The following is a 114,366-nucleotide window of genomic DNA, read 5'->3' as shown; positions in this document are numbered from 1 at the left end:
CGCCGCCGACAAGGGCGCGATCGGCATCTCGATGCCGACCAAATCGTCCATGCGCTGGATCGCCGACGGCGACAACATGGTCAAGGTATTCAAGGAGCGCGGCTACAAGACGGACTTGCAGTTCGCCGACGACGATATCCCGAACCAGCTGGCGCAGGTGGAAAACATGATCACCAAGGGCGCCAAGGTGCTGGTGATCGCCGCCATCGACGGCACCACCTTGTCGAACGTGCTGCAAAAGGCGGCCGACAAGGGCATCAAGGTCATCTCGTATGACCGTCTGATCCGCGGCACGAAAAACATCGATTACTACGCCACCTTTGACAACTTCCAGGTCGGCGTGCTGCAGGCGGGTTACATCGAATCGGCGCTGAAACTCAAGGAAGGCAAGGGCCCGTTCAATATCGAACTGTTCGGCGGCTCGGCCGACGACAACAACGCGCACTTCTTCTACAACGGCGCGCTGTCGGTGCTGAAACCGTACATCGACAGCGGCAAGCTGGTGGTGCGCTCAAAGCAGATGGGCATGGAAAAGGTCGCCACCCTGCGCTGGGATGGCGCCGTGGCGCAGGCCCGCATGGACAACCTGCTCAGCGCCTACTACGGCAATGCGCGCGTCGACGCGGTGCTGTCGCCGTATGACGGCTTGAGCATCGGCATCCTGTCCTCGCTCAAGGGCGTCGGCTACGGCACGCCGAAACAGCCGTTCCCCGTCGTGACGGGCCAGGATGCGGAAATCCCGTCGGTGAAATCGATCATCCGCGGCGAACAGGCATCGACCGTGTTCAAGGACACGCGCGAACTGGCCAAGGTGACGGCGAACATGGTCGACGCCATGATGTCGGGCAAAGTGCCGACCGTCAACGACACGAAGACCTATAACAACGGCGTGAAGGTCGTGCCGTCCTACCTGCTCAAACCCGTCACCGTCGACAAGGCGAACTGGAAGCAGGTGCTCGTCACCGGCAGCGGCTATTACACGGAAGCGCAAGTGAAATAAGCATCGACGGTACTGAAGGCCCGGCGCTGCCGGGCCTTTCGCTTCATGCACGATCAAGAACAAGACTGCCGCACGACCGATGCCGACCAGCGCGGCCGTGCCAGAGAGGTTATATGACGAACACTATCCTGGAAATGCGCGGGATACGCAAAACATTCCCGGGCGTCGTTGCGCTCGACAATGTCAATCTGCGGGTACGCAGCGGCGAGATCCACGCCATCGTCGGCGAAAACGGCGCCGGCAAATCGACCCTGATGAAAGTGCTGAGCGGCGTCTACGGCCATGGCAGTTATACGGGCGACATCGATTACCTGGGCCAGACGCGGCACTTCCGCGGCATCAAGGACAGCGAAGAAATCGGCATCATCATCATCCACCAGGAACTGGCGCTGGTGCCGCAGCTGTCGATCGCCGAGAATATCTTCCTCGGCAACGAGCCGGCCCGCATGGGCGTTATAGACTGGGAATACGCGCAAGCGAAGACGCGCGAACTGCTGCACAAAGTCGGCCTGAAAGAGTCGCCCGACACCCTGATCACCAACCTGGGCGTGGGCAAGCAGCAGCTGATCGAGATCGCCAAGGCGCTGTGCAAGGACGTCAAGCTGCTGATCCTCGACGAGCCGACGGCCAGCCTGAACGAGAGCGACAGCGCGGCCCTGCTCGACCTGCTGCTGGGCCTGAAAGCCCAGGGCATCGCCTCGATCCTGATCTCGCACAAGCTCAATGAAATCTCGCGCGTCGCCGATGCCATCACGGTGCTGCGCGACGGGAACACGGTCGACAGTTTCGACTGCCGCGTGGAGCCCGTCAGCGAAGACCGCATCATCGAAAAAATGGTCGGGCGCGAGATGGCCGACCGCTATCCGCCGCGCACGCCCACCATCGGCGAGACCATTTTCGAGGTGCGCGACTGGCGCGTCTTCCATCCCGAGCATGCCGACCGCCCCGTCATCAAGGGCATCAACCTGCACGCCAAAAAGGGCGAGATCATCGGCATCGCCGGCCTGATGGGCTCCGGGCGCACGGAACTGGCGATGAGCCTCTTCGGCCGCGCCTACGGCCAGCGCATCAGCGGCACGGTGCTCAAGAATGGCCAGGAGATCGACGTCAGCACCATCGGCAAGGCGATCGCCCATGGCCTCGCGTATGTCACGGAAGACCGCAAGGGCCTGGGCCTGATCCTCGAGGAAGACATCCAGAAGAACACCAGCCTGGCCAACCTGGACGCGATTTCGAAGCGCATGGTGATCGACGAGCAGCGTGAATTCGGCGTGGCCGAGGAGTTCCGCCGCAAGCTCAAGACCCGTTGCTCGAGCGTGGCGCAGAAAGTGGTCAACCTGTCCGGCGGCAACCAGCAGAAAGTGGTGCTGGCGAAGTGGCTGTTTTCGCGCCCCGACATCCTGATCCTCGATGAACCGAGCCGCGGCATCGACGTGGGCGCCAAATACGAGATCTACAGCATCATCAGCGAGCTGGCCGCCGAAGGCAAATGCATCATCATGATTTCCTCGGAAATGCCGGAATTGCTGGGCATGTGCGACCGGATCTATGTCATGAACGAAGGCCGCTTCGCGGCAGAACTGAGCGCGGCAGAAGCATCGCAGGAGCGCATCATGCGCGCGATCGTTACACACGGAGAAAACAATGGACAATAAATTGACAGCGGGCGCGCCAGCAGCGCCAGCGGCCGCGCCGCAAGCGAAAAGCTATGCCGGCTTCTTGAAGAACAATATGCGCGACTACGGCATGCTGCTCTCGCTGATCGTCATCATGGGCTTTTTCCAGTACATGACCGACGGTACCCTGATGCAGCCGCTGAACCTGACGAACCTGGTGCTGCAAAACAGCTACATCGTCATCATGGCGCTGGGCATGCTGATGGTCATCGTGGCCGGCCATATCGATTTGTCCGTCGGCTCGGTGGTCGGCTTCGTCGGCGCGCTGGCGGCCGTCCTGATCGTCAACTACCACATGAACTTTGTCGCCGCCAGCATCCTCTGCCTGCTGGCCGGCGCCGTCATCGGCGGCGCGCAAGGGTATTTTGTCGCCTTCTTCAAAATCCCGTCCTTCATCGTCACCCTGGCCGGCATGCTGGTGTTCAAGGGCCTGACCCTGGCGCTGCTGGCAGGCCAGTCGGTCGGTCCCTTCCCCGAGGGCTTCCAGATGCTCAGCTCGGGCTTTTTGCCCGATCCGTTCGGCGGCGAAAACCTGCGCGGCCTGTCGCTGCTGCTGGGCGTGATCGCCGCCGCGGCGCTGATCATCACCTCGCTGCGCAGCCGCGCCAAGCAACTGAAGCACGGCATGGAAAACGAGCCGCGCGCCTTCTTCCTGCTGAAAAACGCCGTCTTCGCCGGCGTGATGGTGTATTTCAGCTACCTGCTGGCGTCGTACCGCGGCTTCCCCAACGTGCTGGCCGTGATGTCGCTGCTCATCGTCGCCTACACCTTCATCACCAACCGCACCGTGCTGGGCCGCCGCGTGTATGCCGTGGGCGGCAACGAGAAGGCGGCGCGCCTGTCCGGCATCAAGACGGAACGGGTCAGCTTCTACACCTTCGTCAACATGGGCATGCTGGCCGCGCTGGCCGGCCTGATCTTCGCGGCGCGCCTGAACACGGCCACGCCGAAGGCCGGCACGGGTTTCGAGCTGGACGTGATCGCCGCCTGCTTCATCGGCGGCGCCTCGGCCTCGGGCGGCGTGGGCAAGGTGATGGGGGCCGTCATCGGCGCCTTCATCATGGGCGTGATGAACAACGGCATGTCCATCATGGGCATCGGCATCGATTACCAGCAAGTGATCAAGGGCCTGGTGCTGCTGGCGGCCGTGTTCATCGACGTCATCAACAAGAGTAAATAGACCGGTTCGAGCCTTAGGGGGCTCTGGCCGGCGTTCGCGCCGGCCTTTTTATTTTGCCGCAAGGCGCGCCGCCCGGTCCCCCCACCACGCCGCCTCCTCGAACACGGAAAAGCCCGACAAATCCGCATGCGCGAACAGGATGGCGCCGTCGTGCTCGCGCAAGGCCTTCAAGCCCGCATTGCTGCGAAAGCCCGGCAAGGGAGCGGCCATGGCGTGGCCGCGCACGGTGATGTCGACGCGCTCGACGCAGCGGGCGAAATCGCGCCCATACGCCGTCTGTAAATCGACGCTGGCCAGCGCCAGCAACTCCTCGGGCGTGGCCCCATCCAACCATTTGCGCGCTTGCTGCGGCGTGCGGTCGGACAGGGCGACATAGGCGCTGAAGACGGTTTTCTCGGGCGGACGCACGCGGATATCCTGGTGGGTCGAGACGACATAGCCGAGGCCCGGTTCCTGGTACACCACGTTGTCCCAGCACAGGGGCGCATGCGGCAATTCATCGGGAAAGCGTTTCAGCAAAAAATTCGCCACCAGCCACGGCGCATACGCGGGCGTATCGCGCTTCGCGTCAAAGCCATACCCGGCGATGTTGTCGACCACGCGGGCCGCCACATACAGCGGCATGGCGCAGATGGCCTTGCGCGCCTTGACCAGGTAGGTGCGCGGCTGGCCGTCGACCAGTTCCAGGCACAGCGCCTCCACGCCCTGCTCCGTCGTCCGCACGGAAACCACCGTGCCCGCATGACGTTGGACGCCTGAGGCCTGCTCCATGGCCGTGGCGACCGGTTGCATGCCGCCCGGCCAGGTCAGCCAGGCGCCGTTGCCGGCGTTGGCCGCCTGGCCCCAGCGGCTGCAGTAGTAATGCAGGCCGGCCCAGGCCGAGACCTGGTCGTAGCGCGTGCCGTAGTCGTCGCGGCAGCAGTAGTTCAAATACCAGTGCAGGGTGGGCGAGGTATAGCCTTCGCGCTCCATCCACTGCTTCAAGGTGATGGTGTCGAGCGCCTGCCAGGCCGGGTCTTGCGATGATTCCACGGTAGGGAAAACAAACACGCGCTTGCCGTCGTTGCCATGCGCCTGGCGCAGCTGCCGCACCTGCGCAAAGAAGCGTTCGTGCTGCGCCAGTTCCGCAGGCGGCACGCCTTCGGTGGGAATGAAGCCATCCTGCCACTGGCCGTTGAACAGCAGGCGCTCTTCCGGCGCGTGCAGGATGTAGCGCTCGTCGTAATAGGGCTTTTCCGCCTGCGGATCGCGCTCGATGATGCCCAGGTCGAACAGGATCTCGCGCACATGGGTCGATTCGGGCGAAGGCAGCGGCAGGTAATGGCCACCGGTGGGATAGGCCAGGTCGCCGAAATGGCCGCCGGCCGCGTTGCCATACGGCTGCGGGCCATCGATCATCAGGAAATCCGTGTGCCCCAGCTTCTTCAGGCGCCAGGCGGCCGTCAGGCCGGCGATGCCCGAGCCGAGGATGGCGACATCCGTGGTGATGGTTGCCGAGGGCGCCGGCAGCGCCGTGCGCTCGCGCAGCAGCTGGCGCAAATAATGCCCCTCGCTGCGGCCCGGATACAGCACCTTGGGCGTGATTTCCTGCCAGCGCAGATACGCGGCGATGCTGCCGATGCCGGCGGCGGCGGCCGCCGTGCCGCCGGCGGCCCACAACATGAAGGAGCGGCGCTGCATCAGCGGATCACCCGGTTCCAGTCCTGCTCGAATTCATGCACGAGCGACTGGGTGTTCAGGCGATTCGGCGCCATCGGCAGCGGCTGCATGTCGGGCGGGAAGATGAACATCTCGCGCGTGGTGTCCGCATTCAGGTAGCGCATCGGCAGGCGATAGCTGGTGGGCGGTGTGTAGTCGAGCTGAGGCGAGGCGAGGATAAAACCCCATTCGCCGAACGAGGGCACGTAGGCGTGGTAGGGCCAGGTGCGCATGCCCACTTCGCGCAGGGTGGAATTGATGGTCCAGTAGGCATGCGGCGCGAAGAAGGGCGACGTCGATTGCACCACCATCAGGCCCTTGGCCGCCAGGTGTTTTTTCACCAGGTCGTAGAACGGCACCGAATACAGTTTGCCGAGCGCGAAGCTGGACGGATCGGGAAAGTCGACGATGGCCGCGTCGAACATGTCGCCATTGTTGCGCAGCCAGACGGCGGCATCGGCGTTGACGACGGTGACGCGCTTGTCCGAGAACGCGCCGTTATTCAGCTTGGCCAGTTCCGGGCGCGTGGTAAACGCGGCCGTCATGGCGGGGTCGAGGTCGACCACGGTGACGTGCTCGATCTGTGGATAACGGAGGATTTCGCGCAGCGCCAGGCCATCGCCGCCGCCCAGCACCAGCACGCGACGCGCCCACGGCAGCGCTTCGAGCACGGGGTGCACCAGCGCCTCGTGGTAGCGGTACTCGTCGCGCGAGGAAAACTGCAGGTTGCCGTTGATGTACAGCCGCGTATCGTCCTTCCAGCGCGTGATCACCAGGCGCTGGTACGGCGTGGTGGTCGAGTACACGATCTGGTCGCCGAACAGGCCATGCTCGCCCCACGCCACCATGCGGTCCGACATCCCAAAGCCGGCGATCAGCACCAGCATCACGGCGCAGGCGCGCAGGAAGCGCCCCGTGAGATTCTTCAGCTCCGCGCGGAACACCCAGATGGTCCACAGGCCCACGCCCACGTTGAGCATGCCGAACAGGAAGCCCGTGCGCACCAGTCCCAGGTACGGCGACAGCACCAGCGGGAACAGCAGCGAGACGGCCAGCGCGCCCAGGTAATCGAAGGTCAGCACGCGGCTGACCAGCTCGGAAAACTCCGTCTGGCGCGAGTTCAGGGCGCGCATCACCAGCGGCACTTCCATGCCGACCAGTGCGCCGATCAGGAACACCATCACATACAATAAGGTGCGAAACGGCGCAGCCATCCACGAAAAGGTCATGAACAGGATGGCGGCCGACAAGCCGCCGATCAGGCCCACGGCCAGTTCGATGTCGACGAAGCGCGAGAGCACGTCGTCGTCCCGCACATACTTTGAAAAGTGAGCGCCCACACCCATGGCGAACAAGTAGCAGCCGATGATGGTGGAAAACTGCAGGATGGAGTCGCCGAGCAGGTAGCTGGACATGGCGCCGGCGATCAGCTCATACGCGAGGCCGCAGGAGGCGACCACGAAGACGGACAAAATCAGAATCTTTTTGTTCATTGGACTTTTTTTGTTCTAATATGCGTTGACGTTATCAAATACTCATTGCGAGGAAAGCCGTGCCCGCCATCCTAAACTATCTGATCCATCTTTTACTGGCCGCCGGGCTGCTGATTGTATTTTTTATCATCTACACGCGCGTCACGCCCTACAACGAAGTGCTGCTGATCCGCCAGGGCAACCAGGCGGCGGCCCTGTCGCTGGGCGGCGCGCTGCTGGGTTTTTCCGCCACCATCGCCTCGTCCCTGATGCACACGGCCGACTACCAGCAGTTCTTCGCCTGGGCCTTCGGCGCCATGGTGGTGCAATTGCTGGCGTACGTGGTGACCACGCGCCTGCTGCGCATGTCGAAGGACCAGATCGAATCGAACAACAGCGCCTTCGGCGGCCTGCTGGCCGCCATTTCGCTGTCGATCGGCGCCATCAACGCCGCCTGCATTTCCTGACACCGCTTTATCTTTTTCAAGGATATCCATCATGAGCCTCGGCAGCTTTATCAAGAAGCAGTTTATCGACGTACTGCAGTGGAACGAAGAGACGGAAGGCGTGCTGGCCTGGCGTTTTCCCATGCAGGATTTCGAGATCCAGAACGGCGCCATCCTGAATGTGCGCGAATCGCAGGTCGCCGTCTTCGTCAATGAAGGCAAGATCGCCGACGTCTTCGGTCCCGGCACGCACAAGCTGACGACGCAGACGTTACCGTTGCTGACCAACCTGAAAAACTGGGACAAGCTGTTCGACTCGCCCTTCAAGTCGGACGTGTATTATTTCAGCACCCGCGTGCAGACGGGCCGCAAGTGGGGCACGCCGCAGCCGATCACCATCCGCGACAAGGATTTCGACATGATCCGCGTGCGCGCCTTCGGCATGTACTCGTACCGCATCGCCGACGCCCGCACCTTCTTCACCGAGATCAGCGGCACGCGCGAAGTGTATACGCGCGACGAGGTGGAAGATCAATTGCGCGGCATTTTAATGTCCAGCATGGCCAGTTCCTTGGGCGGCGCGAACGTGCCCTTCCTCGACATGGCGGCCAACCAGGCGCTGATGGCACAGGAAGTCAAGGATGGCCTGGCGCAGGCGTTCGCCCGCTATGGCGTGGGCCTCGATGAATTCAACGTGGCCAGCATCAGCCTGCCCGAGGAATTGCAGGCGGCGCTCGACGAGCGTATTTCCGCCGGCATGAAGGGCGGCCTGGGCGCCGACAAGATGAGCGGCTACACGAAATTCCAGGTGGCCAACGCGATCCCGCTGGCGGCGCAGAACGAAGGCGGCATGGCCGGCATCGGCGCCGGTCTCGGCGCCGGGCTGTCGATCGGCCAGGTGATGGCGCAAAGCATGGGTGGCGCCTTGCAGCAGCCCGCCCCGGCACCGGCGGCGCCACCGGCGCCTGCCGAGGAACCGATCGAGGCGCGGCTGGAAAAGCTCAAGGGCTTGCTCGACAAGGGCCTCATTTCGCCGGCCGACTACGACGGCGCCAAGGCTGAACTGTTGAAAAAACTGATCGGCTGATTAGAGCGAAATACGACTGCATGCAAACTGTTTCCTGTCCCAGCTGCGGCGCGGAAGTCCGCTTCCGCTCGCACGCTTCCGTGCTCGCCGTGTGCGAGTACTGCCACAGCACCATCCTCAAGGACGCCGATTCCGTCAGGGACGTGGGCAAGATGTCGGCCGTCCTGGAAGACTACTCGCCGATCCAGATCGGCACGGCCGGCGTGCACGACAGCGTGCACTTCACCGTCGTCGGCCGCATCCAGCAGCGCTACAGCGCCGGCACGTGGAACGAGTGGTATCTGCTGTTCGACGATGCCAGCACGGCGTGGCTGGGCGACTCGTCCGGCCTGTACACGCTGACGCGCGAGCGCAAGACGCAGGACGCCCTGCCCGTCTTTGGCGAGCTGGCGCCGGGCAAGCGCTATACGATCTGCGGCGAGCCGTACACGGCGGCCGAGATCCGCAACGCCGAATGCATCGCCGGCCAGGGAGAACTACCCTTCAAGGTGGGTGCCGGCTGGCGCATCCAGGTGGCGGACTTGCGCAACTACGCCAGCTTTGTCACGCTCGACTACACGGACGGCCCGCAACCCGTCGTCTACCAGGGCGTGGCCGTCACCCTGGACGGCTTGCAGTGCCAGCTGCTGCGCGATGACGATGCCATCGCCAAAAGCGCCGGCAAGTACCGTGGCAAGCTCGATGCGCTCGACTGCCCGTCCTGCGGCAGCGGCATTCAGTATGTGCCCGGCGCGGCAGCGCAGCTGGTGTGTCCCGCCTGCCACGCGCAACTCGACGCCAGCGGCCCGGAAGCGCAGGTGCTGGCCATCGGCAAACAGGTGCACGACGACGCCGACATCACGCTGGAGCTGGGCGCCAGCGCGAAGATCAGCAATGTCGATTTCACGGTGATCGGCATGATGCGCCGCGCCGACGATGAAGGCAGCGAGTGGAACGAATACCTGCTGTACAACGCGCGCGCCGGCTTCTTCTGGCTGGTGGAGACGGACGACGGCTGGTCGCGCTCGAACGTGCTGCCGAACTGGCCCAACTGGCAGTCGCTGGACGCCGATACCTGCACGCTCGATGGCGCCACGTATCGCAAGCTGTATGACTATGGCTCGCAGGTGGTGTACGCGGCGGGCGCCTTCAACTGGAAGGTGGCCGTCGGCGACAGCACGCGCGTGTTTGAATTCGAACAGGGACAGACCAAACTGGCGGCGGAGCTCACCGGCGAGGAAATGACGTGGTCGCGCTCCGTGCCCGTCGCCTATGACCAGATGGCCGCCTGGTTCGGCGCCGCCTTCCATGGCGGCGCCAAGGTACACAATATCGAGCTCAGTCACCAAGGCATCGCCAAGGTCTTCATCGTCATCGTGCTGGTCTTGAATGCGATCCCCATGTTCGTCTCGTTCTCCAGCACCCTGATGTGGAGTCTGCTGGGCTGCCTGGCGCTGTTCCTGCCGGCCGTTTTCCTCGACAAGAATGCAAAGAATCCCCCATGAGTAAATACGTGATCTATGCCCTGATGGTGACGTTCTCCGTCACGGCCGCCAACTGGGTGCGCATGTTCAAGGTGGCCGGCAGCGGCAGCGGCGGCAGCAGCTGGAGTTCGCGCACGGGCAGCGGCGGCGGCAGCTATGGCGGCGGCTCCAGCGGCGGCAGCCACAAATAGGCATGGCGACCACCGCGCATCTGCCCCTGGGCACCCATCTGCTGGCCGACCTGTCGGGCATCGCGCCGGAACGCCTGCGCGACTGCGCCGCGCTTGAGCGCCTGCTGCGCGACGCGGCCGTCGCGGCCGGCGCGCAGGTGCTGCACGGCCATTTCCACAGCTTTGGCCCGGGTCAGGGCGTCACGGGCGTGCTGCTGCTGGCCGAGTCGCACATCTCGCTGCATACCTGGCCCGAGGTCGGCTTTGCCGCCGTCGACATCTTCATGTGCGGCGCGGCCCGGCCGCAGCTGGCGCTCGACCTCATCAAGGATGCGCTACAGGCGGCGCACTGCCAGCTGCAATCCGTGCGGCGCGCGCCGCCGGCGTAAGCTCGCTGGTGGATCGCGTGGCGATCGCTTACACTGTCGGCTGATCCTCCAACCGTGACTCCCATGCGCCGTTCCGCCCTCCTTGCCCTGCCCCTGCTGCTGCTGGTTTCCGCCTGCGACGACTACACGGCGCCCAGCCTGTACCAGGCCACCACGCCCGAGTGCAAGACGTGGACGGAGGGGTCGCGCTTCGCGCTGCCGCGCGGTATCAGCGTGTATGCCACGCCGCCCGTCACCCTGAAGGACGGCGGCACCGAGCTGGCGCTGATTTTCACCTTGCCGGTCGGTACGCAAGCCAGTTTTACGCGCCTGTCCTTCCTGCTGGAAGAACCGAAACAGCAGCCGTTCGCCGAAGCCAAGGTGCTGACCATCTACCAGCGCGGCATGAACCAGAAGGCGGAGATCGTCGACGTCATCGAAAAACTGCCCATCATGTTTGCCGCCGTCGGCTCTAGCGCCGAAACCCAGTGGCGCCTGCGCCTGCAACTGCCGCGCCAGCTGCCGCAGCGCTTCGACCTGTCGATGCCCGACATGCTCGTCGCCGGCAAGCGCTATCCGGTGCGCACGTTTACCTACCGCTATTTCCCCGAGCGCAGCGCTTACGGCATGTGCAGCTAATTCAACAATCGCGCCAACAATGTGTCGGATTACGCCCTGCGGACTAATCCGACCTACGGCATGTGCAGCTAAGCCACACCGTCGATTGACGGCGGCGCGCGCCGCTGGCACACTGGCGTTTTCCATCACACAACAGGAGTAGACAACATGCGCCATTCGGATACTGCCGTGCTGTCGGCTGCCTGATCACTGTTTTCCCCTGCTGAGCCTTTTAGCTCGCAACTCCCCATACGCGTGATCGCGTAGCCGACGTTCCCCTTCTTTCGTGCCAGTCCTCGTGACTGGCGGTGCCTGCACGCGCAGGCTTCACGTCCGTACGCGGACGACAGAATATGGAATCACGCTACCATGATCACATTCGATTTCGCGCAACTGCGCCTTATCGGGCTACAGCAGGCCATCGCCGGCGCAGCCACCCAACTCGACATCTCCTCCCCCGCCGCGCAGCTGCTGCGCGTCAGCGCCGTACACCGCGACAGCATCGTCGTGCACGACGGCAGCCAGGAACACCCGGCACAGATCCTGCCGCGCCTGCTGCACGCGCTGCTGGCGCAGGACAGCGTCCTTGCCGTCGGCGACTGGGTCGCCGTCGAACCCGATGCGCACGGCACGCTGTGGATAACGGCGCACTTATCCCCAATCACGCAGATCGCCCGGCGCGGCAATGACGGCCGGCGGCAAGTACTTGCCAGCAATGTCGACACGGCCCTGCTGGTGATGGGACTGGACGGGGACTTCAACCCGCGCCGGCTGGAACGCTATCTGGCCATCGTGCTGGCGGCCCAGGTCAGCCCCGTGGTGGTGCTGAGCAAGGCCGACGTGGCCGACGACGTGGCCGGCAAGCTGGCGCAGCTCAAACAGCGCCTGCCGCCCCACGTGCCGCTGTTTGCCATCGATACGCGCCATGCGTATGACGTGGCCATCCTGGAACCCTGGCTGGGCGCAGGCCAGACCCTGGTGCTGCTCGGTTCATCGGGCGCCGGCAAGTCCAGCCTGACCAATACCCTGTGCGCCACGCAGCAGGCGACCAGCGGCGTGCGCCATGGCGACGCGCGCGGCCGGCACACGACGACGGCCCGCTCGCTGCACCTGTGCGCGGGCGGCGCCTGCATCATCGACACGCCGGGCCTGCGCAGCTGGCGCGCCGATGCCGATGCGGAAACGCTGGCCGCCACGTTTGACGACATCGCGGCGCTGGCGGCGATGTGCCAGTTCCGCGATTGCCAGCATGCGAGCGAGCCCGGTTGCCGGGTCCGCGGCGCCGTCGATGGGGACCGCCTGCGCAATTATCACAAGCTGCTGCGCGACGCGCGACGTAGCGAGGAGACGCCGCTCGAGCGCATTAGCGCGCGCGCCAAGTGGAAGACGATCTTGAAGGCGGGACGGGAAAGGGGAAAGGACAAGCGCCGCTAATTTTTGCTGAAGTGAGTTTTGCTGAAAAAAAAGGCAGCCCGGAGGCTGCCTTTTGTCGTACCGCATGCGCGCAAATTAATGCTTGCGCAGCTTCTGGATCGCTGCCAGCTGCGCAATCGCGCTGGCCAGCTCGGCTTGCGCTTGCGCGTAGTCGATGCCCGAATCCTTGTTGTGGATATTTTCTTCCGCCAACTTCTTCGCTTCCAGCGCTTTCGCTTCGTCCAGGTCGTGACCGCGGATCGCAGTATCGGCCAGAACGGTCACGGTATCCGGTTGCACTTCCAGCAGGCCGCCGGCGACGAAGACGAACTCTTCTTCAGCCTGGCCGACTACCTTGATGCGGACCGCGCCCGGACGGATGCGGGTAATCAAAGGCGTGTGGCGTGGGTAGATACCCAGCTCGCCCTGTTCACCCGGCAACGCGACGAATTCTGCTTCGCCTGAAAAAATCAGTTCTTCAGCGGAAACCACGTCAACGTGAATTGTGTGTGCCATGTGTGTCCTATCGGGTTGAAGAACCCCGCCTTGTAAGGGGCGGGGTTAGGCCCAGACTTAACTTAGTTAAGTTTCTTGGCTTTTTCGATTGCTTCTTCGATCGTGCCGACCATGTAGAACGCTTGTTCCGGCAGGTGATCGAGTTCGCCCGAAGCGATCATTTTGAAGCCCTTGATCGTGTCTTTGAGCGAAACGTATTTACCAGGCGCGCCGGTAAAGACTTCAGCGACGTGGAAAGGCTGCGACAGGAAACGCTGCATCTTACGTGCACGGGCGACCAGCAGTTTGTCTTCCGGTGCCAGCTCGTCCATACCCAGAATCGCGATAATGTCGCGCAATTCCTTGTAGCGTTGCAGGGTCGTTTGCACGGCACGCGCGGTGTCATAGTGCTCTTGACCAACGATCAACGGATCGAGCTGACGCGAGGTCGAGTCCAGCGGGTCCACGGCTGGGTAGATACCCAGGGAAGCGATGTCACGCGACAGCGCAACGGTCGAATCCAAGTGAGCAAACGTGGTAGCAGGCGACGGATCGGTGTAATCATCGGCTGGAACGTAGACGGCCTGGATCGAGGTGATCGAACCGGTCTTGGTCGACGTGATACGCTCTTGCAGACGGCCCATTTCTTCGGCCAGGGTCGGTTGGTAACCCACAGCCGACGGCATACGGCCCAGCAGTGCCGACACTTCGGTACCGGCCAGCGTAAAGCGGTAGATGTTGTCGACGAAGAACAGAACGTCCTTGCCTTCATCACGGAACGATTCAGCGATCGTCAGGCCGGTCAGCGCGACGCGCAGACGGTTACCTGGCGGTTCATTCATCTGACCGTAGACCATCGCCACTTTGGAGTTCTCTGGGTTTTCCAGATCGACCACTTTCGCGTCAGCCATCTCGTGGTAGAAGTCGTTACCTTCACGGGTACGCTCACCCACACCGGCGAACACGGACACGCCGCTGTGCGCCTTGGCGATGTTGTTAATCAATTCCATCATGTTGACGGTCTTGCCTACGCCAGCGCCGCCGAACAGACCAACTTTACCGCCTTTTGCAAACGGGCAAACCAGGTCGATCACCTTGATGCCGGTTTCCAGCAGTTCTTGCGATGGCGACAGTTCGTCGTATGCAGGAGCGGTGCGGTGGATCGACGCGATCTGCTCGTGCGACACGGGGCCGCATTCGTCGATCGGGTTGCCCAGCACGTCCATGATGCGACCCAGGGTTGCTTTACCGACTGGCACCATGATAGGTTTGCCGGTGTTCTGGATCATCATGCCGCGACGCAGGCCATCGGACGAGCCGAGTGCAATGGTACGGACAATGCCGTCGCCCAACTGCTGTTGTACTTCCAGGGTCAGTTCCGAGCCTGCCATCTTCAAGGCATCAAATACCTTAGGCATCGCGTTGCGGGGAAACTCAACGTCCACCACAGCGCCGATACACTGAACGATTTTGCCATCAGCCATGTTCGTTCCTTCAATATAGTTAAATTCGTTTAAACCGCAGCCGCACCGGCGACGATTTCGGAGAGTTCTTTGGTAATCGCAGCTTGGCGGGTCTTGTTGTAGATCAGCTTCAATTCGCCGATCACACTACCCGCGTTGTCGCTTGCAGCTTTCATCGCGACCATCCGTGCCGATTGCTCGGACGCCAGATTCTCCGCGACTGCCTGGTACACCAGCGCTTCTACATAGCGCTCCAGCAATTCGTCGATGATGCTTTGTGCATCTGGCTCGTAGATGTAATCCCACGAGTGTGCGCTCTTATCGGCGACCATCTTGTCGGCCGTCAATGGCAGCAACTGTTCGACCACTGGTTCCTGCTTCATCGTGTTGATGAATTTGGTGTAGCACAGGTACACTGCGTCGAGCTTGCCTGCCTGGAACTCTTCGAGCATGACCTTGACAGGTCCGATCAATTTGTCCAGGTGGGGCGTATCACCGGTTTGAATGGCAGAAGCGACGATCTTGACGCCGATGCGATTCAAAAAACCCAAACCCTTGTTACCGATGGCAACTGCTTCAATCCGGTTGCCAGCTGCTTCCAGCTCGCGCGACTTCGACGTCACCTGGCGCAGGATGTTGGTATTCATGCCGCCGCACAGACCCTTGTCGGTCGTGACAACGATGAAACCGACTGCCTTCGCTTGCGTACCCTGGGCAGCTGCCAGGAACGGGTGCGTGTATTCCGGATTGGCGGTCGCCAGATTGGCGGCGATATTCCGAATCTTGTCACTGTAGGGACGGGCGGCCCGCATCCGGTCTTGCGCCTTGCGCATTTTGGACGCGGCGACCATTTCCATCGCCTTGGTGATCTTCTTCGTATTCTCTACGCTCTTGATCTTGCCTCGTATCTCTTTGCTTGATGCCATGAGTCCTTACTCCTTCTGCGCGTAGGGCGGCGCCTCACTCGAGGCGGGCGCCGCCTGGCCGCTTAATATGCGCCGGATTTCTTGAAATCAGCAATGGCCGCCGACAGAGTTGCTTCGCTGTCTTTGTCGAGTTGCTTGGTTTCTTCGATCTTGGCCAGCAGAGCAGCTTGCTTGGTCTTCATGTAAGCGTGGACACCAGCTTCGAACGACAGCACTTGCTTGACTGGCACGTCGTCCATGAAGCCTTTGTTCACCGAGAACAGCGATACGGCCATCAGCGAGATCGACAGTGGCGAGTACTGGGCTTGCTTGAGCAATTCCGTTACGCGCGCGCCGCGGTCCAGCTGCTTGCGGGTCGATTCATCCAGGTCCGAAGCGAACTGCGCAAACGCGGCCAGTTCACGGTACTGCGCCAAGTCGGTACGGATACCGCCGGACAGGTTTTTGATGACCTTGGTCTGGGCGGCGCCGCCGACGCGCGATACGGAAATACCGGCGTTAATGGCAGGACGGATACCGGCGTTGAACAGCGAGGTTTCCAGGAAGATCTGACCGTCGGTAATCGAAATCACGTTGGTTGGCACGAATGCGGACACGTCGCCAGCTTGCGTTTCAATGATCGGCAGTGCCGTCAGGGAACCGGTCTTGCCTTTGACGGCGCCGTCGGTGAACTTCTCGACGTAGTCGGCGTTCACGCGTGCTGCGCGCTCCAGCAGGCGGCTGTGCAGGTAGAACACGTCGCCTGGGTACGCTTCGCGACCTGGTGGACGGCGCAACAGCAGCGAGATTTGACGGTATGCAACAGCTTGTTTGGACAGATCATCGTAGACGATCAGTGCATCTTCACCGCGGTCACGGAAGTATTCGCCCATGGCGCAACCGGAGTACGGCGAGATGTATTGCATGGCGGCCGATTCCGAAGCGGAAGCGGCGACAACGATGGTGTATTCCATCGCGCCGTGCTGTTCCAGCGAGCGCACGATGTTCTTGATCGACGAGGCTTTTTGGCCGATCGCGACGTAGATACATTTCATGCCCTGGCCTTTTTGATTGATGATCGCATCAATCGCCACAGCCGACTTACCGGTTTGACGGTCGCCGATGATCAGTTCGCGCTGGCCGCGGCCAACTGGAACCATCGCATCGATCGACTTCAGGCCGGTTTGCATTGGTTGCGAAACGGACTCACGGGCGATCACGCCCGGAGCGATTTTTTCAATCGCGGCCGTCAGTTTCGTTTCGATGGCGCCTTTGCCGTCGATCGGCTGACCCAGCGCGTTGACAACGCGGCCGAGCAGCTCAGGACCGACTGGCACTTCCAGAATGCGGCCGGTGCATTTCACCGTGTCGCCTTCGGAAATGTGCTCGTAGGCACCCAGAATCACGGAACCGACGGAGTCGCGTTCCAGATTCATCGCCAGGCCAAACGTGTTGCCTGGGAATTCCAGCATCTCGCCTTGCATCACGTCCGACAAACCGTGGATGCGGCAGATACCGTCGGCAACGGAGATAACCGTGCCTTGATTACGCACTTCAGCGCCGCCGTCAAGACCTTGGATCCGGCTCTTGATCAACTCGCTGATTTCAGATGGGTTGAGTTGCATACTAACTCCTAAAAGTGTTTCTCTCAGCTTGCGCGAGGGGTAAGGGTCTGTCTAAGCTGGCCTGCCGAAGCGCGTGTCTTACGACACCAGTGCAGCGTGCAGTTGCTGCAGCTTGGCGCGCACCGAGGTGTCGAGCACTTGGTCGCCAACAACCACGCGCACGCCGCCGAGCAGCGATGGATCCACTGTGACGGCAGGGTTGAGCTTACGACTGAATTTCTTTTCCAGCGTTGCGACCAGCTCGGCCGTTTGGCCTTCGCTCAGATCGAAAGCGCTCGTGATCTCGGCGTCAGCCGCACCTTCCAGGCCATTTTTCAAGGCATGGAATTGCGCGCCGATTTCCGGCAGCAGGCTGATGCGGCCATTTTCGATCAACATCGTGACGAAGTTTTTCACTTCCTCATTGAGCGGCGATTTCAACAACGACAGGATGGTGGCGGCGACGTCGCTTTCCGAAACTTTCGGATTGCGCGCGTACGCCTGTACCTCGGGGTGGCTACCGATCTGTGCCAGTTCGGACACCAGCTCGGACCACGCCGCGAGGTTGCTTGACTCCTTACCAGCTTGGGCTACGCGGAACAAAGCTTCCGCGTAGGGACGGGCGACGGTTGCGAGTTCTGCCATGATTACAGCTCGACAGCAAGACGCTGCAACATTTCGGCGTGAGCCGTAGCGTTGACTTCACGCTTCAAGATCTGCTCGGCACCCTTGACAGCCAGGTCAGCCACCTGAGCGCGCAATTGTTCGCGTGCTTTCGACAGTTGCTGTTCGGCGTCCGACTGGGCTTGCGCAATGATACGCGCAGCTTCAGCTTGTGCATTTTGCTTGATCTCTTCAGCAACCAGCTGCGCGCGCTTTTCAGCGTCCGCAACGCGTTGCGACGCTTCTTCACGTGCACTGTTCAATGCCTCTTGCGCACGCTTTTCAGCGACAGCCATCGAAGCTTGACCTTGATCGGCCGCAGCCAATCCATCCGCGATTCGTTTGGCACGCTCATCCAGCGCTGTGTTCAGCGCTGGAAATACGAACTTCATCGAGAACCAGACCAACACCGCGAAGGTGATCATCTGGCCGATGAGCGACATATTGATGTCCATACCTTTGCTCCTAACTAAAAGTTTCTCCTAGGGTTGGAGCGAATTACTGAGCAACAGCGGTCAGAGCCGACAGGAACGGGTTAGCGAACGTGTACAGCAGAGCGATACCAACGCCGATCATCGAAATTGCATCCAGCAGACCAGCGATAACGAACAGTTTGGTTTGCAGTTGTGGCATCAGTTCTGGTTGACGTGCCGAAGCTTCCAGGAATTTGCCACCCAAGATAGCGAAGCCCAGAGCGGTGCCGATTGCGGCCAGGCCGATGATGATTGCTGCTGCCAGAACGGTCATGCTTTGTACTTGTGCGATCAGAGCTTGCATAAAATTCTCCTAAATTTAAAAACGAAAGATACTAAAAAAAACAAAATATAAAGTTGCTGATTAATGCTTCTCAACCGCAAGGCTCAGATACACAACCGTCAACGCCATAAACACAAAAGCTTGCAAAGTTACAATCAAGATATGGAAAATTGCCCATGGACCACCCAACGCCCACTGTGCCCACCAAGGCAACAACGCGATCAAGATGAAAATCAGTTCGCCGGCATACATATTGCCGAACAGTCGCAGCGACAGGGAGATCAGTTTTGCAACCAACTCAACCATTTGCAGCAAGAAATTAACTGGTGCCAACAAGATCGTGCCGATGATGCCACTTGCATGGAAAGGCGCGGTAAACAATTCCTTGATCCAGCCGCCCAGGCCCTTGGCCTTGACGGAAAACGCGATAATGCACAGAACTACCGAGAACGACATCGCAAAAGTATGGTTCACGTCGGCAGTCGGCACCACGCGCAGCTTGTGCACGCCAAACAAGCTCAACACTTTCGGCAGCAGGTCAACCGGCAGGAAGTCCATCGCGTTCAACAACCAGACCCACACGAAAATCGTGATCGCCAGTGGTGCAATGATCTTGCTTTTTGCGTGGAAGGCCCCATTAATAGTCTCATTGACCATTTCCATGATCATTTCGACGAAATTTTGCAGTTTGCCAGGAACACCGGCCGTCGCACGGCGCGAAGCCATGTAGAAAACGGCAAGGAAAACAAAGCCCAGGATGGCAGACACCCAGAAAGTGTCCAGATTGAAGGCGCCATCGGCGCTTTTCAAGTGGGCCAAATGGTGGCTGATGTATTCTGTGGCGTTGGCCGGGGCAGCATGGCCCGCTTCAATAGCGTGTTCTGTGGTCATAATGAATTTAGATTTGTCGTTTCAGAGCACAACAGGCCCCAAAACCAATGATTAAACAGCGAGCAATGAAAACCAGTATGCTAAGGTTGCCACCGCGAAACCCAAGATCAGCCATAACCAGGCGGCCGACTGAAACAACACCAGTGCCAATATAAACAGCACCGCTGTAATAAATATTTTCACCATTTCCGCACGCAAGTGCGCGCGAAAAGCCTTTTTGGCGTCGCTACTACCGCGAACGACCAGCAAGGCATACGCCAGACTGCCGGCGACGGCGATCGCACCGCCGCATGCGGCGGACCAGCCTCTCACGCTGCCCCCGAAAAACAGGGTGACTGTGGCAAAGCTGATCACGATTGCTAGCTGCAAGGCAACTACTTTGTAGACTGGCTTGGCAATACTTTGTTGTGAATCGCTCAATTGCCAAGTTCCCAGAAAAATCTACACACGCAAAGACACGGGATTATAGTTGGCTTTGTTCTATAGAGTCAAACGTTGCTGCACCGCAGCAGGGCAATTGCTGCGTGAAACTGACGCTTTACCGACTATTCGCCGCCTTTTGCACCACTATATGGCAAAGTCGCTTGTCTGGCCGCTTCCAGCCGTGTTATCAAGGAATCACGTGGTGCATCTGGAAAGCATGGCCGGATCGTCCACAGCCGCATGCCCCCTGTCTTTGCAGCTTGCTATTTAACCACGCAAGCGGGTCAACAACCCATCGAGCACGTCAAGATCGGCAAAATCAATCACCAACTGGCCACGGCCCTTGTTGCCCATCTTGAACACCACGGGCGTGGCCAGCGCATCGGACAGCTCTTCTTCCAGGCGCGCGATGTCGCCGGACTTTTCCTTTTGCCGCGGCTCGACCGGGTTGGCCGCTTCCTCGAGCGTGCGGGTGACGAGCTTTTCCGTTTCACGCACCGACAGGCGCTTGGCCACGACCTGGTTGGCCAGGGTGATCTGGCTGGCCGCATCGACGGCCAGCAGCGCGCGCGCATGCCCCATGTCGATGTCGCCGGCCATCAGCATGGTTTGCACGGGGCTGGCCAGGTTCATCAGGCGCAACAAGTTGGAGACGGCGCTGCGCGAGCGTCCCAGCGCAGTGGCCGCTTGCTCATGCGTAAAACTGAAATCGGCGATCAGGCGGTGGATGCCCTGCGCTTCTTCCAGCGGGTTGAGGTCTTCGCGCTGGATGTTCTCGATCAGCGCCATGGCCGCGGCGGCCAGGTCGTCGACGTCGCGCACCAGCACCGGCACTTCCGTCAGGCCCGCCAGTTGCGAGGCGCGGAAACGGCGTTCGCCGGCGATGATTTCATATTTAATAAGACCGCTCAAGGTGTCCTGCCCGATCGGGCGCACCAGGATCGGCTGCATCAGTCCCTGCGCCTTGATCGAGGCGGCCAGTTCATTCAGGGCGCCCTCGTCCATGCGCGTGCGCGGCTGGTATTTGCCGGCTTGCATTTGCGACACGGGCAAGTTCGACGGTTGATTCGTGTCCGGACTGGCAAAATCGCCGCCGCCGCCCAACAGGGCGTCGAGTCCGCGACCCAGTCCCTTTAATTTTTTCGTAGCCATGCTGTCCTAATCGTGTTTTCAGAGTAAGCGCTTACACCATAATGTGCGCACGCTCGCCCCTTGTTTACATATGTTTGATGCGTTCGACCATCTCGGCGCCGAAGGCGATGTACGCCTGGGCACCTTTCGAGCTGGGGTCGAAGGTCACGCCGGGCAAGCCGTACGATGGCGCTTCGGCCAGGCGCACATTGCGCGGGATAATGGTATTGAACACCTTGTCGCCGAAGTGCTGCTCCAGCTGGGCCGACACTTGTTGTGATAATGTCATGCGCGGATCGAACATCACGCGCAACAGGCCGATGATCTTCAAGTCCGGGTTCAGGTTGGCGTGCACCTTCTTGATGGTGTTGACCAGGTCGGACAAGCCTTCCAGCGCGTAGTACTCGCACTGCATCGGGATGATCACGCCATGCGCGGCGCACAGGCCGTTCAAGGTCAGCATCGATAATGCCGGTGGGCAATCTACCAGGATGAAGTCGTATTCGCCGTCCACTTCGGCCAGCGCATCCTTCAGGCGGCGTTCGCGGTTGTCCAGCTCGACCATCTCCACTTCGGCGCCGGCCAGCTCGCGGTTCGACGGCAAGACATCGAAGCGCCCCGCTTCCGAACGCTGGCGTGCCGTTTTGACATCGGACTCGCCCAGCATGACTTCATAGGTCGACGCCTTCAAGCCAGCCTTGTTGATGCCGGCGCCCATGGTCGCATTGCCCTGCGGGTCGAGGTCGACCAGCAGCACGCGCTGGTTCAACTTGGCCAGACCGGCGGAGAGGTTGACGCTTGTTGTGGTTTTACCAACACCACCCTTTTGATTTGCTACACAAAAAATTTTGGCCATGTATCTTCTAGTTGTAAAGAGATGCAAACTTCATCGTGCGTCCCGGCATCCGGCCGAAACGATTTATACTGTTTATTCTATTTATATGATATAAATCGTTTATACGGTTTATATTATTTATACCGTATAAACTGTTTATATGATTTATATCGTTTAATTTCTGGTCTTTTAAATTCTTGCTATAAAGACCAGATGACGCTCTGCATTTAGCCCTGGCACCTGGATAGGCCGTAATTGCGTCACTTGCCAGTCTGCCGGCAGTCTCTCGCGCTCGTCTGGCGGTGCCACCCCTTTCAAGGCGATGAATTGACCGCCCTCGGCCAGCACGTGATTCGACCAGTTGACGAAGTCGGACAGGTCGGCGAAGGCGCGCGAGGTGATCACGTCGAATTTCTGCGCCACTTCCAGCTGTTCCACGCGTTTCGTGTACACGGTGACGTTGCTCAACCCCAGTTCCGCCTTCACCTGCGTCAAAAATGCCGTCTTTTTATGCACGGTATCGATCATCGACACCTTCATATCGGGCCGCGCGATGGCCAGCACCATGCCCGGCAACCCCCCGCCGGCGCCCACGTCGAGCACGTTTTTCGCCTGCGCGAAGGCCGGCACGGCGGCCAGCGAATCGAGCACGTGCAGGGTCAGCATCTGCAGGGGATCGCGCACCGACGTCAGGTTGTAGACGCTATTCCATTTGGCCAGCAAGGCCAGGTAATCGAGCAGTTTTTCCGTCTGATCCGCGCTCAGGTCCAGCCCCAGCGCGGCGATGCCTTCATTCAAAATGGGGGCCAATGCGGCCCGGTCAAACTGCTTCATTCAACAACCTCGTCCTTTAAAGTGGTGGTCTGCGCGGCACCAAAACCGCGCTTTTTCAAATGCACGAGCAGCAGCGAAATCGCCGCCGGCGTCACGCCGGAAATGCGCGAGGCCTGGCCCAGGGTTTCCGGGCGCTGCTTGTCGAGTTTTTGCCGCACTTCGACCGACAGCGCGCCGATATCGAGGTAATTGAAACCCTCTGGCAAAGCCAGGTTTTCATAGTGTTCGTGGCGCTCGATTTCCTTGCTCTGGCGCTCGATGTAGCCCGCGTATTTGAGCTGGATTTCCACCTGCTCGCGCACGGCCGCATCGTCCACGCCGGGACCGGCCAGGGCCTGCCCCTCGATGCCCGTCATGCTCATCAAGGTGTCGTAGGCCACGTTCGGACGGCGCAGCAAGTCCGCCAGCGAATACTCTCGTTCGATGGCCTGGCCGACGATGCGTTCCGATTCGGCCGCCGCCAGGATGCGCGGATTGACCCACGTGGAACGCAGGCGCTCGAGCTCGCGCGCCACCGCTTCACGCTTGGTTTCAAACGCCTGCCACTGGGCGTCGCCCACGCAGCCCAGGGCGCGGCCGATTTCCGTCAGGCGCATGTCGGCATTGTCTTCGCGCAGGCTCAAACGGTACTCGGCGCGGCTGGTGAACATGCGGTACGGTTCCTGCACGCCCTGCGTGATCAGGTCGTCGACCAGCACGCCCAGATAGGCCTCGGAGCGGCCCGGTACCCAGGCTTCCTTGTCCTGCGTCAGCAAGGCCGCATTCAGGCCCGCCAGCATGCCTTGCGCGGCCGCTTCCTCATAGCCGGTGGTACCGTTGATCTGGCCGGCGAAGAACAGGCCCGCGACGGCCTTCGTTTCCAGCGAGGCCTTCAAGCCGCGCGGGTCGAAATAATCGTATTCGATGGCGTAGCCGGGGCGCAGGATGTGGGCGTTTTCCATGCCCTTCATCGATTGCACGAGGGCGATCTGCACGTCGAACGGCAGGCTGGTGGAGATGCCGTTCGGATAAAACTCATGCGTCGTCAAGCCTTCCGGCTCGAGGAAGATCTGGTGCGATTCCTTGCCCGAGAAACGGTGGATCTTGTCTTCGATCGAGGGGCAGTAACGGGGGCCCACGCCCTCGATCACGCCCGTGTACATGGGGCTGCGATCGAGGCCGGCGCGGATGATGTCGTGCGTCTGGCTATTCGTGTGCGTGACCCAGCACGGCACCTGGCGCGGATGCATGGCCGTGTTGCCCATCACGGAAAACACGGGCACGGGATCGAGGTCGCCCGGCTGTTCCTGCATCACGGAAAAGTCGATCGTGCGGCCATCGATGCGCGGCGGCGTGCCCGTTTTCAGGCGGCCCTGCGGCAGTTTCAGCTCTTTCAGGCGGGCGGACAGCGAGATGGCCGGCGGGTCGCCGGCGCGGCCGGCCGAGTAGTTATTCAAGCCCACGTGGATCTTGCCGTCGAGGAAAGTGCCGGCCGTCAGCACGACGGCGCGCGACAGGAACTTCAAGCCGATCTGCGTCACGGCGCCAACCACGCGGTCGCCTTCGACGATCAAATCATCGACGGCTTGCTGGAACAGCCACAGGTTAGCCTGGTTTTCCAGGCGCGTGCGGATGGCGGCCTTGTAGAGAATGCGGTCGGCCTGGGCGCGCGTGGCGCGCACTGCCGGGCCTTTCGACGAATTCAGGATGCGGAACTGAATGCCGGACTCGTCAGTGGCAATCGCCATCGCGCCGCCCATGGCATCGACCTCCTTGACCAGGTGGCCCTTGCCGATGCCACCGATGGAGGGATTGCACGACATCTGGCCCAGTGTCTCAATATTATGCGTGAGCAATAGCGTCTTCTGCCCCATGCGGGCGGAAGCGAGGGCCGCCTCGGTACCGGCGTGACCACCACCGACAACGATGACGTCGAATTCTGTAGGAAATAACATGATAAATAGGTAACAGTGCAAGTAAAAATGCGGGAAGAGAGCTCCGATTATAGAGTCTTTTTGCAAGCGCAACCTTCCGAGGGCCAATTTTTGCTTAATTTTTACTCAGCAGGGGCAAGTCAACGGCGATTTCTGTTTCACGTGGAACACGCAGCGTGACCAGGCAGAGGGCTGCGGTCGCGTGAAATGTTTGCTACAATTGCCGCATCGTCCGCCAACGTGACCACGCCAGTGGCCATAGTGACGATCATCCAGGAGGACGGCCTCCCCCATCATGGGAACACACCGGGACGGCCCGCTCTGTATAAGGAGCCGCCATGGCCTGGATACTCTTACTGATTGCCGGCACGCTTGAAGTCGTGTGGGCATACTCGATGAAACTCTCCGAGGGTTTCACCAGACTCACTCCCTCCGTTCTTACCATCGTCATGATGATCGCCAGCTTCGGCTTGCTGTCGCTGGCCATGCGCACCCTGCCTCTGGGCACGGCTTACACGATCTGGACCGGCATCGGCGCCGCCGGCGCCTTCATCGTCGGCGTCGTCTTTCTGGGCGAGCAGCTCAATGCCATGCGTGTGGGTGCCGCCATACTCATCGTGTGCGGCATCGTGCTGATGAAACTGTCGTCCAGCCACTGAGAGGAATCCCCATGCTCCTCGAACAGTATTTTCCCGTCCTCCTGTTCATTCTGATCGGCATCCTGGTCGGCATCGTGCCCATGCTGCTGGGGCGTGCACTCGGTCCGCACAAACCCGATGCGCAAAAACTGTCGCCGTACGAATGCGGCTTCGAAGCGTTCGGCGATGCGCGCATGAAGTTCGACATCCGCTTCTACCTGGTCGCCATCCTCTTCATCCTGTTCGATATCGAGGTGATCTTCCTGATGCCATGGGCGGCCAACGTCAACGAACTGGGCTTGCCCGGCTTCTGGGCCGTCATGGGTTTCCTGGGCGTGCTGGCCATCGGCCTGGCCTATGAATGGAAACGCGGCGCGCTGGAGTGGGAATAAGCCCTCCTTCTGGTTCCACGTGAAACAGGCACGGCGCTGAAAAGCGGAGTAAGCTGGACTTCCGTCCTCACTGTCAGGAGTCCGCATGCCCGCCTTCCAGTTCCGCACCGTGCCGCATTTAATCGTTGAAGGGGGCGCCGCCGCCCAGCTGGGCGCGCATATCGCCCATCACTTCCCCTCGGTACGCCGGGCCCTGCTCGTCACCGATGCAGGCTTCCTGCGCACGAGACTGGCCGATGCTCCCCTGCACAGCTTGCGGACGGCAGGCATCGACACCCATGTTTTTTCCGACGTGCAAGCCGATCCGCCCGAAGCCATCGTGCTGGCCGGCGTGGCCCAGGCGCGGATGTTTCACGTGGAACTGATTATCGGCCTCGGTGGCGGCAGCTCGCTGGACGTGGCCAAACTGATCGCCGTGCTGGCGCCGGGCCACCAGGAACTGGCGCAACTGTATGGCATCGGCAATGTCCACGGCCAGCGCCTGCCGCTGGTGCAATTGCCGACCACGGCCGGCACGGGTTCGGAAGTCACGCACATCGCCATCGTCACCACGGGCGCCACCACGAAAATGGGCGTGGTGGCGCCGCAACTGTATGCGGACCTGGCCATCCTCGACGCCAGCCTGACCCTGGGCTTGCCGCCCTCCGTGACGGCCGCCACCGGCATCGACGCCATGGTGCACGCCATCGAAGCGTACACCAGCCGCGTGTTGAAAAATCCCCTGTCCGACATGCTGGCCACCCAGGCGCTGTCGCTGCTGCACGCCAACATCGTCACCGCCTGCCGCGATGGCGCCAACTTGCCGGCGCGCCAGGCCATGCTGCTGGGCGCCATGCTGGCCGGCCAGGCGTTTGCCAACGCGCCCGTGGCCGCCGTGCATGCGCTCGCCTATCCCATCGGCGGCTTGTTCCACGTGCCACACGGCTTGTCGAATGCGCTGGTGCTGCCGCACGTGCTGCGCTTTAATCTGTCCCACGCTGCGCCCCTGTACGCGCAGCTGGCGGCCGTCTTGCATCCCGGTATCACGGGCAGCGAGGAAGCGCGGGCCGTGGCCCTGATCGACGCCATGCAGGAACTCGCCCGCGCCACCGGCATCGCGCGCACCCTGCGCGAGGTAGGCATCGCCGCCAGCGACCTGGACCGCCTGGCCGATGAAGCCATGCTGCAGACGCGCTTGCTGGGCAACAATCCCCGGCCCGTCACGCGCGGCGATGCCCGCGCCATCTATGCTGCCGCACTGTGAGCCAGCAGACGGACTCCGCCACCCCACCCTGCTATCCTCATGCCATGACGCCTCCCGACATCGCCATTCATCCCGACGGCACCCGCTTTCCCCACGGCGCGTGTGCCGGCTGCCATGACGGCGCGCCGCTCTCCTTTGCCTTCGAGTACGCGTATCAGCCCATCGTCGACCTCGCCACGCGCAGCATCTATGCGCACGAAGCGCTGGTGCGCGGCCCCACCGGCGAAAGCGCGGCCAGCGTGCTGGCGCAAGTCAATGACCACAACCGCTACCGCTTCGACCAGGCATGCCGGGTCAAGGCCGTGGCCGGCGCTGCCAGGCTGGGCATGCAGGGCTTTCTATCGATCAATTTCCTGCCCAACGCCGTCTACCGTCCCGAAGTGTGCATCCGCAGCACCCTGGAAGCGGCCACCTTGCATAACTTCCCCACAGATAAAATCATCTTTGAGGTGACGGAAGGCGAGCGGGTGCAGGACCGGCCCCATCTGGTCGAGATTTTCCGCGCCTACCGGCGCTTCGGTTTCCAGACGGCCATTGACGATTTCGGCGCCGGTTATGCAGGCTTGAACCTGCTGGCCGAATACCAGCCCGACATCATCAAGATCGATATGGACCTGGTGCGCGGGATCGATACGCAGGCGCCGCGCCAGGCGATCGTGCGGGCCATCGCCAGCCTATGCCGTGATCTCGGTATCCGCGTGCTGGCCGAAGGCATCGAGACGCGCGCCGAACGCGACTTCCTGGCCAGCTGCGGCATTTCCCTGATGCAGGGCTACTGGTTTTGCAAACCTGTCTTCCAGGGACTGGGCCACATCCCCGATACGGCCTGGGAATAAAAAAGGCCACGTGAAACGTGGCCTTGGCTTGCATGCCGATACCGCCCGCCTTAGTTGGGAATATCCACCTGTGTCCCCGTCACACCGATCACATTGCCGGCCGCCGGCGTCGCCGCAATGGCCGGCACGTTGACGTTCGTGATCAGGGTCGATGCATCGGCGCGCGTCACCGTGCGCACCACTTGCGATGGCGGCAAGGCTTGCTTGGCAGTCAGGTGCGCATACATGGCGTCCAGCGCCCGGTTCAGGTAAACATGCAAGGGCACGATCAGGGTCGGCAAGGCGCTGCTGAAGGAATCGAAGTGGTTGGCGTTGGTCACCTCGATATAGCGCAACTGGCTATTCGTCCCGTCCACCGCTGCGTTCAGTCCCAAGTAGGCACGCGAAGCGTGATTGACGGGAATCAGGGTGTCGCTGCGGCCGTGCACGATGATGGCCGGCTTGCCGTTCAATTTGCCGCTGGCCGCCACCTCGGCCATGCCGGCACGTACGCGCACGCTTTGCCCGGCCAGGGCAGCTTCCAGGTTGGCGCCGCTGACGGTGTCACGCCCCGTCGCCAGGCTGCGCAGGCACAGGAAGCCGTCGAGCGACTGGTCCGCCAGACTGGTTGACGGCGACACGCCGGCCGTGTACACCCTGGCGCCGCCCACGCTGTTCTCGTACACGACACTGCCGAGGATGCCGTTTTGCGCGGCAAAGCTGACCGCCTTTTGCGCCGAGGTGAAGGCGACCGGATTGCCGCTGCCGTCCGTCTGCGCAAACGTGAAACCACACACCTTGTCCGTCACGGAAAATTTTCCGTAGGCATAGGCATATGTAACGGCCACGAGGATGTTCGTGCCCGCGTGCGCGGCCTGCAGCGGATCGGAATCCACTAACCAGCCATACGCGCGCAAGCGCTGCTTCGCGTCCGCCTGCTGCGCCGCCAGGTCGGCGCCGTTCAATAGCCCCTTGCTGACGAGCGCCGCGCAGCGTCCCGCATTGCCGGCCACGGAAGCGATGCACGGCTGATACAGGGCCGCATAGGTGGCGTAGTCGAATAGCGCACGGCCGGGATTGGCGACCAGCGCCCCGCCCTGCCGCACGCTGTAGGCGGTTGACGCTGCTGGCTGGACCTGCGGCTCGCTGACGGCCACGCCGCCGATCAAGCCCTTGCTATCCTGTTCCGCCGCCAGCAAGGCCGAGCCGGCGCCGTTGGAGATGCTGGACGCGATCGTGATGGTGTTCTTCGGCGTCAGCCGCACGACGCGCGAACTGCCGTCGCGGGCCAACACACCATAGCGCTCGTTCAACACGTAATACGCCATCTCGACGGCCTGCAAGGTGACCTTGCCCCAGTCCTTCTCCGGATTCTGCTGCGAGTGCGCATGCTTGAAGGCGATGCGGTTCGGGTTGGCGGCGGCCCAGGCCAGCCGGTCGGCGTCGCTCAAGTCCGGCGCGAAGTGCGCGTTCTTGCCGGCGGCCACCCTGCCCGCGCGCACGCCGTTCTGCAGGTTGACGCTGTCGTCCTCGAACACATACAGACCCGTACCGGAGCCCTTGTCGGCATACGCGACGGCGCAGCCCTTCTTCAAGCCCCATTCGCCGGAACTGCCGATGGCGCCGTAGATGCCGCGCGAACCGCTGGACGTGCCCGTGACGATGCAGGCGTGGTCGGGATCGAAGCTGGCCGGCACCTGCACCATCAGGGTGACATTCTTCTTGCCCGTGCCATCGTCGGCGTACGCGATGTATTCACTGCCCGCGATCAGGCCCTCGCCCGCGCCCACGTTCCCGGAGGCATCGACATTCGGTCCGTACAGGGTGCCGTAGCCGCTGTTGGCGGCAATGTCGAGCACGGCGCGGTAGTTGGCGTAGATCGCATTGCGGCGCAGCTCAAGCGGCGTCGGCTGTTCCACGTTCGCATAGGCGGGCGTGGCGCCGGCCAGCCCCGTCTTGCCCAGGCCGGCCGTCAACAAGTCGTTCGTCTTGCCGTCGTAGTCGGCCCGCGTGATGGTGCCCAGGTAGCCGGGCATCTGGTTCAGTTCTTCCGGCGCATGGTTGCTGCCGCAGGCTGCCAACGCCAGCAGGGTACACAGACCGCTCCCCGCGCGCGTGATCGTCGTTTGCATGGTGGTTCTCTCCGTTAAGGTAACAGTGGACGCACAATGAAAAACGCCGGACGATCCGTCCGGCGTTGCTTGAAAATCAGACAGCGGCTTTGGCTGGCCTGCCGCCGAAGCGCGCGATGGCTTCGCCGACGATGCCGCGCCGGAACATCAGCACGCAGATGACAAAGATCACGCCGGTCACCATGCCCACCGATTCGCCCAGGGTACCGAACCACTCGATGCCCGTGTGGGTGGCCAGATAGGTGCCGACATCGCCCAGCTTGTTTTCCAGCGCGATGATCAAGACGGCGCCGAGGATGGGACCGGACAAGGTGCCCATGCCGCCCACCAAGGTCATCAGCACGACCAGGCCCGACATGCCCCAGTACACGTCGGTTAACGTCTCAAAGCCCAGCACCAGCGTCTTGGTGGCGCCGGCCAGCGCGGCCAAGGAGGCCGACAGCACGATGGCCATCAGCTTGTACTTGTTGACGTCGTAACCGAGCGAGATGGCGCGCGGTTCGTTTTCCTTGATCGCCTTGAGCACCTGGCCGAACGGCGAGTGGATGGTGCGCACGATCAGGGCGAAGCCGGCGACAAAAATGGCCAGCACGACGTAGTACAGGACGGTGTCATTGCCCAGGTCTAGCGTGCCCAGCAAGGTTCCACGTGGAACACCCTGCAAGCCATCCTCGCCGCCCGTGAACGGCAGGCGCAAGGCCAGGAAGTAAACCATCTGCGCCAGCGCCAGCGTGATCATCGTGAAGTAGATGCCCTGGCGGCGGATCGCCAGGCCGCCGATCACCAGGCCCAGCAAGGCGCCCGTGGCGACGCCGGCCAGCAAGCCCAGTTCCGTTGGCCAGCCCCAGGTGCGCAGCGCGTAGCCGGTGACGTAGCCGGCGCCGCCAAAGAAGGCCGCATGGCCGAACGACAGCAAGCCGGTATAGCCGATCAGCAAGTTGAAAGCGCAGGCAAACAGGGCAAAGCACAGCAACTTCATCAGGAAGACGGGATAGCCGTAAAACGGGGCCGCCAAGGCCAGCAGCAAGGCAATGGCGTAGCCTACATTCTTATTCATCGTGGTAGCTCCAATACATGACTGATGAGGATTACTTTTCTTTGCCGAACAGGCCGGCGGGACGCAGCAGCAGCACGATGACCATCACCACGAACACCACGGTGGCCGAGCCTTCCGGGTAGAACACGCGGGTCAGGCCCTCGATCACGCCCAGGCCCAGGCCCGTCAGGATGGAGCCCATGATGGAACCCATGCCGCCGATCACCACCACGGCAAACACGACGATGATCAGGTTCGAGCCCATCAGCGGCGAGACCTGGATGATGGGCGCGGCCAGCACGCCGGCGAAACCGGCCAGCGCCACGCCGAAGCCGAACGTCAACGTCACCATCAGCGGCACGTTGATGCCGAACGCTTCCACCAGTTTCGGGTTTTCCGTGCCGGCCCGCAGGTAGGCGCCCAACTTGGTTTTTTCGATGACGAACCAGGTGGCCAGGCACACGGAAAGCGAAGCGATCACCACCCACGCGCGATAGTTCGGCAGGATCATGAAACCGAGGTCGGTGGCGCCGGCCAGCGCTTCGGGCACGGCATACGGCTGGCCCGAGACGCCATAGAAGGAGCGGAACACGCCTTCCATGATCAGGGTGATGCCAAAGGTCAGCAGCAAGCCATACAGGTGGTCGAGTTTATACAGCCAGCGCAGCATGGTCTTTTCGATCAGGATGCCGACCAGGCCGACGAGGATCGGGGCGATGACGAGCATGGCCCAGTAATTGATGTCAAAATAACTGAGGCCCATCCAGGCCAGGAAGGCGCCCATCATGTACATGGCGCCGTGCGAGAAATTAATAACGTTGAGCAAGCCGAAGATGACGGCCAGACCGAGGGACAACATGGCATAGAACGAGCCGTTGACGAGACCCAGCAGCAGCTGGCTCATCATCGCTTGTAATGGAACGCCGAAAATTTCCATGGCATCACAGTATAAAAAGCACCGCCGGGTAGCGGTGTGGTATCAAGGGAAACGCGCCACTGCAAACGGGTGCGGCGGCGCAAGGCGAACCCTGCGGGCGAAGAGCGTGCAGGACGGACCACCCGCGCGCAGGCGGGCGATCCGCTGGAGGTATGGCTACCGCGTTACTTCCACAACGAACACTTCGATTCAGCCTTGGTCACGTACGCTTGCGCACCGGGCACGGTGGCCACGACCTTGTAGTAATCCCACGGGTATTTCGACTCGGACGGCTTCTTCACTTCCATCAAATACATATCGTGCACCATGCGGCCATCGGGACGCACTTCGCCATTCTGGGTGAACATGTCGTTGATCTTGGTCTTTTTCAGGTAGGCCATGACCTTCTCGGTGTCATCCGTGCCCAGCGCCTTGACGGCTTTCAGGTAGTTGGCCGCCGCCGAATAGTCGGCCGCCTGCAGCATCGACGGCTCCTTCTTCATCTTGGCGAAATAGCGTTTCGACCAGGCGCGCGTCTCCGCATTCAAGTCCCAGTACCAGCCATCGGTCAGGTACATGCCTTGCGTCAAGTTCAAACCCAGCGAATGGATGTCGTTGATGAAGATCAGCAAGCCGGCCAGCTTCATCGATTTCGTCAGGCCGAACTCGTTGGCCGCCTTGATGCTGTTGATGGCGTCGCCGCCCGCATTGGCCAGGCCCAGGATCTGCGGCTTGGCCGCTTGCGCCTGCAGCAGGAAGGAAGAGAAATCGGAAGCGCCCAGCGGATGCTTGACGCTGCCCAGCACCTTGCCGCCGGCCGCTTTGACGACCTCGGCCGTGTCTTTTTCCAGCGAGTGGCCAAACGCGTAATCGGCCGTCATGAAATACCAGTTCTTGCCGCCCTGCTTGACGATGGTGCCGCCCGTGCCGCGCGCCAGCGCCACCGTGTCGTAGGCGTAATGCACGGTGTAAGGCGTGCATTCCTCATTCGTCAGGCGCGAGGAACCGGCGCCGATGGCGATGAAGATTTTCTTCTTTTCCGCCGCCACCTTGGCCATGGCCAGGCTGGCGCCGGAATTGGTGCCGCCGATCAGCATGTCGACGCCTTGCTGGTCGAACCATTCGCGCGCCTTCGAAGCGGCGATGTCAGCCTTGTTTTGATGGTCGGCGGAAATAAATTCCACCTTTTTGCCGGCGAGAACCACACCGGCGTCAGCGATCGCCATCTTGATGGCTTCCGCGCCGCCGAGGCCGTCGACGTCGGAATACACGCCCGACATGTCGGAAATAAAACCGATCTTGATGGTGTCGCCCGATACCTGGGCGTGCGCGGCGCTGGACAAGCCCAGGGCGCAAAGAGTGGCGGTGGCAATGGCGATAGCGTTACGTTTCATAGTGTCTCCGTTGGGATTATTGTTTGCTATTCAGTCGATTGCTGGACAATGACGCGTACAAGATGGACGCGTACTACATGGGGACTACACGCCAAGCAGCTCGGTCAATACCGGCATCTTGGCCTCCAGTTCGGATGCAGCAAAAGTCTCGACGATCTGACCGTGCTCCATCACATAAAACCGGTCCGCCAGCGGTGCGGCAAACCGGAAATTCTGTTCCACCATGACAATGGTGTAGCCCTTCGCCTTCAGGGTGGTGATCATGCGCGCCAGCCCCTGCACGATGACGGGCGCCAGGCCTTCAGAAATTTCATCGAGCAGCAACAGGCGCGCGCCCGTGCGCAGGATGCGCGCCACGGCCAGCATCTGCTGTTCCCCGCCCGACAGGCGCGTGCCCTGGCTGTGGCGGCGTTCCTGCAAGTTCGGGAACATGGCGTAGATTTCCTCCACCGACATGCCCTTCTCGCCGCTGGCCAGGGTCGGCGGCAGCAGCAGGTTTTCCTCGGTCGACAGCGAGGAGAAAATGCCGCGCTCTTCGGGACAATACCCGATGCCCAGGTGGGCGATTTTGTGCGTGGCCAAACCTATCGCTTCGACGCCATTGACTTTGATGGAGCCCGTGCGCGCGCCCGTCAAGCCCATGATGGCGCGCAAGGTGGTGGTACGGCCGGCGCCGTTGCGGCCCAGCAAAGTCACCACTTCGCCCGGCTGCACTTTCAGGTTCACGTCGTGCAGGATGTGCGATTCGCCATACCAGGTGTGCAGTTGTGCAATTTCCAGCGCGGGTGCGCCGCCATTCGCTCGTGTCGCCATCAATGCGCCCCTTCCAGTTCCGCGTGGGTGGTGCCCATGTACGCTTCCATCACTTGCGGATTGCGCGACACTTCCGCGTAGCTGCCTTCGGCCAGCATGGCGCCGCGCTGCAGGACGGAAATCTTGTCGCAGATGCCGGAAACCACGCTCATATTGTGTTCCACCATCAAAATGGTGCGGCCGGCCGACACTTTTTTAATCAATTCCGTCACGCGGTGCACGTCTTCATGCCCCATCCCCTGCGTCGGTTCATCGAGCAGCATCATTTCCGGCTCCATCGCCAGGGTGGTGGCAATTTCCAGCGCCCGCTTGCGCCCGTACGGCATGTCGACCGTGATGGTGTCGGCAAATTCCGTCAGGTCAACTTCGGCCAGCAAGGCCATGGCACGGTCGTTGAGCTGGTTCAATGCACGTTCGCTTTGCCAGAAATGGAACGAGGTACCGAGCTGGCGCTGCAAACCGATACGCACATTTTGCAGCACGGAGAGGTGGGGAAAGACGGCGGAAATCTGGAATGAACGGATCACGCCCATGCGGGCGATCTGCGCCGGTTTGGCGGCCGTGATATCTTTCCCATTAAACAGGATCTGTCCGGAAGTTGGGACCAGGAATTTGGTGAGCAAGTTGAAACACGTGGTCTTGCCGGCGCCGTTAGGACCGATCAAGGCGTGGATATGGCCCCGCTCTACCTTCAGGTTCACGTCGCTCACGGCGGTGAAACCCTTGAATTCCTTGGTCAAATTTCTTGTTTCCAAGATTACGTTTGACATCGTGTCTCCTAGTTGTACTTTTTGTACTACTTAGTCATTTTTATAATACACAACTTAAATTTAACGCACAATACAGTATAACTACGGGGATTTTTCACCAGCCCGAATGGCGCAAACACGCGCCTTTACGCAACTATTTCCAGGCCGCGTGTATCATTTGCGCCGCTTTTTCCGCGATCATCACCGTCGGCGAGTTCGTATTACCAGAAGTAATGTACGGCATGATCGACGCGTCGACGACGCGCAAACCCGCCACGCCGATCACGCGCAAGGTGCTGTCGACCACGCTCGACGCATCGCTGGCCAGGCCCATGCGGCAGGTGCCCACCGGATGAAAAATGGTGGTGCCGATCTGGCTGGCCGCCTGCGCAAGTTCTTCCTGGCTCTGGAATTGCACGCCGGGCTTGTATTCCTGCGGCGCAAACTTACTTAACGCCGGCGCGGCGGCGATGGCCCGCGTCAGGCGCAAGGCGTCGGCCGCCACGGCGCGGTCCTGCTCGGTACTCAGGTAATTGGGCACGATGTGCGGCGCCGCATAGCTGTCGGCCGAGGCGATGTGCACATGGCCGCGCGAGGTGGGGCGCAGATTGCAGACGCTGGCCGTAAACGCGGGAAACGCGTGCAAGGGCTCGCCGAATTTGTCGAGCGACAAGGGTTGCACGTGGTATTGCAGGTTCGGCGTGGCTTGCTGCGGGTCGGACTTGGCGAACGCCCCCAGCTGAGACGGCGCCATCGACATGGGCCCGCTCTGGAACAGCGCATATTGCAAGCCGATCTGCATCTTGCCCACGATATTGCTGGCCATCACATTCAAGGTTTTCACGCCCTGCACCTTGTAAACCATGCGCAGCTGCAAGTGATCCTGCAAATTGCCGCCCACCCCGGCGGCATCGACCACGGGCACGATGCCATGCTGCCGCAGCAAGGCGGCCGGACCGATGCCGGACAATTGCAGCAATTGCGGCGAGCCGATGGCGCCCGCCGTCAGCAAGGTTTCCCGCCGGGCCGTCGCCTGCCATTGCGTGCCGCCGCCCGTAAACACGATGCCCGCGCAGCGCGGCCCCGCTTCCGTCGTTTCCAGCAACAGACGTTCCACGTGGCAGCCCGTCATGATGGTCAGGTTCGGGCGGCGCGCTGCCGGTTTCAAAAACGCTTTCGAGGTATTCCAGCGGATGCCGCGGCGCTGGTTGACGTCGAAATACGCGCTGCCGCCGTTGTCGCCGCCATTGAAATCGCTGGTTTTCGGGATGCCGACCTGCTGCGCCGCGTCGCGGAACGCGTTCAGGATATCCCAGGATAGCCGCTGTTTTTCCACGCGCCATTCACCACCGACACCGTGATTTTCCGACGCGCCGCCATAGTAATCCTCGCTTTGCTTGAATAACGGCAAGACCTTGTCCCAGCGCCAGGAAGCGTCGTCCGTCAGGTCGGCCCAATGGTCGTAATCGCCGGCCTGGCCCCGCATGTAGATCATGCCGTTGATGGAAGAGCTGCCACCGAGCACCTTTCCGCGCGGATACATCAGGCTGCGCCCGCCCAGGCCCGCGTCCGCCTGCGTGGAATACAGCCAGTCCGTGCGGGGATTGCCGATGCAATGCAGATAGCCGACGGGGATGTGGATCCACACGTAATCGTCCTTGCCACCCGCTTCCACGAGCAAAACGTTGGCATCCTTGTCGCGCGTGAGCCGGTTGGCCAGCACGCAACCTGCCGTGCCGCCGCCCACGATGATGTAGTCGTATTCGCCTGCCGATTCCAATGAAGCTCCTTTCGGTATGCCATCAAGCTGTCGCGCGGCGTGTCTCCCCGCCGCGTCCCTTTACCAGAGTCTGTCTTTCTTCATGCATGCATGGCTGCTAAGCCGCCTTGAGATTACCACCAGTGCCGGGCCAGGGCGACATTAATCGTGGTCCGCGAGACGCACGAACGTCACGGCCAGCTCAAAAACAGGACCTTCAAGCTGTGGATAACCGTATGGATATCCACAGGTACGATATGTGCGTAAACGAAAAATTTTTTGGACGTCTTTTTTTTATCCCAAAACCGTCCCCGGCAGATACAACCCTTACTCAGCGTTTATCCGCACGCCAAGCGATTGTTTACAAGGATAAATCGGGACTTATCCACAGAAGATGGCACCGTTAACTACTATTACTATTCTTGTATACGAACTTATTAAGGTAAACCCGACAACGCGTGCTTCGCCTTCGAGAGGATTCGCCAGCCTGTCATCAAAAAAAAGCGACGAACGGCTTTGACTGACAAAAAAAATTCGAGCCAACAACTGAGCGACGAAAACCGGGACGGCCAACATCACGCGCACAGCACTGCCAAACCGTTTTGCAAAATGCAAACGTCAACAGGCTTGAGCAGGCACAGTGCCAGCAAGCGGTTCGATATGGGAAAGAGGGGAAATTTGAGACGATTGTGGATAAGTCACTTGATATCCACAGGATGACTTGTGCGTAAACGCGAAGTTATGCGCAGGCGCGCATTTTATACAATTTTGCTCCTCGCGTGATACAGCGATTATGCACGCTTTATTTTGCGCGTAAACGCTTGATCCTGTTGAAAAAAAGTGACTTATCCACAGAAAAAACCGCGTTTACTATTACTACTATTTTTATATATAGATCTATTGTAAACCGACAAAAAAAGCGGAAGTCCGGGGATATTTTCAAAAAACAGGCAAAACACCGCAAAAAAAAAGCCAACGGCGACATCGCCACCCACTGCCAAACCGTCTTCCAAGAATCACCTGGATGCCGGCGTCCGTAAAAGAATGACGCTCGTTCTTGCTCAAGGTGGATTGGCAGACAAGGATCAGTGCTGACGAAACACGTTAAACATGCCACTAGAGCAAGAAAAACCGCGATTTTTGCTCGCAGGTGTGGATAAGTGCCTGCATATCCACAGGATGAGATGTGGGAAAAGTCGATCTTTGTCCACAAGCCGATTTTTATCCCAAACAAGTCCTCGCTGGATACAATGCTTGTGCGCCTACTTTTTTGTACGCCAAGTTGATGATTCTTATACGGCATACCGACTTATCCACAAAAAAATGGCCGTTTACTATCACTACTATTTTTATGTATACATCTTTATTTAAAACACAGAGACAAACGCGGACGGTGGAAAAGTCGTCGAAACGGCTGTTTTCGCCCTGTAAACCGTCTTGCAATTCAAAAAACCTGTAAAAACAGCATGCAATCACACAAAAAAATGCGTTTGGGCATCATCAGTGCCTTGCACGAAGAACAGCAGGGACTGGTAGAAGCCATGCAAGGCCCCCAGAGGCGTTCGCACGGCATGCGCGACTACACCCTGGGGACCCTGTGGAATATCGACGCTGTGTGCGTCCTGTCGCGTCTGGGCAAGGTTGCCGCTGCCATGACAGCTTCTATCCTTGTGGAAAAGTACGGAGTTACCCACATCGTCTTCACCGGTGTGGCCGGCAGTGGGGATAAACACGTGAAAGTGGGCGATATCGTCGTGGCCGAAGCGCTGCTGCAGCACGACATGGATGCCCGACCGCTATTTCCCCGCTTCGAAGTGCCATTGACGGGACTGCAACGTTTCGCCACGGATCTGGAACTGAGCACGCAACTGGCCGGCGCCGCGGGCGATTTCCTGCGTGACGACGTATCCAGCGTGTTGAAAGTGGCCGATATCGAGGCATTTGGCTTGCAGCACGCGCAAGTACACCGTGGCCTGATCGCCAGCGGCGACCAGTTCATCAGCAGCGCCGCGCATATCAAGCAGCTGAAAGCCGATATCCCCGACCTGCTGGCCGTCGAAATGGAAGGCGCCGCCGTGGCGCAAGTGTGTTTTGAACTGGGCGTGCCGTTTACGGTCATGCGCACCATTTCCGACAACGCCAACGAAGAGGCGGCCGTCGACTTCATGCGTTTCGTGCGCACCGTCGCTTCGCCGTATGCGTTGACGGTGATTCAACAGCTGTGCCAGCGCCTGGCTGGCTGATTTTTCAGCTAGCGTGCATAAAAAAAGGGCAGAACCACTGGTTCCGCCCTCTTTACATTCAACAGCTGCTTAAATTTTAAACACTCAGCATCATCAGGCTGGCGTTACCGCCGGCCGCCGTCGTATTTACGCACAACGCCCGCTCAGCGACCAGGCGCCACAGGGGGATGACACCCTCCTGCGTGGTGGCGATGGTGGCCACCAGGGCCCCTTCCCGGGCCGCCAGCAGCGGTTTGAGCTGGCCATCGAGGCTGGACTCGATCATGGCGATCTGGAAATCATGCTGGACCGACGCCAGGCTGCTGACGACCTGGATGCGATCCTTCAGCGCCGCCGGCAGGTCGCCCGGGATCAGATCCGGCGCTTGCGCCAGCACCAGGGCCTGGTTACCGGTGGCCAGGACTGCGGCCAGCTGGTTCATCAAGGTGCCGGACGTTGCTGCCGCGCACAGAATCGTGCCGCGCGCGGCAAAGCTCAGGGTATTGCGCTCGCCTGTCGGGCCTGGCAAGACGATGGTGCTGCCCAGCAAGGTGGTGCGCGCGTATTCCTGCGCCAGTTGCTGCACCTGGTCGTGGCCATGCATCTTCGCCCACACGGTCAGCGCGTCGAGCGCCGGCGGCGCCTGGCGCTGGTGCTGCGCGCCGGCCGGCGCATTGCGCTGCAGGCGTTTCAGGTACAGGGGGCCGCCCGCCTTCGGACCGGTCCCCGATTTGCCTTCGCCGCCGAACGGCTGCACGCCGACGACGGCGCCGACGATGTTGCGGTTCACATAAATATTACCCACGTGTGCGCGCTTGGTGATGAAATCGATGGTTTCATCGATGCGCGTATGAATGCCCAGGGTCAAGCCGTAACCGCTGTCATTGATCGATTGCACCAATTGCGGCAGTTCGGACCGCTTGTAGCGGATCACGTGCAGCACGGGACCGAAGACTTCCTGCGTCAATTGTGCCAGGGACTTGATTTCCAGCACGGTCGGGGCAACGAACGTGCCTTTGACGGTCGGCAAATCGAGCGAATAATGGTCGATGGCCATGGTTTTCATCTTGTTGATGTGCGCCAGCAGATTGCCTTGCGCTTCCGCATCGATGACGGGACCGATATCGGTGGCCAGACGGTCAGGATTGCCAACGCGCAATTCCTGCATCGCGCCTTTCAGCATGTGGATGGTCTTGTCGGCGATTTCCGCTTGCAGGAACAGCACGCGCAAGGCCGAGCAGCGCTGGCCGGCGCTGTCGAAGGCGGACGACATGACGTCTTGCACCACTTGTTCCGGCAAGGCGGACGAATCGACGATCAGGGCATTCTGGCCACCCGTTTCGGCGATCAGGGGAATGTCGATGCCTTCGGCCACGGCGCGCGCGACCAGGTTGCGGTTGATCAATTGCGCCACTTCCGTCGAGCCCGTGAAAATCACGCCTTTCACGCGCGTGTCATTGCACAGGCCGGCGCCGACGATTTCCCCGCTGCCGGGCAAAAATTGCAGCGCGCCGCGCGGCACGCCCGCCGCATGCAGCAACTGCACGGCGCGATGGGCGATCAGCGGCGTTTGCTCGGCCGGCTTGGCCAGCACCACGTTGCCTGCCGCCAGGGCGGCGGCCAACTGGCCCGTAAAGATGGCCAACGGGAAATTCCACGGGCTGATGCAGGTCACGGGGCCGAGCGCCAGAGTGTTCGGCGCGTGTTCCACCTGCGCCGCGTAGTAGCGCAGGAAGTCGACGGCTTCGCGGATTTCCGCGATGGCGTTCGGCAGGGACTTGCCCGCTTCGCGCACGGCCAGGGCCATCAGTTCGATATGGTGTTCCTCGAACAGGTCGGCTGCGCGTTGTAACGCTTGCGCGCGAACCGACGGTTCCGTCGTTTGCCAATCCATGGCGTACGCGCTGGCGCTGGCCAGCGCCGTTTCCACGTCGGCCGGACCGGCTTCCATGACCTTGCCCACGACATCATCGTGCTGGGCCGGATTGTGCAGCATGTGCGTGGGGCCATTCAGGCTGACAGCGCCATCGATCAGCGGCGCGGCCTGCCATGTCTGCTGCTGCGCCAGGCCGGTGGCCAGCGTGCGCAAGGTATCTTCATTCGACAGGTCCAGGCCGGCCGAGTTCCTGCGTTCGCCGCCAAACATGTCCAGCGGCAGCGGAATCGACGGGTGCGGCAAGCCGCCCTGCAGGCGCGCCTGCTCGAGCGGATCGCGGATCAGGCTATCGATGGCCACGCTCTCGTCGACGATCTGGTTGACGAACGACGAGTTGGCGCCGTTTTCCAGCAGGCGGCGCACCAGGTAGGCCAGCAGGGTTTCATGCGAGCCGACGGGGGCGTAGATGCGGCACGGCTTGTCGAGGTTGTCGGGGCCGACGACCTGGTCGTACAAGGTCTCGCCCATGCCGTGCAGGCACTGGAATTCGTAGTCGGTAATGCCGTCGCGCTTGGCCCAGGTATAAATGGTCGACAGGGTTTGCGCGTTGTGCGTGGCAAATTGTGGATAGATCAGGCTGCTGGCGGCCAGCAGTTTTTGCGCGCACACGAGGTAGGAGACGTCCGTGTAGACCTTGCGCGTGTAGACGGGATAGCCTTCCTGGCCATCGACTTGCGCGCGTTTGACTTCCGCATCCCAATAGGCGCCCTTCACCAGGCGCACCATGAACTTGCGGCCGCTGCGGCGCGCCAGGTCGATCAGGAAATCGATGGCGAACGGGCAACGCTTCTGGTACGCCTGCACCACGTAGCCGATGCCGTCGAAGCCGGCCAAATCTGTATCAAAGGCCAGTGCTTCCATCAGGTCGAGCGACAGTTCCAGGCGATCCGTCTCTTCCGCATCGATGTTGAAGCCGATGTTGTACTGCTTGGCCAGCAACAGCAGCGCCTTGACCTTCGGCAGCAATTCTTCCATGACGCGGGCGCGCTGGGCGCGGCTGTAGCGCGCGTGCAGGGCCGACAGTTTCACGGAAATGCCGGGGCCGTTGCGGATGCCGCGGCCGTTCGAGGCCTTGCCGATGGCATGGATCGCCGTTTCGTACGAGGCGTAGTAGTTGGCCGCGTCCTGCTGTGTCAGGGCCGCCTCGCCCAGCATGTCGTACGAGTAGCGGTAGCCGCGCGTTTCGTTGTCGCGGCTGTTCTTCAACGCTTCCTCGATGGTCTGGCCCGTGACGAACTGGTTGCCCAGCATGCGCATGGCCAGGTCGACGCCTTTGCGGATCAGCGGTTCGCCGCCTTTGGCGATGAGCTTGGTCATGGCCGAGCCGAGGCCCGATTCGCTGCTGGTACTGACCAGTTTGCCCGTGATCAGCAAGCCCCAGGTGGCCGCGTTGACGAACAGCGACGGCGATTCGCCCAGATGTTTCTTCCAGTCGCCCTTGCTGATTTTGTCGGCGATCAGGCGGTCGGCCGTTTGACTGTCGGGTATACGCAACAGCGCTTCGGCCAGACACATCAATGCCACACCTTCTTCCGACGATAGCGAGAACTCGTGCATCAGTGCATCGACGCCGGACGCGCGTGTGCGTTTTTGGCGCACGTTCGAGACCAGGCGGTGCGCCAAGGCTTGCCCTTCGGCCGTCGTTTCGGTGCTGCTGGGGCGGACTTGTTGCAACAGCCACTGCACGGCGGAAACCTCATCGCGCCTATAGGCGGCGGTGATGGCGGCGCGTTGTGGTGTCGCTTCGGGCAGGATTTCTGCCTGGAACGCAGCAAAAGGAATCGGGGTAAAAGCCGAGGGGCCTGCAGGGTGCATAAGTGCTCTTTACAAGGAAAAGGGGACGAAAACTGACGTAATTCTTGCTCTTTTTTGGTGCAAAAAAATACAGAAAGTCGGACGTTAAGATGATTCGATTGTAAAGGGGATTCTTATGGATTAATTCTGGTAATACAGGGGGCTAGCAATAGATAGTTTTTGATGCGACAATTTAACCAAATAATATTAATTTTGGGGGTGATGGTAATGCTGGACAAGATCAGTAAGAAAATCTTGATGGAATTGCAGAGCGATGGACGCATCAGCAATGTGGAGCTGGCCGCGCGCGTGAACCTGTCGCCGGCCGCCTGCCTGGAGCGCGTGCGCAAGTTGCACGAATCCGGTTACATCATGGGCTATACGGCCCAGTTGAACCCGCAGCTGCTCGACGTGTCGCTGCTGGTGTTCATCGAAGTCGTGCTCGATCGCACGACACCGGAAGTGTTCGACGCCTTCAAGCATAGCGTACAAATCATTCCAGAGGTACTGGAATGTCATATGGTCGCCGGCGGTTTCGATTACCTGGTCAAGGCGCGCGTCAAGGACATGGCCGCCTACCGCGAATTCCTGGGCAAGACGCTGTTGCAGAAAGGTGTGCGGGAAACCCACACTTATGCCGTCATGGAAGAGGTCAAAAACACCACCAAATTGCCAATTAAGTGACCCTGGTGTAGCCGCCCCGTTTTTCTGATTGAGCTATCGGAACAAATGTTGTAGGGTAGAACTACAATTCTGCTATCCGGTAGCCGCCTGAAACGCCGCGCAGACGTACGTTCAGGGTGCCAGGTGGGCAATCGTGCCCACCCGCATACGGTCACAGCACGTCCCCCGGCGGGACGTGACGGGTTTGCGCAGCGGGGGACAAATGAAGCAGTTGCAGCATCAGCTGGTGCGTTTCTTTGTATTCACGATCCTGGCCATGGCCGTCGCCTGTTGCCTGGCCTATCTGCTGTTGCTCGCGGGTGGCGAGCATCCCTATCTGATCGCCTGCGTGGCCGCAGCCATCGGCGCCGCGCTGCTGGCCTTTGCCGGCCGTCCGCGCGGCGAGCCGGGTTTGCACCAGTTCGCCGACACGGTGGGCAACGCCATCGACGCCATCATGATCGGCGCGGCGGAAACCTCGTATTTTGTCGATTCCGTCAAACAGAAGGTGGAACTCGATGTGCGCACGGCCAGCGACATCGCCGACAGTTCCGTACAAAATGCCGCGATGACGGAAAAGATTGCCGCCAATGCGGAACGGGCCGCCAAGGTGGCCGCCGGCGTGCGCGTGGAAAGCGTGGCGGCGCGCGCCGAAGTGGATCAGGGCTTGCGCCGCATCAATAACGCACGCGAGGAAGCGCAGGGCGCCTCCAGCACCATGCTGAGCCTGCAGGAAAAATCCAAACGCATCACGGGCTTTACGGAAGCCATTTCCGATATTTCCGCGCGCACCAACCTGCTGGCGCTGAACGCCGCCATCGAGGCGGCGCGTGCCGGCGAACACGGCCGCGGTTTCGCCGTGGTGGCGGGGGAAGTGCGGCAATTGGCGCAACGCACCAAGGAAGCTTCCGATGAAATCAGCGTGATGGTGCGCGAAATCAATGAACAGTCGGAAAAGGCCGCGCGTGGCATGAGTTCGCTGGCGGCGGGCGTCACGGAAGCGGCGCGCAATGTGGAAAGCGTGCACGCTTCACTGAGCCACATCGAGCAATCGTCGGGCGAGTCCGAGGACGAGATCGGGCAAATCGCCCGCGCCTCGCGCGAACACGTCGACACGACGCAGCTGATCGCCGACGCCATCCTGCAAATCCGCGACAGCATGCTGTCGACGAATGCCGAATTGCCGCGCGCCACGCAGTCGGCCATGGCCCTGGCCGAGCGGGCCGAAGTGATCGCCGGCGCCCTCGGCGAATCGAGCGTGGCCACGCCGCACGACGAGATCCGCGAGGCGGCCCAGCGCGCCGCGCGCGAGGTCGGCAAACTCTTCGAGCAAGCCATCGCGTCGGGCCGCATCACGCGCGAAGCCCTGTTTGACCGCCACTACCGCCCCATCCCGAACACGAATCCGCCCAAGCACAACACGAAGTTCGACGCATTTACAGACAAGGTGCTGCCCGACCTGCAGGAAGGCGTGCTGGCGGCCTTGCCCCACCTGGCGTATGCGGGCGCCGTCGACAACAATGGATATTTTCCCACGCACAACAAGAAATTTTCGCAGCCGCTGACGGGCGATTACGCCACCGACATGGTGCATAACCGCACCAAGCGCATCTTCAGCGACCGCACGGGCAAGCGCTGCGGCAGCAACACCAAGCCGTTTTTATTGCAGACGTATAAACGCGACACGGGTGAAGTCATGCACGATTTATCCGTGCCCATCCACGTTGATGGCAAGCACTGGGGCGGTTTCAGGATTGGTTACCGTTCCAGCAGCCATGCATGAAAAAAAACGCCTGATGATTCATCAGGCGTTTTTTTCTGGTGTTGGCAGATCATTTATTCGATATGCGGCTTGGGCGCCACGCCGCCGCCGGCCGCCGTGGCCGTGCGCAAGGTGGGCGTGTTCATGCTTTCCAGATGATTACGCAGCCATTTGTGGGCGGGGCTGCGGGCGTCGCGCTCGTGCCACAGCATGTCCAGGTGGACGGCCGGCAGGGTCAACGGCAAATCCTTGTACAGCAGGGACTCCGTCATGCCCGTCGAGGCGATCAAATGGCGCGGCAAGACCGTGATCAGGTCCGAATTGGCGACCACGCGCCCTGCCGTGAAGAACTGGTTGACCGTCAGCAAGATGCGCCGCTCGCGGTGGATCTGCGACAGCGCTTCGTCGATCAAGCCATGCGCGCGGCCGGAAAAGCTCACCAATAAATGGTTCGCCGCGCAGTAGTTATCCAGAGTCAATTCCTTGTCGGCCAGCGGATGGCCGCGCCGCATCACGCACACATACTTGCCGGAATACAGGCGCTCGTGGCGGATGGGCGAACCCGTTTCGCTCGACAATTGCGCCGCCACGCCGGGAAAGAAACCCACGGCCAGGTCGATATCGCCGCGCAGCAGCATGGGACGCGGTTCGCGCGTGGTCAGCGGCATCATGCGCACGTTGACGCCCGGCGCTTCCCGTTCGATCGAGCGCATCAGGGATGGCAGCCAGAACGCGGCCGTCGCATCGGCCATGGCCATGCGGAACGTGGCGTGGGTCTTCGAGACGTCGAAGGTTTCCGGCGTGACGGCCGCTTCCAGGCTGGCCAGGGCCGAGCGCACGGACGGCCACAGCGCTTCGGCGCGCGGCGTGGGTTTCACGCCATATGCCGTGCGGATCAGCAATTCGTCACCGAGGCTCTCGCGCAGGCGTTTGATGGCGTTCGATACCGCCGGCTGCGTCATCGCCAGGTGGCCGGCTGCGCGCGTCAGGTTTTGTTCCGTCATGACGGCGTCGAAAACACGCAGCAAGTTCAGATCCAGCGTCAGAAAACTCATGGAAAGCCCAAGATAAAAGTTGAATTGATTACTTAAGAGTGTAAACCGCGCCGGGCACGAATATTTTCACTCGTAAAAAAATATTACAGTTTTCCATTCACGATTCATATAATTGGTATCAAGAAATGGAATTAGATTTATATGTTGCACTGCACTATAGTACTGGCAAATTCTATAATGCACTGGAACAGTATGTCTACCTTCGCCTCCGCCCTGTACGCAGTATCCGCACCCGTGCTGGAGATATCCCTGCTCAACGCCCTGCAACTCGTGCTGGTGATCGTCGCCGTGGGCGCCTTCGCCCTGCTGTTCAAGCCTTTGCTGGTGGGCATCGCCCGCGCCATGATGCTGGTGGTGCGCCCGAAACTGAGCCGCGAAGAGCGCCTGGCGCGCCAGCAGATGCGTCAAGCGCAAGCCCTGAAGCGCACCCTGGGCAAGATGGATGGCGTGTCGCCTAGCAATGCCGCCGAATTGCGCGCCCTGTCGACGCGCGCCTGAGATCGCCTGTTGCACATGACAAGCCGGCCTGCGCCGGCTTTTTTTACGCCTGCCGCCAGGCGATTACGCCATGTCTCCCAGCAAATGCGCGCGCAACAAGGTGTCGGCCGGATGGGCGCCGATCCAGATTTTCAGCAGCGCATTGTAAAAAGCCAGGTCCGGCACCGTGTCGCCCACCTGTTTGCCGTTCAGCTTGCATAACGTCCCCTCTTCCGGCAGCCAGTCCACGGTCAGGATGTCGCCCTTTTTCAGGCCGGGCACCATGGCGAACATGGCGCCGAACTGCATCGTCTGGCTCAGCAGACGCGTGCGGTCGGCCTGGTCGGAACTGCGCTTCAAACCTTGCATGAAGGCCTGGCCCAGCTCGTCGGAGGTGATGTCGCGCAGCATGACGATTTCCAGGCGGCGCGGCCCGGCCAGCGCCAGGATGTCGGCCAGCTGGGTTTTCTTTTCCGGCAGGTACAGCGCGATCGTGTAGACCTTGAAGATGACCTTGTAGCGCACGCCGGCGCCGTTGAGTTTCAATTCGCGGCTGGCCAGCTGCACCGTGTCGTCCAGCCTGACGCCGCCCACCTCGACGGCCAGCGCCGCTTGTGCCACGGCGGCGCACAGGCAGGCGGCAGCCAGGGAGCGGCCCAAGCGGGATGTGCTGATTTGCATCTTCTACCTCCGTGGAAACCATGGGCTGTGGATAACTGAGCACACAGTGTAGAACAGTTGGTAAAAGAGGGCCGCGCGGAGCGGCGGCGGGAGAGAAAAGCTTAGGTTTTTGCGGCGGGAAGTTCCGCCTGCAGGCGTTCGTACTTGGCCATCAATTGCTCCGGCGTTTCGCGCCAGGCGGGATTGAAGGGGATGCAGCTGACGGGGCACACTTGCTGGCATTGCGGCTCGTCAAAGTGGCCCACGCATTCGGTGCACTTGTTGGGATCGATTTCGTAGATTTCCGCGCCCATGTAGATCGCGTCATTCGGGCACTCGGGCTCGCAAATGTCGCAATTGATGCATTCGTCGGTGATCAGTAATGCCATGATTTCACTCTTACTTATTGCGATGAGGCAGCGTTGGCGGCAATCTTGTTTTGCAGCCAGCGGTTCACCGAGGGGAAGACAAACTTGGAGACGTCGCCGCCCAGCGCCGCGATTTCGCGCACGATGGTGCCCGAAATAAACTGGTACTGGTCGGACGGCGTCAGGAACATGGTTTCGACATCGGGCAACAGGTAGCGGTTCATGCCCGCCATCTGGAATTCATATTCGAAGTCGGAGACGGCGCGCAAGCCGCGCACGATGACCCGCGCTTCGTGCTTGCGCACGAAATCCTTGAGCAGGCCGGAAAAGCTTTCCACTTGCACATTCGGGTAGTGGCCGAGCACTTCGTTGGCAATTTCCAGGCGTTCGTCGAGCGAGAAAAACGGTTGCTTGTTCTTGCTGTCGGCCACACCGACGATCAGCTTGTCAAACAGACCCGATGCGCGGCGCACCAAATCTTCATGACCGCGTGTGAGCGGATCGAATGTTCCTGGATAAACGGCTACAACCATTGCGGCTCCCTGATGATGCACCAATATAGACGCGCATTATGCCTTAAATTAGTGCTGCGCCTCGGGCCAGGGAGCCTTTTTGCCTCATTTATAGGCAGATTCAGGCAGTTGCCGGCACTTTGTTGTAAGTTAGCAAATGATAATAAACGGTGCCCGCCTTGTCGGCACGGATGACTTCCCACGGCGCCATCCACTCGGGTTTTTCCAGGGCGCTGGTGTCATCGAAGACGAGCGGCAAGCCCGATTCCGCATACACCATGCCGCCTTCCCTGAGCAGGTTGGCGCACAAGGGCAACACTTTCGCGAGGAAATCCTGCTGGTAGGGCGGGTCGAGGAAGATCAGGTCGAAACGCTGGCCGCGCGAGGCCAGGCCTTGCGCCGTCAGCAAGGCGTCGCCGCGCAGCAGCTGGACATTGTCGGCGCGCAATTTCGTCTTGTTTTCTTCCAGCTGGCGGATCACGGGCGTATGGGTGTCGACCATGGTGACGGCGGCGGCGCCGCGGCTGGCCGCTTCGAAGCCGAGTGCGCCGCTGCCGGCGAACAGGTCCAGCACCTGGGCATTGGACCAGTCGCCGTCACGCAAGTGATTGATCCAGTTAAAGACGGTTTCGCGCACGCGGTCCGGCGTCGGGCGCAGGCCCAGTGCCTGCAAAACAGGCAGCACGGAGCGCTTCCACTGGCCGCCGATGATGCGCACCTGGTTCGGTGGCGGCGCGTGGTGGACGGGGACTTTGGCGGGTTTCTTTATTTTCTTTTGCATGGGAATTTCTTCAATTCGATGGGGGCCACTATAGCATATGGCCCCCTCCCCCCTGCTGGCGCTGCCTGGCTATTTGGCTTGCGTGGCCAGGGAATTGAAATCGTCGATCCAGCCCTGCATGCGCTTGACGGCGTGGGCTTTTTGCGCCGGCGTGGCGATCTTGATCACCGTCAAGACCATCTGCGCCGTGCTGCTTTCGTAGGCATCAAAGAAAGCCTTGCGCTCCGAGTGCTCCAGGCGCTCGAAACTGTCCTTGATCAGGGTCGTGATCAAGGCCGCGCTGGCTTCCTTGCTGAGTTTTTCCTGGTGGACTTTCTTGACCAGGTTCAACACATTCTGCTGGCGCCGCGTGCGTTCGTCGAGCCAGATCTCGTTGTTCAGCGGACGCGCGTCGGACGCCTTGCGGATGATGGCTTCCTGCTCGCTGCTGAATCCGCCGAACCACAGTTCGAATTGTTCCATGGCTTTCTTGTAGCGCAGTTTCTGGCGTTTCTCCTGGTCGCCGCTCAGGTATTTCTTGCGGTAATCCTCATTGTTCGACTTGAACTTCTTTTCCATCTGCGCGATCTGTTCGGGCTTGAGCGAGCGCGCCAGGTCGGCCAGTTCGGGCGCCGCCTTCAGCAGCAGCGCCTGCGTGCGCTGCTTGATCTCGCTGTAATCCATCATCAGATCGGCCTGCGTGGTATTGCCTTGCAACTGCTTCTGGCCGGTGCGCAGGATCTCCACGTAATCCTTCAATTGCGTCTTGCGGTGCCAGTCAAACAGCTTGTCGATATCGTCGCGCACCCAGCCCTTCTGGTCGCGGTCCAGGTCGACATACGCGTTCAGCCACCAGTACAGCACGGTATCGCCATTGTTGTAGGCCAGGCGCAAGCCGCTGCAGCCGGCCATGACAACGAGCACGATGGCCAGCACGGCATACATAAAGCGGCTGGAAGGCGCGGAAGACGGGGCCTGCGTGTTAAACTTTTTCATATTCTTAACTTATAAAAGACGGTCTATGAACGTTGTCATTCTCGCTGCCGGTATGGGCAAACGCATGCAGTCGGCACTGCCCAAGGTATTGCACCCGTTGGCGGGAAAACCGCTGTTGTCGCACGTCATCGACACGGCGCTCGGCCTGGCGCCGTCCCGATTATGCGTGATTTACGGACATGGGGGCGCTGCGGTGCTGAAGTTGCTCGACGGCTACAAGGTGAACCCTGCCCTGGCGATCGATGCCGCCGAGCAAACCCAGCAGCTGGGCACCGGCCATGCGGTGCAGCAAGCCGTATCCTTGCTCGATGACAGCGTGCCGACCCTGATCCTGTACGGCGACGTGCCGCTGACCAGCGCCGCTTCCCTGCAGCAACTGGTGCAGGCGGCCGGCAAGGACAAGCTGGCCATTTTGACCGTGGAACAGGACGATCCCTTCGGCCTGGGCCGCATCGTGCGCGAGCATGGCGCCATCGTGCGCATCGTCGAGGAAAAGGATGCCACGCCAGAAGAGCGCGCCATCCGCGAGATCAACAGCGGCATCATGGTCGCGCCCACCGTGGCGCTGAAGCAATGGCTGTCGGCCTTGTCGAATGACAATGCTCAAGGGGAATACTATCTGACCGATATCGTCTCCCAGGCCGTCGCCGATGGCGTGGCCGTCACCTCGGCCCACCCGGCCGCCGTGTGGGAAGTGGCGGGCGTCAACAGCAAGGTGCAACTGGCCCAGCTCGAACGCATTCACCAGAACAATATCGCGCAAGCCTTGCTGGAACGGGGCGTGACTTTGCTCGACCCGGCCCGCATCGACGTGCGCGGCGAACTCATTTGCGGCCGCGATGTCACCATCGACGTCGGCTGCGTGTTCGAAGGCAGAGTCGAACTGGGCGACGGCGTACGCGTGGGCGCGAACAACGTCTTCATCAATGCCACGGTGGCGGCCGGCGCGCACATCAAGCCGTTCTGCCATATCGAGGACGCCATCGTCGGCGCCGCTTCCATCATCGGCCCCTACGCGCGCCTGCGCCCGGGCACGGTCCTGGCGGAAGACGTGCATATCGGCAACTTCGTCGAAGTGAAGAACAGCCAGGTCGCCGCGCACAGCAAGGCCAACCACCTGGCCTACATCGGCGACGCCACCATCGGCTCGAAGGTCAACATCGGCGCCGGCACGATCACTTGCAACTACGATGGCGTGAACAAGTTCCGTACGGTGATTGAAGACGACGCCTTCATTGGCAGCGACAGCCAGCTGATCGCCCCCGTCACCGTCGGCAAGGGCGCCACCCTGGGCGCCGGCACGACCTTGTCGAAAGATGCGCCGGCCGGCAAGCTGACCGTGTCGCGCGCGCGCCAGGTAACCATCGACGGCTGGACGCGCCCCGTGAAAATCAAGAAGTAAGCGCACCGCCTTCGGTACGCATGACGCCGTCAGCCTGTCCGGGCTGGCGGCGTTTTTTCATGCCTGTGGATAATCCTGTGGAGTATTGGCTGGCAACCCGGGATAAGTCGCGCCATTTTTACATTCCGTATTTTCTCTGTATTGTCGAGTGTGGATAAACGTGTGAACAAGCATGCTGACAAGTGATGGATAAGCCCGGTATAAGCGGCGTATAAACGGTGGAAAAGACGGGATAAGTTATCCCCTCGAACCTGGTGCGCCAGCGTGCAAGCGAGCCTGCACAGCTGCCAAAAAATATTCAGGATTCTTGCTTGTCCGAATGTGGATAAGCTTGTGCGCAAGCTGAGGATAAGTCATGAATAACTTCCAAGTCATTGTATTCAAAGGATATATTGAGCTTGTTTGTAGAGGTGGCCTGTGGGTAAAGCTGTGCAAAAGCCTGTTGTCAAGGCGTGGACAAGCGATGAATAAGCCGGGATAAGTTTTATGCCAGCGCCGATATGCATTTGTTGCAGGGCTTCTCGCGAGGCCGGATGTGGCAGCCGTGGAAATCGGTGATTTTTATACTGTGGATAAACTTGTGCATAAGCAGGAGGGAATCAAGGGATAAGCGAGGATAACTTCTCTGCCAGCCTGCTTCACACCGCGATGCGCGTCTCGAATTTGCTGCGGAACGTGGAAAAATAGCTTTTCACGTTGCGCACATTCGCGTGCGCGGCGAACAGGCGGTGCGCCAGCGCGTGGTAGGCGGGCATGTCGGCCACCTGCACCATCAGCACGAAGTCGGGCCCGGGCGAGACGCGATAGCACTGCAGCACGGCAGGCTCGTCCGCCACCAGTTGCTCGAATTCGGCCATGCGCTCAAACGCCTGCACGTCGAGCGTGATTTCCACGATGGCCGTCAGGCGCGCCCCCACCAGCTGTGGCGCGACGATGGCCACTTGCCGCTCGATGACGCCGCTTTCCCGCAAATGCTTGACCCTGCGCAAACACGTGGGCGCCGAGACGTGCACCGCTTGCGCCAGCTCACTGTTGGTTTGCGATGCGTCAAGTTGCAAGGCGTTCAGGATGCGACGATCGATCTCGTCGAGGGTAATGTTGCTATGGTTCATGATTTTGATGAATTGGAGAATATATTGATTTTAAATGAAATAATATTTCACCGGAAAATAGTCGTGAAATATTCATTCAAAAATACACAGATTTAGAAAGCATATTTCATGCGCTCTGCTTTAGCATGCGTGCATTGATGAATTTTTAGACAGAGGTTTCCATGTGCGGCATCGTCGGCGCGGTAGCGCAACGTAACATCACTCCCATCCTGGTCGAGGGCTTGAAGCGCCTGGAATACCGCGGCTACGATTCCTGCGGCATCGCCCTGCATGCGGATGGCCGTTTGCAGCGCTCGCGCTCCACCTCGCGCGTGGCCGAGCTGGAAAAGCAGATCGCCGAAGAAGGCTTGAGCGGCTTCACGGGCATCGCCCACACGCGCTGGGCCACGCATGGCGCCCCGGTCTCCTTCAATGCCCACCCACACTTCTCCCCAACGGAAGAGAACGCCCGCGTGGCGCTGGTGCATAACGGCATCATCGAAAACCACGACGAACTGCGCGCCGAACTGACGGCCCTCGGTTACGTCTTCCAGAGCCAGACGGACACGGAAGTGATCGCCCACCTGGTCGAGCACATGTACAACGGCGACCTGTTCGAGACCGTGCAGCAGGCCGTCAAACGCCTCGACGGCGCGTATGCGATCGCCGTCTTCTGCCGCGACGAGCCGCACCGCGTGGTGGCCGCACGCCAGGGCTCGCCCCTGATCGTCGGCCTGGGCAACGGTGAAAACTTTGTCGCCTCGGACGCGATGGCCCTGGCCGGCACGACGGACCAGATCATCTACCTGGAAGAAGGCGACGTGGTCGACCTGCAACTGTCGCGTTGCTGGATCGTCGACGTCGACGGCAAGCCCGTCGAGCGCGAAGTGAAAACCGTGCATGCCCACACGGGCGCGGCCGAGCTGGGTCCGTACCGCCACTACATGCAGAAGGAAATTTTTGAACAGCCGCGCGCCATCGGCGACACGCTCGAAGGCGTGACGGGCATCATGCCGGAATTGTTCGGCGACGACGCGTATAAAATCTTCAAGCAGATCGATCGCGTGCTGATCCTTGCCTGCGGCACCAGCTCGTATGCGGGCATGACGGCCAAGTACTGGATCGAATCGATCGCCAAGGTGCCCGTCAGTGTGGAAGTGGCCAGCGAATACCGCTACCGCGACAGCGTGCCGCACCCGAACACCCTGGTCGTCACCATCTCGCAAAGCGGCGAAACGGCCGACACCCTGGCCGCCCTGAAACATGCGCGCAGCCTGGGCATGCAGCACACTCTCACCATCTGCAACGTGGCCACCAGCGCCATGGTGCGCGAATGCGCGCTGGCCTACATCACGCGCGCCGGTGTGGAAGTGGGCGTGGCCTCGACCAAGGCGTTTACGACGCAGCTGGCCGGCCTGTTCCTGCTGACTCTGTGCCTGGCGCAAGTCAATGGCCACCTGTCTGAAGAGCAGGAAGCGGCGCACCTGAAAGCCATGCGCCACCTGCCCGTCGCCATCGCGTCCGTGCTGGCGCTGGAACCGCAGATCATCGCCTGGTCCGAGGAATTCGCCCGCAAGGAAAACGCCCTCTTCCTGGGCCGCGGCATGCATTACCCGATCGCCTTGGAAGGCGCCTTGAAACTGAAGGAAATCTCGTATATCCATGCCGAAGCGTATCCGGCCGGCGAACTGAAGCATGGCCCGCTGGCCCTGGTGACGAATGAAATGCCGGTCGTCACCATCGCGCCGAACGACGCGCTGATCGAAAAGCTGAAATCGAACATGCAGGAAGTGCGCGCCCGTGGCGGCCAGCTGTACGTCTTCGCCGACGTCGACTCGCGCATCAGCTCCGGCGAAGGCTTGCACGTCATCCGTCTGCCCGAGCACTACGGTGACTTGTCGCCGATCCTGCACGTGGTCGCGTTGCAATTGCTCGCGTACCACACGGCGCTGGCGCGCGGCACGGATGTGGACAAGCCACGCAATCTGGCCAAATCGGTGACGGTGGAGTAAGCAGACCGGGCGCTGTCCCGGGCCAGCAAGAATGCAAATAAAACGCCACCTCCGGGTGGCGTTTTCCTTTATCCGCCAAACCATACGCATGACTTTTTTCTGTCACCGCGGAATTCATTGTGCGAGAATGCCCCTCCCCCCTGGATGGTGCGCATGATGACTAGACTCGCCGCAATCATAACTGGAATGACACTCGTGCTGGCAGCTTGCAAGCCCGCCGCCACGGCACCTGCGCATGACATTCCTGCGGCAATGCGCGAGACCGCGACCACCCTGCTGCAGTCGACATTGCTGCACGCGACCTCGATCGCGGTCGTTTATCGGGGCAAGGAATTCATTCTGCATCAAGGCGAGCTGGAGACCGGCAAAGCCAATCCGCCGAACGATACAACGCTGTATGAAATCGGCTCGGTCAGCAAAACTTTTGCTGGCCTGCTACTGGCGAACGCCGTGCTGGATGGCAAGGCGGCGCTCGACGATCCCATACAAAAGTACCTGCCGGGCCCCTACCCGAACCTGCAGTCGCAGGGGCAGCCCATTCGCTTGCGCCATCTGATCACGCACACCAGCCATATGCCGGGCATGCTGCCATTGCAGGTGAACACCGTCTTGCAGGATTTCACGGCACACGCCACGCCGGCAAAGCTCAATGCCGCCTATGCCAACTACGGCCAGCCGCAATTCTGGCAGGACTTGCACGCGGTTAGCATCCAAGGTCCGCTCGGCAAGGACTACGCCTATTCCAGCGCCGGTACCGAACTCATTGCGCACACGCTCGAAACCATCTATGGCATGCCGTATGCAGCGCTGCTCACGCAATTCGTCGCGCGCGAAGCCGGCATGCACGATACCAGGCTGAGACTCACGGCACAGGATAGCGGCCGGCTGGCGCCCGGCTACCACAGCGACAATCCCGTCGTGACGACACCGATGCCACAACTGCCCTGGGGGGCGGCCGGCAACCTGAAGTCGACCATGCCGGATATGGCGAAGTACCTGCGCCTGCAATTGGGCGCCCATCGCGCGGTCGTCGAATCGCACAAGCCTTTGGTGCGCTTTCAGGACGACTTCAGCATCGGCTACTTCTGGAACATCGGCAGCAATGGCCAGTTGGGCACGCATTATGTCCACCATGGCGGCGTGCCACGTGCGCAAAGCTACGCCTACATCGTTCCCAAATATCAGCTTGGCGTCTTCATCATCACCAACCAGAGCGGCGACGCGACTGCCGGCGCCATGGAAAGCGCGCTGGCGCATATCTTCGACACGGTGGCATCCATGGAAGGCGCGCAGTAGCCGGCTCCAGCAAACAGGCGTGTGTGCTTAGCCTCCTTGCGCACTGACAGGCTGGCGCGCCAGTGCGATGAAGGCGCGCACGTAGTCGATGGCGGTGTCCGTTTCGCGCGCTCCCAGGAAAATCTGCTTGGCGATGCCGCGCGCACCCAGCCGCACCGGCACCACGTCCATCTTGGCCGCGTATTCCTCGACCAGCCAGCGCGGCAGGGCGGCCACGCCGCGGCCGCTGGCCACCATCTGCAGCATGATGTCGGTCGTTTCGATGGCTTTGTGGCGCTTGGGCGTGACACCGGCCGGCAGCAGGAACTGGTTGTAGATGTCCAGGCGCTCGATGTCCACGGGGTAGCTGATCAGCACTTCCTGGGTCAGTTGCTGGGGCTTCACAAAGGCCGCCGACGCCAGCGCATGGCCCTTGGCCACGACGAGCACCTGCTCGTAGTCGAACACGGGTTCGAATGTCAGCCCCGGCTTGTACAGCGGGTCGGGCGTGACCAGCAGGTCGATCTCGTAGCCGAAGAGCGCGCCGATCCCGCCGAACTGGAACTTCTGCTTGACGTCCACGTCCACGTCGGGCCAGGCGGCCAGATATGGGGAAACGATTTTGAGCAGCCACTGGTAGCAAGGGTGGCATTCCATGCCGATGCGCAACGCACCGCGCTCGCCCTGCGCGAACTGGCCCAGGCGCTCCTCGGCCAGGTCCAGTTGCGGCAGCACCCGGTTCGCCACCGCCAGCAGATACTGGCCGGCCTGCGTCAGGCGCAGGTTGCGCCCTTCGCGCAGCCACACATCGGTGCCCAGTTGCTGCTCCAGCTTCTTCATGCTGTGGCTCAGGGCCGACTGGGTCAGGTGCAGCACGCTGGCGGCGGCCGTCAACGACCCTTGTCTTTCGACCTGCTGGACGATGCTGAGGTGGATGCGTTCAAGCATTGAGATGAGCCATGTTCATGGATGTATGAAATAAGACCATTATACTTCATCGATCTTCGCCGCTATCATCGATCCCCTTGTTGCCTGCATTTGTCGGCCCTGGCGCATCCATCCCTATGAAAGCAAACATGACACGTCCCCTTCGTTTAGTCGCGGTTTCCGGCGGGCTGCAACGCCCTTCCAAGGCGGCCGCCCTGGCAGAGCACCTGATGGACCTGATCGCCGACGAAGTGCTGTGCGAACAACGCCTGGTCGAACTGGGCCAGCTCGCACCACAGCTGGCCGGCGCGGTCTGGCGCTCGCACCTGCCCGATACGGTGGAGCGGGAACTTGCCGCGGTCGAGCAAGCCGACATCCTGGTGGTGGCCACACCGGTGTATCGCGGCGCGTACACGGGCCTGTTCAAGCACTTCTTCGATTTCATTGATCAGGACGCCTTGATCGACAAGCCAGTCCTGCTGGCCGCCACCGGCGGCAGCGAGCGCCATGCCCTGATGATCGATCACCAGTTGCGGCCGCTGTTCAGCTTTTTCCAGGCACGCACATTGCCGCTGGGTGTCTACGCGACCGACAAGGATTTCGCCGACTACCGCGTGCAGGACGAGGCCCTGCTCCAGCGCGCCATGCTGGCGGTGCAACGGGCATTGCCACTGTTCGGCTTGACCCGCCATGCGCGCTCTGCCACCGCAGACGAAACGGTCGCAGCCTGAAACGCATCACGGCGGTCGCCAATCGCCCCATTCATTTTTCGCAAAAAAATCAGGACACCAGATCACCATGAGCAACGATTTTGCATTCAACATCAAGAGCATTGTTTTCGATGAAAACTATCGTCCGGCCGATAACACGCGCCTGACGACCAACTTTGCCAATCTGGCCAGGGGAGCACGTCGCCAGGAGAACCTGCGCAATACCCTGCGGATGATCAGCAATCGCTTCAACAACCTGGCGCATTGGGACAACCCGAACGGCGATCGCTACGCTGTCGAGCTCGAAATCATTTCCGTCGAATTGAATATTGATGTCGCCGGCGGCAACATCCCGTTGATCGAGATCTTGAAGCCGAATATCGTCGACAAAACTAGCGGGGAACGCATCGCCGGCATTGCCGGGAATAACTTCTCTTCTTACGTGCGCGATTACGACTTCAGCGTGCTGCTGCCAGAGTACAACAATCATAAAGCCACCTTCAGCGCTCCGGATGACTTCGGCGATTTTCATGGCAAGCTGTTCAGGCACTTTGTTAACTCAGATACGTACAAGGCGCATTTCAACAAGCCGCCTGTCATCTGCATCAGCGCCTCGAGCAGCAAGATCTACCATCGGACCGAGAATCGGCATCCCATCCTGGGCGTCGAGTATCAACAGAATGAATTTTCCTCGACGGATGCATATTTCGGAAAAATGGGCCTGCAAGTGCGCTATTTCATGCCGCCAGACAGTGCCGCCCCGCTGGCGTTCTATTTTGTCGGCGACCTGCTGGGGGACTACAGCAATCTTGAGCTGATCGGCACCATCAGCACGATGGAGACCTTTCAAAAGATTTACCGGCCTGAAATTTACAACGCCAATTGCGCGGCGGGAAAAGTTTATCAGCCTAGCCTGAAGAACCAGGATTATTCGCTGACGCAAATTGTCTATGACCGGGAAGAGCGCAGCCAGCTGGCTGTCAAGCAAGGCAAATATACGGAAGAGCACTTCATCAAGCCTTACAAGAATGTGCTTGAACAATGGGCTGCCACCGCGCTCTCCAATTAAACAACATACACGACATCATTGATCATGAAAAAATTATTGCCTACTTCAACCGCCGGCAGCTTGCCCAAACCTTCCTGGCTGGCGCAGCCTGAAAAACTGTGGTCGCCCTGGAAATTGCAGGACGAGGAATTAATCGAAGGCAAACAGGATGCCTTGCGTTTGTCGCTGCAGGAACAGCAGCAGGCGGGCATCGATATCGTCAGTGATGGCGAGCAAACGCGCCAGCATTTCGTCACCACGTTTATCGAGCATCTGAGCGGCGTCGATTTTGACAAACGCGAGACCGTCAGAATCCGCGACCGCTACGATGCGAGCGTGCCGACCGTCGTGGGCGCCGTGAGCCGCACCAAGCCGGTGTTTGTCGAGGACGCCAAATTCTTACGTCAGCAAACCAGCCAGCCGATCAAATGGGCCTTGCCGGGTCCCATGACGATGATCGATACGCTGTATGACAGCCACTACAAGAGCCGCGAAAAACTGGCCTGGGAATTCGCCAAGATCCTCAACCAGGAAGCGCGGGAACTGGAGGCGGCCGGCGTCGACATCATCCAGTTTGACGAACCGGCATTCAATGTGTTCTTTGATGAAGTCAATGATTGGGGGATTGCCACCCTGGAGCGGGCGATCGAAGGGCTCAAATGCGAAACGGCCGTGCATATTTGCTATGGTTACGGCATCAAGGCCAATACGGACTGGAAAAATACCTTGGGGTCCGAGTGGCGTCAATACGAGGAATCTTTTCCCAAGCTGCAGCAATCGAATATCGACATCATCTCGCTGGAATGCCACAACTCGCGTGTGCCCATCGACCTGATTGAACTCATACGCGGCAAGAAAGTGATGGTCGGCGCCATCGACGTGGCAAGCAACACCATTGAAACGCCGGAGGAAGTGGCCAACACCCTGCGCAAGGCGCTGCGGTTCGTCGATGCCGACAAGCTCTACCCGAGCACCAACTGCGGCATGGCGCCCTTGTCTCGCCGCGTCGCCCGAGGCAAACTGCATGCGCTCAGCGCGGGCGCGGACATCATCCGCAGAGAAATCTCCTAGCAGGAGGGGGACATACCGAATAGGTGAGTTTTGCCTTGCCGCAACAGGAAGCAGACTATGCTGCATGACGCCACAGGCACCGGCAGGTGTCCGTGGCGTTGTTATTGCGGCCTTAGAACTCTTCCCAGTCGGATGACGCCGTTGCTGCCGGCGCAGCTCTCCCGGCAGCGGGCACGCGCAGGGCAATGGCTTGCTGGCGCGGTGCCTTGCTCGTGGCGATTGCCGCGTTGGAATGCGGCTTGCCGGCCTCAAGTTTAAATGCGCTCACCACCTGCGCCAGGGTCGCCGCCTGCTCCTGCATGGCGGCGGCCGCCGCGGCCGATTCTTCCACCAGGGCCGCGTTTTGCTGGGTGACGTTGTCCATCTCGCTGATGGCCTGGTTGATTTGCTCGATGCCGGCCGTCTGTTCCGCGCTGGCGGAGGTGATCTCTTCCATGATGTCGGTGACGCGGCGCACGCTGTCGACCAGGTCGCTCATGGTGTTGCCGGCCTGGTGCACGAGTTCGCTGCCGGCCGCCACGGTCTGGGTCGAGTCGTCGATCAGGGTCTTGATTTCCTTGGCCGCCGCAGCCGAACGGTGCGCCAGGCTGCGCACTTCCGTGGCCACGACGGCAAAGCCACGGCCCTGCTCGCCCGCGCGCGCCGCTTCCACGGCCGCGTTCAAGGCCAGAATGTTGGTCTGGAAGGCGATGCCATCGATGACGCCGATGATGTCGGCGATCTTGTTCGAGGAGGCGTCGATTTGCCGCATGGTCGCCACCACTTGCGCGATGACGGCGCCGCCGCGCTGCGCCACGCCGGAGGCCGTGTCGGCCAGCACGTGCGCCTGGCGCGCATTGTCGGCATTCTGCTTGACGGTCGAGGTCAGCTCTTCCATGGAAGAGGCCGTCTCTTCCAGCGAGCTGGCTTGCTGCTCCGTGCGCGCCGACAGGTCCAGGCTGCCCGCCGCCACTTCGGACGAGGCCGAGGCGATCGTTTCCGTGCCGGCGCGCACCGTGCCCACCGTGTGCGCCAGGTTGTCGTTCATGCGCTTGAGCGCCTGCAGCAGTTGCCCCATTTCATCGCGCGACTGCACGCTGATCTGGCTGCGCAAATCGCCGGCGGCCACCGTGTTGGCCACCTGCAGTGCCGTGGTGACGGGACCGGTGATGGAGCGCGTGATGCCATACGCCAACGCCGCCGCGATGGCCAGCGCCGCCAGCGACATGCCGATCAACAAGGTGCGCGTGTTGGCATAGGTGGCATTGGCCTTGTCGCCCGCCGTGGTGGCCAGCGTGTTTTGCAAGCTGATCTGTTCAGCGATCAATTGCTTGTAGACGAGTAAGACGGGGCGCAGCTGGCCGTACAGGTAGGCGCTGCTGTCGTCCGGCGTGCCGCTCCTGATCAGTTCCAGCAGCACTTCCTGCCCCTGTGCATAGCGCGTGTTGGCGTCGTTCATCTTGGCCAGCAAGGCGCGCTCGCGGTCGGAATCGAGCATGCGCGCGAGCTTGCCGAGATTGCCGGCCGCCGCCTGGCGCGCGGCCAGGATGGCGTCCGTTTGCTTGCGCTGGTCGGCCGGATCGGCGCTGAGCATCATGTTGCGCAGGGCAATGGCGATGTCGTTGATGTTGGCCGACACGCTGTTGGCGAGCTCGATCTTGGGCATGCTGTCATGCACGATATGGCCGGTGCCCTGGTTGATCTTGCCCAGCATGGCAATGCCCAGGCAGGAGATGATGATCAGCATGGCGCCGATGGCGCCAAAGCCTGCGGCAAGGCGTGTGCCGATGGTCAGATTGGATAAAAACTTCATGGCGGTCTCAATACGGAGGGAATGGTGAAAAGGTCGGCGGCGTGCAGATGGGTGCCGCGCCGCCAAGCGGACAACGATCCTAGACCTTTTTGAAGGACATTTCCATAGGGCAATATGCCTAGTCGCTCCCCGGAGCGCACGCCAGTTCCGCCTATCCTGCGGCTTGCGCGCGTTTTCAGCTATATTGGCAGGCACCCGCCGGGTGGCACGCCATGACCGGCGGCGCCGCCAATCCGGCCGTTCTTCTCCTTTTCAGCCATAGGTCCGCATGACTTCTTTCCGTCTCCGTTTCTTCCCCTTCCTGCTGGCATTGTTGCTGGCGTGCTCGCTGGCCGCGCCACCGGCCTGGTCGCAGCCCGTCGACGATGCCGCCACGGCCGACCAACGCCTCGATGGCTTGCGCAAGCAGATCACCAGCATCCAGAAGGCGCTCGATGGCGAGGCGGAGCTCGATGACGCGACCCTGTCGCAGATGCGCGCCGATGCGCTGGCGGCCAGCGCCGAGGCGGACAAGGTGGCCGAGGCGCTCGCGCCCACCCTGTCGAGCGTGCAGGCGCGGTTGGCCGAGCTGGGCAAGCCGGCGGCGGGCACGAAAGATGCCCCCGATGTGGCGGCGCAGCGCAGCCAGCTGGACCGCACCAGCAGCGCGCTCGATGCGCAGGTAAAACTGGCGCGCCTGCTGGCCGTGGAAGCGACGCAGGCGTCGGAGCAAGTGTCGACGGCGCGCCGCGCGCAGTTGCAGGCGCGCCTGGGCGAGCGCACGGCCTCGATACTCGCCGGCTCGTTCTGGAAGCAGTTGCATGCGGAATTGCCGCAGAATTTGCAGCGCCTGCGGGCGCTGGAGCTGGAATTGGCGAACGCGGCCAGCGCCACGCCGTGGTCGGCCTGGGGCGGCTTGCTGGCCGGTATCGTGGCCGTGATCGGCGCCAGCGTCTGGATCTCGCGCTATCTGCTGGTGGTCACGTCCACGCGCGTGCCGCATGGCCGCTTGCGCCGCTCGCTGCATGCGCTGGCCGTGCTGGTGCTGGCGCTGGCCACGCCGGGCCTGGTGGCCGAATTGCTGGCCATGGGCTTGCGCTGGGAGGGCGGCCTGTCGGACAAAACCTCGACTTTCCTGAGCAGCTTGATCGGCATCATCTGTTTTGCCGGTTTCACGGCGGGACTCGGCCACGCCCTGCTGTCGCCCCGGCGCGTGTCGTGGCGTCTGCTGCCCCTGCCCGACGCGCTGGCGCACCGCATGCGCAACTTCCCGTCGATGTTTTCCTTCATCGTCGTGCTGGTGTGGGCGACGGAACGGGTCACCATCGTCATCAATGCGGGCTTGTCCACCGCCGTGGCCGTCAATTGCATCGTCGCCCTGGTGATGAGCACGACCATCGCCTATGGCTTGATGCGCGCCGAGCGCTGCTGGCGCCAGTTGCGCGAGGCCGATCCCGCCACCCTGGTCACACCGCTGTGGCTGCGGGTCGTCACGGTGCTGCTGTGGCTGGCGCTGGCGTCGAGCGTCATCAGTTTGCTGATCGGCTATGTGGCGTTCGGCAGTTTTGTCGCCAAGCAAATCGCCTGGGTCATCGTGGTGCTGTGCAGCACCTATCTGCTGACGGTGCTGGTCGACGATATCTGCATGCTGCTGGCCTCGACGCCGCCGCCGCCGGACGCCGCCCATCCCGTGCTGGCCACGCCCAAGGCGCGCGACCAGGCGGCCGTGCTGCTGTCGGGCGTCGGCCGCGCCATCGTCGTGCTGCTGGCCCTGATGCTGCTGCTGGCGCCGTTTGGCGAAGGGCCGGGCGAATTGTTCCAGCGGGTCGGCAAGCTGCAGGATGGTCTGGCCATCGGCGAAGTGGCGATCCGCCCCGGCGCGCTGATCCAGGCCCTGCTGGTGCTGCTCGTCGGCTTTGTCGCGCTGGGCCTGTTCAAGCGCTGGCTGCAAAACAGTTATTTGCCGACCACCAATCTCGATTCCGGCATGCAAGTGTCGTTCATCACCCTGTTCGGCTACATCGGCGGCGTGCTGGCCGTGGCGCTGGCCCTGTCGGCGGCCGGCATCGGCCTGGAACGCATCGCGTGGGTGGCGTCGGCCTTGTCGGTGGGTATCGGCTTCGGCTTGCAGGCGGTGGTGCAGAACTTCGTCTCCGGCCTGATTCTCCTGGCCGAGCGCCCCGTGAAGGTGGGCGACTGGGTGTCCCTGGGCGGCGTGGAAGGCGATATTCGCCGCATCAACGTGCGCGCCACGGAAATCCAGCTGGGCGACCGCTCGACGGTGATCGTGCCGAACTCGGAATTCATCACCAAGACGGTACGCAACGTCACCCTGGCAAATCCCCTGGGCCTGGTGCAGGTCAAGCTGCCGCTGCCGCTGGGCACGGATGCGCAAGCGGCGCGCGCGCTGATCCTGTCCACCTTTGTCGACAATCCTGACGTGCTCGATACGCCGGCGCCCAGCGTGCAGCTCGACGGCATCGACAATGGCTTGTTGCTGTTCAACGCCACCGGCTATGCCTCGTCGCCGCGCCTGACCTCGGGCATCCGCAGCGCCCTGCTGTTCGAGCTGCTCAAGCGCCTGGACGACGCGCACATCGCGATCGCCAAGCCCAGCACGATGGTGCTGAGCACCGTGCCGGCCCAGCCCGAGGCGCCGGTCATGTCGGCGGTGGCAGCCGCGCCAGCGCCCCCGCCCGTGCCGCCGCTGACGTCCTAGCGGACCGTCGACCACAGCAGCGCCGCCAGGTACAGGCCGATGCCGAACGCCGCGTGCGCCGTCAGGCTGCGCAGGCGGGCGGCGGCCGGATGCGGCGTCTTGCTGGCGGCCAAGCCGGCACCCATGCCCGGCTGCAAGATGCAGAACGGCGCGGCCACGCTCACCAGGCTCGCCAGCAGGGCCGGCGCGAAGGTCGGCGTTTGCACCCACTGGTCCCCCACCAGCGCCAGCAGCACGGCCGCAAACAGCACGCCGATGAGGTAGTGGGCCGTCCAGCCCAGGACCGCCTCATCGCGCACGGGCGCCGCCTGGGCGATGTTGACGTGGGTGAAAGTGCCGCGCGGCAAATGGCCGAGCCAGCGCCCCACCATCGCCAGGTTCAGCGAGGGAATGCACCAGTAGCGTTTTAACGCCACCGCCCACACATCCATCACCGCCGTCGCGCCCACGCCGATCGCCAGCGCATCGAGCCAGAGTATTGGCATTGCTGTTCCTAACATTCAATTGATTGCTTGAATGTTATAAGGGTGCTAGCATCGTGTCAATGAAAAATGCCGATATCGAATTGCTCACCGGTTCCGCCGGGTTTGCCCATATTTTAGGCAGCGCGCCGCGCTTGCGCCTGCTCGAGCAGATCGTGCACGGCGAATATGCGGTGGAGCAGCTGGTGGAGTTGACGGGCTTGTCCGTGGCGAATACCTCCCAGCATTTGCAGCAGTTGCGGCGCGCCGGTTTCGTGCTGGCGCGGCGCGACGGCAAGCGCGTGCTGTACCGGCTCGGCAGCGGCCCTGTCATGCAGTTGCTCGCTGCGCTGGACGTGTATGCGCAGCATCAGCGCAGCGAATTACAGGCGCTGGGCCGGGGCGACCACGTGGAAGCGCTCACGGGCGACGAGTTGCTGGAACGCATGCGCGAAGCCAGCATCACCGTGCTCGACGTGCGGCCGGCGCAGGAATTCGCCGCCGGCCACTTGCCCGGCGCGATCAATATTCCGTTTGACGACTTGGCGCGCCGCTACGCCGAGCTGCCCGCTCACCAGGACATCGCCGCCTACTGCCGTGGCCCGTATTGCGTGTTGTCCGTGCAGGCGGTGGCGGCCCTGCGCCTGCATGGCTTGCATGCGCGCCGCCTCGGCAGCGGTTACGACGACTGGCAGGCGGCTGGCTTGCCGGTGAGCCGGGCGGCGTGATGGCGATCCCCAACAGCAAGCAGGAACTGATCACCGCCATCAACAGCACGTATGCGAAGTTGACGCAGGAGCTGGCGCGCGTGCCGCCGGCGCTGGCGCGCGATCCCGTGCTGGAAGGGCAAGTGGCGGGCACGCGCATGAGCGTGTGCGATCTGCTCGCGTATCTGGTGGGCTGGAATGAGCTGGTCTTGCACTGGCACGCGCAGCTGCGCGACGGCAAGCGCATCGAGGACATCGCCTTTCCCGCCGAAGGTTTCACGTGGAACGCTCTGGGAAAACTGGCGCAACGCTTCTATGCCGACCATGCTGAACTGGGCATGGACGACTTGCAGCGGCGCCTGGAACAGGCAAAGAACGCGCTGCTGGCGCTGATCGAAAGCCATGACGACGCGCAATTGTATGGCCAGCCCTGGTACACGCATTACACGATGGGGCGCATGATCCAGTTCAATACGTCGTCGCCGTATGCGAATGCGCGCACGCGCTTGCGGACCTGGCTCAAGACCTTGTAGTGGTTTGATCGTGGCTGGATCGGCGGGCTTGCACGATTGCATCAGTACGCTCAGAAAATTTTTCAGGCAGGATAGTGGTTTCAAGCGTAACCAATGAAGGATCGCCATGCTGACCATCGCCGTCGCCCAGCTCAACCCCACCGTGGGCGACTTTGACGCCAATTGTGCCGCCATCATCGCGCGCATGGAGCGCGCCAGCAGCGATGGCGCCGACTTGCTCGTGTGCCCGGAACTGTCGCTGTGCGCGTATTATCCGGGCGACCTGTTCGAGGACGCCGCCTTCCTGCGCGCCATGCAGCAGGCGCTGAATACCCTGCTGGAGGCGTCCACGCGCTGGCCCGCACTCGTCACCGTCATCGGCACGGCGCGGCCGAACCCCGGCGTCGGCAAGCCGCTGTATAACGCCCTGCTGGCCATGCGCGACGGGCAGATCGTCGCCGAATACTACAAGCAGCTGCTGCCGACCTACGGCATCTTCGACGAGGGCCGCCATTTCGAAGCGGGTCCGCCCGGCGCCTGCACCCTCGCTATCGCCGGCTGTAAAGTCGGCTTCATGATTTGCGAGGATGGCTGGAACGACGATGGCCGCGCCTACGCCGTCAACCCGTTCGAGGCCCTGCACGCGGCGCGGCCCGACCTGGTCGTCAGCATCAACGCCAGCCCGTCCGACATCGGCAAGCGCGCGCAGCGCCACGCCGTGTTCGGCGCCGCCTGCGCACGCGTCAAGCTGCCCCTGCTCTTCGTCAACCAGGTGGGCGGCCAGGACCAACTGGTGTTCGACGGCGCCTCGTTCGCCATCTCGCCCACCCTCGGCCTGCAATTCGAGGCGGCCCGCTTCGTCGAGGATTTTCCCTTGCTGCGCTTTGCCGGCGGCCGCTTCAGCCGCACCGATGGATCGGCGTTTCCCGTGCCCGACCCGGATGGCATTCCCGCCGTGGAATTTGCGCGGCGCCAGATCGTGCTCGGCTTGCGCGACTATGCGCGCCGCTGCCGCTTTACGAAAGTCGTCGTCGGCTGCTCGGGCGGCATCGATTCGGCGCTGACCCTGGCCCTGGCCGTCGAGGCGCTCGGCGCGGACAACGTGGTCGGCATCACCATGCCGTCCGTCTTTTCCAGCGCCGGCTCCGTCACCGATTCCGTCGCCCTGTGCGCCAACCTCGGCATCGCCCTGATCACGCATCCGATACGCGACATCGTGGCGCAATACGAAATCGGCTATGCGGGGGCCTTCGGCGGTAAGCTGCAGGGACTGCCGCTGGAAAACCTGCAGGCGCGCGTGCGCGGCACCATCCTGATGGAATACTCGAATGCCTACGGCGCCCTGCTGCTCACCACCGGCAACAAGAGCGAAATCTCGGTGGGCTACTGCACCCTGTACGGCGACACGAACGGGGGACTGGGCCTGATCGGCGACCTGTATAAAACGGAGGTGTTCGCCCTGGCGCGCCACCTCAACGCCAGCGCCGGGCGCGCATTGATCCCCGCCGTCGTGCTGGACAAGCCCCCGTCGGCGGAACTGGCGCCGGGCCAGCGCGACACCGACAGTTTGCCGCCGTATCCCGTGCTCGATGAAATCTTGAAATGGCATATCGAGGGGCGTCGCCTGCCGGCTGCCGAAAGCGCGCAAGCGCTGACCCTGGTCGACCAGCTGCGCGAGACGGACGAGGGGCGCGCACTGGTGACGCGCATCCTCGGCATGGTCGCCCGCAACGAATACAAGCGGCGCCAGGCGGCGCCCATCATCCGCGTGCGTTCGCGCGCCTTTGGCAGCGGGCGCCAATTGCCGATCGCCGCCCACTACCCCACCGGAGACGACGCATGACCTCATCCTATCCCGCCGACGCGGCCATCCTGATCGGCCGCTTCCAGCCTTTTCACAATGGCCATGCCGGCTTGCTGCAAAAGGCGCTGGCCACCGCCGCCAGCGTCGTGGTGGTGCTCGGTTCCGCCTTCCATGCGCGCAGCCCGAAGAACCCGTTTACGTGGCAGGAGCGGGCCGCCATGATCGCCGCCACCCTGCCCGAGGCGCAGCGCGCGCGCGTGCATTACGTGGCCGTGCGCGATTACTACGACGACGGCTTGTGGGCCGATGCCGTGCGGCGCGCTGTGGCGGGCGCCCTGCCCGCGGCGCAGCGCGTGACCCTGGTGGCCTGCTTCAAGGACGCCACCAGTTACTACCTGCACCACTTCCCGCACTGGCAGCTGCTCAATCTGGAGATCGATCCTGGTGCGCCGATAGGCGCGACGGCCATCCGCAACGTGCTGTTCGAAGCCGAAGACGTCGATGTGTCGCTGAGCGCCGTGGCGCAGCTGCTGCCGGCGGCCATTGGCCAGTATGTCAAGGCGTGGACCTTGTTGCCGTGGTACGCGCCGCTGGTGCAGGAATACCGCGCCATCGAAGCCTATAAGGCGCGCTGGCGCACGGCGCCGTATGCGCCCATCTTTTGCACCGTCGATGCGCTGGTGCAGACGGGCGGCCACGTCTTGCTCGTGCGCCGCGGCGGCTATCCGGGCAAGGGTTTATGGGCCTTGCCTGGCGGCTTCCTGGAGCCGCGCGAACGCCTGCTGCAGGGCGCCCTGCGCGAGCTGGCGGAAGAAACCCAGCTGGGCGTGCTGGCGCCCACCCTCGTCGAGGCGCTGGTCGGCGTGGCCGTGTTCGACCACCCGGACCGCAGCCAGCGCGGGCGCACCATCACGCATGCGCATTATTTCGACCTGAAGACGCGCCAGCTGCCGGCCGTGACGGCGGCCGACGATGCGGCGCTGGCGCAGTGGGTGCCGGTGAGCGCCCTGCCGGCCATGGAAGAGCAGTTCTTCGAAGACCACTTTCACATCCTGAACCACTTCCTCAAGCTCACGCACGAGGGGCGCTGAGGGGGCGCCATCCCCCTGCCCGCGCGTCAGGACGTGATGCGTTCCCAGCCATGTTTGACGGCCGCCTTGAAGTCGTCCCACGCCGACTGGGGATACATGTGTTCCCAGTTGCCGCGCAGTTCGGCCTCGACCTGCTCCCAGCTTTGCCCCCGGTAGCTGTCGCTGCCCGCCATCGAATGGCCATAGCGGTAGGCGGGATCGTAATCCTCGAAGCGCGCGCCGGTGGCGACATAGGTGGCGCTCCAGTGGTTGCGGTAATACTGCTCGTCGTCGTAGCTGGTGCCTGGCAGGTTGTCGGCGCTGGGGTAGCGTCGCACGTTGGCGCCCGCGCCGGACGGTGGCGGCGATGCCATGCCGCCCGCAAATTGCTGCGATGCCGACGTGTCGTTCAGGTTGCCGGCGGACGTGCCCTGCTGCGATGACGCGCCCGACTGCATGTTGGCGCCCTGGCGCATCGCGCTGTCGCCGTGCGGCGCGCCTTGCCAGCCACCGGCGCGCCAGTGCTCGGCGTGCGCATCGATGTCGAGCGGCGCGTAGCGCTCGACGATGTCGGTGGCGCGCTGGATATCGGCATCGCTGGCGTTCTCCAGCGTCAGCACGACATGCCCGCGCCGCACGGCTTCCGCGTAGATGTGGCGGTCGGCGTGGCTGCCGAACAGGTCCGTGAAGAAATGCTTGATGCTGTCGAGCAGGCTGTCGCTATCGTCGCGGCGGATGTTTTCCGTGGCGGAAAATTCGTCACTGCCCGCATCGTGCAGACGGATGCTGGCGCCCGGCATGCCAGCCGTGATCAGGTCGTGCCGGGCGCGTTCGGCCATGTCGCGCAGGACGAAAACTGCTGCCAATGTGTGTGCCATGATGGTCTCCAATCGGTGAACAACGTCCTTTCAGTGTAGGCCGTGAAAACCGAAAGGGGCGCTCGTTTGCCCCTTGGAAATCGTTGTATTCGACAAGTGTTGACGACGTGACATGGATGCCGCAGTGCCACGTGAAACCTCAGGCGGGCGACCCCACGAACGCGCGCAAGAAGTCGATGAAGGCGCGTACCTTTTCCGCAATATGCTGGGTGTTCGGATACACGGCATACACGCCCTGCTCCGGGAAGGCGACGTGGGGCAGCAGGCGGCGCAGGCGTCCCGCGCGCACCTCCGCCTCCACCTGCCACTGCGGCAGCAGGGCCACGCCGCAGCCGCCCAGGGCAAAGCCCAGCAGGGCCGAGGCGGAGTCGGAATGGATGGCGGCGTCGTCCTGCGCCGTGAAGGCGGCGGGGCCGTCGGGCGTCTGCACGTCCCAGCGCAGGGGCGCAGCGAGCCGGCTGTGCGCCAGCCAGCGCGCGCGCTGCAGGTCGGGCAAGCTGGCGATGTCCCTGCCGGGCAGGCTGGCCAGGTAGGCGGGCGAGGCGACGGGCCAGATCGCATACGGCTCGATCAGCGCGGCGCGGTAGCTTGAATCGTTGAGGGAACCCATGCGGATGGCCAGGTCGTAGCCGCCCGAGATCAGGTCTTCATGCGACGACGACGACGAATGCTGGATCTGCAGCTGCGGGTGGGCGGCGGCAAAGGCGATCAGCGCGGGGATCACCGTGCGGCTGCCGTATTCGACGGTGGTGGTCAGGCGCAGGGTGCCGCGCAAGCCCTGGTGTCCCTGGCGCGCCGTCTCGATGGCGCCCTGCGCTTCGCTCAGCACGCGCTGGCAATCCTCGTAAAAACGCCGTCCCACGTCGGTCAGCGCCAGGCTGCGCGTGCTGCGCGTGAGCAGCGACACGCCCAGTTCCGCCTCCAGCTGCTTCAAGTTAAAACTGACGACGGCCTTGCTCTGGCCCAGCACGGCGGCGGCCGCCGTCAGCGAACCGGCATCGACGATGGCGATGAAAATACCCAGGCGGTCAAGACTGATCATAAATAAAAATGCGTAAACATACGGGTTTCCGAGGTTTGTCAAAATTTGTTTGACAGTGTAATCGGGGCTGGCCCGTTACGCAAATGGCGATGAAAGCTTAAGCTGGCCGTTTGCCATTCGGAGCACCATGGACTATCGCAAAAAGGTCGCGGCCATCTATCTGCTGGGATTTTTCGTCGACCTGATCAACATGTTCATCACCAGCGTCGCCTATCCCGACATCGGCCATGCGTTTGGCGCCTCGGTGGCGCAGCTGGCCTGGATCAGCACCGGCTACATCCTCGGCCTGACCATCGTCATCCCGGCCAGCGCCTGGCTGGCTGCCCATTATGGCAGCAAAATCGTGTTCATGGCATCGTTGCTAACTTTTTTATGCGCCAGCATCGGCGCCGGCCTGGCGCCCTCGATCGAGACCCTGATCGCCTGGCGCTGCGTGCAGGGCCTGGGCGGCGGCTTGCTGATTCCGCTGGGCCAAAGCATGACCTACCAGCTCTATACGCCCGCCGAGCGCCCGGGCCTGTCCTCCGTCATCATGCTGGTGGGCTTGCTGGCGCCCGCCCTGTCGCCCGCGCTGGGCGGCGTCATCGTCGACAGCCTGTCGTGGCGGGCGATTTTTTACCTGAACGTGCCGTTTGCCGCGCTGGCGCTGCTGCTGGCCGCCTGCTGGCTGCGTCCCGATCCGCCGCGCGCGGCCGTTCCCCGCCTCGACACGGGCGGCCTTGTGGCGGGCAGCACTGCCATCCTTTTGCTGTTGCTGGGCTTGACGATGCTGGGCACGCCGGGCGAGCTGTCCGCCGGTGCCGCCGTGCTGGCGCTGGGCGCCGCCTGCGCGTGGGGCTACGTGCGCGGCGCCTTGAAAAAATCCACGCCGCTGCTCAACCTGCGCCTGGCCGCCGAACCGCTGCTGCGCATCGCCATGCTGATGTATCTGCTGGTGCCGGGCGTCTTCATGGGCGTGAGCCTGCTGGCCATGCTGTATTTGCAGGGCGTGCTGGGCATGTCGGCGTCGACGGCGGGCGCGCTGATGCTGCCATGGGCGCTGGCCTCATTTGGCGCCATTTCGCTGACCGGTAAAAGCTATCGCCGCGTGGGGCCGCGACCGCTATTCATCGCTGGCGCCCTGTTGCAGGCGGCGGGCATGCTGATGCTGTTGCGGGTGGACTCCGCGGGGCAGTTGTTCTGGCTGGCTTGGGCGTATGCGGTGATGGGTTTTGGCGGCGGCTTATGCAGCAGCACGGCGCAAAGCACGGCGTTTTTGCGCACGCCGGATGGGCAACTGAGCCAGGCCAGCGCCGTATGGAACATCAACCGCCAACTGGGCTTTTGCCTGGGTGTCGCGCTGCTCAGCGTACTGCTCAATGGCTTGCTGGCGGCGCAGGGCATCGCCACCCTGGACGACCCCGCCCTGCATGCGCGCGCGGCGCAGGTATTTCACTGGTGTTTTGCGCTGGCCGCCGCCTCGTGCGTGTTGCCGCTGGCGCTGTGTGCGCGCATCGACAACCGCGCCGTTCTCGACCTTTTACATCACCATGGAGCAGCAAAAAAATGAATGCATCGAACCTTTATTTTGACGACGTCCTGACCACGCATGTGCTGATCCGCGAGTGGCTCTCCGGCGAGGCCACGGCGCCGCAGCATTGCGCCGCATTGCTCGCGCGTTTCTCGCTGGATTTCACGATGGTGTCACCCGGCGGCAAGCGGCTCGATCATGCCGGCCTGACGGCGTTGTTCCAGGGCGCCGGCGGCAGCCGCCCGGGCCTCGCCATGCGCATCAGCGACCTGACATTGATCCAGGAAAGCGCGGCCGGCGCCACCGTGTCCTACCGTGAATTCCAGTCGCTGCCGGGCGCGGAAAACACCGAGCGCCTGTCGACCGTCGTGTACGAGAAAACGCCGGATGGCGGCCTGCTGTGGCGCCATCTGCACGAGACGTGGGCCGCTTGATCTAGCTTAAATCGTGCAAGTCTTTTTGCAGCGCGGGGCCGCAGTAAAAGTGGGAAAAAATCACTTCCAGGCCAGCGCGCTCCGGCGTGCAGCACATGGGTCCCACCAGGTAGCTGCCGGCCGCGGGAAACGGCGCCAGGCGCAGCAGCGGCCAGCGCTTTCCATCGGTTGAATACTGCACCCGGATCACGCCTTGCGCCACCGTCACGCGCAGCCAGAGACCGTCCGGTATGGCGGGCGCCAGACTGACGGCCCAGTCGGATTTATCCACCGTCAGCACGCTGCTCAACAAGAGCTGGCCGTCGGAAAATTCGACGCCGCACTTGATCCAGTTGTCCGCATCGATGCGCACCATCATGCCGGCCTGGTCGTACAGCGATGCGTACTGCGCCGCCACATGCAGCTGCGCCGTGAAATCGCCGTCGATGTCCGTGCCGAAGAAGTGGCCGCTGTCGCGGATAAAGCCATACGAGGTCTTGCGCCAGAAATCCGTATGCGCGTCCGTCGTCACGCGCAATTGCGCGTCGTCGGCGGACCAGGTTTCCGGTGGGTTGAGCCAGCTGCCTTGCGTGAACATCGCTTTGCCTTTCCGAGCTAAACAGATCACATAGTGTGCCCCCATCCCAGCGCCTTGTACAGCGCGATCGCATCGATATACGACGCCGTTTCCGCCTGCAGCGCTTCGCGCCGGATATCGTACAAGGCGCGCTGGTTTTCCAGCACCGCCTGATAGCTGCCGGCGCCGCCCGCATAGCGGGTGCTGGCGATGCCGAGGGCCGCATTGCCGTGGCGTGCCGATTCCAGCAGCGAGGCTAATCGCGTCTGGTTTTCCGCCAGTTGCGTGACGGCGTTTTCCACGTCTTCCTGCGCCACCAGGATGGCTTGTGCATAGCGCGCCAGGGCGCCCTGCGCCTCGGCCTGCGTGCCGCGCAGGCGTGCCTTGACGCTGCCCAGGCGGAAGGCCGGATAGCTGACCGAGGGCGCCAGCTCGAAGGCGCGCGCGCCGCCGTCGAACACGCCGCTGCCGCGCAGCGCAAAGAAGCCTAAAAAGCCGCCCAGGCTCAGGCGCGGATACAGGTCGGCCGTGGCCGCGCCCACGTCTTCGCTGGAGGCGGCCAGCAGGCGCTCGGCGCGCACCACGTCGGGACGCTGCTTGATCAGGCGGTTCACGTCGCCCAGCGGCAGCTGGCCCGCCAGCGGCGCTTCCTGGCGCGGCATGGTCGCCAGCGCGATGGCGCCGGGCGCCTGGCCGCTCAGCACGTCGAGCCGGTACTGCGCCTGGCGCAAGCCTGCCTGCAACGGCGGGATGGCCGCCTCGCTGCGCGCCAGGTTGGCCAGCGCGTTGTGGCGTTCTTCCGGCAAGCCGCCGCCGGCGCGGATGCGCGCGTCGATCAGGGCCACCGTATCGCGCCAGCTGTGCACCTGCGCCTGCGTCAGCGCCAGGTTTTGCTGGTAGCCGAGCGCCTCGTAGTAATTGCGCGCCACCTCGGCGGCGATCGTCAGCTGCACCTGCCGCAAGTCCGCCTGCGCCGCGTCGGCGCGCGCCTGCGCCGAGCGGCTGATATGCGCGAGGCGGCCGAACAGGTCGATCTCCCATTGCGCGTCGAAGCCCACGCGCGTATGCGTGCTGGCGGCGTGGCTGTCCGGCGTGTCTTGCTGGACGCTGCGCTGCCAGCCCGCCTGGCCCGTGACAGTGGGCAGTTCATCGAGCCGGCGTTCGTCGAAGACGGCGCGCGCGGCCAGCAGGTTCGCCTGTGCCTGGGCGATATCGAGGTTGTGCGTCAAAGCGCTGGCGATCAGTTGCGACAGGCGCGCATCATCGAAAAACGTCCACCAGGCGGCCTCGCTGACGGCGCTCGCAGCGGGTGCGAACTGCGCCTGCTGCGGGCTGGCCAGATGGACGTCGGGCGTGCCCGGCGTGACGTAGGCGGGGCTGACGGCGCAGCCGGCCAGCAGGGGGAAAAGGCAGACAAGATAGCGGTAATTTTTCATGGGGATTCCTTCAGCGCCTGCGACAGGTCGCGCGCGCGCGGCGTGGCATGGTCGGCCGTGTGGCGGCGGGCCAAAAAGGTGTACACGGTGGGCAGCACGAACAGCGTGAAGAAGGTGCCGATCAACATGCCGGAAACGATCACCACGCCCAGGCCGAAGCGGCTGTTGGCACCCGCGCCGGAAGCGAACAGCAGCGGTACCAGGCCCACCACCATGGCGGCCGTCGTCATCAAAATCGGGCGCAGGCGGATCTGCGCCGCCTTGCGTATGGCCGTGATGCGGTCGAGCCGTTCATGCACCTGCAATTCGTTGGCAAATTCCACCATCAAAATCCCGTGTTTGCTGATCAAGCCGATCAGGGTCACGAGACCGATCTGCGTATAGATGTTGACGGTGGCGTAGCCCAGCGCCAGTGGGATCAGCGCGCCGCAGATCGACAGCGGCACCGTGATCAGGATGATCAAAGGGTCCGTCAGGCTTTCATACTGGGCGGCCAGCACCAGGTAGATCACGACGACGGCCGCGAGGAAGGCCAGCAGCAGCGCATTGCCTTCCGTGGCGAACTGGCGCGCGTCCGATTGCCAGTCGTAGCTGAAGCCCGGCGGCAGGGTTTTCGCCACGCCGTCGAGGAAGGCGACGGCGTCGCCCAGGGTCACGCCCGGCGCCGGCACGCCCTGGAAGGTGGCCGCGTTTTGCTGGTTGAACTGCGTCAGCATGTTCGGCTCGATCTGTTCGCTCACCGAAACGACGGCGGACAGCGGCAGCAGGCTGCCATCGTCTGCGCGCACGTACTGCTGCGTCAGCGCTTGCGCCGTCAATCGCTGTTCGCGCGGGCTTTGCGCGATGACGTCGTAGGCGCGGCCATCCATGCCGAAGCGGTTCAGGTAATTTTCGCCCACCAGCACGGCCAGCGATTCGCCGATGTCCTGCATGCGGATGCCCAGGCTGTTCGCCTTCGAGCGGTCCACTTTAACCTTCACCACGGGGTTGTTGTAATCGAGGTCGCTGTCGACGACGGCAAACAGGCCGCTATCGCGCGCGCGCTGCTTGACGTCTTCCATGGTGCGGAACAGGGTGGCGTAATCCTGCGCGCTGCGCAAGACCAGCTGCACAGGCAAGCCGCCGCTCGACCCCGGCAGGGGCGCCAGCTGGAAGGCGAAGATGCTGGTGCCTTCCACGTCGCCCACGGCGTGCTGCAATTCGGCCTGGATGACGGCCGCGTTGCGCGAGCGTTCGGCCCAGGGCGTGAGGTTGATGCCGCCGATGCTCGATGCGGGGCCTTCACCGCCATTGATGATCCAGCGCGATGCCGTTTCGGGGATATGCTTGTAGATGTCATCGAGCTTGTACGAGAAGCGCTCGACGTAATCGAGGTTGGCATGCTGCGGCGCCTTGATCGCCGTCAGCACGCTGGCCTGGTCTTCCGCCGGCGCCAGTTCGCGCTGCGGCAGCAGGTACAGGAACGGCAGACTGACCATCACCAGCGCGGCGAAAGCGGCGCTCAGCCAGCGGTGCTGCAGCGAGCGGTCCAGCAGGCGCGCGTAGCGCGAAGTCAAACCTTCGAAGAAGTGCTCGGCGGCCCGCGCCATGCGCCCTTCCGCTTGTTTCGGCTGCAGCAGCAAGGAGCTCATCACGGGCGACAGGGTCAGCGCCACCACGCCCGACACCACCACGGCGCCGGCCAGGGTCAGCGCGAATTCCTTGAACAGCGCGCCGGTGAGCCCCCCCATCATGCCGATCGGCGCATACACGGCCGCCAGGGTGATCGTCATGGCGATCACGGGGCCGGCCACTTCGCGTGCGCCCACCAGGGCGGCCGCCACGGGCGTCTTGCCTTCCTCGATATGCCGGTGCACGTTTTCCACCACGACGATGGCGTCATCGACCACCAGGCCCACGGCCAGCACCATCGCCAGCAAGGTCAGTAAATTGATGCTGAAGCCGAAGGCCAGCATCAGCGCGGCAGCGCCCAGCATCGACAGCGGAATCGTCACGACGGGAATGAGCACCGAGCGCAAGGAGCCCATGCACAGGTAGATGACGATGACGACGATGAGCAGCGCTTCGAGCAGGGTGTGCGCCACCTCGTCGATGGAGGACTGGATGAAGCGCGCCGTCTCGAACGCCAGCTCGACCTTCACGCCGGGCGGCAGGGTTTTCTGGATCTCTGGCAGCAGCTTCTTGATGCCGTCGACGATCACCAGCGGGTTGCCGCCCGGCGTGGGCGACAGGCCCAGATACACGGCCGGCACGCCATCCATGATGCCGCTCGTCTCCGTCGCGGCCGCGCCCAGTTCCACCGTGCCCACGTCCTTCAGGCGCACGAGGGCGGCGCTGTCCTTTGCATCGCCGCCCTTGGTGATGACCATGTCGCGAAATTGCGCCACGCTGGTCAGATCCGTGTTGACGCTAATGTTGGAGACGACGAATTGTCCCTTCACCTTGCCGGGCGCCGCCTGGTAGTTATTGCGCCGAACGGCGTCGGCCACGTCGGCCGCCGTGAGTCCCCGCGCGGCCAGTTTGGCCGGGTCGATCCACAAACGCATGGCCAGCTGCTGGCCGCCATACACGTCGACCTTCGCCACGCCGTCGATGGTGGCGAACATCGGCTGCACGACGCGCGCCAGGTAATCCGTCAGCGCGGGCGCGGACACGCTCTCGCTGGCAAAGCCGACATAGGCGACGGCCGAGGAATCGCCGGCCGAGCGCTCGATGACGGGGTCAAAAGCGCCTTCGGGCAGCTTGTAGCGCACCTGGTTGACCTTGGCCATCACTTCCGTCAGCGCCTGCGTGGAATCGCGGTTCAGTTCCATGCGCACGGTGACCGTGCTGCTGCCCTGCACCGAGGACGAGGTCAGGTAATCGATGCCTTCCACCGACGACACGGCTTGCGCGATCGGCTGCGTCACAAAGCCCTGCATCAGTTCCGCCGAGGCGCCCGGATACGTGGTGCTCACCGTGATGGTGGACGATTCGAGCATCGGGTATTGGCGGATCGGCAGTTGCAGGATGGCGATCACGCCCAGCATCAGGATCAAGGTGCTGATCACCAGCGCCAGCACGGGGCGGCGCACGAATAGATCGGTAAATTTCATGGCGATGTTTTTCCTTTACGAGCCGGCCTTGGGCACGGCGCGTTTCGCCTCGTCCAGGGTATTGGCCACGGCCTGCACGGCCATGCCGTCGGCCAGTTTCAGCTGGCCCGAGGCGACCACGCGCTGGCCTTCGCGCAAGCCGTCCAGGATGGCCACCCTGCCCCCGGCCCGCTCGCCCAGTTTCACGGCCACGCGCTTGACGGTGAGCGGCTGCTTGCCTTCCTGCTGCGCGACGAATACCGTGTCGCCGTACGCGTTGTAGGTCACGGCCGTTTCCGGCACCGTCAGCTGCCTGCCCGCGACGCGCGCCACGCGCACATTCGCGTACATGCCCGGCCTCAGGGCGCTGCGGGGATGGGTCAGCGCCGCCTGCACCTGCACCATGCGCGAGCGGGCGATCAGCGGATCGACGGCGTTGATCTTCGCCGTGAAGACTTCATCGGGATAGGCGTCCACCAGCACTTGCACGGCCTGGCCCGGCGCCAGCTTGGCGCTGCTCTGCTCATCGAGGGCGAAGTTCACCAGCAGCGACTTCGTGTCGATCAAACTGGCCACCGTGTCGGCCGCGTTCAGGTACTGACCCGCGTGCACCTTGCGGATGCCCAGCTGGCCGGCGAACGGCGCGCGGATGGTCTTTTGCGCGATCAGCGCCTCCGTCTGTCGCACGTCGCCCAGGGCCGCGTCGCGCGCGGCCAGGGCGCTATCGAGCTGCTCCTGGGTGGCCGCCTTTTCCCTGACCATCTGCGCCGTGCGGGCAAGGCTGCTTTCCGCGTTTTTCAGCTGCGCGCGCTGGCGCAGCAGGGCCGCCTGTTCCTGGGCGTCATTGAGTTGCACGAGGACGGCGCCGGCCGCCACGCTCTGGCCCGACTCGAAGCGGATCTGCGTGACGCGCCCGCCCGTTTCGGCCGCCACCAGCACCTGGCGCGCCGCTTCCAGTTCGCCCACGCCGGTGAAGTAGCGCTCCTGCGTGCCCAGCACGACGGGGACCAGCGCCACCTTGGTGGCGTGAGTGGCGGCGGCATCGGCCGCTTGGGAGTGCGCGCGCGGGTACAGCGCGGCGCCCGCGACGGCCAGCGTGATGGCCAGCGCGGAGGCGCCGACGAGTTTCGTATGCATGATGAAGTCCTTTACAGCAGTCACAAGGAAGAGAGGCGCAGCAGAGGCTGATCAGGTCCGCTGCGCGTTGAAAAGAAGGAACAGGCCGATGGTCCACAGCAGCAGCACCAGGTGCGTCGTCTGCAAGCCTTCCTGCGCGATCCAGTAGCCGAACCACAGGCCGCCCAGGTGCATCAGCAGCAAGAAGGCGGCCATGGCGCACAAGGCCAGGTTCAGCCAGGGCAGCGCCGCCGTCGGCGAGGCGCCAAGGAACAGCGCCACGCCCGTCCAGGCGGCGATGGCGGCCAGCAGTTGCAGCGATAGCACCGCGCCCAGCGACAGCCGGTGCAGGGTCAAGGACGTGAGCGCGCGGCGCAGCAGCGGCGTCACGATGGTCGGGTCCTGGCGCAGCGGGTCCATGCGCATGGTGTTGCCGATGGCCCAGACGGCGCCGTGGAAGGCGTGCAGGTTGTTGATGGCGGCCAGGCTGAGCCAGAGGGCCAGGCCGGTGGCGAGAATGGCGTGAAACAGCCAGATCGAGTGCTGCAGCTGCATGGGATTCCAGTCCAAAAGAGTGTCTTGCCGGCATGCGGACGTGGAAACTCCTCGACAGCGGGGAGCTACCGGCCTATTATGCAAGCAATTAGTTGGTTAACTGGCCCCATGATAGTTGAGTGAAATGAATTACACAAGTAAACGTTTGGATAATAGCGAGGCACCGCAAACGACGGAGCGCATCCTGTATTTCATCAAGACCAAGGGACCCGTCTCCACGGCCACCCTGGCCAAGACCCTGGACATGACGGGCGAGGCGGCGCGCCAGCAAGTGCAAAAGCTGGTGGCGGCGGGCCTGATCGAGGGGCGCCAGGAAGCGCAGGCGGGCGCGGGCCGGCCGCGCCAGAACTGGGTCTTGACGGAGGCGGGCAATGCGCGCTTTCCCGACACGCATGCGCAGCTGACGATCAAGCTGATCGGTTCCGTGCGCCAGCTGTTCGGCGAGGCGGGGCTGGATAAATTGATCACGCAGCGCGAAGAGGAAAGCCGCAGCGCCTACGCCTTGGCGTGCTCGGCGCCGGACTTGCCCACGCGCTTGCGGCAGCTGGCGGCCGTGCGCGACGAGGAGGGCTATATGGCGCGCGTGGAAGCGGACGGCGGCGACTGGCTGTTGATCGAGGATCACTGCCCCATCTGCGCCGCCGCGCGCACTTGCCAGGGTTTTTGCCGCTCGGAACTGCAGCTGTTCCAGGAAGTGGTGGGGCCGAGCGCCAGCATCGTGCGCGAGCAGCATGTGCTGGCGAACGCCATGCGCTGCGTTTATCGGATCAGGACGCTGCCCTAGTCTTTCGGAAACAGCGGCCAGGTCATCAGCGCGACCAGCCCCGCCGCCCACCACACGACGGGCCAGCTGCTGGCCGCCAGCACGTGCGGGATGGCGATCGGCGTGAGGAACAGCCCCACGTAGACGGCCGTGTTCGCCATGCCCAAGGCCGTGCCCGCGTTGGCGCCGCCCGCTTCCGTCGCCAGTTCCGTGTAGGCCACGCCATGCCAGGCGGACACGGCGATACCGGCGGCCACCACGGCGGCCATCAACAGCCAGCCCGGCGCGTCCAGCCAGGCGATGCATCCCAGCAAAATGAACGACGCCAGCGCCACCAGGGCCGAGCCGCGCAAATAGGCGGGCCGGTTCGCGTGGCGGTCCGTGTGGCGTCCGCTCCAGATGCGCATCACCATGGCGCCCGCCTGCAGGGCCACCATCACGGCCGTGATGGCCGCCAGGCCAAGGTGGCCATGGTCGTGCAGGAACACGGTGGCGTAGCTGAGCACGGCAAACTGCGGCACGCACAGCAAGCCGATGGCGGCCACCATGCGCCAGACTTTGCGGTTTTTGAGCGGACCTGGCAACGGCGGCGCAGGCTTGCCCCCAATCAGGCCCGTGGACGCGTTTTGCGGCCCCGTGGCGGCCTCGGCAGAGAAATCGGGCTCATGCATCCATCGCCACGTAAAAAACGCCGACAGGCCGCATACGAGGGCCAGGGCGCCAAACACGGGCATGAAGCCATAGCGTGATGCCAGGCTGGGCAGGACGAGGGCGCCCAGGCCGCCGCCGAGCGGCACGGCCGTCTGGCGGATGCTCATGGCGAAACCCCGTTCGCCGGCGCCGAACCAGCGCATCACGGCGCGGCCGCTGGCGCCATTCACGCTGCCGCCCAGCACGCCGACCAGCGCCAGGCCCGCCGCCAGCGCCCACAGGGGCGGCACGGCGCTGCCCTGCGGCGTAATCCACAGCAGCAAGGTCAACAGCGCCAGCATGGTGCCCAGCAAGCCGGTCAGTAGTACGGGACGGTCGCCCCAGCGGTCGGTGGCCATGCCCCACGGTAATTCGGTCAGGGCCACGCCCAGGCCCATGGCGCCCAGCGCCACGCCCAGTTCGGTATTGCTCAGGTGATAGCCGCTGCGCAGCCAGATGGCCGTGGTGGGCATGCCGTTGGCGGCGGCGGAAAAGCTGGCATTGGCCGCCACGCCGACGGCCAGCACTTTCCAGCGGTGGGCATCGCCCAGCACGGGCGCGGTGACGGGAACGGAAATGACTGGGCAGCTGGTGGTCATGGCAAGGAGGGGAAAGTGGTTGACCCTGACAGTGTTGCGCAGTACGATCATTCTGAATATCAGATAATTTACTAGTCACCATCCCATAAAACCGGACGATTGCGTTTGCCCCATGAGCCTGCTTAACTTCGACATCGCCTTCTTGCGCAGCTATGTGGCTGGCATCGAACTGGGCAGCTTTGCCCGCGCGGCGGACAAGGTGGGCCGTTCCACCTCGGCCGTCAGCGCGCAGCTGAAAAAACTCGAGGAGCAGGCGGGCATGCCCTTGTTCCGCAAGGATGGCCGGGGACTGGCGCTGACGCCGGCCGGCGAGGTGCTGCTCGGCTATGCGCGCCGCCTGCTGGAACTCAATGACGAGGCGGCCGTCGCCCTGCGCGGGGCGGAGCTGGAAGGCTGGATCCGGCTCGGCTTGCAGGAGGACTTTGGCGAAGCCTTGCTGCTGGACGTGCTGGGGCGCTTTACCCGCGCGCACCCGAAGGTGCGCATCGAGGCGCACGTGGCGCGCAACACGGAATTGATGGAACGGCTTGCCATGGGCCAGCTGGACCTGGCCCTGTTGTGGGGCGGCGCCTGCATCGCCGACGTGGCCGAGTATCCGCCGCAGCAGCGTCAGCACATTGCCGAACCGGCCATGCGCTGGATCGCCTCGTCCAGCCTGGCCTGGCGCCCGGAATCGGGCGAGCCCTTGCCGCTGATTACGTTCGACCGCGACTGCCTGTTCCAGCGCTGCGCCACGCAGGCGCTGGACCATGCAGGCATCGCCTGGCGCACGGCGTTTACCAGTCCCAGCCTGGCAGGGCTGTGGGCGGCGGCGGCCGCCGGGCTGGGCGTGACGGTGCGCACCAGCCTGGGCTTGCCCTCTTCCGTGTGCGCGCTCGATCACATGGCGGCGGGTTTGCCCGCCCTGCCCCCGTTGTCGCTGGAACTGCTGCGTGCGTCAAGCGTATCCAGGCCGCCCGTCGAGCGCTTGGCCGGCCTGATCATCGAGTCGCTGCAGCAAGATGTCGCTTAAAACGCCTGCACCGTCGGGCGCAGCACGATTTCATTGATGCTCACGTCGTCCGGCTGCCCGATCGCATACGCGACGGCGCGTGCCACGGCGTCGGCGGGGATGGCTTGCTTGTAAAACTCTTTCAAGCCGGCCGCGCTTTCCGCATGGCTGCTGCCGCCCGGCAGTTCCGTGGCGATGGCGCCCGGCAAGATGGTCGTGGTGCGGATGGTGCCGCCGCTGGCGGCCAGCTCATGGCGCAAGCCTTCCGAAATGGCGCTGACGGCAAACTTGGTGCCGCTGTAGACGGTGCCGCCCGGGCTGAAGACTTTTTGCCCCGCCACGGACGAGATATTGATGAAGTGGCCGCTGTTTTGCGCTTGGAAATATGGCAGGACGGCGGCGATGCCGTTCAACACGCCTTTGATGTTGATATCGATCATGTTGTTCCACTCGTCGACCTTCAAGGCGCTCATCGGCGCGATGGCCATCAGCCCCGCGTTGTTGATCAGCACGTCGACCTTGCCGAATACGGCCAGCGCCGTGTCGACCAGACGCTTCAGGTCGCCCGCCTGAGTGACGTCGGTATCGGCAATGGCGGCCTGGCCGCCGGCGGCCGTGATTTCCTCGGCGATGGTATTGAGCAAATCCATACGGCGCGCACCGAGCACGACGCAGGCGCCCAACGCGGCCAGATGACGCGCGGTGGCTTCGCCCAGGCCGCTGCTGGCACCGGTGATGAGGACGACTTTCCCTGCAATAGCTTGACTCATGATGGGTTCCTTGTGAAGGCAGCACAGTGCTGCGGATGACATCGATCAATGCCGGCACAGCTTAGCGCATTTGCCTCCCTTTTTGCTATAAAAAAGATAATTACTAAATGGTAATTATTAGGCACGCCCAATCAGCACTTGCACGGGCGCCATGGGAAAATCGCTGGCGCCGTATTGCTCGACCTGCCGCCAGCCCGTGTGGCGCAGCAGCCGGGCCAATTCTCCCTGCCGCGTCACCGTGCGGCCCAGCATGCGCATCGGCAAGTAGTACGGCAGCACGCTTGCCGCATCGACGGGCGTCGGGGCGATTTCCGCCTGCACACAGACGAACACGCCACCGGGTTTCAATGCCGCATGGATCTTGCGCAAGGCTGCCGCCATGTCGGGCACGAAATGCAGCACGGACGAGCACCAGATCAGATCGTAGTCGCTGCCGATATCATCGCTGTCCAGGTCGCCGCCCAAGGTCTCCAGGCGGTCAGACAGTTGCGCATGGGCGATGTTCGCGGCCGCCACGGCCACCGTTTCCGGCCAGTCGAAAACGCAGCCGTGCAAACCCGCATGGGCTTGCGCCAGTGCAATGGCCACCCAGCCCGGCCCGCCGCCCACGTCGAGCAGGCGCAGCGGCGTGTTGCCGTCCGCAAACGGGGCGATGCGCTGCATCACGGACAGGGCCGCGCGCATGGTGACGGCGCGTTGTTCCTGGCCGATCTGCTGCTGCGCGGCGACGGCCCAGTTGACCCCATTGGCCGTGCTGTAGGGCGCCGCCTTGCCGCCCTCGCGCACCAGCGTACTCAACTGCATGGCGAAATGGCGCAGCGCGTGCAGCCGGTACAGCCAGGCGTCGCCGCAAAAGGCCACGGAGTGGCGGCAGAAATACTGCAAAGTGGCGGCCGTGCAACGGTAACGCTGTGCCTCGTCATTGGCCCCGTCGCGTTCCAGCACCTGCATGCTCCAGAGTAATTCCAGCAGCAGGGCCGTGTGCGGCGCATGCAGCGACAGGGCCTCGGCCAGCTGCGCCGGCGTGTGCGGCGTGGCCAGCACCTCGAAAATGCCCAGTTCCAGGGCGGCGGCCAGTCCGTCCGCCTGGACGGGCGCGACGGCCAGGTTCCAATACGGTTGCAAGGCGTGTTGCGTGGTGAATGGCATGGCGCTTCCTTTCGGCATGGTGGGCACGAGGTGTGCATGAACGCTATTTTATGCAACAATGAGAATAATTATCATTTGCATTTGTATGCGGCACGGCGCATTTCGTATGCGCGACGGCGCGCGAGAAAACAGGGAGGAGCGATGCGGGAACAGGACAGGGAAGCGGCAGGCTGGACGCGGCGCCAGCTGGATCCGGGGATGGGCGAATGCCGTGCCGACCAGAGGCAGGTCGAGCAGGGCTTGCTGCTCGTGCATTCCGATTACCGCCCGCGCCTGGCGCTCGTCGAGCCATCGAAGCATGACGACGCGGCCGGCATGGTGATCACCATCGGCCTGGAAGGCGCGTCCGGCTACATCACGCGCGACGGCGAACAATTGCGTTTCCGTGGCGGCCATACGACGGTGACGGCGTTTCGCCACGTCAGCGGCGAGCGCCGTTTCGAGGCGAATCAACGGGCGGCGCAATTGCGCGTGCTGGTCGATGAAGACGCGCTGGCGCGCTACTGGCCGGAGGGCTTGATATCGCTGCTGCCCGACGGTGGCGCGCGCCAGCTGGCGCATGCGGCCACCACGGCAGCGTCCGTCCTGCACGCGCGCGCGCTGCTGCGCGCGACGGACCCGCTGGCCGTGCATATTGGCGTGCTCAGCCTGCTGGCGGAACAGCTGCGGGCACTGCGGCCGGCGCCCGCGACCGTGCCGCGCTGGTGCGACACCGATATCGCCAAACTGGAGCGTGTCCATGCGCTGATGCAGGAGCAGATGGCGCAAGACCTCACGCTCGACTACCTGTGTGCGCAAGCTGGCTTGAGTTTGTTCAAACTCAAGCAGGGATGGCGCTACCGCTACAACGACAGCCCCCAGCGCACCCTGCTGGCACTGCGCATGCAGCGGGCAAAGTTACTGCTGGAAAATGGTTGCCAAGTCGCCCAGGCGGGCTGGCAAACGGGCTACCGCCATCCGCCCAATTTCAGCGCCGCATTCAGCCGCTATTTCGGCTACGCGCCGAAGACCGTGGGACGCGCGGGCGCGTAAAAAGCCGGTGTAGAATCGGCGGGCAGCAATCACCCCGATAACCGATAAGGAGACATGATGGCCCGCAAAATCTTCGTCAATCTGCCCGTCCAGTCGCTCGAGCGTTCCGTGGCGTTTTTCACGGCGCTGGGCTTCAGCTTCAATGCCCATTTCACGGATGAAACGGCGACCTGCATGATCGTCGCCGACGACATCTTCGTCATGCTGTTGACGCACGACAAATTCAAGCAATTCACGCCCAAGCAGTTGTGCGATACCAAGGTGGCGACGGAAGTGCTCGTGTGCCTGTCGGCCGAGAGCCGTGGCGAAGTCGATGCGCTGGTGGCGAAAGCCGTCCAGGCGGGCGGCAGCCTCTACAAGGAGCCGATCGATTTCGGCTTCATGTATGGCCACAGTTTCCAGGATCCCGATGGGCATCAATGGGAGTTGATGTTCATGGAGCCGAATTCAATACCGCAATAGTTGCGGTATTGAATTCGGAAAAGCGCTCTTAGCTGGCCAGCGCCAGCAGATCAACCACGTCCAGCCCGGCCAGGTCTTGCGTCGTGTTGCCCGCGAACGCGGCGCGGCTCGGCTGGCCGTTTTTCAGCCAGGTGCGCGTGACGTCCTTGATCTGCGCCAGGGTGCAATTGAGCACGCCGGTGCGGAATTGCTGGCGCACGGCTTCCGTCGTGCCGCGCTGCTGCATGTTCCATGCCGTCAGCGCTTCCGCGTACGGCGAGTGCGGCTTGTCGAGGCCCTTGATGACGCAGATGATGGCTTCTTCCACTTGTTCCTGCGAGAAATCGCCGTCGAGGATCTGATCCAGGGTCGTGCCGAAGTCGGCGAAGGTGCCGGCCAGGCGCGGATCGCGGTAGGAACTCAACGTGAAGGTACCTGCGCCGGCCGCGTAGCTGGCGCTGCCGCCATATGCGCCGCCTTTTTCGCGCAGGGCCGTATGCAGCACCTGGTTGGTCATCAGTTCAGCGGCGACGGCCAGGGCGGATGCGTCCGGATTGTGCACGCCAGGCACGGCCCAGGAAACGAAGCAATGGTTGATCTGGCTCGTCGCATGCAGGGCCGTGTTGGCCAGAGGCAAGGCGGCCGGTGCTGGCGTGTCGCTTGGCGTGGCCGCATCCGTGCCGGCCGCCGGCAATTCCAGCAAGCGGGCCAGGGTGAGGCCATCCTGCTCCAGGCCGGCGCACAGCACGGTCGGCGGCTGGGCGATGATGTGCGCGTGCAGGGTGTCGAGCTCGCGCGCGATTTCCTGCAAGCCCTCGGACGTCTTGCTCAGCTGCTGCAAACGGCGGTAGAACGGCAAGGCCGCCGGGCCGCCGACGATGTCGTCGAAGCGGCGCGTGGGCGACAGCGGCGCCGCCGAGGCGAGCATGGCGTAGCGGTTGCCCGATTCGGCCAGGCTGCTCAATTTGTCCTGCACCAGGCTTTCGATCAGGAAAGCCAAGCGCTCTTCTTCATCGAAGCGGGGCTTGGCGATCCAGGCCGACAGCACGGCGGCGATCGCCGCGTGTTCTTCGCGCAAGCCGCTGGCCGAGAACGACAGTTCCACGCGCATCGCTTGTTGCGGGCGAGGAATGGCTTCCAGGCCGATGTGGAACGACGGCACCATGCTCTGGCGCCAGGCGCTGGCGTCGTCGAACGACATGTCGCCCACGCCCAGTTCCGGCGCCAGGTCCGTGTACAGACGCAGCCATGGCCACGACGCTTCCGGCAAGCCCGACACGTCATACAGCACGTTGGCATAGCTGATGCCGTTCGAGGCGATACTGAAGGCCACGGCGCCGTCGACGGCGGCGGGAATCGGCAAGGCCGGGCGCGGCGCGGCGCTGACGTCGCCAGGGCGGATGCGCGGCAAGACTTCCGAATTCGACGGCAATTGCTGATGCGCTTCCAAGGCGGCGGACTCGGCCACGATGTGCTCGCGTTCGGCGTCCGTCAGCTGCGCTTGCAGGGCCGCCAGCTTGGCGTCTTCCTGGGCGGCGCGGTCCGTGAAGTAGGCGCTGTCGGGCACCACGTGCGTCGTCAGGCGGGTCGGGTTGGCGATCAGCTCGCGCACCAGCTGCTTGAAGAATTCCGGATCTTCGATCTGCTGTTCCAGCGTTTCCAGGATGGCCGCATTGTCGAAGGCGTCCATCACGTTGCCGTCGTACATGGCCAGCGGCAGCGCGTGCAGCAGGCGGCCCAGGCCGTACGGCATGCGGCCGCTGCTGATTTCGCGCTGGCTGTATTTGATGTCGCGCAAGGCGGCGTGCAGCACGGCGGCGGGTATGCCTTCTTGCGCCGTCTCTTCCAGCGCCGTCCAGATGCGCTGGTGCGCGTCGGCGATCTGTTCTTGCGTTAAACCTTCCATGCCAATGTGGAACACCATCTGGCGGATGCCCGCGTCGCGGCCATTCATGTCCGATGGGCGGCCATAGCCGGCCGATTCCATGGCGCGCATGACGGGCGCCGACGATTCGCCCAGCAAGCCGTGCGACAGCAGATGCGCGTGGTAGTAGGCGATCGGGTCGCTCGACTCGCCCATCAGCCAGGCGAATTGCAGGCCGAATTCATCGTCGCGCGCTTCCTGCGATGGAATTTTCACCACGTTTTCCTGCGGCGCCGTCCAGGCGGGCGCCAGCTGCGGCAAACGGCGCGGGCTAAAGCCGCTGAGCTTGGACAACACGCGTTCGGCCACTTGCTGCTGCACGGCCGACGCTTCGATATTGCCGGCGGTCATGATCACGGCTTGCGAAGGATGGTAGTGGCTGGCGTGGAATTCCTTCAGCATGTCATGCGTCAGCTCGGGGATATTCAGCGGATCGCCGCCCGATTCCACTTCATACGTCGTACCCTTGAGCAAGGCGCTGGCGATGCCGCTGTCGAGCGCGCGCATGGGGCTGTTGAAAGCGCCCTTCATTTCATTGAAGACGATGCCCTGGTACACCAGCTTGTCGCCTTCGAATGCATGGCGCCAGCCTTCCTGGCGGAAGTTCAGGTAATCGAGATTCGGGAAGAAGGCCGCGTCCAGGTACACGTCGAGCAGGTTGAAGAAATCCTTGCGGTCGGTGCTGGCGAACGGGTACACGGTGCGGTCCGGATAGGTCATCGCATTCATGAAGGTGGCCGTCGAGCGGCGCAGCATCGAGAAGAACGGGTCGCGCACCGGGTAGCGGGACGAGCCGCACAAGGCCAGGTGTTCGAGGATGTGGGCGCGCCCGTCGCTCACTTCCGGCACAGTGGGAAAGGCCACCAGGAACACCATCTCAGCCTGCTCGGTATGCATGTGGATATGGCGCATGCCCGTTGCTGGCTCGACATATTGCTCGATGGTTGCCTGCAAGACTGGAATGAAGTTGCTGCTGACTTTTTCAAATGTGCTCATGCGGTATGGGATCTCTGCGGTAGGTGATTCGGAGTGTCGGTGGGGTTGCATCACATATGGGGGCAAACTGGCGCAATGCCAGGGCGGGTGCCAGTTTGATGCCTGTGTGAAGTTTTTCCCTATTGTACTAGGAGTATTCGTGTGCCGCCGCCGGGGCCTTGCCGGCGGCCGGAAAAGCGACAGTCTTGTGAAATTGACTATATTTTGGTGGGTGGCGTCTCCGAATGAACGCTTAGCGTACCATGCGCCTTTTGCACTCCAGACTGAACCGAAGGCCCTTACCTTGTCCCGACTTTCCTTTCGCCAACTGTTATTTGCCGCCTTCATTTTGACGACGGGCATTTTGACGGCCACCTCCGTGCAAGCCCTGCTGACCCTGGAACACCTGGCGCGGCTGGGGCGCGAGACGGCGGCGCAGGCGATTGCCCTGACGGAACAGTCGCAGCGCCTGTCCGAGCGCACCCTGGCCATGGAGCGCAGCGCGCGCCAATTTCTCGTGCTGGACGACCCCGTGTTCCGCGAGCGTTACGCGGCGGCCCGCGATGAAGCGACGGCGGCGCTGCAAGTGCTGAACCGGGCCACGCCCGAGTTCGCTCCCCAGCTGGCCGACGAATGGACGGTGCAGGCGCAAGCGGCCTGGGAAGTCTTGCAAGCGGGTAAGCGCCGCAAGCGCGATGGCCATGCCGTCGTGTACCGCGCGTTTGCCCGCATGACGCAGATCAATGACAGTCTGGCGCGCGAAAGCAAGACGGAAATCGGCAGCCGCAACGACGCTCTGCTGGCCGAGCTGGAACGCCAGCGCCGCGTGCTGGGCGTGCTGGTGGGCGGCGCCGTGCTGCTGGCGGCCGTGCTGGCCACCTGCTTCGGCTTTCTATTGTCGCGTCCGCTGCGCCGCATCGAGACGGCCATCGAGCGTCTGGGCGAGAAGCGCTACGACCAGCCCATCGTCGTCGGCGGCCCGGCCGACACGCGCCGCCTGGGCCAGCAGCTTGACTGGCTGCGCCAGCGTCTGGCGGACCTCGATGCCGACAAGGAGCGCTTCCTGCGCCACATCTCGCACGAGCTGAAAACCCCGTTGGCGGCCCTTCGCGAAGGCGTGGCCTTGCTGGAAGACGAGGTGGCGGGCAAGCTCAGCGATGGCCAGCGCGAAATCGCCGGCATCCTGCAGCAAAACACGGCGTCGCTGCAAACCCAGATCGAAGACTTGCTGCGCTACAATACCGCCGCTTTTGACGCCCAGCATCTGGCGCGCAGCAAGGTCGACTTGCTGGTCTTGCTGCACGATGTGGTGGCCGGGCAGCGCCTGCAATGGCTGGCGCGCCGCCTGACGGTCGAAGTGCAGGGCGCGTCGCTGATCGTGCCGGCCGACCGCGACAAGCTGGCCACGGCCCTGGCGAATTTGCTGTCGAATGCCGTGCGCTTCAGCCCGGAAGGCGGCACCGTGCGCTTTGCTCTGTCCTGCGAAGGCGGCCGCGTGCGCATCGACTGCATCGACGAAGGTGCCGGCGTGGCGCCCGAGGATGCCGCGCGTATTTTTGAACCGTTTTACCAGGGAGTGCGCCAGGCGGTGGGCGCGCGCAACGGCAATGGCATCGGCCTGTCCATCGTGCGCGAATATATCGCCGCCCACGATGGCAGCGTCACTCTTTTACCGCGCTCCGCCGGCGCGCATTTTCGGATAGAACTGCCCTTATGATGACGAGACTTCCCCTGGCCGCTCTGGCCGCCTGCGCGCTGCTGTTGGGCGCTTGCGCCGCCAAGCCCCCCACCCAGACGCCCGTGCTGGTGCAAACGCCGCCGCGCGTGGTGGTGGTGGCCGACCCCCAGCTGACCGAACTGCTGGCGTATCAAGGCGCCCTGCGCCTGATGACGCCGTCGGAACTGGTGAAGGCGCAACTGGACCTGGCGAAGGCCGACCACGCGCCGTCCAACACGCTGCGCCGCGCCATGCTGCAAGCGGCCGTGCGCGGTCCCGGCGACCTGGCCCGCGCGCAAGCCTTGCTGGAACCCTTGCTGACGGCCACGGGCAAGGAGGCGCAACTGCTGGCGCCGCTGGCGCAATTGCTGGCCAGCCAGTATGCGGAACTGCGCCGCCAGGAAGAGAGCATCGACAAGCTCAACACCCAGCTGCGCGACGCCCAGCGCCGCATCGACTTGCTCAATGAAAAACTCGAGGCGCTGAAAAACATCGAGCGCAGCCTGTCCGTGCGCCCCGCCGCGGGAGCGCCGAAATGAGCGAGCTCGCCCACATCTTGTTGGTCGACGACGATCCCGACCTGCTGCGCCTGCTGACCATCCGCTTGAAGGCGGGCAATTATCGCGTGACGGCCGTGGGCAGCGCGGAAGCGGCGCTGGCGCGCCTGGCCGTGGAATTGCCGGCCCTGGTCATTACCGACGTGCAATTGCCGGGCCGCGACGGCCTGGCCCTGTTCGATGAAATCCGCCGCCAGCATGCGGCCCTGCCCGTCATCTTGCTGACGGCCCACGGCACCATCCCCGACGCCGTCGACGCGACGGCGCGCGGCGCGTTTGCCTACCTGACGAAACCGTTCGACGGCAAGCTGCTGATGGAAAAAGTGGCGTACGCCATCAACTTGTCCACCGTCATGCCGGCGCCGGCATCCGGCGACGAGAGCTGGCGCGCCGAACTGATCAGCCGTAGTTCGCAGATGGCCGAGCTGCTGGCCGAAGCCAAGCTGGTGGCGGGATCGGACGCCAGCATCCTGATCCGCGGCCCCAGCGGCACGGGCAAGGAATTGCTGGCCCGCGCGCTGCACAACGCCAGCCGCCGCGCCAAGGCGCCATTCATCGCCGTCAACTGCGGCGCCATTCCCGAGCAGCTGCTGGAATCGGAACTGTTCGGCCACGTGAAAGGCGCGTTTACGGGCGCCGTCGGCAACCGCGAAGGCTTGTTCCAGGCGGCCGATGGCGGCACCCTGTTTTTGGATGAGATCGGCGACATGCCCTTGCCGCTGCAGGTGAAACTGCTGCGCGTGCTGCAGGAGCGGGCCGTGCGCCCCGTCGGCGCCGACCAGACGCGTCCGGTGGACGTGCGCCTGCTGTCCGCCACGCACCGCGACCTCGACGTGGCCATGCAGGAGGGGCAATTCCGCGAAGACCTGTATTACCGCCTCAATGTTGTGACCTTGACCTTGCCGCCGCTGGCCGAGCGCCGCGAAGACATTTCTCTGCTGGCGAACCATTTCCTGCAGAAGCTGGCGGCCAAGTATCAAAAGCCGTTGAACGGCTTCGCGCCCGACGCCCTCACGGCGCTGGTGGCCGCGCCATGGCCCGGCAATGTGCGCCAGCTGGTCAATGTCGTCGAGCAAGTGTGCGCGCTGGCCACGGCGCCGCTGGTGCCCTTGTCCCTGGTGCAGCGTGCCCTGCGCGTGCCATCGCTGGAAGCGCTCAGCTATAACGAAGCGAAGCAGCGTTTCGAGCGCGACTACCTGATTCAACTGCTGCGCCTGACGGATGGCAACGTGGCCGACGCGGCCCGCCTGGCCGACCGCAATCGCACGGAGTTCTACCGTTTATTGCAGAAATACGAGTTGACGCCGGCCCTGTTCCGCGCCGACGGCGACCCTGTCGCTGAATAGCGACAAAAATAAAGTATTAATAATCAACGACTTATTGTAAAACATTGATATTGTTGACACAGGCTGTCGCTGTCAGGCGACAAAAAACCCCGTTTTTCGAGCCAGATCCGGTGGAAACGCGCGGAAAAAATCGACTTTGCATGTAAGTCATTGATTTTGAATGAATTTTAAAAGCTGGCACGGCGCTTGCTGTAGGGGTAGGTGTGACGCTTCAAAGTGTTGCTTTATCCAAGTAAGAAGCTTTTAACTTCATTGAGAGGAACTACCATGCAAACATCGAAACTGTTCAATACCCTGGTCGCCGCTGTCGTACTGTCGGGCGCCTCGATCACCGCTTCGCATGCAGCTGACTCCGCACCAAAAGCACAAGCTCCTGCTAAGACTGTCGTTGCCGCCAACGCCGCCGCCGCCGTCCCTGATGAAACCATCACTTCCTCGGCCAAGGCCGCCCTGAGCGCCGATGCGCAAGCCGCTACCCTGCCAGTCAAGGTGGCAACCCAGCAAGGCGTCGTCGTCCTGTCGGGCGACGTGCCGAGCGCCGAAGCGGGTGACCGCGTCGTGCAGATCGTCGCTTCCGTGAGCGGCGTGAAAGAAATCAAGAACGAGCTGAAAGTCAAAGCCGCCGGCTAATTGCCCTCGCGCTGTACTTTACTCCGGGTTGCCCTGTCTGCGGACAGGGCATTTTTTTTGTCCGCACGGTTTGCGCCGAAAAGCCAGGCCATGCCATCAGGCAAGGAATTGGGCAATACAGGTAGAATAGCCAGCACTGGCGCCGCTCCCGTCGCTGTTTGTCATCCATGGCGCAGTGTTGCAAGGCTGCGCCGTTACCAGGCTACCGCATGTCATCTTTCTCCCCCGCTGCCCTGCTGCGCAATCTGAAACCCGATAACTTCACCATCGCCCTGCTCGTCACTGTGGCGCTGGCCAGCTTCCTGCCTTGCACGGGCCAGACGGCCGTGGTGTTCGGCCATGTCACCACCGTCGCCATCGGCGCCCTGTTCTTCCTGCACGGCGCCAAGCTGTCGCGCGAAGCCGTGGTGGCCGGTGTCATGCACTGGCGCTTGCACTTGCTGGTGCTGGCCAGCACGTTTATTCTGTTTCCCCTGCTGGGCCTGGCCCTGCGCCCGCTGGCGCTGACCTTCCTCACGCCCGAGCTGTACGTGGGCATCTTGTTCCTGTGCGCCTTGCCGTCCACCGTGCAATCGTCGATCGCGCTGACGGCCATGGCGCGCGGCAATGTGCCGGCCGCCATCTGCAGCGCCTCGGCCTCGAATTTCATCGGCATCTTCCTCGCGCCGATTCTCGTCGGCTTGCTGGTGGCCAAGGGTGCGGAAAGCAAGTCCTCGGTCGATGCCGTGCTCTCCATCGTCATGCAGTTGCTGCTGCCCTTCCTGGCCGGCCAGTTCCTGCGCCGCTGGATCGGCCGCTGGGTCGACCGCCACAAGGCCATGCTGAAATTCGTCGACCAGGGCTCCATTTTGCTGGTGGTCTACACGGCCTTCAGCGAAGCCGTCAGCGAAGGCCTGTGGCATACGATTTCGGTGGAAACCCTGGTGGCGCTGGGCCTGTTCAGCATCTTGCTGCTGGCGCTGGTGCTGGGCCTGATGACGTTCATCAGCCGCCGCCTCGGTTTTAGCAAGGAAGACGAGATCGCCATCGTCTTTTGCGGCTCGAAGAAAAGCCTTGCCAGCGGCGTGCCGATGGCCAAGGTGCTGTTTGCCACCCACTCGCTGGGCATGGTGATCCTGCCGCTGATGCTGTTCCACCAGATTCAATTGATGATCTGCGCCGTGATCGCGCAGCGCTATGCGCGGCGCGACGAGGAGGTGGCAGTGAGCAAGTATGGCTGAAGCCGTGTCCGCATGCAGGTCTTAGCTGCACAATGACGCATGCTACTATCCTCGTTTCATTGCACCGGTGAACCATGGAACTAAGGCAGCTCCGCTATTTCATCCGCGTCGTCGAATTGGGGAGCATGGGCCGGGCGGCCGCAGACTTGGGCGTGGTCACGTCTACCCTCAGCCAGCAAATCAGCCGGCTGGAGGGCGAACTCGCCACCCGCCTGTTACGCCGCACGACGACGGGCGTCGTCCCCACTGACGCCGGCTTTGCCTTCTGGCGCCAGGCGCAGCTGGCACTGCGCCATGTCGATGAGGCGGCCCGCGCCGCGCAGCACGCGCGCCTGTCCGGGCACGTGAGCGTCGGTCTTGCGCCATCGACGGCGTCGGTGCTGGCGTTGCCGTTCATGAACGGCTTGCGTGCCCGCTATCCAGACATCCGTTTGCATCTTGTCGAAAGCCTGTCAGGCAACCTCGCGGCCATGCTCAACGCGCGCCAACTCGACCTGGCGATCCTGTTCGAGACGGACGCGGCCAAACGCCTGAGTGCGACGCCGCTCCTCGATGAAAGCCTGTTTGTCATCGGCTCTCCACAGCTGATTGGCATGCCAAAGGGCAAGCAAGTGCGCCTCCGGGAGATCGGCGCCTTGCCCTTGGCCATGCCGAGCGGCACCCACGGCTTGCGGGCGATCGTGGCGACCGCGTTTGCGCAAGCCAGGTGCGAACCGAACATCGTTGCCGACATCGACGGCCTGGCTATCCTGATGGATGTCGTCCGTGCCGGGCTGGCGGCGACCATCCAGCCCGGCGCGGCAACCTCGCGCCTTCCCGCCTCCGCGGTGCGGCTGGTGCAGGTGGCGGACGCTGGCGTGCGCCGCCGCAACCTGCTGGCCAGTCTGCCTGAGGATGAGCTCTCGCCGGCGGTGCTGGCTACCCGCATCGTGCTGCGCGACGTCGTGCGTGAATTGGTCGCCGGTGCCGCATGGCCTGGCGCAAGTCTTCACGAATCATGAATGCGGCTTGTCTAACTGGCGACTACCGGAGTTGAACCAGTCCACCTAGAATTTACCCCACAACAAGGAGGTATTCGATGGTGGATGTACTGGTCATTGGTGGCGGCAATGCGGCACTGTGTGCGGCCTTGATGGCGCGCGAAGCGGGCGCTTCGGTCCTGCTGATCGAGGCTTCGCCGCGCGAATGGCGCGGCGGCAACTCGCAGCACACGCGCAACCTGCGCTGCATGCATGATGCGCCACAAGACGTGCTGATCGATGCTTATTCCGAGGAGGAATACTGGCAGGATCTGCTCAAGGTCACTGGCGGTATCACCGATGAGAAGCTGGCGCGTCTTGCCATTCGCGCCTCGTCGAGCTGCCGCGACTGGATGCGCCGGCATGGCGTGCATTTCCAGCCGCCGCTGTCCGGTGCCCTGCATGTGGCCCGCACCAACGCCTTTTTCATGGGCGGCGGTAAGGCCCTGGTGAACGCGTATTTCCGCAGCGCCGAACAGCTCGGCGTCGAGGTGCGCTACGACACGCCGGTGGTGTCCGTCGAGCTCGACGGCGACCGCTTTGTTGCCGTGCATACTGCCAAGGGCGAACGCATCGCCGCGAAAAGCTGTGTGCTGGCGGCCGGCGGCTTCGAGTCGAACCGCGAATGGCTGCGTGAAGCCTGGGGCCAGAACGCGCGCGGCGAATGGCCTTCCGACAATTTTCTGATCCGTGGCACGCGCTTCAACGAAGGCGTGCTACTCAAGCACATGATCGCTGCTGGCGCCGATGCGATCGGTGACCCGACCCAGGCCCACATGGTGGCGATCGACGCCCGCGCGCCGCTCTACGACGGCGGCATCTGCACCCGCATCGACTGTGTCTCGCTCGGCGTCGTGGTAAATCGCGAAGGCGACCGTTTCTACGACGAGGGCGAGGACTTCTGGCCCAAGCGCTACGCAATCTGGGGCCGACTGGTGGCGCAGCAGCCGGGCCAGATCGCCTACTCCATCACCGACCAGAAAGCCATCGGCCGCTTCATGCCGCCTGTTTTTCCCGGCACCGTGGCCAACACACTGCCCGAACTGGCCCGCCTGCTCGGCCTGCCTGAACAGGCCCTCGTCCAGACCGTGCAGGATTACAACGCCGCTTGCCGTCCCGGTAACTTCGACCACACCGCGCTCGACGATTGCCGCACTGCGGGCCTGGCGCCAGCCAAGACGCACTGGGCGCGGCCGATCGACACCGCGCCATTCTATGGCTACGCGTTGCGCCCGGGCGTCACCTTCACCTACCTGGGCCTGAAGGTTGACGAACGTGCCGCCGTGCACTTTGGCGGCCGCCCCAGTCCCAATCTCTTCGTCGCCGGTGAAATGATGGCCGGTAACGTGCTTGGCCAAGGCTACACCGCCGGCGTCGGCATGGCCATCGGCACTGCCTTCGGGCGCATCGCCGGCACTCAGGCAGCACTCGCTGCAAAGAAAGTACACCATGCAACAGCTTGAATCCCTGACGCGCGAGGCCAGTACGCTGGCCAAGGGCGGCTATCCCACTATCCCTATCCTGAGCGCGAATGAGGCCGAAGTCGGGCGTCAGATGACGGTCTGCAATTCCTGCCGTTATTGCGAAGGCTACTGCGCCGTATTTCCCGCCATGACACGGCGGCTGGAGTTCAACAAGGCCGACATCAACTACCTGGCCAACCTGTGCCACAACTGCGGCGCGTGCCTGCATGCGTGCCAATACGCGCCGCCGCACGAATTCGCCATCAACGTGCCGCAGGCCATGGCCAAGGTGCGCCTCGAAACCTATACCGACTATGCCTGGCCGCCTGCCTTGGGGGCGCTGTACAAACGCAACGGCCTGGCGCTGTCGCTGGCGCTGGTGGTTGGGCTGGCGCTGTTCCTGGCGCTGGCCGCCAGCCGCCAGGGCTCGCTGCTGCAGCGCGCGACGGGAGCCAGCTTTTATGCGGTCTTTCCGCACAACCTGATGGTGAGCCTGTTCGCGCCCATCTTCCTGTTCGCGCTGCTGGCGCTGGGCCTGGGCGTGCGGCGCTTCTGGCGCGACGTCACGCCCGGCGCCGCTTCGGCCGCCGCCGTCGGTGACGCCGCCGACAAGGTACTGCGCCTGAAATTTTTGGGCGGCGGGCATGGCGCTGGCTGCAACAACGCCGACGATGCCTTCTCGGTGGCACGGCGGCGCTGCCACCACTTGACGTTTTACGGCTTCATGCTGTGCTTCGCGGCCACCAGCGTGGCCACCCTGTATCACTATCTGTTCGGTTGGGAGGCGCCCTACGCTTTCGGCAGCCTCCCCAAGCTGCTGGGCATCAGCGGCGGCGTTGCGCTGCTGCTCGGTACCGCCGGCCTGTTCGTGTTGAACCTGCGTCGCCATCCCCTGCAAGGCGATGCCGCCCAGAAACCGATGGATCGCGGCTTCATTGCACTGCTGTTTTTGACGGCCGCGAGCGGCCTGATGCTGATGCTGGCGCGCGCCACCCCCGCCCTGACACTGGTGCTGTGCCTTCACCTCGGCACGGTGATGGCGCTGTTCCTCACACTGCCATACGGCAAGTTTGCCCACGGCATATTCCGCAGCGCGGCCCTTCTCAAGTGGGCGATCGAGAAGCGCCAGCCGAACCCGCTGCAACTGGGAGACGACTGAGCAGGAAACGTGTCACTTCCGATGACGCCTTTGCCAGGCGCATCGCGGTCAAGACCAACGGCATAACCAAAAAAATACGGAGACACCAACATGACCGGCAAAATTAGCCATACAGGCGCTACTACGGTTGCAGCACCCCCATCGAAGTTCGGCGCCGTACTACGTGTGACCAGCGGTAACTTTCTCGAACAGTTCGACTTCTTCCTGTTCGGCTTCTACGCGCACTACATTTCAAAGGTATTCTTTCCAGTCGATAGCGAATTCGCGTCGCTGATGCTGACGTTCGCCGTGTTCGGCGCTGGTTTCCTGATGCGCCCGCTCGGCGCGATCATCCTTGGCGCCTACATCGACAAGGTTGGCCGCCGCAAGGGACTGATCGTCACGCTCTCGATCATGGCCAGCGGCACGGTCCTTATTGCGCTGGTTCCAGGATACGCATCGATCGGCCTGTTCGCGCCCGTGCTGGTGCTGATCGGCCGCTTGCTGCAAGGTTTCTCGGCCGGGGCAGAACTGGGCGGCGTTTCAGTCTACCTGGCGGAGATCGCCACGCCGGGCCGCAAAGGCTTCTACACCGCATGGCAATCGGCCAGCCAACAGGTCGCCATCGTGATGGCGGCGGCGCTGGGATACGGCTTGAATCAGTGGCTGTCGCCGGAGGAGGTGGCCGCGTGGGGCTGGCGCATCCCGTTCCTTATCGGCTGCGCAATCGTGCCTTTCATCTTCATTCTGCGCAAAAGCCTGCAGGAGACCGCAGAGTTCCAGGCGCGCCGCCATCACCCCGACACCCGAGAAGTATTCGAATCGATGCTGCGGAACTGGCGTACGGTACTGACCGGCATGCTGTTCGTCGCGATGACGACCACCACTTTCTACCTGATCACCGTCTACACGCCGACCTTCGGCCGTAGCGTGCTGCACTTGAGTACGGCAGACAGCCTGCTGGTCACGCTGCTGGTGGGCCTGTCCAATTTCATCTGGCTGCCAGTCGGCGGCGCGCTATCGGATCGCATCGGCCGCAAACCCATCCTGGTCAGCATCTCCCTGCTGGCGCTGCTGACCGCTTACCCTGCGATGTTGTGGCTGGTTGCCAACCCCAGCTTCGGGTATTTGCTGGCGGTATTGCTGTTGTTCTCGTTCTATTTCGGTATGTACAACGGCGCCATGGTGGTCGCGTTGACAGAAGTCATGCCTGTCAACGTCCGGGTAGTCGGCTTCTCACTCGCCTTCAGCCTTGCCACCGCCGTCTTCGGCGGATTTACGCCCGCCATATCGACCTATCTGATCGAGCTGACCGCCAACAAGGCCTCGCCCGGCCTGTGGATGAGTTTCGCGGCACTATGCGGGCTGGTGGCGACCTTGATACTCTACCGGAGAGGCGGCGCGGTGGGTCGCGGCGAGCCGCAGGAAGGCGCCGGCGGCCAAGTCCGGTCAGCCGCACGCGCCTGACTGCTTCGGCAGCACGCAGCCCTACGGATTGACGCGCGAGATGCGTGCCGACGCCGAGGAGGCGCACAATGACGCTGCCGTCGCAGCGTCATTGTCTGCCATGCGGACATAATCTTGGCATCTGTTGCTATCCCTGCTAGCAGTTACTTCCATATGGCTGTGGCCTTGTCTGAAGGAAGACCCTGGCTCCTTCACGTAATGCGTACTTGAAGCAAGTTCATCCCTCTTGACTTGGAGAATGGCAGAACGCTATATATCAGTGTATATTACGCTCCTTGTTCACCGTTCACTTTACAAGGATACGATCATGCGCCTCACCTCCCTCGCCAAGCTCCTCGGCACCGCCCTGCTGGCCACCGCCGCCACCTCCGCCTTCGCCGGCGAAGTGGTGGTGTCGGCCGCGGCCAGCCTGACGAACGCGTTCAAGGATGCGGCGCAAGGCTATGAGGCGCAGTATCCGGGCAGCAAGGTGTCCCTGAACTTCGCCGCCTCTGGCGTGCTGCTGCAGCAGATCGTCAAGGGCGCGCCCGTGGACGTGTTTGCCTCGGCCGACCAGGAAACCATGGATGCGGCGCAAAAGCAGGGCCTCGTCCTGCCGGCCGACCGCCAGGACTTCGTCGGCAACAGCCTGGTGCTGATCGTGCCGCATGACAGCAAGCTGGGCATCAAGAGCCTGGCCGACCTGACGCACAAGGGCGTGACCCGCGTGGCCATCGCCAACCCGGCCAGCGTGCCCGTCGGCCGTTACTCCGAAGGCGCGCTGAAGAAGGCCAAGCTGTGGGACGCCGTGCAGCCGAAAGCCATCGGCACGCAGAACGTGCGCCAGTCGCTCGATTACGTGGCGCGCGGCGAAGTCGATGCGGGCTTCGTCTACGCCACCGACGCGGCCATCATGAAAGACAAGGTCAACGTGGTGCTGGACGTGCCGCTGGACGCCCCCGTGCTGTATCCGATCGCCACCATCAAGGGCAGCGGCAACGCGGCCGAAGCGAAGCGCTTCGTCAGCTACCTGCAGACGGCGCCAGCGCAAGCCATCCTCGCCAAATACGGTTTCAAGAAACCATAACGCAACCGCGCCCGCATGGATATCGCCTGGACCGCGCTGGCCCTGTCGCTCAAGGTAGCGGCCTGGGCCACGGCGCTCAATTTGCTGCTAGGCATCGGCACGGGCTATCTGCTGGCGCGCACGCGCTTTCCCGGGCGCGAGTTGCTCGACGCCCTCTTGACCCTGCCGATGGTGATGCCGCCCACCGTGCTCGGCTATTACCTGCTGGTGCTGCTGGGCCGGCGCGGCACCCTGGGCATCTGGCTGCAGGATAACTTCGGCATCAACCTCATCTTTACGTGGCAGGGCGCCGTGATCGCCTCCACCGTGGTCGCCTTTCCCCTCGTCTTCAAGCCGGCGCGCGCCGCCTTCGAGGCCGTCGACGGGCAGCTGGAGCAGGCGGCCCGCGTGCTGGGCATCTCGGAGCTGGCGATCTTTTTCCGCGTCACGTTACCGCTGGCGTGGCGCGGCATCCTGGCCGGCGTGCTGCTGGGATTCGTGCGCGCGCTGGGCGAGTTCGGCGCCACCCTGATGGTGGCCGGCAGCATCCCCGGCAAGACGCAGACCCTGTCGGTGGCCGTGTATGAAGCCGTGCAGGCGGGCCAGGACGACGTGGCCAATACGCTGGTGCTGATCACCTCCTTCGTCTGCATCGTGGTGCTGCTGTCGGCGGGCCGCCTGGCGCCCGGGCGCATCGCGCACAAATGAGGTCTATGATGATGCCCATGCAACTCGACCTCGACCTGCGCGCCACCTTGCGCTCCGGCAAACGCCGTTTCGACCTGCAGGTGCAATGCACCTCCGGCAGCCAGCGCATCGCCATGTATGGCCCGTCCGGCGCCGGTAAGAGCATGACCCTGAAAGCCATTGCCGGACTCTTCACGCCGGACGCAGGCCATATCCGTTTGAACGGCCGCACCCTGTTCGATTCGGCCGCCGGCATCAATTTGCCGCCGCAGCAGCGCAATGTCGCTTACCTGTTCCAGGATTACGCGCTGTTCCCGCACCTGACGGTGCGCCAGAACGTGGGCTTTGGCCTGAGCCGGGGATGGTTCAACCCGCGCGCGCGGGAAAAATTGCAGAAGGTCGAGCATTGGCTCGATGCCTTCCACTTGCAGGAACTGGCGCACCAGTATCCCGACGAGTTGTCCGGAGGCCAGCGCCAGCGAGTGGCGCTGGCGAGGGCGCTCGTGGCCGAGCCAGACGCGCTGCTGCTCGACGAGCCGTTTGCCGCCCTCGATCCGGCCCTGCGTGTCAAAATGCGCCTGGAACTGAGCCAGTGGCAGCAGCGCCTGGACGTGCCCATGATCCTGATCACGCATGATCCGGAAGACGCGCGCATCCTGGGCGAGCATGTGCTGTACTTGCGCGACGGACAGATCGATAACAGGGAAGAACACATGGTATTGGGTGAACGCATTGGATAAATCAGCGGCAGCGGAAATCGGCCTGCAAGGCTCGGTATGGATGACGGTGGGCGGAGAGCACCTGGGCGGCGCCGGCCGGGTGGAATTGCTGGGCGCCATCGCCGAATGCGGCTCCATCACGCAGGCGGCCAAGCTTGTCAAGATGAGCTACAAGGCGGCCTGGGACGCCATCGACGCGATGAACAACCTGGCCGGCGAACCGCTGGTCGAGCGCTTGACGGGCGGCAAGGGCGGCGGCGGCACGCGCCTGACCCCGCGGGGGCGCCAACTGGTCGACAATTTCCGCATCATCGAGCGCGAGCATGCGCGCTACCTGCGCCAGCTGGGCAGTCAGGCCGAAGGCATCGCCGACGATTTGTTACTCATACGGAGAATGGCCATGAAAACCACGGCACGCAATCAATTCCTGGGCAAGGTGGCCGAACTGAAACAGGGCGCCGTCAACGACGAAGTCACGCTGGAATTGCCGGGCGGCCAGCACATCGTTGCCATCGTCACGCAGGGCAGCAGCGCCAGCCTGGGCCTGGTGCCGGGCGCGGAAGCGTTCGCGCTGATCAAGGCCTCGTCCATCATCCTCGTGACGGACAGCGAAGGGGCGCGCTTTTCCGCGCGCAACCAGTTGAGCGGCAGCGTGACGCGCGTGCAGACGGGCGCCGTCAACACGGAAGTGGTGCTGGACTTGCCGCGCGGCGGCACCATCGCCGCCATCATCACGAATCAGAGCTGCACCGAGCTGGGCATCGAGATCGGCAGCAATGTGACGGCGATGTTCAAGGCGTCCAGCGTGATTCTGGGCGTGCCCGCCTAAACCCAAAGCAAGGACTGGGGTCGTACCCTGAGGGTACGACCCCGGCCTTTATCTCTTGGGTTCAAACGAGCCTAATCCTTCAGCCTGGACAACCAATCGGACGCCGCCGCCAGCGCCTGCTCCAGCTCCTGCGCCGTGTGCGCCAGCAGCGCCGGCACGGCGTCCAGGCGGCCCGCATTGATGGCTTCCTCGGTGGCGAAGGCGGCGCGGATCAGGCGTTTCGTGCCCAGGGTGCCCACGGAGCCGCGCACGCCGTGCAGGATGCGCGCCACGTCGCTGTGGCGGCCGGCCTGCAAGGCCGTTTCGGCGTCGCGCACGGGCGTCATGCCTTTGTTCAGCGCGTCTTCCACCATGCGCCGCAGCACGCCGCGCCCTTTCGCGTCGCGCCCCATCACGCGCATCAGCGGCGCCATGGAAAACACTTCCTCGTCGGCGACGGGCGCCGGCTCGGCCGTCTGCATTTGCGGGCGCTTGGGCAGGTGGCGCAGGATGACTTCCATCATCTCTTCCACCACCACGGGCTTGGCGATGAAGTCGCTGATGCCGGCCGTCATGCAGCGCTCGCGCTCGGACGCCAGCACGCCGGCCGTCATGGCGATCACGGGCAGGTTCAGGCGCAGTTCCGAGCGGATGATGTGGGTGGCGCTGAAACCGTCCATGACGGGCATCTGCATGTCCATCAGCACGATGTCGTAGCGCAGCGCTTCCGTGCGCAGCCGTTCCACGGCTTGCAAGCCGTCGCCCACCACGTCCAGGGTGGCGCCCATGTGTTCGAGGATGCCGCGCGCCACGGCCTGGTTCAAATGATTGTCTTCCACCAGCAGGAAATGCACGCCGGCCAGTTCCGTGCCCAGCGGCTGGTGCAGCATGCGCTGCTCGCCGCCGTCGTTCTTCGCGATCAGCGCCTGGTGCAGGGCATCGAACAGGCTCGAGCCCGTGATCGGCTTCATCAGCACGACGTCGGCCTCGGCCGCGCTGGAGATTTCCTCGAGGTGGTTGCGGGCGAAGGCGTTGACCATCACCACGATGGGCTGGCGCTGGCCGGCAGCCGCCTGGCGGATGGCCTTGGCCGTGGCCAGGCCATCCATGACGGGCATGTGCCAGTCGGCCAGCACCACGTCGTACGGTTGCTGCTGCGCCAGGCGTTCGCGGTACAGTTCGATGGCGGCGAAGCCGGAGTCGACTTCGTCGGCCAACCAGCCCCACGCCTCGATCAGCTTGACGATCAGTTCGCGCGTGGTGCGGTTGTCGTCGGCCACCAGCAGGCGCAGCTGGCCCAAGGTCGGCGTGCGCCGCGTTTCGGCCGGCTGCGCCAGCATCTCGAAGGGCACGCTGAACCAGAAGCGGCTGCCCTTGCCTTCGCTGCTGGCGACGGCGATGTCACCGCCCATCATGTGGATCAGCTGCTTGCTGATGGCCAGGCCCAGGCCCGTGCCGCCGAAGCGCCGCGTGATGCTCTGGTCGCCCTGTGAAAACGCGGCGAACAGCTGCTGTTGCTGCAGTTCCGTCATGCCGATGCCTGTGTCGCGCACTTCGAAGCGCAGCCAGGCGCGGCCGCTCTCGCTCTCGACCAGGCTGACGGCCACCACCACTTCGCCGCTCTCGGTGAACTTGATGGCGTTGCCGGCCAGGTTGACGAGAATCTGCTGCAGGCGCTGGGCGTCGCCCACGAGGCGCCGCGGCACGTCGGGCTCGACGGCGATGGCCAGTTCCAGCTCCTTCTCGCCCGCGTTCATCGTCATCGTCGTGGCCAGGGTATTCATGACTTCGTCGAGGTCGAATTCGACGGGCGACAATTCCATGCGGCGCGCCTCGATCTTCGAATAATCGAGCACGTCGTTGAGGATGCCCAGCAGCGACTGGCCCGCCACTCTGACCATGGTCAGATATTTGCGCTGTTCCGTGTCGAGTTTGGTATTGCCCAGCAAATACACCATGCCCAGCACGGCATTGAGGGGCGTGCGGATTTCATGGCTCATGTTTGCCACGAAATCGCTCTTCGCGCGGTTGGCCGCCTCGGCACGGTCGCGCTCCTGTTCCAGCTCCGCCGCGCGCGCTTCGAGTTCCTGCTGCAGGCGGTCGCGTTCGCTCATCAGGCCATTGAACGCTTCCGTCAGTTCGCCGATCTCGTCGCGCTGCTGCACCGGCACGGGAGTGAAACGGCTGCCGCTGGTGCGCAGGGCCAGCAGGGTATCGCGCAGGCGCACCAGCGGCGACAGCAGGCGCACGGTGACCCAGCCCAGTACAAAGGCCGCCAGCAGCGAGGCGAGGATGCTCCACAGCACCAGCCGGTACAGCACGCCATCGAACGGTTCGAAGGCATCGTCGAGGGGCAGCGAGGCGGCCAGCAGCCAGTTCACCGATTTCAGGCGCTTGAAGCTGTTGACGGCCGTGATGCCGCGGCTGTTGGTGCTGACCATGCTGCCTTCGCCATCTTCCTGCAGCAGCCGGGTGGTCGTCAGGTTGGCGTTCGGCTGGCGCGGTTGCAGCAGCCGGCTCGTATCGGGATGCAGCACGTAGCGCGGCACGGCGCCGCGCGTGAGGATGAAGTAATAGCCGTTCTTGCCGACCTTTTCCGAGCGCAGGCGGCCCAGCAGGTTGTCCTTGTACAGGCGCAGCACGCCGATCACCACGCCGGCCACCCGGCCATCGGCGGCCAGCACGGGTGCCACCATTTGCACGATGGGCATGCCGCTCGACTTGCCCAGCATCGGTTCGGTGATCATCGGCTGGCGCGTGCGCAGCACGGTCTGGAAATACTCGCGCTCGGCCACGCTGATGCCGGCGCGCCCCGCCACTTCCGGCATGTCGGCCACGATGACGCCCTGCGCATCGAGCACCAGCACGTCATCGAACAGCACCAGCATCGAGCGGCGCGCATAGTATTCGCGCAGCTTTGCAGGCTGGGCGATCAGCTCCGGCGGCTGCTGTTTGGCCGTCAGGGTGACGATCTGCAGCAGCATGCCCAGCTTGTCGTCGAGCTCGGCAGCGGTGCGGGTGATCAGGGATGACTGTTGGCTCAGCAATACTCGGGTGAAGTCGTCGCGCATGTGCTGCACCTGTATCATGGTGACCAGCGCGATCATGGCGATCGAGGTCAGGCTGGTGGCCAGCGCGACTTTTGCTTTAATGCCGAGAGGCTTCATGATTTCCTTTTCAGTACCGTGCGGCACAGGCGGCAGATAATGCTGTTAGGAATTTTCCTATCAATACATCAACTTGGCAAGCGTCGCCACGCAAATGGCCCTCCCCGCATGGGCTTTTGACGATGTTGCCATATAATTAAAGTCAGAACGTCGTTTATTCAGTGAAATTGCGGTGAAATTGGCACACGGCAACCCCGGATGCAGTAAACTTGTTGTTGCATTTTCTAAAAGGTACCGACATGACTGAAGCGCTACTCTCTCCAACCTTGCCCACCGTGAACGTGGAAGCGTTGCGTGCGCGATGCTCGACCTGCAGCATGCATCAACTGTGCCTGCCGATGGGCCTCGATGTGGGCGACATGGACAGGCTGGACCAGATCATCGGCCGCCGTCGCAAGATCGTGCGCGGCGCCTCGCTGTTCCGCATCGGCGACTCGTTCCAGAACCTGTACGCGATCCGCCTGGGGCACTTCAAGACGTACCAGATCAATCCGGGCGGCGAAGAACAGGTGACGGGTTTCCAGATGGCGGGTGAACTGCTGGGCATGGACGCCATCAGCGCCGACCGCCACCACTGTAACGCGGTGGCGCTGGAAGACAGCGAAGTGTGTGAAATCCCGTTTTCCAGCCTGGAACAATTGCTGGGCAATATGCCGACCCTGCTGCGCCACTTCCACCGCATGATGAGCCAGGAAATCACGCGCGAGCAAAGCGTCATGCTGTTGCTGGGAAATATGCAGGCGACGCAGCGCTTTGCCGCCTTCATCGTCAACCTGGCGTCGCGCTACGAGGCGCGCGGCTATTCGAGCAGCAAATTCCAGCTGCGCATGTCGCGCGAGGAAATCGGCAACTACCTGGGCCTGACCATCGAGAGCGTCAGCCGCCTGCTGTCCAAGTTCAAGAAGGAAGGCTGGCTGCGCGTCTCCAACCGCGAGATCGAGATCCTGCAGCCGGCGAAATTAAAAGCCATCACGGCCGGCACGGACGTCTGCAAGTAAGACTTACAGTTCCTCGTCCGCATGCAGCGCGATGCTGCGTTGCAGCGGCCAGGTCCAGATGCCGGACAGGCGCCACTCGCGTTTGTCGTTTTCCACCAGCACTTGCCAGCGGCTGCGCTCGAGCATCGGCAGCGCGACGGAAAAATTGCCGGCCGCATCGGGTTGCACCAGCAGCTTGATATCCTTTTCCGGCAACGTCGCATGCGCCAGGTGCAGCTGCAAAGGCCCCTGGTAAGCCTTGCCGAAGCTGTGCACGGAACCACTGAGGCGCGCCGACGCCACGTCGTACGACAGGCTCGTATCCATCGCCAGGTCGCTGGCGATCGTGTCGCGCTTCAAATCCTGGTTGATCGCCTTGCCCTGCTTGTAATAATCGCCCACCACCAGCGCATCGGGCTGCGTAAACGCGATATAGCCCATGAAGCTGCCGACGACCACGGACAGGCCGGGGCCGATCATCAGCAGCCATGGCCAGCGATGCTTGTACCACGGGTCGGCGGGGGCTTGCAGTTTTGCAGTTTTGGACATGGTGTTTTTCCTAGGGGTCAGACCCTGTGGGTCTGACCCCAGTATTTGCTTCTGGGTTGAAATTTGCTTCTGGGTTGAAATAAATAGCCGGTACCCCAACGGCGAAATGCCGGGGTCAGACCCGCAGGGTCCGACCCCCACATCAAAGTTAGCGTGGCACGATGAAGACCGCGCTTTCACGCACATGCAGCGATGGGTCGTCCAGCGAGTGCAATTCGATCGCAATCTTGTTCGAACCCTTCTCGCCAACCCCGTGCGGCACGCGCAGGCGGATCGGCCAGCCCAGCGTTTCCGTCGGCTGCAAGGTCACTTCTTCGCGCGTCAGCAAGGTCAGGCCCGGCAAGCCGGAAGCGCTGATTTTAAAATGCTGGGTTTGCTCCGAGGTGTTCATGATCTGCAAGCGGTAGACGTTTTCGATCATGCCGTCTTCCACTTCGCGTCCCATCGAACCGCGGTCGCGGATCACGTCCATTTTCAGGGGCGTGCGCAGCGCCAGCGAAGTGCATACGGCGATGATGATCAGGGCCAGGATGGAAGTGTAGATCAGGACGCGCGGGCGCATGGCGCGCTGGCGTATCTGCTTCGAATTGAAGTTGTTTTCCATCGCATGGTCGGTACTGTAGCGTATCAGTCCCCGTGGCCGCTCGACCTTGTCCATCACGCTGTTGCAGGCATCGACGCAAGCGGCGCAGCCGATGCATTCATACTGCAGGCCGTTGCGGATATCGATGCCGGTCGGACACACCTGCACGCACAGGGTACAGTCGATGCAATCGCCCAGCTTGTCGTTGTTGCCGGCCTTCTTGCTCAGTGCACCGCGTGGTTCGCCGCGCTTGGTATCGTAGGTGATGATCAGGGTGTCCTGGTCGAACATGGCGCTCTGGAAGCGCGCGTAGGGGCACATGTATTTGCACACCTGCTCGCGCAGCCAGCCCGCGTTGCCGTAGGTTGCCAGGCTGTAGAACAAGACCCAGAACCATTCCCAGGGACCGAAATTGAGGGTGGTCACCGAGTGCGCCAGTTCCTTGATCGGCGTGAAGTAGCCGACAAAGGTAAAGCCCGTCCACAGGGCGATGGCGCCCCATGCCAGGTGCTTGGCCGTCTTCTTGAAGGCCTTGCGCACGGAGGGGCCCTGCTTGTCGAGGGCCATGCGCGCGCTGCGCGTGCCCTCGATGCGGCGTTCGACCCACAGGAAAATTTCCGTGTATACCGTTTGCGGGCAAGAGAACCCGCACCACACCCGCCCGGCAATGGCCGTGACGAGGAACAACAAATACGCACAGATAATCAGCAGGGCCGCCAGATAGATGAAATCCTGGGGCCACAGCACGACGCCGAAAATGTAGAACTTGCGCGTGGTCAAATCGAACAGCAGGGCTTGCCTGCCATTCCAGGTCAACCACGGCAAGCCGTAGAACGCCAGCTGGGTAAGCCATACGCATACCCATCGCCAGGTAGCGTAGCGTCCTTTGGCCTCGCGAGGGTAGATTTGCTCGCGGGCCGCATACATCTTGATGACTTGAGGTTCCATTACATCATTTCACGGGCGTCTGGGGATTCGACAGGCTCCAGACATACGCCGACAGCACGTGTACCTTGGATTCGCCGAGGAAGTCGCTGAAAGCCGGCATGGTGTTGTTGCGTCCCTTGCGTACGGTTTCCATGATGGTATCGGCGCTGCCGCCGTACAGCCAGATCTTGTCCGTCAGGTTGGGCGCACCCAGCATCTGGTTGCCCTTCGCGTCGGCGCCGTGACAGGCCATGCAGGCGCCAAACTTGGCCTTGCCCAGCACGGACTTGACAGGGTCCGAGGTGGAACCGGACAGGCTCAGCACATAATGGGCCACGTTCTCGACATCCTTTTCGGAGCCCAGGGCGGCGCCCATCGGTGGCATCTGCCCATTGCGGCCGTGCATGATGGTGGTCTTGATGATGTCGGGTTCACCGCCATACAGCCAGTCCTTGTCGGTCAGGTTCGGGAAGCCCTTGTTGCCGCGCGCATCCGAACCGTGGCATTGCGCGCAGTAGGTCAGGAACAGACGTTGGCCGATGGCTTGCGCCTGCGGATCGGCGGCCACCGTCTTCAAGTCCTGGCTCAGGTACTTGTTGAACAGGGGACCGTAGTCGGCTTCCGCCTTTTTCAGCTCTTCCTCGTACTGGCCCGTCGATTTCCAGCCCAGGCTGCCGGCGTAGTTGCCCAGGCCCGGATACAGGAACAGATAGGCCAGCGCGAAGACGATGGTGATGTAGAACAGCCACATCCACCAGCGCGGCATCGGCGTGTTGAGTTCCTTCAAGTCCTCGTCCCAGACGTGGCCCGTGGTGCCGTCGGCGGGGGCGCCGGCGGCCACTTTCACCTTCGACTGCGAGTACAGCAGCACGCCGCAGCCGATGATGCCCAGCAGGGACAGCACGATCACATAGATATTCCAGAAGCCATTGGTAAAGTCAGCCATGGTTATGCTCCTTCGCCAGGTTCATCTCGGCCTCGGCCGGATAGTCCAATGCGTCGTCGGCGAACGGCAGGCGTGCCGCCGCGTCGAAGTCGCTGTTGCTGCGGCTGAACGTCCACCACAGGATGCCCACGAACGTCGTAAAGGAAACCACCGTCATGACGCTGCTGGCGCTGTCAAACAGGTTTTCGATTGCCATGCTAATTCCTTGTTTTGATTAATGTACCGAGGCCTTGCAGATAGGCGACCAGGGCGTCTTCTTCCGTCTTGTCCTGCAGCTGCGCGGGGCCGGCGGCGATTTCCGCGTCGCTGTACGGCTGGCCCAGGCGTTTCAGGGCGCGCATCTTCGGCATGATGTCGTCAGGCACCAGCTTGGTCTTCGCCAGCCAGGGGTAGGCCGGCATGTTCGACTCGGGCACCACGTCGCGCGGGTTGTTCAAGTGCGTGCGGTGCCATTCATCGCTGTAGCGGGCGCCCACGCGGGCCAGGTCCGGCCCCGTGCGCTTGGAACCCCACTGGAACGGACGGTCGTAGACGAACTCGCCAGCGACCGAATAGTGGCCATAGCGTTCCGTTTCCGCGCGCAGCGGACGCACCATCTGCGAGTGGCAGTTGTAGCAGCCTTCGCGCACGTAAATGTCGCGGCCCGCCAGGCGCAGCGGCGAATACGGCTTCAGGCCGGCGACCGGCTCCGTCGTGCTCTTCTGGAAGAACAGGGGGACGATCTCGACGGCGCCGCCGATGCTGATCACCACCGTGACCAGGGCGATCAGCAGCCAGGGGTTTCTTTCAATCCATGCATGTGAAAATTTCATTTGCTTTCGCTCCTATCAGGCGTGCGCCGCGTTCAGTTCCGGAATGCGGGCGACGGGGAGTTTGCTGCCGCGCAGAGTCATCCAGGTGTTGTAGCCCATGATGCACATACCCGACAGGTACAGCAGGCCACCGGCCACGCGCACCACGTAGTACGGATACGTCGCTTTCACGCTCTCGACAAAGGTGTAGGTCAGGGTGCCGTCCGGATTGACCGCGCGCCACATCAGGCCCTGCATCACGCCGGCGATCCACATTGCGGCGATGTACAGCACGATGCCGATGGTGGCCACCCAGAAGTGCACGTCGACCAGGCGCGTGCTGTGCATCTGCGTGCGGCCCGCCAGGCGCGGCAGCAGGTAGTAGATCGAACCCATGGTGATGAAGCCCACCCAGCCCAGGGCGCCCGCATGCACGTGGGCAACGGTCCAGTCGGTGTAGTGCGACAGCGAGTTGATGGTCTTGATCGACATCATCGGACCTTCGAAGGTGGCGATGCCGTAGAACGACAGCGAGACGATCATGAATTTCAGGATCGGGTCGGTGCGCAGCTTGTGCCAGGCGCCCGACAGGGTCATGATGCCGTTGATCATGCCGCCCCAGCTTGGTGCCAAGAGGACCAGCGAGAAGACCATGCCGATCGATTGCGTCCAGTCAGGCAAGGCTGTGTAGTGCAGGTGATGCGGGCCCGCCCACATGTAGGTGAAGATCAGCGCCCAGAAGTGGACGATGGACAGGCGGTACGAGTACACGGGGCGCTCGGCCTGTTTCGGGATGAAGTAGTAGACCATGCCCAGGTAGCCGGCGGTCAGGATGAAGCCCACCGCGTTATGGCCGTACCACCACTGGATCATGGCGTCCTGCACGCCCGCATAGGCGGAATACGACTTGGTGAACGAGGCTGGCATGACGGCGCCATTGACCACGTGCAAAATCGTCACGGCCAGGATGTAGGCGCCGAAGAACCAGTTGGCCACGTAGATGTGCTTGACCTTGCGCTTGATCAGGGTGCCGAAGAAAACGATGGCGTAGGCGATCCAGACGACGGCGATGAGGATGGCGATAGGCCATTCCAGTTCCGCGTATTCCTTGCCGCGGGTCAGGCCCATGGGCAGGCTGACGACGGCGCACAGGATCACCGCTTGCCAGCCCCAGAACGTGAAGGCGGCCAGCTTGTCGGAAAACAGGCGCACCTGACAGGTGCGTTGGACAACGTAGTACGAGGTGGCGAACAGGCCGCAGATGCCGAAGGCGAAAATCACCGCATTCGTGTGCAGCGGACGCAAACGTCCGTATGTCAGCCAAGGTATGTCGAGGTTCAGGGCAGGCCAGGCCAGCTGAGCGGCGATGATAACGCCAACCAGCATGCCGATGATGCCCCATACCACAGTAGCGACCGCGAATTGCTTCACGATCTTGTAGTTATAGTTCAGCGATTGATCCACAAAGACTCTCCCTGGAATTACTATTTATGATGGTGGCCAGAGAGTAAGTGTTTGACCGCGAAAAAACTTTGATGTGGATCAAAATTCCCCGGATGAAATAAGCGTAGCGAACTGGCATCGAAATAAAGTGATATTTCGGTCAAAAAAGCCATGCAAGATCCCTGCAATTGGCGCTTGATATGGGTCAAAAAGGGGGAAATGGCGGCGCGATGTCGCCGCCATGGCAGGAAGGGGAAATTCAGCTGCGCGGTTCGTCGGGAGAGGTATCGTCATCCTGCAGCACGCGCAGGCCCGGTCCGACGAGGTCGTCGAACTGGCCGCTGTCCGAGGCCTTGAAATACACCCACAGCGCGATGAAGACGACCAGGACGCTTAAGGGGATGAGCAGGTAGAGAGCTTCCATTAGACTTTCCGCAGGCGCAGGGCGTTGGCGATGACGACCGCCGAGCTGGCAGCCATGCCGACGCCGGACAGCCAGGGGTTGAGGTAACCCAGCGCGGCGGCCGGGATGGCCGTCAGATTGTACAGGGTTGCCCAGCCCAGGTTTTCGCGGATGATGCGCATGCTGCGCGCCGCCGTTTTCGCCGTGTCGAGCACGGACACCAATTGGCTCGACAGCAGCACCGTGTCCGCATGCGCTTGCGCCAGCGCGGCGCCGGAACCCATGGCGAAGGACACGTCGGCGCCGCTCAGCACGGCGGCGTCGTTGATGCCGTCGCCCACCATCGCCACCACGGCCCCTGTCGCCTGCAGCTGCTGCACGAAATCGAGCTTTTCATCGGGCAGGCATTCGCCGCACGCCGTGTTGATGCCCAGTTCCGTCGCCACGCTTTGCGTCAGCGCTTCCTGGTCGCCGCTGAGCAGCACGACCTGCTTGCCGCGCCGCTGGAAATACGCGACGACGTCGCTTGCCTCGGGGCGCAGCGCGTCGCTGAGCAGGAAACGCGTCAGCCAGCGGCCCTGCGTGCCCAGATACAGCGGCGTCATGCCCTGCATGCCGACGGCCGTGTCGCCCAGCGGCGGCCCGGCGATGGCGGCGACAAAGGCCGCATTGCCCAGGCGGTAGCGCACGCCTTCGACGACGCCTTCGAGGCCCTGGCCCTGCACTTCCTGCAAGTGCTCCGCATGCGCGCGAGCCTGTTCTCCGGCGGCAAGCAAGATCGCCTGCGCCAGCGGATGGGCGCTGCCCGCTTCCAGCGCGGCGGCCACCTGCAGGCAGGCATCTTCCGTCATGCCGTCGAGTCCTTCGATCTGCTTCAGCACGGGCCGGCCCAGGGTCAATGTCCCCGTCTTGTCGAAGACGATGTGGGTGGCGCGGTGCAGGGTTTCCAGCACGTGCGGCTGGACGATCAGCACGCCGCGCCGCAGCAGGCTGTCGGTGGCGGCCGCCAGCGCCGTCGGCGTGGCGAGAGACAGCGCGCAGGGGCAGGACACGACCAGCACGGCAATGGCCACGGGCCACGCCTGCGACGGGTCATGCCAGCTCCAGAAGGCGAACACGGCGACGGCGAACAGCAGCAGGCCCAGCACGAACCAGGCGGCCACCTTGTCGGCCCACTGCGCGATCTGCGGCTTGCCGCTGCCGGCCCGTTCGATCAGTTTCAACAGGTCGGACAAGGTACTTTCACGCGCGGGCTTGAGCACGCGCAAGATGAGCGCCGCGCTGGCGTTGATGGCGCCGCCCGGCACCCGTTCGCCCATTTTCCGGCGCTGCGCCGCGCTTTCGCCCGTCAGCAGAGATAAATCGAGCGCGCTCGTGCCCTCGATGATGACGCTGTCGGCGGCGATCGCCTCGCCCGGTTTGACGAGAATCACGTCACCGACGGCCAGGCTGCCGGCCGGCACCAGGGTGGTGGCGCGGTTGTCCGGGAAGCCCGCCATCAGCGAGGCGGAAGCGGGCAAGGCGTGCTGCAGGCGCTCCAGCGCCGAGGCCGCCTTGCGGCGCGCCTGCAGCTCGAAATAGCGGCTGCACAGCAGTAAAAAAATGAACATCGTGGCCGAGTCGTAATACACCTCGCCACGGCCCGTGAAGGTCGCCACCACGCTGCCGAAGAAGGCGGCCAGGATGCCCAGCGCGACGGGCACGTCCATGCCCAGGGTGCGCGCGCGCAGGCTGGCCCAGGCGCCCTGGAAAAACGGCATGGCCGAATAACAGATGGCCGGCAAGGTGAGCAGCAGGCTGGCCCAGCGCATCAGGCTGGCCATGCTGTCGTCCAGGGTGCCGTCCTCGGCGGCCAGGTAGGCGGGCGCCACGTACATCATTACCTGCATCATCGACAGGCCGGCCACGAACAGCTGGCGGCCCAGGGTCTTGCTGGCCTTTTGCAGGCGCTCGCCATGGCGCACGGCGTCATACGGATAGGCCGTGTAGCCGACTTGCCGCACGGCTTGCAGGATGTCGCCCGGTTCGCATTCGGCGCGGCTCCAGCGCACGTACAGGCGCTCCGTGGCGACGTTCAGGCTGGCCGCCTGCACGCCGGGCAGACGCGTCAATTGACGCTCGATCAGCCAGACGCAGGCGGCGCAGCGGATGCCTTCGACAGAGAGCGTTGCTTCGCAGCTGCTGGCGTCGCGCGCGAATTGCGCATCGTCATTGCTGTACAGGCGCAACTCGGGCGGCACCATGGTGGCGTCAGCCGCGTTGACGGCATATTCATCGCGGTCGCGGTAGTAGGCGCTCTGGCCGATGTCGACGATGGTTTGCGCCACCGCTTCGCAGCCGGGGCAGCACATGGCGCGCGGCACGTCGTCGATGGTGACGTGCCAGCTGGAGCCGCCGGGGACGGGCAAGCCGCAATGGAAGCAGGCGGAGGGTTGTAAAACAGCATTCATAGGTTTGATTTCATGCGTCTTTTCATGGATGGCCCGTGACGCACAGGGCGTCGAGCCAGCCCAGCGAGACGCCATTGGCGGCACGCAGCAGGCCCAGCAGGCCAAAGCCCAGCACCAGCAAGCCGCTGGCGATGCGCACGGGACGGCGCTGCATCTGCGCGCGCAGGCGCGTGCCCAGCAAGCCCATGCCCAGCAGGGTGGGC

General features: G+C 62.7%; 103 protein-coding genes (2 of these 103 only partly in view). 49 read left to right on the top strand and 54 right to left on the bottom strand.

The features are described from left to right. The 3 genes from chvE to mmsB form a co-directional block, all read left to right on the top strand. Positions 1-1,000, top strand: partial view of a multiple monosaccharide ABC transporter substrate-binding protein gene (chvE, locus tag GCN78_RS09825; protein WP_226939565.1) — the 3' portion only. The gene continues 23 nt to the left of window position 1, outside the view; the window shows 1,000 of its 1,023 coding nt (coding positions 24-1,023); its start codon lies off the left edge, out of view; its stop codon occupies positions 998-1,000. 113 nt (positions 1,001-1,113) lie between these two features. Continuing rightward, complete coding sequence (gene mmsA / locus GCN78_RS09820; RefSeq protein WP_152251548.1) at positions 1,114-2,655, top strand: multiple monosaccharide ABC transporter ATP-binding protein; 1,542 nt, start codon at positions 1,114-1,116, stop codon at positions 2,653-2,655. Further along, positions 2,645-3,856, top strand: coding sequence for a multiple monosaccharide ABC transporter permease (gene mmsB / locus GCN78_RS09815; RefSeq protein WP_152251547.1), 1,212 nt, complete (start codon positions 2,645-2,647; stop codon positions 3,854-3,856). Before mmsA ends, mmsB begins: the two co-directional genes overlap by 11 nt. Positions 3,857-3,904: 48 nt before the next feature. Here mmsB and GCN78_RS09810 read toward each other — a convergent pair whose 3' ends face one another. Both GCN78_RS09810 and GCN78_RS09805 read right to left on the bottom strand, forming a co-directional pair. Beyond that, positions 3,905-5,536 (bottom strand): NAD(P)-binding protein, encoded by a 1,632-nt coding sequence (locus GCN78_RS09810; protein WP_152251546.1) that lies wholly within the window; start codon positions 5,534-5,536, stop codon positions 3,905-3,907. Next, positions 5,536-7,047 (bottom strand): polyamine aminopropyltransferase, encoded by a 1,512-nt coding sequence (locus GCN78_RS09805; protein ID WP_152251545.1) that lies wholly within the window; start codon positions 7,045-7,047, stop codon positions 5,536-5,538. Before GCN78_RS09805 ends, GCN78_RS09810 begins: the two co-directional genes overlap by 1 nt. A gap of 59 nt (positions 7,048-7,106) precedes the next feature. On the opposite strand from GCN78_RS09805, the gene GCN78_RS09800 reads away from it, so the two are divergent. From GCN78_RS09800 to rsgA, 7 genes are all read left to right on the top strand, one after another. Further along, complete coding sequence (locus GCN78_RS09800; protein WP_077398383.1) at positions 7,107-7,493, top strand: DUF350 domain-containing protein; 387 nt, start codon at positions 7,107-7,109, stop codon at positions 7,491-7,493. Positions 7,494-7,524: 31 nt separating this feature from the next. After that, complete coding sequence (locus tag GCN78_RS09795; RefSeq protein ID WP_152251544.1) at positions 7,525-8,559, top strand: SPFH domain-containing protein; 1,035 nt, start codon at positions 7,525-7,527, stop codon at positions 8,557-8,559. Positions 8,560-8,579: 20 nt separating this feature from the next. Beyond that, a complete protein-coding gene (locus GCN78_RS09790) occupies positions 8,580-10,043 on the top strand; it encodes a DUF4178 domain-containing protein (protein ID WP_152251543.1) in 1,464 nt (487 codons plus the stop codon). Further along, positions 10,040-10,213 (top strand): hypothetical protein, encoded by a 174-nt coding sequence (locus GCN78_RS29275; RefSeq protein ID WP_170840580.1) that lies wholly within the window; start codon positions 10,040-10,042, stop codon positions 10,211-10,213. The genes GCN78_RS09790 and GCN78_RS29275 overlap by 4 nt, the downstream gene beginning before the upstream one ends. A 2-nt stretch (positions 10,214-10,215) precedes the next feature. Continuing rightward, entirely contained in the window at positions 10,216-10,581 is a 366-nt protein-coding gene (speD, locus tag GCN78_RS09785) for an adenosylmethionine decarboxylase (RefSeq protein WP_152251542.1), read from the top strand. Between the two features lie 63 nt (positions 10,582-10,644). After that, positions 10,645-11,199, top strand: coding sequence for a hypothetical protein (locus GCN78_RS09780; protein ID WP_152251541.1), 555 nt, complete (start codon positions 10,645-10,647; stop codon positions 11,197-11,199). 348 nt (positions 11,200-11,547) lie between these two features. Then, a complete protein-coding gene (gene rsgA / locus GCN78_RS09775) occupies positions 11,548-12,612 on the top strand; it encodes a ribosome small subunit-dependent GTPase A (RefSeq protein ID WP_152251540.1) in 1,065 nt (354 codons plus the stop codon). 75 nt (positions 12,613-12,687) lie between these two features. On the opposite strand, the gene GCN78_RS09770 is transcribed toward rsgA, so the two are convergent. The 13 genes from GCN78_RS09770 to mnmG all read right to left on the bottom strand — a co-directional run bounded on the left by GCN78_RS09770 (position 12,688) and on the right by mnmG (position 24,525). After that, complete coding sequence (locus tag GCN78_RS09770; RefSeq protein ID WP_065307860.1) at positions 12,688-13,107, bottom strand: F0F1 ATP synthase subunit epsilon; 420 nt, start codon at positions 13,105-13,107, stop codon at positions 12,688-12,690. Positions 13,108-13,169: 62 nt separating this feature from the next. Further along, positions 13,170-14,570 (bottom strand): F0F1 ATP synthase subunit beta, encoded by a 1,401-nt coding sequence (gene atpD / locus GCN78_RS09765; RefSeq protein WP_034752705.1) that lies wholly within the window; start codon positions 14,568-14,570, stop codon positions 13,170-13,172. 29 nt (positions 14,571-14,599) lie between these two features. Beyond that, complete coding sequence (gene atpG, locus GCN78_RS09760) at positions 14,600-15,475, bottom strand: F0F1 ATP synthase subunit gamma (protein WP_086144317.1); 876 nt, start codon at positions 15,473-15,475, stop codon at positions 14,600-14,602. Between the two features lie 62 nt (positions 15,476-15,537). Beyond that, positions 15,538-17,079, bottom strand: coding sequence for a F0F1 ATP synthase subunit alpha (gene atpA / locus GCN78_RS09755; protein ID WP_034752701.1), 1,542 nt, complete (start codon positions 17,077-17,079; stop codon positions 15,538-15,540). A gap of 78 nt (positions 17,080-17,157) precedes the next feature. Next, positions 17,158-17,703 (bottom strand): F0F1 ATP synthase subunit delta, encoded by a 546-nt coding sequence (locus tag GCN78_RS09750; protein ID WP_034752699.1) that lies wholly within the window; start codon positions 17,701-17,703, stop codon positions 17,158-17,160. A 2-nt stretch (positions 17,704-17,705) separates the two neighbouring features. Continuing rightward, positions 17,706-18,176: a F0F1 ATP synthase subunit B gene (locus tag GCN78_RS09745; RefSeq protein ID WP_099761157.1), complete on the bottom strand. Its 471-nt coding sequence runs from the start codon at positions 18,174-18,176 to the stop codon at positions 17,706-17,708. Between the two features lie 43 nt (positions 18,177-18,219). Then, a complete protein-coding gene (gene atpE, locus GCN78_RS09740) occupies positions 18,220-18,498 on the bottom strand; it encodes a F0F1 ATP synthase subunit C (RefSeq protein ID WP_071080009.1) in 279 nt (92 codons plus the stop codon). Positions 18,499-18,558: 60 nt separating this feature from the next. Continuing rightward, complete coding sequence (gene atpB / locus GCN78_RS09735; RefSeq protein ID WP_152251539.1) at positions 18,559-19,368, bottom strand: F0F1 ATP synthase subunit A; 810 nt, start codon at positions 19,366-19,368, stop codon at positions 18,559-18,561. A gap of 51 nt (positions 19,369-19,419) precedes the next feature. After that, on the bottom strand, positions 19,420-19,788 hold the full coding sequence (locus GCN78_RS09730) for an ATP synthase subunit I (RefSeq protein WP_096232948.1): 369 nt from the start codon (positions 19,786-19,788) through the stop codon (positions 19,420-19,422). 270 nt (positions 19,789-20,058) lie between these two features. Beyond that, positions 20,059-20,943, bottom strand: a complete 885-nt coding sequence (locus tag GCN78_RS09725; RefSeq protein WP_152251538.1) for a ParB/RepB/Spo0J family partition protein — start codon at positions 20,941-20,943, stop codon at positions 20,059-20,061. A gap of 64 nt (positions 20,944-21,007) precedes the next feature. Then, the gene (locus tag GCN78_RS09720; RefSeq protein ID WP_034752687.1) at positions 21,008-21,778 is read right to left on the bottom strand and encodes a ParA family protein; all 771 of its coding nucleotides are present in this window, start codon (positions 21,776-21,778) and stop codon (positions 21,008-21,010) included. A gap of 168 nt (positions 21,779-21,946) precedes the next feature. Further along, a complete protein-coding gene (gene rsmG / locus GCN78_RS09715) occupies positions 21,947-22,591 on the bottom strand; it encodes a 16S rRNA (guanine(527)-N(7))-methyltransferase RsmG (protein ID WP_152251537.1) in 645 nt (214 codons plus the stop codon). After that, positions 22,588-24,525 (bottom strand): tRNA uridine-5-carboxymethylaminomethyl(34) synthesis enzyme MnmG, encoded by a 1,938-nt coding sequence (gene mnmG, locus GCN78_RS09710; protein WP_152251536.1) that lies wholly within the window; start codon positions 24,523-24,525, stop codon positions 22,588-22,590. The genes rsmG and mnmG overlap by 4 nt, the downstream gene beginning before the upstream one ends. 317 nt (positions 24,526-24,842) lie before the next feature. On the opposite strand from mnmG, the gene GCN78_RS09705 reads away from it, so the two are divergent. From GCN78_RS09705 to GCN78_RS09690, 4 genes are all read left to right on the top strand, one after another. Further along, entirely contained in the window at positions 24,843-25,163 is a 321-nt protein-coding gene (locus GCN78_RS09705) for a DMT family transporter (protein ID WP_152251535.1), read from the top strand. A gap of 11 nt (positions 25,164-25,174) precedes the next feature. Beyond that, a complete protein-coding gene (locus GCN78_RS09700) occupies positions 25,175-25,534 on the top strand; it encodes an NADH-quinone oxidoreductase subunit A (RefSeq protein WP_152251534.1) in 360 nt (119 codons plus the stop codon). Between the two features lie 85 nt (positions 25,535-25,619). After that, complete coding sequence (locus GCN78_RS09695) at positions 25,620-26,777, top strand: iron-containing alcohol dehydrogenase (RefSeq protein WP_152251533.1); 1,158 nt, start codon at positions 25,620-25,622, stop codon at positions 26,775-26,777. A 44-nt stretch (positions 26,778-26,821) separates the two neighbouring features. Then, the gene (locus GCN78_RS09690; RefSeq protein WP_152251532.1) at positions 26,822-27,613 is read left to right on the top strand and encodes an EAL domain-containing protein; all 792 of its coding nucleotides are present in this window, start codon (positions 26,822-26,824) and stop codon (positions 27,611-27,613) included. A gap of 50 nt (positions 27,614-27,663) precedes the next feature. Here the strand turns inward: GCN78_RS09690 and GCN78_RS09685 are convergent, their stop codons facing one another. The 7 genes from GCN78_RS09685 to GCN78_RS09655 all read right to left on the bottom strand — a co-directional run bounded on the left by GCN78_RS09685 (position 27,664) and on the right by GCN78_RS09655 (position 36,412). Next, positions 27,664-29,724, bottom strand: coding sequence for a 3-hydroxybutyrate oligomer hydrolase family protein (locus GCN78_RS09685; RefSeq protein ID WP_152251531.1), 2,061 nt, complete (start codon positions 29,722-29,724; stop codon positions 27,664-27,666). Positions 29,725-29,800: 76 nt separating this feature from the next. Further along, the gene (locus GCN78_RS09680) at positions 29,801-30,781 is read right to left on the bottom strand and encodes a branched-chain amino acid ABC transporter permease (protein WP_152251530.1); all 981 of its coding nucleotides are present in this window, start codon (positions 30,779-30,781) and stop codon (positions 29,801-29,803) included. Positions 30,782-30,812: 31 nt separating this feature from the next. Then, positions 30,813-31,697, bottom strand: coding sequence for a branched-chain amino acid ABC transporter permease (locus tag GCN78_RS09675; RefSeq protein WP_070288905.1), 885 nt, complete (start codon positions 31,695-31,697; stop codon positions 30,813-30,815). 164 nt (positions 31,698-31,861) lie between these two features. Continuing rightward, a complete protein-coding gene (locus GCN78_RS09670) occupies positions 31,862-33,070 on the bottom strand; it encodes an ABC transporter substrate-binding protein (RefSeq protein ID WP_099665952.1) in 1,209 nt (402 codons plus the stop codon). A gap of 84 nt (positions 33,071-33,154) precedes the next feature. Further along, positions 33,155-33,883: an ABC transporter ATP-binding protein gene (locus GCN78_RS09665; RefSeq protein WP_152251529.1), complete on the bottom strand. Its 729-nt coding sequence runs from the start codon at positions 33,881-33,883 to the stop codon at positions 33,155-33,157. Next, entirely contained in the window at positions 33,883-34,653 is a 771-nt protein-coding gene (locus GCN78_RS09660; protein WP_034752653.1) for an ABC transporter ATP-binding protein, read from the bottom strand. The genes GCN78_RS09665 and GCN78_RS09660 overlap by 1 nt, the downstream gene beginning before the upstream one ends. Positions 34,654-34,786: 133 nt before the next feature. After that, a complete protein-coding gene (locus tag GCN78_RS09655) occupies positions 34,787-36,412 on the bottom strand; it encodes a GMC family oxidoreductase (RefSeq protein ID WP_152251528.1) in 1,626 nt (541 codons plus the stop codon). A gap of 1,463 nt (positions 36,413-37,875) precedes the next feature. On the opposite strand from GCN78_RS09655, the gene GCN78_RS09650 reads away from it, so the two are divergent. Then, complete coding sequence (locus GCN78_RS09650) at positions 37,876-38,634, top strand: 5'-methylthioadenosine/adenosylhomocysteine nucleosidase (protein WP_193316684.1); 759 nt, start codon at positions 37,876-37,878, stop codon at positions 38,632-38,634. 76 nt (positions 38,635-38,710) lie between these two features. On the opposite strand, the gene putA is transcribed toward GCN78_RS09650, so the two are convergent. Continuing rightward, the gene (gene putA, locus GCN78_RS09645; protein WP_152251526.1) at positions 38,711-42,364 is read right to left on the bottom strand and encodes a trifunctional transcriptional regulator/proline dehydrogenase/L-glutamate gamma-semialdehyde dehydrogenase; all 3,654 of its coding nucleotides are present in this window, start codon (positions 42,362-42,364) and stop codon (positions 38,711-38,713) included. Positions 42,365-42,571: 207 nt separating this feature from the next. Here putA and GCN78_RS09640 point away from each other — a divergent pair, with 207 nt between their 5' ends. Then, the gene (locus GCN78_RS09640; RefSeq protein ID WP_010393827.1) at positions 42,572-43,027 is read left to right on the top strand and encodes an Lrp/AsnC ligand binding domain-containing protein; all 456 of its coding nucleotides are present in this window, start codon (positions 42,572-42,574) and stop codon (positions 43,025-43,027) included. Positions 43,028-43,229: 202 nt separating this feature from the next. Next, positions 43,230-44,789 carry a methyl-accepting chemotaxis protein gene (locus GCN78_RS09635; protein ID WP_152251525.1) on the top strand — a complete coding sequence of 520 codons (1,560 nt, stop codon included), beginning with the start codon at positions 43,230-43,232 and terminating at the stop codon, positions 44,787-44,789. A gap of 53 nt (positions 44,790-44,842) precedes the next feature. Here the strand turns inward: GCN78_RS09635 and GCN78_RS09630 are convergent, their stop codons facing one another. Next, entirely contained in the window at positions 44,843-45,823 is a 981-nt protein-coding gene (locus GCN78_RS09630) for a LysR family transcriptional regulator (protein ID WP_034752642.1), read from the bottom strand. Between the two features lie 192 nt (positions 45,824-46,015). Between GCN78_RS09630 and GCN78_RS09625 the strand changes: the two genes are divergently transcribed. Further along, the gene (locus GCN78_RS09625; protein ID WP_152251524.1) at positions 46,016-46,321 is read left to right on the top strand and encodes a hypothetical protein; all 306 of its coding nucleotides are present in this window, start codon (positions 46,016-46,018) and stop codon (positions 46,319-46,321) included. A gap of 63 nt (positions 46,322-46,384) precedes the next feature. Here GCN78_RS09625 and GCN78_RS09620 read toward each other — a convergent pair whose 3' ends face one another. From GCN78_RS09620 to GCN78_RS09600, 5 genes are all read right to left on the bottom strand, one after another. Beyond that, positions 46,385-46,981 carry a chalcone isomerase family protein gene (locus GCN78_RS09620; RefSeq protein ID WP_152251523.1) on the bottom strand — a complete coding sequence of 199 codons (597 nt, stop codon included), beginning with the start codon at positions 46,979-46,981 and terminating at the stop codon, positions 46,385-46,387. Positions 46,982-47,082: 101 nt separating this feature from the next. Continuing rightward, entirely contained in the window at positions 47,083-47,349 is a 267-nt protein-coding gene (locus tag GCN78_RS09615) for a YfhL family 4Fe-4S dicluster ferredoxin (RefSeq protein WP_141171245.1), read from the bottom strand. 14 nt (positions 47,350-47,363) lie between these two features. After that, positions 47,364-47,861, bottom strand: a complete 498-nt coding sequence (gene coaD, locus GCN78_RS09610) for a pantetheine-phosphate adenylyltransferase (RefSeq protein WP_034752633.1) — start codon at positions 47,859-47,861, stop codon at positions 47,364-47,366. A 100-nt stretch (positions 47,862-47,961) separates the two neighbouring features. After that, positions 47,962-48,621: a 16S rRNA (guanine(966)-N(2))-methyltransferase RsmD gene (gene rsmD, locus GCN78_RS09605; protein ID WP_152251522.1), complete on the bottom strand. Its 660-nt coding sequence runs from the start codon at positions 48,619-48,621 to the stop codon at positions 47,962-47,964. A 69-nt stretch (positions 48,622-48,690) separates the two neighbouring features. Further along, the gene (locus GCN78_RS09600) at positions 48,691-49,596 is read right to left on the bottom strand and encodes a DUF6279 family lipoprotein (RefSeq protein ID WP_226939553.1); all 906 of its coding nucleotides are present in this window, start codon (positions 49,594-49,596) and stop codon (positions 48,691-48,693) included. A 25-nt stretch (positions 49,597-49,621) separates the two neighbouring features. On the opposite strand from GCN78_RS09600, the gene glmU reads away from it, so the two are divergent. Beyond that, positions 49,622-50,998 carry a bifunctional UDP-N-acetylglucosamine diphosphorylase/glucosamine-1-phosphate N-acetyltransferase GlmU gene (gene glmU / locus GCN78_RS09595; RefSeq protein ID WP_152251521.1) on the top strand — a complete coding sequence of 459 codons (1,377 nt, stop codon included), beginning with the start codon at positions 49,622-49,624 and terminating at the stop codon, positions 50,996-50,998. A 638-nt stretch (positions 50,999-51,636) separates the two neighbouring features. Here glmU and GCN78_RS09590 read toward each other — a convergent pair. Then, the gene (locus GCN78_RS09590) at positions 51,637-52,110 is read right to left on the bottom strand and encodes an Lrp/AsnC family transcriptional regulator (protein ID WP_152251520.1); all 474 of its coding nucleotides are present in this window, start codon (positions 52,108-52,110) and stop codon (positions 51,637-51,639) included. Between the two features lie 161 nt (positions 52,111-52,271). Between GCN78_RS09590 and glmS the strand changes: the two genes are divergently transcribed. Both glmS and GCN78_RS09580 read left to right on the top strand, forming a co-directional pair. After that, positions 52,272-54,101, top strand: coding sequence for a glutamine--fructose-6-phosphate transaminase (isomerizing) (gene glmS, locus GCN78_RS09585; protein ID WP_034782627.1), 1,830 nt, complete (start codon positions 52,272-52,274; stop codon positions 54,099-54,101). A gap of 153 nt (positions 54,102-54,254) precedes the next feature. Next, positions 54,255-55,397, top strand: coding sequence for a serine hydrolase domain-containing protein (locus GCN78_RS09580; protein WP_226939552.1), 1,143 nt, complete (start codon positions 54,255-54,257; stop codon positions 55,395-55,397). Between the two features lie 27 nt (positions 55,398-55,424). On the opposite strand, the gene GCN78_RS09575 is transcribed toward GCN78_RS09580, so the two are convergent. Then, positions 55,425-56,324 (bottom strand): LysR family transcriptional regulator, encoded by a 900-nt coding sequence (locus GCN78_RS09575; RefSeq protein WP_152251519.1) that lies wholly within the window; start codon positions 56,322-56,324, stop codon positions 55,425-55,427. A gap of 128 nt (positions 56,325-56,452) precedes the next feature. Here GCN78_RS09575 and msuE point away from each other — a divergent pair, with 128 nt between their 5' ends. The 3 genes from msuE (at position 56,453) to GCN78_RS09560 (ending at position 59,132) form a co-directional block, all read left to right on the top strand. Next, positions 56,453-57,034: an FMN reductase gene (msuE, locus tag GCN78_RS09570; protein ID WP_152251518.1), complete on the top strand. Its 582-nt coding sequence runs from the start codon at positions 56,453-56,455 to the stop codon at positions 57,032-57,034. A 67-nt stretch (positions 57,035-57,101) separates the two neighbouring features. Further along, on the top strand, positions 57,102-58,082 hold the full coding sequence (locus tag GCN78_RS09565; protein WP_152251517.1) for a DUF1852 domain-containing protein: 981 nt from the start codon (positions 57,102-57,104) through the stop codon (positions 58,080-58,082). A gap of 24 nt (positions 58,083-58,106) precedes the next feature. Then, complete coding sequence (locus tag GCN78_RS09560; protein ID WP_152251516.1) at positions 58,107-59,132, top strand: methionine synthase; 1,026 nt, start codon at positions 58,107-58,109, stop codon at positions 59,130-59,132. A gap of 112 nt (positions 59,133-59,244) precedes the next feature. Here GCN78_RS09560 and GCN78_RS29615 read toward each other — a convergent pair whose 3' ends face one another. Continuing rightward, complete coding sequence (locus tag GCN78_RS29615; RefSeq protein ID WP_152251515.1) at positions 59,245-60,924, bottom strand: methyl-accepting chemotaxis protein; 1,680 nt, start codon at positions 60,922-60,924, stop codon at positions 59,245-59,247. 268 nt (positions 60,925-61,192) lie between these two features. Between GCN78_RS29615 and GCN78_RS09550 the strand changes: the two genes are divergently transcribed. Further along, positions 61,193-63,622: a DUF3772 domain-containing protein gene (locus tag GCN78_RS09550; RefSeq protein WP_152251514.1), complete on the top strand. Its 2,430-nt coding sequence runs from the start codon at positions 61,193-61,195 to the stop codon at positions 63,620-63,622. On the opposite strand, the gene GCN78_RS09545 is transcribed toward GCN78_RS09550, so the two are convergent. Then, entirely contained in the window at positions 63,619-64,107 is a 489-nt protein-coding gene (locus tag GCN78_RS09545; RefSeq protein WP_152251513.1) for a DUF2938 domain-containing protein, read from the bottom strand. The genes GCN78_RS09550 and GCN78_RS09545 overlap by 4 nt on opposite strands. 59 nt (positions 64,108-64,166) lie before the next feature. Between GCN78_RS09545 and GCN78_RS09540 the strand changes: the two genes are divergently transcribed. The 4 genes from GCN78_RS09540 (at position 64,167) to GCN78_RS09525 (ending at position 68,197) form a co-directional block, all read left to right on the top strand. Continuing rightward, a complete protein-coding gene (locus GCN78_RS09540) occupies positions 64,167-64,811 on the top strand; it encodes an ArsR/SmtB family transcription factor (RefSeq protein ID WP_152251512.1) in 645 nt (214 codons plus the stop codon). Next, the gene (locus GCN78_RS09535) at positions 64,811-65,323 is read left to right on the top strand and encodes a ClbS/DfsB family four-helix bundle protein (protein ID WP_152251511.1); all 513 of its coding nucleotides are present in this window, start codon (positions 64,811-64,813) and stop codon (positions 65,321-65,323) included. Before GCN78_RS09540 ends, GCN78_RS09535 begins: the two co-directional genes overlap by 1 nt. A 106-nt stretch (positions 65,324-65,429) precedes the next feature. Continuing rightward, entirely contained in the window at positions 65,430-67,145 is a 1,716-nt protein-coding gene (locus GCN78_RS09530; protein ID WP_152251510.1) for an NAD+ synthase, read from the top strand. Further along, positions 67,142-68,197, top strand: a complete 1,056-nt coding sequence (locus GCN78_RS09525; protein WP_152251509.1) for a bifunctional nicotinamide-nucleotide adenylyltransferase/Nudix hydroxylase — start codon at positions 67,142-67,144, stop codon at positions 68,195-68,197. Before GCN78_RS09530 ends, GCN78_RS09525 begins: the two co-directional genes overlap by 4 nt. A 26-nt stretch (positions 68,198-68,223) precedes the next feature. Here GCN78_RS09525 and GCN78_RS09520 read toward each other — a convergent pair whose 3' ends face one another. Both GCN78_RS09520 and GCN78_RS09515 read right to left on the bottom strand, forming a co-directional pair. Continuing rightward, positions 68,224-69,054, bottom strand: coding sequence for a hypothetical protein (locus GCN78_RS09520; protein ID WP_152251508.1), 831 nt, complete (start codon positions 69,052-69,054; stop codon positions 68,224-68,226). Positions 69,055-69,193: 139 nt separating this feature from the next. Next, positions 69,194-70,096 carry a LysR family transcriptional regulator gene (locus tag GCN78_RS09515; RefSeq protein ID WP_152251507.1) on the bottom strand — a complete coding sequence of 301 codons (903 nt, stop codon included), beginning with the start codon at positions 70,094-70,096 and terminating at the stop codon, positions 69,194-69,196. A gap of 127 nt (positions 70,097-70,223) precedes the next feature. On the opposite strand from GCN78_RS09515, the gene GCN78_RS09510 reads away from it, so the two are divergent. Then, positions 70,224-71,645 (top strand): MFS transporter, encoded by a 1,422-nt coding sequence (locus tag GCN78_RS09510; protein WP_152251506.1) that lies wholly within the window; start codon positions 70,224-70,226, stop codon positions 71,643-71,645. Beyond that, the gene (locus GCN78_RS09505) at positions 71,642-72,040 is read left to right on the top strand and encodes a DUF4440 domain-containing protein (RefSeq protein WP_152251505.1); all 399 of its coding nucleotides are present in this window, start codon (positions 71,642-71,644) and stop codon (positions 72,038-72,040) included. The genes GCN78_RS09510 and GCN78_RS09505 overlap by 4 nt, the downstream gene beginning before the upstream one ends. Before the next feature lies 1 nt (position 72,041). Here GCN78_RS09505 and GCN78_RS09500 read toward each other — a convergent pair whose 3' ends face one another. The 5 genes from GCN78_RS09500 to GCN78_RS09480 are packed head-to-tail and all read right to left on the bottom strand — an operon-like array spanning position 72,042 to position 78,777. Further along, the gene (locus GCN78_RS09500; protein ID WP_152251504.1) at positions 72,042-72,617 is read right to left on the bottom strand and encodes a DUF1349 domain-containing protein; all 576 of its coding nucleotides are present in this window, start codon (positions 72,615-72,617) and stop codon (positions 72,042-72,044) included. 26 nt (positions 72,618-72,643) lie between these two features. After that, positions 72,644-74,032 carry an efflux transporter outer membrane subunit gene (locus tag GCN78_RS09495; RefSeq protein ID WP_152251503.1) on the bottom strand — a complete coding sequence of 463 codons (1,389 nt, stop codon included), beginning with the start codon at positions 74,030-74,032 and terminating at the stop codon, positions 72,644-72,646. After that, positions 74,029-77,127, bottom strand: a complete 3,099-nt coding sequence (locus GCN78_RS09490; RefSeq protein WP_152251502.1) for a MexW/MexI family multidrug efflux RND transporter permease subunit — start codon at positions 77,125-77,127, stop codon at positions 74,029-74,031. The genes GCN78_RS09495 and GCN78_RS09490 overlap by 4 nt, the downstream gene beginning before the upstream one ends. A 15-nt stretch (positions 77,128-77,142) precedes the next feature. Further along, positions 77,143-78,243 carry an efflux RND transporter periplasmic adaptor subunit gene (locus GCN78_RS09485; protein ID WP_152251501.1) on the bottom strand — a complete coding sequence of 367 codons (1,101 nt, stop codon included), beginning with the start codon at positions 78,241-78,243 and terminating at the stop codon, positions 77,143-77,145. A gap of 51 nt (positions 78,244-78,294) precedes the next feature. Then, positions 78,295-78,777: a DUF2165 family protein gene (locus GCN78_RS09480; protein ID WP_152251500.1), complete on the bottom strand. Its 483-nt coding sequence runs from the start codon at positions 78,775-78,777 to the stop codon at positions 78,295-78,297. A 124-nt stretch (positions 78,778-78,901) separates the two neighbouring features. Between GCN78_RS09480 and GCN78_RS09475 the strand changes: the two genes are divergently transcribed. Continuing rightward, positions 78,902-79,561: a helix-turn-helix transcriptional regulator gene (locus tag GCN78_RS09475; RefSeq protein WP_152251499.1), complete on the top strand. Its 660-nt coding sequence runs from the start codon at positions 78,902-78,904 to the stop codon at positions 79,559-79,561. Here GCN78_RS09475 and GCN78_RS09470 read toward each other — a convergent pair. After that, the gene (locus GCN78_RS09470; RefSeq protein ID WP_152251653.1) at positions 79,558-80,829 is read right to left on the bottom strand and encodes an MFS transporter; all 1,272 of its coding nucleotides are present in this window, start codon (positions 80,827-80,829) and stop codon (positions 79,558-79,560) included. The two genes, GCN78_RS09475 and GCN78_RS09470, sit on opposite strands and share 4 nt — an antisense overlap. Before the next feature lie 112 nt (positions 80,830-80,941). Here GCN78_RS09470 and GCN78_RS09465 point away from each other — a divergent pair, with 112 nt between their 5' ends. Next, the gene (locus GCN78_RS09465; protein WP_152251498.1) at positions 80,942-81,841 is read left to right on the top strand and encodes a LysR substrate-binding domain-containing protein; all 900 of its coding nucleotides are present in this window, start codon (positions 80,942-80,944) and stop codon (positions 81,839-81,841) included. Here the strand turns inward: GCN78_RS09465 and GCN78_RS09460 are convergent. Beyond that, complete coding sequence (locus GCN78_RS09460) at positions 81,838-82,590, bottom strand: SDR family oxidoreductase (protein ID WP_152251497.1); 753 nt, start codon at positions 82,588-82,590, stop codon at positions 81,838-81,840. The two genes, GCN78_RS09465 and GCN78_RS09460, sit on opposite strands and share 4 nt — an antisense overlap. A 117-nt stretch (positions 82,591-82,707) precedes the next feature. Next, a complete protein-coding gene (locus GCN78_RS09455) occupies positions 82,708-83,739 on the bottom strand; it encodes a methyltransferase domain-containing protein (RefSeq protein WP_152251496.1) in 1,032 nt (343 codons plus the stop codon). A 141-nt stretch (positions 83,740-83,880) separates the two neighbouring features. Between GCN78_RS09455 and GCN78_RS09450 the strand changes: the two genes are divergently transcribed. Next, positions 83,881-84,771, top strand: coding sequence for a helix-turn-helix transcriptional regulator (locus tag GCN78_RS09450; protein ID WP_152251495.1), 891 nt, complete (start codon positions 83,881-83,883; stop codon positions 84,769-84,771). Positions 84,772-84,828: 57 nt separating this feature from the next. After that, the gene (locus GCN78_RS09445) at positions 84,829-85,233 is read left to right on the top strand and encodes a VOC family protein (protein WP_152251494.1); all 405 of its coding nucleotides are present in this window, start codon (positions 84,829-84,831) and stop codon (positions 85,231-85,233) included. A gap of 28 nt (positions 85,234-85,261) precedes the next feature. Here the strand turns inward: GCN78_RS09445 and GCN78_RS09440 are convergent, their stop codons facing one another. Continuing rightward, positions 85,262-88,132, bottom strand: coding sequence for an insulinase family protein (locus GCN78_RS09440; RefSeq protein WP_152251493.1), 2,871 nt, complete (start codon positions 88,130-88,132; stop codon positions 85,262-85,264). A 283-nt stretch (positions 88,133-88,415) separates the two neighbouring features. On the opposite strand from GCN78_RS09440, the gene GCN78_RS09435 reads away from it, so the two are divergent. From GCN78_RS09435 to GCN78_RS09375, 13 genes are all read left to right on the top strand, one after another. Next, the gene (locus GCN78_RS09435) at positions 88,416-89,828 is read left to right on the top strand and encodes a HAMP domain-containing sensor histidine kinase (protein WP_152251492.1); all 1,413 of its coding nucleotides are present in this window, start codon (positions 88,416-88,418) and stop codon (positions 89,826-89,828) included. Then, positions 89,825-90,367, top strand: coding sequence for a hypothetical protein (locus GCN78_RS09430; protein WP_226939551.1), 543 nt, complete (start codon positions 89,825-89,827; stop codon positions 90,365-90,367). The genes GCN78_RS09435 and GCN78_RS09430 overlap by 4 nt, the downstream gene beginning before the upstream one ends. Then, positions 90,364-91,731: a sigma 54-interacting transcriptional regulator gene (locus tag GCN78_RS09425; RefSeq protein ID WP_152251491.1), complete on the top strand. Its 1,368-nt coding sequence runs from the start codon at positions 90,364-90,366 to the stop codon at positions 91,729-91,731. The genes GCN78_RS09430 and GCN78_RS09425 overlap by 4 nt, the downstream gene beginning before the upstream one ends. Before the next feature lie 267 nt (positions 91,732-91,998). Continuing rightward, positions 91,999-92,361 (top strand): BON domain-containing protein, encoded by a 363-nt coding sequence (locus GCN78_RS09420; protein WP_152251490.1) that lies wholly within the window; start codon positions 91,999-92,001, stop codon positions 92,359-92,361. Positions 92,362-92,570: 209 nt separating this feature from the next. Next, positions 92,571-93,581 (top strand): bile acid:sodium symporter family protein, encoded by a 1,011-nt coding sequence (locus tag GCN78_RS09415; protein WP_152251489.1) that lies wholly within the window; start codon positions 92,571-92,573, stop codon positions 93,579-93,581. Positions 93,582-93,655: 74 nt separating this feature from the next. Then, positions 93,656-94,582 carry a LysR family transcriptional regulator gene (locus GCN78_RS09410; RefSeq protein WP_099761279.1) on the top strand — a complete coding sequence of 309 codons (927 nt, stop codon included), beginning with the start codon at positions 93,656-93,658 and terminating at the stop codon, positions 94,580-94,582. 77 nt (positions 94,583-94,659) lie between these two features. Further along, positions 94,660-96,063: an FAD-dependent tricarballylate dehydrogenase TcuA gene (tcuA, locus tag GCN78_RS09405; RefSeq protein ID WP_152251488.1), complete on the top strand. Its 1,404-nt coding sequence runs from the start codon at positions 94,660-94,662 to the stop codon at positions 96,061-96,063. Then, complete coding sequence (gene tcuB, locus GCN78_RS09400) at positions 96,050-97,222, top strand: tricarballylate utilization 4Fe-4S protein TcuB (RefSeq protein ID WP_152251487.1); 1,173 nt, start codon at positions 96,050-96,052, stop codon at positions 97,220-97,222. The genes tcuA and tcuB overlap by 14 nt, the downstream gene beginning before the upstream one ends. Positions 97,223-97,312: 90 nt before the next feature. Continuing rightward, entirely contained in the window at positions 97,313-98,668 is a 1,356-nt protein-coding gene (gene tcuC / locus GCN78_RS09395) for an MFS transporter (protein WP_226939550.1), read from the top strand. A 307-nt stretch (positions 98,669-98,975) separates the two neighbouring features. Beyond that, positions 98,976-99,734, top strand: coding sequence for a molybdate ABC transporter substrate-binding protein (gene modA, locus GCN78_RS09390; protein WP_152251486.1), 759 nt, complete (start codon positions 98,976-98,978; stop codon positions 99,732-99,734). Positions 99,735-99,749: 15 nt separating this feature from the next. After that, complete coding sequence (gene modB / locus GCN78_RS09385; protein WP_071080084.1) at positions 99,750-100,421, top strand: molybdate ABC transporter permease subunit; 672 nt, start codon at positions 99,750-99,752, stop codon at positions 100,419-100,421. Positions 100,422-100,438: 17 nt separating this feature from the next. After that, positions 100,439-101,140, top strand: coding sequence for a sulfate/molybdate ABC transporter ATP-binding protein (locus GCN78_RS09380; RefSeq protein ID WP_152251485.1), 702 nt, complete (start codon positions 100,439-100,441; stop codon positions 101,138-101,140). Between the two features lie 40 nt (positions 101,141-101,180). Continuing rightward, positions 101,181-101,948: a TOBE domain-containing protein gene (locus tag GCN78_RS09375; RefSeq protein WP_152251651.1), complete on the top strand. Its 768-nt coding sequence runs from the start codon at positions 101,181-101,183 to the stop codon at positions 101,946-101,948. 71 nt (positions 101,949-102,019) lie between these two features. Here GCN78_RS09375 and GCN78_RS09370 read toward each other — a convergent pair whose 3' ends face one another. After that, positions 102,020-105,094 carry a response regulator gene (locus GCN78_RS09370; RefSeq protein ID WP_152251484.1) on the bottom strand — a complete coding sequence of 1,025 codons (3,075 nt, stop codon included), beginning with the start codon at positions 105,092-105,094 and terminating at the stop codon, positions 102,020-102,022. Positions 105,095-105,333: 239 nt separating this feature from the next. Between GCN78_RS09370 and fnr the strand changes: the two genes are divergently transcribed. Beyond that, a complete protein-coding gene (gene fnr / locus GCN78_RS09365; protein ID WP_152251483.1) occupies positions 105,334-106,092 on the top strand; it encodes a fumarate/nitrate reduction transcriptional regulator Fnr in 759 nt (252 codons plus the stop codon). Positions 106,093-106,095: 3 nt separating this feature from the next. Here the strand turns inward: fnr and GCN78_RS09360 are convergent, their stop codons facing one another. From GCN78_RS09360 to GCN78_RS09320, 9 genes are all read right to left on the bottom strand, one after another. Then, positions 106,096-106,620, bottom strand: a complete 525-nt coding sequence (locus GCN78_RS09360; protein WP_152251482.1) for a FixH family protein — start codon at positions 106,618-106,620, stop codon at positions 106,096-106,098. Between the two features lie 148 nt (positions 106,621-106,768). Further along, positions 106,769-108,151 (bottom strand): cytochrome c oxidase accessory protein CcoG, encoded by a 1,383-nt coding sequence (ccoG, locus tag GCN78_RS09355; RefSeq protein ID WP_152251481.1) that lies wholly within the window; start codon positions 108,149-108,151, stop codon positions 106,769-106,771. 4 nt (positions 108,152-108,155) lie between these two features. Beyond that, positions 108,156-109,076, bottom strand: coding sequence for a cytochrome-c oxidase, cbb3-type subunit III (gene ccoP, locus GCN78_RS09350; protein WP_152251480.1), 921 nt, complete (start codon positions 109,074-109,076; stop codon positions 108,156-108,158). Beyond that, a complete protein-coding gene (locus tag GCN78_RS09345; protein ID WP_034752515.1) occupies positions 109,069-109,272 on the bottom strand; it encodes a cbb3-type cytochrome oxidase subunit 3 in 204 nt (67 codons plus the stop codon). The genes ccoP and GCN78_RS09345 overlap by 8 nt, the downstream gene beginning before the upstream one ends. Before the next feature lies 1 nt (position 109,273). Further along, the gene (ccoO, locus tag GCN78_RS09340) at positions 109,274-109,888 is read right to left on the bottom strand and encodes a cytochrome-c oxidase, cbb3-type subunit II (protein WP_101483302.1); all 615 of its coding nucleotides are present in this window, start codon (positions 109,886-109,888) and stop codon (positions 109,274-109,276) included. Positions 109,889-109,903: 15 nt separating this feature from the next. After that, positions 109,904-111,331 carry a cytochrome-c oxidase, cbb3-type subunit I gene (gene ccoN / locus GCN78_RS09335; RefSeq protein WP_046681775.1) on the bottom strand — a complete coding sequence of 476 codons (1,428 nt, stop codon included), beginning with the start codon at positions 111,329-111,331 and terminating at the stop codon, positions 109,904-109,906. 238 nt (positions 111,332-111,569) lie between these two features. Then, positions 111,570-111,734 carry a cbb3-type cytochrome oxidase assembly protein CcoS gene (ccoS, locus tag GCN78_RS09330; protein ID WP_152251479.1) on the bottom strand — a complete coding sequence of 55 codons (165 nt, stop codon included), beginning with the start codon at positions 111,732-111,734 and terminating at the stop codon, positions 111,570-111,572. Next, on the bottom strand, positions 111,734-114,163 hold the full coding sequence (locus tag GCN78_RS09325; protein WP_152251478.1) for a heavy metal translocating P-type ATPase: 2,430 nt from the start codon (positions 114,161-114,163) through the stop codon (positions 111,734-111,736). The genes ccoS and GCN78_RS09325 overlap by 1 nt, the downstream gene beginning before the upstream one ends. A gap of 22 nt (positions 114,164-114,185) precedes the next feature. Next, positions 114,186-114,366: the 3' portion of a sulfite exporter TauE/SafE family protein gene (locus GCN78_RS09320; protein WP_152251477.1), read on the bottom strand. It continues 584 nt past the right edge of the window; the window shows 181 of its 765 coding nt (coding positions 585-765); its start codon lies beyond the right edge, outside the window — the gene reads right to left on this strand; the stop codon is at positions 114,186-114,188.

Source organism: Janthinobacterium rivuli (assembly GCF_009208735.1).
GTDB lineage: Bacteria > Pseudomonadota > Gammaproteobacteria > Burkholderiales > Burkholderiaceae_D > Janthinobacterium.
The sequence above is the reverse complement of the archived record's forward strand: the minus strand, read 5'-3'. Positions and strand labels throughout refer to the sequence as shown.

Bases quoted from the DNA above. Each gene is read 5' to 3' on its own strand.
- GCN78_RS09510 (WP_152251506.1), top strand. From the start codon at position 70,224: ATGGACTATCGCAAAAAGGTCGCGGCCATCTATCTGCTGGGATTTTTC.
- modB (WP_071080084.1), top strand. From the start codon at position 99,750: ATGGATATCGCCTGGACCGCGCTGGCCCTGTCGCTCAAGGTAGCGGCC.
- glmU (WP_152251521.1), top strand. From the start codon at position 49,622: ATGAACGTTGTCATTCTCGCTGCCGGTATGGGCAAACGCATGCAGTCG.
- GCN78_RS09550 (WP_152251514.1), top strand. From the start codon at position 61,193: ATGACTTCTTTCCGTCTCCGTTTCTTCCCCTTCCTGCTGGCATTGTTG.
- GCN78_RS09460 (WP_152251497.1), bottom strand. From the start codon at position 82,590: ATGAGTCAAGCTATTGCAGGGAAAGTCGTCCTCATCACCGGTGCCAGC.
- GCN78_RS09475 (WP_152251499.1), top strand. From the start codon at position 78,902: ATGAATTACACAAGTAAACGTTTGGATAATAGCGAGGCACCGCAAACG.
- GCN78_RS09445 (WP_152251494.1), top strand. From the start codon at position 84,829: ATGGCCCGCAAAATCTTCGTCAATCTGCCCGTCCAGTCGCTCGAGCGT.
- GCN78_RS09745 (WP_099761157.1), bottom strand. From the start codon at position 18,176: ATGGACATCAATATGTCGCTCATCGGCCAGATGATCACCTTCGCGGTG.
- glmS (WP_034782627.1), top strand. From the start codon at position 52,272: ATGTGCGGCATCGTCGGCGCGGTAGCGCAACGTAACATCACTCCCATC.
- tcuC (WP_226939550.1), top strand. From the start codon at position 97,313: ATGACCGGCAAAATTAGCCATACAGGCGCTACTACGGTTGCAGCACCC.
- GCN78_RS09495 (WP_152251503.1), bottom strand. From the start codon at position 74,032: ATGAAAAATTACCGCTATCTTGTCTGCCTTTTCCCCCTGCTGGCCGGC.
- GCN78_RS09705 (WP_152251535.1), top strand. From the start codon at position 24,843: ATGGCCTGGATACTCTTACTGATTGCCGGCACGCTTGAAGTCGTGTGG.
- fnr (WP_152251483.1), top strand. From the start codon at position 105,334: ATGACTGAAGCGCTACTCTCTCCAACCTTGCCCACCGTGAACGTGGAA.
- GCN78_RS09505 (WP_152251505.1), top strand. From the start codon at position 71,642: ATGAATGCATCGAACCTTTATTTTGACGACGTCCTGACCACGCATGTG.
- mmsA (WP_152251548.1), top strand. From the start codon at position 1,114: ATGACGAACACTATCCTGGAAATGCGCGGGATACGCAAAACATTCCCG.
- msuE (WP_152251518.1), top strand. From the start codon at position 56,453: ATGACACGTCCCCTTCGTTTAGTCGCGGTTTCCGGCGGGCTGCAACGC.
- speD (WP_152251542.1), top strand. From the start codon at position 10,216: ATGGCGACCACCGCGCATCTGCCCCTGGGCACCCATCTGCTGGCCGAC.
- GCN78_RS09695 (WP_152251533.1), top strand. From the start codon at position 25,620: ATGCCCGCCTTCCAGTTCCGCACCGTGCCGCATTTAATCGTTGAAGGG.
- GCN78_RS09375 (WP_152251651.1), top strand. From the start codon at position 101,181: ATGACGGTGGGCGGAGAGCACCTGGGCGGCGCCGGCCGGGTGGAATTG.
- GCN78_RS09480 (WP_152251500.1), bottom strand. From the start codon at position 78,777: ATGCAGCTGCAGCACTCGATCTGGCTGTTTCACGCCATTCTCGCCACC.
- GCN78_RS09490 (WP_152251502.1), bottom strand. From the start codon at position 77,127: ATGAAATTTACCGATCTATTCGTGCGCCGCCCCGTGCTGGCGCTGGTG.
- atpA (WP_034752701.1), bottom strand. From the start codon at position 17,079: ATGCAACTCAACCCATCTGAAATCAGCGAGTTGATCAAGAGCCGGATC.
- GCN78_RS09420 (WP_152251490.1), top strand. From the start codon at position 91,999: ATGCAAACATCGAAACTGTTCAATACCCTGGTCGCCGCTGTCGTACTG.
- tcuB (WP_152251487.1), top strand. From the start codon at position 96,050: ATGCAACAGCTTGAATCCCTGACGCGCGAGGCCAGTACGCTGGCCAAG.
- GCN78_RS09530 (WP_152251510.1), top strand. From the start codon at position 65,430: ATGCTGACCATCGCCGTCGCCCAGCTCAACCCCACCGTGGGCGACTTT.
- GCN78_RS09575 (WP_152251519.1), bottom strand. From the start codon at position 56,324: ATGCTTGAACGCATCCACCTCAGCATCGTCCAGCAGGTCGAAAGACAA.
- GCN78_RS09360 (WP_152251482.1), bottom strand. From the start codon at position 106,620: ATGTCCAAAACTGCAAAACTGCAAGCCCCCGCCGACCCGTGGTACAAG.
- GCN78_RS09685 (WP_152251531.1), bottom strand. From the start codon at position 29,724: ATGCAAACGACGATCACGCGCGCGGGGAGCGGTCTGTGTACCCTGCTG.
- ccoG (WP_152251481.1), bottom strand. From the start codon at position 108,151: ATGGAACCTCAAGTCATCAAGATGTATGCGGCCCGCGAGCAAATCTAC.
- GCN78_RS09565 (WP_152251517.1), top strand. From the start codon at position 57,102: ATGAGCAACGATTTTGCATTCAACATCAAGAGCATTGTTTTCGATGAA.
- GCN78_RS09660 (WP_034752653.1), bottom strand. From the start codon at position 34,653: ATGTCAAACGTAATCTTGGAAACAAGAAATTTGACCAAGGAATTCAAG.
- tcuA (WP_152251488.1), top strand. From the start codon at position 94,660: ATGGTGGATGTACTGGTCATTGGTGGCGGCAATGCGGCACTGTGTGCG.
- GCN78_RS09535 (WP_152251511.1), top strand. From the start codon at position 64,811: ATGGCGATCCCCAACAGCAAGCAGGAACTGATCACCGCCATCAACAGC.
- GCN78_RS09795 (WP_152251544.1), top strand. From the start codon at position 7,525: ATGAGCCTCGGCAGCTTTATCAAGAAGCAGTTTATCGACGTACTGCAG.
- GCN78_RS09770 (WP_065307860.1), bottom strand. From the start codon at position 13,107: ATGGCACACACAATTCACGTTGACGTGGTTTCCGCTGAAGAACTGATT.
- GCN78_RS09580 (WP_226939552.1), top strand. From the start codon at position 54,255: ATGATGACTAGACTCGCCGCAATCATAACTGGAATGACACTCGTGCTG.
- GCN78_RS09325 (WP_152251478.1), bottom strand. From the start codon at position 114,163: ATGAATGCTGTTTTACAACCCTCCGCCTGCTTCCATTGCGGCTTGCCC.
- GCN78_RS09465 (WP_152251498.1), top strand. From the start codon at position 80,942: ATGAGCCTGCTTAACTTCGACATCGCCTTCTTGCGCAGCTATGTGGCT.
- GCN78_RS09430 (WP_226939551.1), top strand. From the start codon at position 89,825: ATGATGACGAGACTTCCCCTGGCCGCTCTGGCCGCCTGCGCGCTGCTG.
- atpD (WP_034752705.1), bottom strand. From the start codon at position 14,570: ATGGCTGATGGCAAAATCGTTCAGTGTATCGGCGCTGTGGTGGACGTT.
- GCN78_RS09620 (WP_152251523.1), bottom strand. From the start codon at position 46,981: ATGCAAATCAGCACATCCCGCTTGGGCCGCTCCCTGGCTGCCGCCTGC.
- mmsB (WP_152251547.1), top strand. From the start codon at position 2,645: ATGGACAATAAATTGACAGCGGGCGCGCCAGCAGCGCCAGCGGCCGCG.
- GCN78_RS09440 (WP_152251493.1), bottom strand. From the start codon at position 88,132: ATGAGCACATTTGAAAAAGTCAGCAGCAACTTCATTCCAGTCTTGCAG.
- GCN78_RS09805 (WP_152251545.1), bottom strand. From the start codon at position 7,047: ATGAACAAAAAGATTCTGATTTTGTCCGTCTTCGTGGTCGCCTCCTGC.
- GCN78_RS09455 (WP_152251496.1), bottom strand. From the start codon at position 83,739: ATGCCATTCACCACGCAACACGCCTTGCAACCGTATTGGAACCTGGCC.
- GCN78_RS09700 (WP_152251534.1), top strand. From the start codon at position 25,175: ATGCTCCTCGAACAGTATTTTCCCGTCCTCCTGTTCATTCTGATCGGC.
- coaD (WP_034752633.1), bottom strand. From the start codon at position 47,861: ATGGTTGTAGCCGTTTATCCAGGAACATTCGATCCGCTCACACGCGGT.
- GCN78_RS09415 (WP_152251489.1), top strand. From the start codon at position 92,571: ATGTCATCTTTCTCCCCCGCTGCCCTGCTGCGCAATCTGAAACCCGAT.
- GCN78_RS09485 (WP_152251501.1), bottom strand. From the start codon at position 78,243: ATGCATACGAAACTCGTCGGCGCCTCCGCGCTGGCCATCACGCTGGCC.
- ccoP (WP_152251480.1), bottom strand. From the start codon at position 109,076: ATGGCTGACTTTACCAATGGCTTCTGGAATATCTATGTGATCGTGCTG.
- mnmG (WP_152251536.1), bottom strand. From the start codon at position 24,525: ATGTTATTTCCTACAGAATTCGACGTCATCGTTGTCGGTGGTGGTCAC.
- rsmD (WP_152251522.1), bottom strand. From the start codon at position 48,621: ATGCAAAAGAAAATAAAGAAACCCGCCAAAGTCCCCGTCCACCACGCG.
- atpB (WP_152251539.1), bottom strand. From the start codon at position 19,368: ATGACCACAGAACACGCTATTGAAGCGGGCCATGCTGCCCCGGCCAAC.
- GCN78_RS09675 (WP_070288905.1), bottom strand. From the start codon at position 31,697: ATGGAAATTTTCGGCGTTCCATTACAAGCGATGATGAGCCAGCTGCTG.
- GCN78_RS09670 (WP_099665952.1), bottom strand. From the start codon at position 33,070: ATGAAACGTAACGCTATCGCCATTGCCACCGCCACTCTTTGCGCCCTG.
- GCN78_RS09790 (WP_152251543.1), top strand. From the start codon at position 8,580: ATGCAAACTGTTTCCTGTCCCAGCTGCGGCGCGGAAGTCCGCTTCCGC.
- GCN78_RS09540 (WP_152251512.1), top strand. From the start codon at position 64,167: ATGAAAAATGCCGATATCGAATTGCTCACCGGTTCCGCCGGGTTTGCC.
- GCN78_RS09635 (WP_152251525.1), top strand. From the start codon at position 43,230: ATGAAGCAGTTGCAGCATCAGCTGGTGCGTTTCTTTGTATTCACGATC.
- GCN78_RS09750 (WP_034752699.1), bottom strand. From the start codon at position 17,703: ATGGCAGAACTCGCAACCGTCGCCCGTCCCTACGCGGAAGCTTTGTTC.
- GCN78_RS09410 (WP_099761279.1), top strand. From the start codon at position 93,656: ATGGAACTAAGGCAGCTCCGCTATTTCATCCGCGTCGTCGAATTGGGG.
- GCN78_RS09600 (WP_226939553.1), bottom strand. From the start codon at position 49,596: ATGAAAAAGTTTAACACGCAGGCCCCGTCTTCCGCGCCTTCCAGCCGC.
- GCN78_RS09450 (WP_152251495.1), top strand. From the start codon at position 83,881: ATGCGGGAACAGGACAGGGAAGCGGCAGGCTGGACGCGGCGCCAGCTG.
- GCN78_RS09380 (WP_152251485.1), top strand. From the start codon at position 100,439: ATGCAACTCGACCTCGACCTGCGCGCCACCTTGCGCTCCGGCAAACGC.
- GCN78_RS09345 (WP_034752515.1), bottom strand. From the start codon at position 109,272: ATGGCAATCGAAAACCTGTTTGACAGCGCCAGCAGCGTCATGACGGTG.
- GCN78_RS09560 (WP_152251516.1), top strand. From the start codon at position 58,107: ATGAAAAAATTATTGCCTACTTCAACCGCCGGCAGCTTGCCCAAACCT.
- GCN78_RS09525 (WP_152251509.1), top strand. From the start codon at position 67,142: ATGACCTCATCCTATCCCGCCGACGCGGCCATCCTGATCGGCCGCTTC.
- GCN78_RS09630 (WP_034752642.1), bottom strand. From the start codon at position 45,823: ATGAGTTTTCTGACGCTGGATCTGAACTTGCTGCGTGTTTTCGACGCC.
- GCN78_RS09500 (WP_152251504.1), bottom strand. From the start codon at position 72,617: ATGTTCACGCAAGGCAGCTGGCTCAACCCACCGGAAACCTGGTCCGCC.
- ccoS (WP_152251479.1), bottom strand. From the start codon at position 111,734: ATGGAAGCTCTCTACCTGCTCATCCCCTTAAGCGTCCTGGTCGTCTTC.
- GCN78_RS09625 (WP_152251524.1), top strand. From the start codon at position 46,016: ATGTCTACCTTCGCCTCCGCCCTGTACGCAGTATCCGCACCCGTGCTG.
- GCN78_RS09520 (WP_152251508.1), bottom strand. From the start codon at position 69,054: ATGGCACACACATTGGCAGCAGTTTTCGTCCTGCGCGACATGGCCGAA.
- GCN78_RS29615 (WP_152251515.1), bottom strand. From the start codon at position 60,924: ATGAAGTTTTTATCCAATCTGACCATCGGCACACGCCTTGCCGCAGGC.
- GCN78_RS09545 (WP_152251513.1), bottom strand. From the start codon at position 64,107: ATGCCAATACTCTGGCTCGATGCGCTGGCGATCGGCGTGGGCGCGACG.
- GCN78_RS09780 (WP_152251541.1), top strand. From the start codon at position 10,645: ATGCGCCGTTCCGCCCTCCTTGCCCTGCCCCTGCTGCTGCTGGTTTCC.
- rsmG (WP_152251537.1), bottom strand. From the start codon at position 22,591: ATGAAGCAGTTTGACCGGGCCGCATTGGCCCCCATTTTGAATGAAGGC.
- GCN78_RS29275 (WP_170840580.1), top strand. From the start codon at position 10,040: ATGAGTAAATACGTGATCTATGCCCTGATGGTGACGTTCTCCGTCACG.
- GCN78_RS09425 (WP_152251491.1), top strand. From the start codon at position 90,364: ATGAGCGAGCTCGCCCACATCTTGTTGGTCGACGACGATCCCGACCTG.
- GCN78_RS09665 (WP_152251529.1), bottom strand. From the start codon at position 33,883: ATGGCGACACGAGCGAATGGCGGCGCACCCGCGCTGGAAATTGCACAA.
- GCN78_RS09810 (WP_152251546.1), bottom strand. From the start codon at position 5,536: ATGCAGCGCCGCTCCTTCATGTTGTGGGCCGCCGGCGGCACGGCGGCC.
- GCN78_RS09515 (WP_152251507.1), bottom strand. From the start codon at position 70,096: ATGATCAGTCTTGACCGCCTGGGTATTTTCATCGCCATCGTCGATGCC.
- GCN78_RS09690 (WP_152251532.1), top strand. From the start codon at position 26,822: ATGACGCCTCCCGACATCGCCATTCATCCCGACGGCACCCGCTTTCCC.
- rsgA (WP_152251540.1), top strand. From the start codon at position 11,548: ATGATCACATTCGATTTCGCGCAACTGCGCCTTATCGGGCTACAGCAG.
- GCN78_RS09470 (WP_152251653.1), bottom strand. From the start codon at position 80,829: ATGACCACCAGCTGCCCAGTCATTTCCGTTCCCGTCACCGCGCCCGTG.
- ccoO (WP_101483302.1), bottom strand. From the start codon at position 109,888: ATGAAATTTTCACATGCATGGATTGAAAGAAACCCCTGGCTGCTGATC.
- atpE (WP_071080009.1), bottom strand. From the start codon at position 18,498: ATGCAAGCTCTGATCGCACAAGTACAAAGCATGACCGTTCTGGCAGCA.
- GCN78_RS09680 (WP_152251530.1), bottom strand. From the start codon at position 30,781: ATGAATAAGAATGTAGGCTACGCCATTGCCTTGCTGCTGGCCTTGGCG.
- GCN78_RS09650 (WP_193316684.1), top strand. From the start codon at position 37,876: ATGCGTTTGGGCATCATCAGTGCCTTGCACGAAGAACAGCAGGGACTG.
- modA (WP_152251486.1), top strand. From the start codon at position 98,976: ATGCGCCTCACCTCCCTCGCCAAGCTCCTCGGCACCGCCCTGCTGGCC.
- putA (WP_152251526.1), bottom strand. From the start codon at position 42,364: ATGCACCCTGCAGGCCCCTCGGCTTTTACCCCGATTCCTTTTGCTGCG.
- GCN78_RS09615 (WP_141171245.1), bottom strand. From the start codon at position 47,349: ATGGCATTACTGATCACCGACGAATGCATCAATTGCGACATTTGCGAG.
- GCN78_RS09720 (WP_034752687.1), bottom strand. From the start codon at position 21,778: ATGGCCAAAATTTTTTGTGTAGCAAATCAAAAGGGTGGTGTTGGTAAA.
- GCN78_RS09370 (WP_152251484.1), bottom strand. From the start codon at position 105,094: ATGAAGCCTCTCGGCATTAAAGCAAAAGTCGCGCTGGCCACCAGCCTG.
- GCN78_RS09725 (WP_152251538.1), bottom strand. From the start codon at position 20,943: ATGGCTACGAAAAAATTAAAGGGACTGGGTCGCGGACTCGACGCCCTG.
- GCN78_RS09590 (WP_152251520.1), bottom strand. From the start codon at position 52,110: ATGAACCATAGCAACATTACCCTCGACGAGATCGATCGTCGCATCCTG.
- atpG (WP_086144317.1), bottom strand. From the start codon at position 15,475: ATGGCATCAAGCAAAGAGATACGAGGCAAGATCAAGAGCGTAGAGAAT.
- GCN78_RS09640 (WP_010393827.1), top strand. From the start codon at position 42,572: ATGCTGGACAAGATCAGTAAGAAAATCTTGATGGAATTGCAGAGCGAT.